Raw genomic sequence first — 114,957 nt, 5'->3', positions numbered from 1 at the left:
TGCCCTTGGCCTGCTCGGCGAACCCGGGCGGCGCCTGGAGGCCGAATTCCCGGAAGGCCAGGGTGCGGGCCTCCACCCAGTGGCGTTCGCTGTCCATCAGGGTGCCGTCGCAGTCGAAGACGACGGCCTCGGGCGACCAGTCGAGCAGAGGGCGGACATGAGGGGTCACAATGGCCTCCTAGGGTGGCAGGGACAGGGGGTGGCGTGCGGCGCACGCGGCTTTGAAATGCGTCATTCCCGACGTTCCACAGGAAACGGAAAGATAGCGATGACTACGATATTTTCGCGGCGGCAAATCAGGCAATAACCCCATGGAGGGACTGGACCGCAGCGCTGTCCGGGTGTATGGGACAGAGAGAACACGCCCCTTACCACCCGCTCGCGTTCCCCCTTCGAAAGAAATATGTAATTACCGCGCGAGTGTGATCCCTGGTTGCTCCCGGCGTACGCGGGCGCACTACATTCTTGGCCGTCGGAAATGCCGAGCGAGGGCAGGCGGAACGTTGCAGGAACGGGCCAGGACAACCCGCAGATCACTTCTGGAAGCGGCCGCCCAGCTCTTCGCCGAACAGGGATACGCGGGCACGAGCGTCAACGACATAAGCGCCCGGTCCGGCCGGACCAGCGGCGCCGTCTACTTCCACTACGCCAGCAAGGAGGGCATCGCCCTCGCCGTCGTCCAGGACCGCTTCGCCACCTGGCCCCAGCTCACCGCGCGCTACGCGGACGCGGCCGTCCCCCCGGTCCAGCGGCTCGTGGCCCTCAGCTACGACATCGCCCGCGCCCTCGCCGAGGATCCGCTGACGCGCGCGGGCGCACGCCTGTGGGCCGAGCGCGCCACCATCGACGCCCCCCTGCCCGACCCCTTCGCGCTGTGGACCGCCGCCGCGACCCGGCTGCTCGCCGAGGCCCGCAACGCCGGTGACCTGGCGAAACACGTACGCCCCGCGCCCACCGCCCGGACCCTGGTGCGCGCCTTCTTCGGGCTGTGCTCGCTCACCGAGGCGCTGGAGGGCGCGGCCACCGTCGCCGACCGGCTCACCGACTGGTGGCAGCTGACCCTGCCCTCGCTCGGTGCCGCCCCGGGGGTTCACCCGCGGGACGGCGCCCCGGCGGGTGAGTGAGCGCCGATCCCGGTGAGCCGGCGGAAGGACAGGCCGTCGTAGGAACCCGTCTCGTACAGCACCCCCACCGCGCCGGTGCCGAGCTGGACCAGGTCGGAGTAGGCGGCCGGGCCGTCGTCCAGGGTGGTCAGGCGGGAGAAGCTGCGGCCGGCGTCGGTGCTCGACCACACGGCCATGGCGCGCCGGGCGGTCGGCACGGAGGGCGCGGAGAACAGCAACGGGGCGTGGGCGCCCTGGAGTTGGAGCACGCTGCCCTGGACCACCGGGACGTCCTTGAGGGTGTCCTGGGCGGCGTAGGGGCGGTCGAGGGTGGCGCCGCCGTCGGAGGAGTAGGTGTCGACGCGGTTGCCCGGGGCGCTGCCGTACTGGTCGCGGGCGCTGAAGTAGACCCGTCCGTCGGGGAGTTGGGTGGCGCTGGTCTCGTTGACATTGACGACGCCGCTGGGCCCGGTGGCGGTGAAGCCGAGGTGCCAGGTGCGGCCGCCGTCGTCGCTGTAGAGGGCGTGGCCGGCGTAGTGACGGGACTCGCGGCCGGTGTCCTTGGAGCCCTTGGGCGGGGCGGTGGAGTGGTTGGCGGGGACCAGGATGCGCCCGGCGTGCGGGCCCCGGGTGAGGGCGACGGCATGGCCGGGACCGGTGGCGTACCAGCGCCAGTCGGGCCGCTTCACCTCGACGGTGATGTCCTGGGGCGCGGTGAAGGTACGGCCGTCGTCCGAGCTGCGCTGCACATAGACGCGGCGGCCCCGGGCGGCCGTGACCTGGCCCCGCATGATCTGGTCCTCGGTCACATCCCCCGCGTTTCCGCAGGTCACGAGGATGATGGTGCCGGTGCGGGGGTCGACGGCGGGGGCCGGGTTGCCCCGGGTGTTCCCGTCGCCCGCGGCCACCACGGTCAGCGGGCCCCAGGTGCAGCCGCCGTCGGTGGAGCGGCGCACCACCACGTCGATGTCCCCGCTGTCGCCGGAGCCGTGGCGGCGGCCCTCGGCGAAGGCGAGCACGGTGCCGCGCAGGGTGCGGACCACGGCGGGGATGCGGTAGGCGGCGTACCCGCCCTGCCCGGAGACGTACGGCCGTGAGGAGGCGCAGCCCGGCGCGGAGCCGAGCGGTCGCGCGGCGGCGGGCAGCGGGGCCGTCGCGAGGGCGGCGAGGAGGGTGAGGCTGGTGAGTACGGTGCGTCGCAGCGGAGTCACGCCGTGATGCTGCCCCGATACGGGCGGACGCCACTACTCCGTTCGAGTTAATCAGCGGGAGCCGACAAGACGGCCGCCGGGGAGGGCGGGACGGGGTGCGGACGGCCGTCGGGATCAGGGCAGGGCGCGGGCGGCCGTCGGGGTCAGGACGGGGTGCGGGCGGCCGCCAGGAGTCTGGTCACGTCCTCGGCCGGGAGCGTCAGGGCCGCGCCGACCGTGGTCAGGGCGTCGCGTTCGGCGGGGGTGTAGGGGCCGTCGGCGAGGGCGATGTGGGCGCCCTGGAGGAGCAGGGCCTCGCGCCCGGCCGGGGCGAGGTGCGGGGCGAGCGGGTCCAGCGCCTCGTGCAGCTCTATCGTCAGGCTGGCCCCGCAGGGCTCGCCCAGGACCCGCCCGGTGTCGGCGGCCAGGGCGTCGACCAGGGCGGCGAGTTGCTCCTCGGTACAGTCCTCGACGCCGCCCGCGCGGACCGCGGCGCAGGCCGTCTCCAGGGGTGCTCGGGAGCCGGTGCCGCCCGCGGCGAGGACGGCGAGGGCGACGGTGTGCACGCCGTCGCGGAGCATCGCGGAGAAGCGGCGGGTGGTGGGGTGGTCCAGGACGTCGGTGCCGTAGTGGTGGCCGCAGGCGGCGCACTCCACGACCGGCCCGGTGGTGCCGCGCGGCAGCACCGGCACCCCGAGCAGGGTGAGCCGGCGGCGGCCGGTGAGCCGCTGGTAGTTGCGGTCGCCCCCGCAGCCCGGGCAGTAGAACTCGCCGTCGCCGACGGGTGTCCACGCGGTGCGCGTGCCCAGGACGCACAGGGCCCTGGTGGCACGGTCGTCTCGTCCCCTTACCGGCAGCACGTCGCACCTCCCTAGAGCACGGCACCATCGCCGCGCTGGCGTGATGTTAGCCACATCACGGAGGCTGAGTCAGTACCCCGGACGAGACCGATCTGTGACCTGTCCGGCCCTATGGCCGAGAAGCGACGAGGCTCCGACCGCCGTATGCGGCGGCCGGAGCCTCGAAACCCCCGGTGGGGGTGGGTCAGCGGGTGGCGCGGTTGACGGCGGAGACGACCGCCTTCAGCGAGGCACGCGTCGTGTTCGCGTCGATGCCGATGCCCCACAGGACCTGGCCGTCGATCGCGCACTCGATGTACGAGGCGGCCTGCGCGGAGGCGCCCTCGCTCATCGTGTGCTCCTGGTAGTCCAGCAGGCGCACATCGATGCCGACGGCCTGGAGGGCGTCGAAGAAGGCCGAGATCGGACCGTTGCCGGAGCCGGTCAGCACGCGGTCCTCGCCGTCCACGGTGGCCTCGACGGTCAGCGTGTCCACGCCGTCGTTGTCCGTGGTCGACTGGCCGTTCCTGACCTGGATGCGGCCCCACGGGTTGGCGGAGTTGGGCAGGTACTCGTCCTGGAAGGCCGCCCAGATGTCCTTCGGGGTGATCTCGCCGCCCTCGGCGTCCGTCCTGGCCTGGATGATCTTCGAGAACTCGATCTGCATCCGGCGCGGCAGGTCCAGCTTGTGGTCGTTCTTCAGGACGTACGAGATGCCGCCCTTGCCGGACTGCGAGTTGACGCGGATGACGGCCTCGTAGGAGCGTCCGACGTCCTTGGGGTCGATGGGCAGGTACGGCACCGCCCACTCCAGGTCGTCGACCGTGACGCCCTTGGCCCGCGCGTCGGCCTCCATCGCGTCGAAGCCCTTCTTGATGGCGTCCTGGTGGGAGCCGGAGAAGGACGTGTAGACCAGGTCGCCCACGTACGGGTGGCGCGGGTGGACCTCCATCTGGTTGCAGTACTCCCACGTACGACGGATCTCGTCGATGTCGGAGAAGTCGATCTGCGGGTCGACGCCCTGGGAGAACAGGTTCATGCCCAGGGTGACCAGGTCGACGTTGCCGGTGCGCTCGCCCTGGCCGAACAGGCAGCCCTCGACGCGGTCGGCGCCGGCCATCACGGCCAGCTCGGCCGCCGCCACCGCCGTACCGCGGTCGTTGTGCGGGTGCACGGACAGGCATACGTGCTCGCGGCGGGACAGGTTGCGGTGCATCCACTCGAAGCGGTCCGCGTGCGTGGAGGGCGCCGAACGCTCCACCGTGGCGGGCAGGTTGAGGATGATCTCGCGGCCCGGGCCCGGCTGGTAGACGTCCATGACCGCCTCGCAGACCTCCAGGGCGAAGTCCAGCTCGGTGTCCGTGAAGATCTCCGGCGAGTACTGGTAGCCGAACTCGGTCTCCGGGCCCAGCAGCTTCTCCGCGTACTCCATCACCAGGCGGGTGCCGTCGACGGCGATCTGCTTGATGTCGTCCCTGGAGCCGCGGAAGACGACCCGGCGGAAGACCGGGGCGGTGGCGTTGTACAGGTGGACGGTGGCGCGGCGGGCGCCCTTGAGGGACTCCACGGTCCGCTCGATCAGGTCCTCGCGGGCCTGGGTCAGGACGGAGATCGTCACGTCCTCGGGGATCGCGCCCTCTTCCTCGATGATCGAGCGCACGAAGTCGAAGTCGGTCTGGCCGGAGGCGGGGAAGCCGACCTCGATCTCCTTGTAGCCCATCTTGACCAGCTGGTCGAACATCCGGCGCTTGCGCTCGGGCGACATCGGGTCGATCAGGGCCTGGTTGCCGTCGCGCAGGTCGGTGGAGAGCCAGCGGGGGGCTGCCGTGATCCGCATCCCCGGCCAGGTGCGGTCCGGGATGTCCACCTGCTCGTAGCGGCCGTACTTGTGGATCGGCATGGAACTGGGCTGCTGGCGGTTGGCCATGGTGCGTGGCTCCTCAAGGGGGTCCGGATGTCCGAGTGGACGGCCGACGACGCAACGCCAAGCTCCGCGGGGAGGGAGTCGGCCTCGACTACAGACCCTCGCCGCGGCAGCTAAGAAGAAGCAGCACGAAACGCATGATGCAGCGCAGCCTAGCCGAGCGGTTCAGGATGTGGGGACGCGGTCCAGTATGCGGGACCGGTAGGACAAATAGGGCAATAAGTGCGGCAGGCCACAGGAATGCCGCACAGTCGACCCACAGGGGGCGCATTGACGTACCACAGCGTCACGCTCCGTCGCGCCCCCTGTCCCGGTATTTCACCAATCATGGTTGCGAGTAGTGACTTTGACGTCACTCAGTGCGATGGTCGATGACATGACGACGAGGAACGGGGCCCTCGAGCCCGTCTTCTGCACCATCGTGCCGCCGCACGTCCTCGACCAGCTCTCCCGGGCCGGGGACCCCGATGTGTCGGCTCCCGCCCGCCGCTCCCTGGAACACGACGCCTACCAGCGCACCCGCCGCCGGCTGACCACGGTGATCGGCGCGACCGCCGCCGCGCCGCCCGAGGGTGCCGCCGCCGACCAGCCGCACCGCACCATCTACGACACCCACCACTCCCAGGACCTGCCCGGCGACAAGGTCCGCGAGGAGGGCTCGAAGGCGGGCTCGGACGCCTCCGTCAACCGCGCCTACGCCGGTCTCGGCGCCACCTTCGACCTGTATCTGAAGGTCTACGGCCGCCACTCCATCGACGGCAGCGGGCTCCCGCTCGACGCCACCGTGCACTTCGGGGAGGGCTACGACAACGCCTTCTGGAACGGCGAGCAGATGGTGTTCGGCGACGGCGACGGAAAGGTCTTCCTCGACTTCACCATCCCCGTCGACGTCATCGGCCACGAGCTGACCCACGGCGTCACCCAGCACACCGCCAACCTGGAGTACTTCGGCCAGTCCGGTGCGCTGAACGAATCGGTGTCCGATGTCTTCGGCTCGCTGATCAAGCAGTACGCGCTGGGCCAGACCGCCGCCGACGCCGACTGGCTGATCGGCGCGGGACTCCTCGCCCCGGGCGTGCACGGCACCGCGCTGCGCTCGATGAAGGCCCCGGGCACGGCGTACGACGACCCGAACCTCGGCAAGGACCCGCAGCCCGCGACCATGGAGCACTATGTGCGCACCGGCCGCGACAACGGCGGGGTGCACATCAACTCCGGCATCCCCAACCACGCCTTCTACCTCGCCGCCAAGGCCCTCGGCGGCCATGCCTGGGAGAAGGCGGGACAGGTCTGGTACGACGCGCTGACCGGCGGCGATCTCAAGTCGGACGCGCAGTTCGCCGACTTCGCCACGCTCACCGCGAAGGCCGCCCGCGAGCGGTTCGGCGCCGATGAGCTGGAGGCCGTGCAGAAGGCGTGGGAACAGGTCGGGGTGCATACGCGGTAGTACGCGTCCGGTAGTCCGCCCACGGGACCGCCCGCGCTGCGACACTGGACCCATGCGGATTCAGGTGAGGCGCACGGGCGGTTTCGCGGGTATCGAGCGCCGGGCCGAGGTGGACACCTCGACCCGGCCCGACGCCGGGGAGTGGCAGGCACTGGCCGGACGCGCCCTCGCGTCCGGCCTGGCCACCCCGCCGGCCGGGGTACCGGACGGCTTCAGCTACGAGATCTCGGTGGACGGCCGCACGGTGTACGCGGCCGACCCCCGACTGACCGAGGACCAGCGGGAGTTGGTCTCCCGGGTGCTCAAGGAGGGCGCTTAGCCGGGGCCCTCGGCTCAGCAGTAGCCCTTCTGGAGGAAGCCGCGCTGGTTCGGGTTGCCGAGGTCCAGCGGGATGTCGACATGGCTCGGCAGCTCCCCGAAGGACGCGTTCGGCAGCACGAACTCCCGGCCGGTGTACCGCTGTCGTACGGTCTGTGCGGCGGCGGACTTGCACACGAACGGGTTGGCGTACGTGTTGTAGCCGAGGCCCACGCCGGTGTTGAGGAACCCGGCGTCCTGGCACTGGTACAGCACCCCGCGCAGGGCGGCGGCGTTGCGCGGTCCGGTGTAGCCGGACTGGAAGTTGGCGAAGCAGGCCAGTGAGGACGCGCCGTCGTAGGGGGAGGGTCCCGCGGCGGCCAGCGCGTCCAGGAAGTCGCGGCTGCACCCGATCGCCGCGGAGGGCGCCGCCCCCTTGAGCAGTTGGCCGCGCTTGCACCCGGTCACGTCCTGGAAGGCGCCGACGACGTCCTCGCCCTTGCCGAGGCGTGAGTAGGCGAGCACGAGGTCGCGCTGGGCTGCGAGCGGGTAGGCGTCCGTGTGGCCGAACTTCTCGTCCAGCAGCCGGAACCAGGTCTCGAACGCCGGGACCTGGGCGCGGGCCCCGGACGGCAGGGTGTAGACGGCGAGATCGGTCGGGGTGTCCCAGCTGTCGAGCCCGGGGTAGCCGACGAAGGACAGGACGCCGATGCCGGTCTTCGGGGGCTGGTCGCCGTACCGGCTGCGCAGCTGGAGGTAGCGCTCCAGGTTGGTGTTCGAGCCCGCCCACGCGTACCAGAAGCCGCTCGGGTAGAGGGTGGTGTCGCCCCGGGTGTGGGTGGTGCCGAACAGGGACGGGGACACGCAGCGCACCTGGCGGGCGTCCCAGGCGGCCTTGTACTCGGCCGGAGTGGAGATGCAGTCGGTGGACGCCGGGTCGCGGCGGGTGTCGGCGAGCGCGCCGGGCACGCCGCCCAGCAGGACGAACAGACATGCCGCGAGCACGGTGAGCAGCCGGGTGCGCGGCCTGGTGATCAGCTGATGGACTGTCATACGGTTCAGTTTCGGAACTATCGGGCGGTGAATGCCAGTCGATTGGGCCATGCGGCCCACATCCGGTGACCGCTGGAAGCCGTTGTGCGCACGGGCGTTGACCCGCGCACGGGCGTTGACTTCGTTACCGGCGGTACGGATGATCCGGCCATGGCGACTGACGCAGGCAATCCGATCCCTCGGTTCCCGGCCGGCTTCCTGTGGGGCGTGTCGACCTCCGCCCATCAGATCGAGGGGGCGGTGGACGAGCGCGGGCCCTCGGTGTGGGACGTGTTCACCGCCGAGCCCGGCCGGGTGAAGGACTGTTCGACGGCGGCGGTGGCCTGCGACCACTACCACCGCTACCCGGAGGACGTGGCGCTCCTGGCCGGTCTCGGCGTGGACGCCTACCGCTTCTCCGTCTCCTGGCCCCGCGTCACCTCGCCGGGCGGCCTGGACTTCTACGACCGGCTGGTGGACAAGCTGTGCGCGGCGGGGGTACGGCCGGTCCCCACCCTCTTCCACTGGGATCTGCCCGCGTCCCTCGACTGGCTGGAGCGGGACACGGCGTCCCGGTTCGCCGACCATGTGTCCGTGGTCGCCGAACGTCTGACCGACCGGGTCGGCAAGTGGATCACCCTCAACGAGCCCGCCGAGCACACCCTGCTCGGCCACGCCCTCGGCGTCCACGCCCCCGGCCGGCGGCTGCTGTTCGACGCCCTCCCGGTGGCCCATCACCAGCTCCTCGCCCATGGTCTCGCGGTACGGGCGCTGCGCGCGGCCGGTGCGGCCGACATCGGCATCGCCAACTCCCACGGCCCGACATGGCCGGCCTCGGCCGACCCGGCGGACACGGAGGCGGCGGACTTCTACGACACCCTGCTCAACCGCCTGTTCGCGGACCCGATCCTGCTCGGCGAATACCCGTCCGGACTCGGCGAGTTGATGCCCGCGGCCGATCTCTCGGCGGACCTGAAGGTGATCGCGGAACCCCTCGACTGGTACGGCGTCAACTACTACGCCCCGACACTGGTGGGCGCTCCGCTCGGCACGGAGACGGAGTTCGGCGGGGTGCCCATACCCGCCGAACTCCCCTTCTCCGTACGGGAGATAGCGGACCGGCCGCGGACCGACTTCGGCTGGCCGGTGGTCCCGGAGGGGCTGACCGAGCTGCTGTGCGGGTTCCGGGAGCGGTACGGCGACCGGCTCCCGCCGATCGTCATCACCGAGAACGGCTGCTCGTACGAGGGCCTCGACGACCAGGACCGCATCGCCTACCTGGACGGCCATCTGCGCGCCCTGCACGCCGCGTTGACGGCCGGGGTGGATGTGCGCGGCTACTTCGTGTGGTCCCTCCTGGACAACTTCGAGTGGGCCGAGGGCTACGCGCGGCGCTTCGGTCTGGTGCACGTGGACTACGCGACGCTGGAGCGGGTGCCGAAGGCGTCGTACCACTGGTTCCGGGAAGTGCTGCGGGCGCAGAGATGACCACCGGCCGCCCGTCGGCCGCGCTCGCCGAGCCGGCCCTACCGGTGGGGCGGGGCTGGACGGCGGCCCTCGCGCTGGCCAACGGGGCGATCTGGGTGGGCTGGTTCGGCCCGCTGCAGATCCTGCTGGCCGCCCAGGCGAAGGACCTCGCGCCCGGCACCGGAATGTCCAAGGAGGCCCTGCTGGCCTGGGTGACCGGCACCGGCGCGGTGGTGTCCCTGCTCGCCAACCCGTTCTTCGGCGCGCTGTCCGACCGTACGACCGCTCGGGCGGGCCGCCGGGCGCCGTGGATCGTGGCCGGGGCGGCGGGCGGGGCGCTGTCCCTGCTGCTGCTCGCGGGCGCGGGCGGGCCGCGGTCGATGGTGCTGGGCTGGTGCCTCGTCCAGTTCACCCTGAACGCGGCCTTCGCGGCGGTGACGGCGGCGGTCCCGGACCGGGTGCCGAGGCGTCAACGGGGCGTGGTGGGCGGCTGGTTGGGCGCGGCGCAGATCCTGGGCGTGGTCGTGGGCACCGGGCTGGCGACGGCGGCGGGCGGCATCGGCGCGGGGTACGTGGCCTGCGCGGTGTGCACGGCGGCGGGCGTCCTGCCCTACCTCCTCATCTTCCGCGACCTCCCCCTCCTGCCCCGGGACCGGCCCCCATGGTCCTGGCGGGGCTTCCTCGCGGGCTTCTGGCTGAGCCCGCGCCGGTATCCCGACCTGGGCTGGGCCTGGCTGACCCGCTTCCTGATCAACCTCAGCAACTCGCTGGTGCTGCTGTACCTGCTCTACTACCTCCGCGACCGGGTCCACTACCCCGACCCCGGCCGGGGCGTCCTGATCCTGACCGCGGTGAACGGTGTGACGCTGCTGGCGACGGTGGTGATCGGCGGCGTCTGGTCCGACCGCACGGGCCGCCGCAAGCCGTTCGTGGTCTGGTCGGGCGTGCTGATGGCGGTGGCGACGGCGGCGCTGGCCGGCTGGGGGACCTGGCCGGGCACGGTGACCGCGGCCGCCGTCCTGGGCATCGGCTTCGGCGTCTTCACCTCCGTCGACTTCGCCCTGATGACCGACGTCCTCCCGCACGCCGCGGGCCGCGGCAAGGACCTGGGCCTCATCAACATCGCCAACGCCCTCCCCCAGGCGGCCGCCCCGGCTCTGGCGGCCCCGCTGGTGACGTATCTGGGCGGATACCGGGTGCTGTTCCTGGTGTCGGCGGCGATCGGGGTGGCGGGGGCGGTGCTGGTGGGGCGGATCAGGGGGGTCGACTGAAGGAAAGGTCAGAAGCCGAGCTTGCGGAGCTGCTTCGGGTCGCGCTGCCAGTCCTTGGCGACCTTGACGTGCAGGTCGAGGAAGACCGGCGTGCCCAGCAGGGCCTCGATCTGCTTGCGGGACTTGATGCCGACTTCCTTGAGGCGCTTGCCCTTGGGGCCGATGATGATCCCCTTCTGGCTCGGGCGCTCGATGTAGACGTTGGCGTGGATGTCGAGCAGCGGACGCTCCGCCGGACGGTCCTCGCGCGGCAGCATCTCCTCCACGACCACCGCGATGGAGTGCGGCAGCTCGTCGCGCACGCCCTCCAGCGCCGCCTCGCGGATCAGCTCGGCGACCATCACCTGCTCGGGCTCGTCCGTGAGGTCGCCCTCGGGGTAGAGCGCGGGCCCCTCGGGCAGCAGCGGCACCAGCAGGTCGGCCAGCAGCTCCACCTGCTGGTCGCCGACCGCCGACACCGGCACGATCTCCGCCCACTCGAAGCCCAGCTCCTTGGCGAGCTGATCGATGGCGATCAGCTGCTCGGCGAGGGTCTTGGAGTCCACGAGGTCGGTCTTGGTTACGACGGCGACCTTGGGCGTCTTCTTGATCCCGGCCAGTTCCTTCGCGATGAACCGGTCACCGGGGCCGAGCTTCTGGTCGGCCGGCAGACAGAACCCGATCACGTCGACCTCGGCCCACGTGGTGCGCACGACGTCGTTCAGCCGCTCGCCCAGCAGCGTGCGCGGCTTGTGCAGCCCGGGGGTGTCGACCAGGATCAGCTGGGCGTCCGGGCGGTGCACGATGCCCCGCACCGTGTGCCGCGTGGTCTGCGGCCGGTTCGAGGTGATCGCCACCTTCTGCCCGACCAGAGCGTTCGTGAGGGTGGACTTGCCCGCGTTGGGGCGGCCCACGAAGCAGGCGAAGCCGGCGCGGTGGACGGTTTCCGCCGGCTGCTCGGATGACTGGGTGCGAACGCTCATGCCGTTCATTGTCCCTGATCCCGGAGCCCCCGCCGCACCGCGAATCGACGGTCACGCCGCGTGGCCGTCCGTTTACGCAGACGTGACCGCATCCGCCACCCGATCACCACCGCCACCACCACGAACACCAGCACCAGCAGCGGGAGCCAGGGCACCGCGGAGAACGACGCCCCCGCCGAGGCCGACGCCCCCTGCGCCCGCGCGCTCACCGTGATCGCCGCCCGGTCGAGCACCGGGGTGCCGCGCCAGGTCTCGGTGAGCCGTACCGACTGCCCGGGCAGCAGCTCGGCGGGCACCCGGGCCGCCCGGCGCTCCAGCAGGGTACGGCCGAACAGTCCGCGCGCCGTCAGCTCCGCGCTCGGCCGCAGCGTGACATTGCCCGTGTTCCGCAGGGTGTACGACACGGTCGCCGTACCCGTGCCGAAGAGCAGCGGCCGGTGGCGGCCGACGCTCAGCCGGGACACCGCCAGCGCGGGCAGTGTCGGACCGCTCACCCGCAAGTACACCCGCGCGCCGACCGCCCGCCGGATCCCCAGCGCCAGCTTCCCGCCGCCCGGCTCGGTCCGCTCGTCCAGCGCGACGATCGCCCCGGGATGGTCGCCCGGTTCCGCGCCCGTCGGCACCCGCAGTGTGAACGGCACGGTCACGGTCCGGTGCCCCGGCACCGTGATCCGGTTCCTGGCGAGCCGCGCCCACGCCCCCACCCCGCGCATCGTCTCGTCCGCCGTGCGCACGGCGAAGCCGCCGTCCCGGGGGGTGTTGTAGGCGTCGGCCGCGTACAGCCGGAAGGTGAGCGGCTCGCCGGTCCTGTTCTGGACGGCGACCTTGTCGGTGAGGGTCTGGCCGGGGTCGGCGGAGAGGTAGAAGTAGGGCCGGGCCGCGGCCTGGGCGGCGACCGGGTACACGGACCAGCTGCCGTTGTCGGCGGCCCGCGCGGGCACCACCGGCAGTACGGCCAGCAGCAGGCTCACCACGACGACGTACGCCTTGCGCATGGGTGCGGGCACCCGCGGCCGGGGGCAGCCCGTGGCACGGGCGGGTGCGGGCGCCCGTACGCTCATGACAGCGTCAGCGTGAGCACGCCGGAGTACCCGCCCGGAGGCGTGAACGCCGGTACGTCCAGGGAGAGTCCGGCGTCGACGGTGAACTCGCCGCCGGTCAGCGTCCCGTCCGGCGTCCCCGCGAGGGTGGCCCCCGAGGAGCCCACCGTGCCCGCCGAACCCGCCGTACAGGTACTGGGGCTGCCCGCCTTGCTCGCACACGACGGCGTCCAACTCAGCCGGTCCGCGCCGATCCTGCCGCCGGGACCGGTGAAGTCGGTGACCCTGCCGGTCAGTGACCAGCCCGCCGGTCCGCCGCGGAAGTCCTTGACCGTCACGGTCCGGAGCGCGCCGGTCGAGGCGCCGCCCCGGCCGAAGTCGACCCCCGACAGCGCGACCGAGTCCCCGGCCTGGGTCATGGCGAGCGTGCCCGCCGTGACGCTCGTGGTGAGCTTCTGGCTGCCGGGCGGCACCGGCGTGTTGACGACGTAGGCCGCGGGGCCCGCGCCGGTGTCGGCGTTCCAGGTGTCACCCTCGTACGCGACGATCCCGGTGGTCGAGGTGTCGTTCACCACGAGGGAACCGCTGAAGGAGCCCTGCCCGTCCGCGGACACGCTCGCCGTGTCCCCGGTCTGGCTGGTCCCGGAGCGTCCGGCGAGGGTGACGGCGGCGCCCGGGGTGAAGCCCGTACCGCTGACCTCGACGCTCGCGCCCGGGTCGCCGGTGGCCGAACCCAGTGTGATCGCCCGGGAGTTGGCCGGGGTCCCCGCCGTCGCCGTGATGGACTCGGACGCCGGTGCGGGCGGGTTCGTGACCGTGCAGGGGGTGTCCAGTTCCATGATGTAGCTGGTGTGGATGTTGTAGTCGCCCGGCGCGAGGGTGATCTTCCCGGCCTTGGTGACGGTGAACGTGCCCGTCATGGAGAAGGACGGGAAGGCCGCCTTCCCCGGCACCGGGGGGTTCTTCTTCGGCCCGGCGACCGTGATGTCCCCGCTCTGGGCGCCGCCCAGTGTGACCTTGCCGGTCGGGGTCATGATGTCGGCCGGCAGCGCCAGATCGGTGGGGTTGCTCGCGGCGGCCCCGACCACGGTGTAGGTGACGGTGACGGTGTCGCCGACCTTCGGGCTGGTGTCGTCCGCCGAGACGGTGGCGGTCGTGGTGCCGTCGATCGGCGGCAGGCCCGCGATGGCGGGCGGGATGCAGTGCGTGGCGAAGTCCACGTCGGTGCCTGCGGCGCCGGCCGGGCAGGCCAGCGCGCCGCCCGCGGAGACCGCGAGCGCGGTCGCGCCGAGCAGTGACGCCCAGCGCCACCGTCCGGATCTTCGGGTGGTGAGACCCATGGGCCCCCTCCTGAGGGTGGTGGGCGCGGCCGAACGGGCGCCCCGACAGGGGGCATTGGCGGGGCGGCGAGGTGAGAAGTCAAGGGAGATGCCGCAGAATTCTGACTACTCGTCAGGTTCTGCGGCATCCAGGGGAGAACCGGAACGGACCGGTCGGCCGGGGCGGGCTCAGAACACGAACGGACCCGGCGACTGGTGACCGCTCGCGGTACACGTCACGGTGACGCCGAAGATCACCATCTTCAGCGAGCCGCCGTACGCGTCCAGGCTGTACCCGGAGGCGACGGTCCCGGCGAGCGGGCCGACGCTGACCGGGTCGCCCGGGTTCATGACCGGGTTCTTCGTGCCGCTGAACACGACGCTGCCGCCGCCCGCCTTGGCCATGGTGAGCGTGGAGGTGATCGAGTCCGCGGCCACCGTGACCGGGGCGCTGATCGCGGTGGAGGTGAGGCTCAGGGTGGCCGAGGTGCCGCTCTGGGTGGCGGTGAGCGTGGCCGTGCCACCGCCGAAGATGCCGCAGCTCGCGGTGATGGTCGCCGACTGGGGAGTGACGGCGGCCGCGGAGGGTGCGAGGGCGAGACCGGTGACCGCGAGGGCCCCGGCCGCCAGGGCCGCACCTGTTGCCGTGCGCTTGGCTCTCATGGGGATCCGCTTTCCTTCCTGCTGGGCACGCCGGACGTGCCGTGTGGGGTGATCGGAAGGTGCGCCGACGAACGGCAGGCCGGTCGGGCGGGTGCGGACGCGCCGGACGGCGGTGCGGATCTGACGGGTCGTCGGGACGTACGCGTTCATTGACGCGCGCGCCCCGCGACCCAGCAAGGTTGAATTCCAGCCGACCTTTCGGTCGGTACTCTTCGGGCGGCCCCGGCCTTCTTCAGGCGGCCCCGGCCTTCTTCTGCCGGTCAGCTCTCGGCGCGGCCCGCGGCCACGGTCGTACGGACCGTGCCGTCCACCCCCGCGAGCAGCACCGGCGTGTCCGCGCCCCCGAGGTCGGCCACCGCGGCCAGGTCCTCGGCCGGCACCGACTCCGCCTCGCCGACCACCGCCGCCGCCTCCAGCGACGCGGCCCCGGACGCCACCGCCATGGCGACGGCGGTGCGCAGCGCGCTGAGCTTCAGCGAGGCCAGCTCCACCGTGCCGGCGACATAGGTGCGCCCGGTGTCGTCCCGTACGGCCGCCCCCTCGGGCACCGCGTTGCGGGCCCGCGCGGAACGGGCCAGGGTCACGATCTTGCGGTCCTCGGGGTCAAGCGCGCTGCTCTCGGTCATGCCCCGAGCATACGAAGGCACCGAAGGCGCGACGACGCTCACCCCGCCACGGGGTACATCGCGCCCCGCCGGCCCTCCGGGGAGGCCAGCCACTCCAGCTTCTCCGCGGTGTTCGCCTCGTCCAGCGGGGTGTGCAGCACGATCATCAGATCGGGGCGGGCGGGGATCTTCAGGACCGTCGACTCCACGACCAGCAGCCCGGCCAGCGGATGCGACAGCTCCTTGCGCACCTGCCCCTGGTCCTCGATGTCCCGCTCGGCCCACAGCGCCGTGAACTCCTCACTGGCGGCGCTCACCTCGGCCAGCACCTCCCGGAACCCCTCGTCGTCCGGGCGCGCCGCGCAGGCGGCCCGGAACTGCGCCACCACCGTGCGCGCGTTGCGCTCCCAGCTGTGGCTGCGCTCGCGGTACAGCGGGTCGGTGAAGAAGTCGATCAGGCAGTTCTGGGTGATGCCGGGGCGCATGCCCAGCACGATCGCGGCCGCGTCGTTGTACTGCACGCAGTTGTAGTAGAGGTCCATGATGTGCGCCGGGTACGGCATCCAGGTGTCGATGAGCCGCCGCAGCCCGTCGCACATGTCCTTCCTGCCGGGCACCACCTGGGGCGTCGGCGGGTTCAGCCCGGCCAGCAGATACAGGTGCCGCCGCTCGGCGTCGCTGAGCCGCAGCACCCGGGCGACCGCGTCCAGCACCTGCGGGGAGACCGAGATGTCACGGCCCTGCTCCAGCCACTGGTACCAGGAAGCACCGACCCCGGCGAGCACGGCGACCTCCTCGCGGCGCAGTCCGGGCGTCCGACGCCTGCCGCCGCCGGCGGGCAGCCCGGCCTCCTCGGGACTGACCCGGGCGCGCCGGCTCATCAGGAACTCCCGCAGCTCGTCACGCCGATGACTGCGCCTCGCCTCAGCAGCAGGCACGTGCCGCCCCTCCCCCGTCGGTCCTGTCCAGTGGTCGCTCAGGTGACCTCTCTGGTGGTGCCACCACCACCATAAGTTCCGACTCCCCACCGGTATTCCATGCGCCCGAAGCTCTTTCCATGGCGATCGACACCACCACCCAGACCTCCCCCGCAGCGGACACCGCGGCGCCCGGCATCCCCCGGTTGTCGACGCGTGACAAGCTCGTCCTGTTCGTCCTGTGCGCGGCCCAGTTCATGGTCGCGCTGGACTTCTCCGTACTGAACGTGGCGCTGCCCGACCTGGGCCGCGACCTCGGCATGAGCACCTCCGCGCTCCAGTGGGCCGTCACCGCGTTCGCGCTGCCCTCCGGCGGCTTCCTGCTGCTGTTCGGCCGCGTCGGCGACCTCTTCGGACGCCGCAGACTCTTCCTCGCCGGTCTCGCCCTGTTCGGCGCGGCCTCGCTGCTGTCCACCCTGGCCTGGGACCCGGCCTCGTTCCTCGCCGGGCGCGCCCTCCAGGGGCTCGGCGCGGCGGCGATCGTACCGACCGGCATGTCCCTGCTGACCACCACCTTCCCCGAGGGCCCGGCCCGCGACCGCGCCCTCGGCATCTCCGGCACCCTGCTGTCGCTGGGCTTCACCATCGGCATGGTCGCGGGCGGCACCCTCACCGACACCTTCGGCTGGCGCTCCACGATGGCCCTGCTGACCCTGTTCGCGCTGATCGTGCTGCCGCTGGCGCCGGGCCTGCTGCCGGAGTCCCGCACCCCGGACCGCCCGCGCCTGGACGTGCCCGGCGCCGTCACCGTCACCACCGGACTGCTCTCGCTGATCTACGCCCTGTCCACCGCCGCCGACCACGGCTTCGGCCGCGCCGACGTCATCGCGGCCCTGGCCGCCGGACTGCTGCTGCTGACCGCGTTCGTGCTGGTGGAGTCCCGCTCGGCGGCGCCCCTGGTCTCGCTGCCGATGCTGCGCCGGCGCACGGTGGCCTGGGGCAACATCGGCGGTCTGGTCACCTTCTCGATGATGTCCACGATCGTGTTCGTGCTGACCCTGTACCTCCAGGAGATCCTGGGCCTGTCCGCCTTCGAGACCGGACTGGTCTTCGGCTTCCAGGGCCTGCTGTCCGTGGTCGCGGGCACCTTCGCCCCGAAGGTCATCGGCCGCCTCGGCGCCCGCCGCACCCTGGTCGCCTCGCTGGCCGGCCAGGGCGCGCTGACCGCGTCGCTGCTCCTGCTGAACGCCCACGGCTGGTCGGTGTGGCTCGCCACGGCCGCGGTGGCCCTGGCCAGCATGTGCCACCTGGGCGCGATCATCTCGTACGGCGTGACGGTCACCTCCGGTGTCCCGGACGCGGAACAGGGCCTGGCCACCGGCCTGGTGACCTCCACCCAGCAGGTCGGCATCACGGTCGGCATCCCGCTGCTCGGTGTGCTGGCCACCACCTCGGGCGACCTGCTGAGCGGTGTGCACACGGTGATCGCCCTGGACACGGCGATCGTGCTCGGCGCCGCGCTCCTGACCGGCCTCGGCCTGCGCCGCTCCCGGGCCTGAGATCGAGCCCGGGGTCTCAGTCCAGGGTCTGGACGATCTCGCTGCGCGCGGCCGTGTGCACCACACGGCCGCGCGCGCCGTTGACCAGCGGGAGATACGGCGCCACATGCCCGCACTCGACGTCGGCGAGGATCGGCACGCCCAGCGGCCCGAGGGCGTCGAGGACGGCCGCGTCCTGGGTGAGGGTCGGCGCGTCGGGGGCGTGGGTGCGGCCGACGAGCACGGCGGCGGCCCGATCGAAGAACCCGGCCAGCCGCATGCCGTGCAGATGGCGGGCGATGATCAGCGCGTTGTCCTCGCAGGCCTCGACGTAGACGAGCAGCGGCGCGTCGCCCGCGAAGCGCGTCGTGTCGAGGTAGCGGCTCCCGGCGAGCGGGGCGACGGTCTCGATACAGCCGCCGATCAGCCGCCCCTCGACCTCCACGTCCCCCTCGCCGTCGAGCCGCCGCCAGCCGCCCGCGCCGTCCAGGGTGAACTCGGCGATCCCCGGGTCACGGGTCCAGTCGTCCCAGCCGCCGGTGCGGTGCCGGCCGGGCGGGCTCTGGGTGAACGGCTCACCCTGCGGGGCGGCCACGATGTCCAGCCAGGACAGCAGCCCCTCGGGCACCCGGTACGGGGTGTCCATGAGGTTGTTGCCGTGCACCGTCGCCACCCCGGTCAGCAGGGTCAGCGGGGCGAGCACGGTCGACAGGTCCGAGTAGCCGACCAGCCAGGTGGGTTCGGCCCGGCCGATCGCCTCGAAGTCCAGGTGGGGCATCAGGTCGATGGCCATCTCGCCGCCCCACGGGGGGATCACGGCCCGGACGGCGGGGTCGGTCAGCATCCGCGTCAGCTCGGCGGCGCGTTCGGCGGCCGGGGCGCTGATGTGGGTGCTGCCGTCCATGCACCGGCCGACGACCACCTCGTAACCGCGCCGCTCGATCTCCTTGACCGCGATGTCGAGGCGCGCCCTGAGGGGTTCGGCCACACCCGAGGAGGGCGAGGTCACACCGACACGGTCACCGGGGCGCAGGGGGCGCGGGTATCGAATGGTCATACGGGATGCTCTCGAATTCCCCGGGCCCCGGGCAACGCGATTACGGGCGGTCCAGCCGCAGCCGCTCCGCCCTCGGCAGCCCCGCGACGACCAGGTCGTACGAGTCCTCGATCAGCTCGCGCAGCAGCGGGTCCGGCAGGCCCCCGTCGACGGTGACGGTGTTCCAGTGCCGCTTGTTCATGTGCCAGCCGGGGACGATCAGGCCCTCGTGGTCGGCGCGCAGCCGCACCGCGTCCTCCGGGTCGCACTTGAGATTGACCGTCAGGGGCCGCGCGCCCAGGTTCGTCAGGGCGAACAGCTTGCCCAGCACCTTGAAGACCGAGGTCTCCGGGTTGAACGGGAAGTCCTCCACGGCCGCGTTGAAGGACAGGCAGAAGGCGCGCAGCTCCTCGGGTCTCACTCGGCCTCCGTCTCCCCTGCGGGCTCCACCAGCACGGTGACGATCTTGTTCCGGCGGCCGGCGGAGGACTCCGCGGTGAGCTTCAGCCGCCGCTCGTCGGGGAGTTCGACCTCGGCGGACGCGCCCGCGATGGGCACCCGGCCGAGCGCCTTGGCGAGCAGTCCGCCGACGGTCTCCACGTCCTCGTCGTCGTACTCCTCCAGGCCGTACAGCTCGCCGAGGTCGGTGATGTCCAGACGGGCGGTGACCCGGAAGCGGCCCTCGCCGAGGTCCACCACGGGCGGCAGCTCCCGGTCGTACTCGTCGGTGATCTCGCCGACGATCTCCTCCAGGATGTCCTCGATGGTGACGATGCCCGCGGTGCCGCCGTACTCGTCGATCACGACGGCGACGTGGTTGCGCTCCTTCTGCATCTCCCGCAGCAGGTCGCCCGCGTTCTTGGTGTCGGGCACGAAGACCGCCGGGCGCATGGCCGTGGAGACCAGGTCGCTCTCCGCGTCCCGGCTGATGTGCGTCTTGCGGACCAGGTCCTTGAGATACACGATCCCGACGATGTCGTCCTCGCTCTCCCCGGTGACCGGTATCCGGGAGAACCCGGAGCGCAGGGCGAGGGTGAGGGCCTGCCGGATGGTCTTGAAGCGCTCGATGGTGACCAGGTCGGTGCGCGGCACCATCACCTCGCGCACCAGGGTGTCGCCCAGCTCGAAGACGGAGTGCACCATCCGGCGCTCCTCGTCCTCGATCAGCGACTCCTTCTCGGCCAGGTCGACCAGCGCGCGCAGCTCCGCCTCGGAGGCGAACGGGCCGCGTCTGAAGCCCTTGCCGGGGGTGAGCGCGTTGCCGATGAGGATCAGCAGCGAGGGGATCGGGCCCATCACCCGGGCCAGCGGCACCAGGACATAGGCGGCCACGGTCGCGGTGTTCAGCGGGTGCTGGCGGCCGATGGTGCGCGGGGAGACCCCGACGGCGACGTACGACACCAGGACCATCACGGCGATGGCGACCAGCAGGGCCTGCCAGGTGGCCGAAAAGGCCTCCAGGCAGGCGTAGGTGACCAGGGCCGCGGCCGCCATCTCACAGGCGACGCGGACCAGCAGGGCCACATTGAGATAGCGGGTGGGGTCGGCGGCGATCTGCGCCAGCTTCTCGCCGCCGCGCCGCCCGGACTTCACGGCCTCCTCGGCCCGGAAGCTGGAGACCCGGGCGAGGCCCGCCTCCGCGCAGGCGGCGAGCCAGGCGACGACGACCAGCGCGATCGCGCCGATCACGATCTGCGGGGACATCCGGCCTGCTTACGAGACGGTCGGCGCGGGAGACGGGCCGGTCAGGCCCTGCTCGGCCCGCCAGCCGTCCACGATGGCGGCCTGCAGCCCGAACATCTCGGCCTTCTCGTCCGGCTCCTCGTGGTCGTAGCCGAGCAGATGCAGCACGCCGTGGACGGTGAGCAGCTGGAGCTCCTCGTCCATGGAGTGCTGCGTCGGGGCGTCGGCCCCCTGCTTGGTGGCGACCTCCGGGCACAGCACGATGTCGCCGAGCAGCCCCTGCGGGGGCTCCTCGTCGTCCTTGCCCGGCGGACGCAGCTCGTCCATCGGGAAGGACATGACGTCGGTGGGCCCGGGCAGGTCCATCCACTGGATGTGCAGCTGCTCCATGGCGTCTTCGTCCACGACGATCACCGAGAGTTCGGAGAGCGGGTGGATGCGCATGCGCGCGAGCGCGTAGCGGGCGATGTCGAGGATCGCCTGCTCGTCGACCTCGGTGCCGGATTCGTTGTTGACGTCGATCGACATGCTCGTGCCGGTCTACTTCCCCTTGGTGCCCTTGGCGCCGGTCCTGCCACGGCCCGGGTGGGAGCCGTTCTCGGTGCCGTTCTTGCTGTCGTACTTCTCGTACGCGTCGACAATACGGCCCACCAGCTTGTGCCGTACGACATCGTGGGACGTCAGCCGGGAGAAGTGCACGTCCTCGACGCCCTCCAGGATCTCCTGGACCTGGCGCAGACCCGACTTCGTGCCGTTCGGCAGGTCGACCTGCGTCACATCACCCGTGATCACGATCTTCGAGTCGAAGCCGAGCCGGGTGAGGAACATCTTCATCTGCTCGGGGCTGGTGTTCTGGGCCTCGTCCAGGATGATGAACGCATCATTGAGGGTACGCCCACGCATGTACGCCAGCGGTGCCACCTCGATGGTTCCGGCGGCCATCAGCTTGGGGATGGAGTCCGGGTCGAGCATGTCGTGCAGCGCGTCGTACAGCGGGCGCAGGTAGGGGTCGATCTTCTCGTAGAGGGTGCCGGGCAGGAAGCCGAGCCGCTCGCCGGCCTCGACCGCGGGGCGGGTCAGGATGATCCGGTTGACCTGCTTGGACTGGAGGGCCTGGACGGCCTTGGCCATGGCCAGGTAGGTCTTGCCGGTACCGGCGGGGCCGATGCCGAAGACGATCGTGTGCTTGTCGATCGCGTCGACATAGCGCTTCTGGTTGAGGGTCTTGGGGCGGATGGTGCGGCCGCGCGAGGACAGGATGTTCTGCGTCAGCACCTCGGCCGGGGTCTCCGAGCCTTCGTTCGTACCGTTGTCGCTCGCCTTGAGCATGGCGATCGAGCGCTCCACTGCGTCCTCCGTCATCGGCTGCCCGGTGCGGAGCACCAGCATCATCTCGTCGAACACGCGTGAGATCAGGGCGACGTCGGCGCTCTCGCCGACCGCGCTGATCTCATTGCCCCGGACATGGATGTCGGCCGCCGGGAAGGCCTTCTCGATCACGCGCAGGAGGGAGTCGCCGGAACCCAGAACGGTCACCATGGGGTGCTGGGCGGGGACGGTGAGCTGTGCTCTCGCCTGCTCCTGCGTGGGGGTGTGAGCTGTGGGTGTCTGTGTCATGGGCCGGCGCGAAGGCCTTGTGCTTCCCCTCGTCGCGACCGCGCAACCTAGGGCGGCCTCGTCGCTGTCCAGGGTACGCCGGACGGCTCAGAAGCCTGTAGGACTTTTCCTCCGGTCGGGGGGTGCGCCGCCGCCCGTCAGCTGGGGCCCCGGAAGCCGATCGTGGGCACGGCCCGGCGCAGCGGCCAGGGGCGGTCCAGCTCCTCCGGGACCAGCCCGTCGAGGAAGGCGTACCGCTGGAGCGCCATGGGGTCCTGGGCCGGCAGCGACTGCACCCGCCGCCACCACGCGCCGATCTCCGACCAGCCGGGCGCCGACAGGGAGCCGCCGAACTCCTGCACGGACAGCGCGGCCGTGAGTCCCGCGAACGCCAGCCGGTCGGCCAGCGGCCAGCCCGCGAGGGAGCCCGTCACGAAACCGGCGACGAAGACGTCCCCCGCGCCCGTGGGATCCAGCGCCTCCACCGCGATCGCCGGGACCTCCGCCGCCTCGCCGGTACGGCGGTCCACCGCGTACGCGCCCTCCGAGCCCAGCGTCACCACCGCCACCGGCACGTACTCGGTGAGCGCGTGCGCGGCGAGGCGAGGGCAGTCGGCGCCCGTGTACCGCTTCGCCTCCTCGGCGTTGGGCAGGAACGCCTCGCAGTGTTCGAGGTCGGACAGCCCCGCGAGGTCCCAGGCGCCGGTCTCGTCCCAGCCGACGTCGGCGAAGATCCGGGTCCCGCCGCGCGCGGCCTGGGCGATCCAGGGGGCGCGGCGGCCCGGTGTGAGGGAGGCGACGGCGGCCCGGGCGCGCGGCGGGCAGTCGGGGGCCGGCTCCTCCGGCGGCGGCTCGTGTCCGTGCGAGACCATGGTCCGCTCGCCCTCGTACGCCATGGACACGGTCACCGGCGAGTGCCAGCCGGGCACCGTCCGCGACGGGGTGAGGTCGATGCCCTCGCCCTGTGCGAGGGCGTCCCAGCAGTACTCCCCGTAGTGGTCGTCCCCGAACGCGGCCGCGAGCGAGGTCCGCAGCCCGAGCCGGGCCAGCGCGCTGGCCATGTTGGCGACCCCGCCGGGGCTGGAGCCCATGCCGCGGGCCCAGGACTCCGTGCCGCGCACGGGCGCCGAGTCCAGGCCGGTGAAGATGATGTCGAGGAAGACGGTGCCCGTGAGATAGACGTCCCAGGGCGGATCCCCGGGGGCGCGCCGCGCGGCGAGCGGATCGACCTGGGCCTGGCGGTGCCCCGCCCGGGTGAGGTGCTCGGGTTCCTCTCCGATGAGGGTGTGCGACGAGGTCACGGTGCGCTCCCTGGTGTGCTGGGTCTGGCCAGTGTGCACCACCGCGGCCGCCGCGCACGGGCATACGGCCGGGGATGCGCACACCTGGACAAGTCCGCGCGCACAGCGAAGAACCCCGCCCCGCACAGGGCGGGACGGGGTTCTCTGTGGAGCGCCGGGCAGGCCTTGCACCTGCATTTCCCCGCAGGAAGCGGGGCGTCTTTCCTTGGACCACCAACGCACTGTCCGGCTACCGGAGTTCCGGCGGCCTCGACATGATCAATCATAGCCCATGCCGAGGCCGGTGCCGAACACGCGGGGAACAGGTGTACGCGTCGGAACAGGCGCACGCGTCAGAACACGTACGCGTCCACCTCGGCGAGGTAGCGGGCGCGGCGCTCCTCGTCGTCCTCCAGGAAGGAGGCGAGGAAGGAGTTGCGGGCCAGTTCGCGCAGCCGGTCCTCGGTCAGCCCGAGACTCTCGTGCACCGCCTGGAAGTTGTCGTCGGCGTACCCGCCGAAGTAGGCCGGGTCGTCGGAGTTGACCGTGCACAGCAGCCCCGCCTCCAGCATGGCGGGCAGTGGGTGGTCGGCCAGGGTGTCCACCGTGCGCAGCCGGACGTTGGACAGCGGGCACAGGGTGAGCGGGACGCGCTCGCGCACCAGCCGCTCGACCAGTTCGGGGTCCTCCATGCAGCGTAGCCCGTGGTCGACGCGCTCGATGCCGAGCAGGTCCAGGGACTGGGTGATGTACTCCGGCGGCCCCTCCTCACCGGCGTGCGCCACCCGGCGCAGCCCGAGCCCGGCGGCGGTCTCGTACACCTGGCGGAACTTCGCCGGCGGGTGCCCGACCTCGGCGGAGTCCAGGCCGATGCCGGTGATCCGGTCGAGGTACGGCCGGGCGGCCTCCAGGGTCTCCAGCGCGGAGTCGGCGGACTCGTCGCGCAGGAAGCACAGGATGAGCCGGGTGGAGACGCCGTAATTCTCCTCGCTGCGGCCGAGCGCCGCCCACAGCCCCTCCACGACGGTGCCCATGTCCAGGCCGCGGGCGAGGTGGGCCTGCGGGTCGAAGAAGATCTCCGCGTGCCGTACGCCCTGCGCCGCGGCGCGGGCCAGATAGGCGTTGGCCAGGTCCTCGAAGTCCCGCTCGGTACGCAGCACGGTCATCAGCTCGTAGTACAGGTTCAGAAAGGACTGGAGGTCCTCGAACCGATACGCCTCACGCAGCTCTTCCGTGTCGGCGTAGCGCAGCTTCACGCCGTTGCGGGCGGCCAGGTCGAAGGCCAGCTCCGGCTCCAGGGTGCCTTCGATGTGGAGGTGCAGTTCTGCTTTGGGGAGGGGCATCAAAGCATCGTACGGCGCACTTACCGTCGTTTCGGAACCGGCACTCGCTGAAGGTCGTACGCCACGGTCAGCTCACCCTCGAAGCCGGCGGCCCGTGCCTGGCGCTCGAACTCCTCGGGCTCCGAGTACCGCTGGCTGAAGTGGGTGAGCACGAGATGCCGTACCCCCGCCCCGCGCGCCACCGCCCCCGCCTGCCCGGCCGTCAAGTGCCCGTGCTCCACGGCGAGTTCCTCGTCCTCGTCGAGGAAGGTGGACTCGATGACCAGCAGGTCGCAGCCCTCGGCCAGCGTGTACACGCCCTCGCAGAGCCGGGTGTCCATGACGAACGCGAACCGCTGTCCGCGCCGTACCTCGCTGACCTCCTCCAGCGTCACGCCGCCGAGCCGCCCCTCGCGCTGGAGCACCCCCACGTCCGGGCCCTCGATGCCGTGCGCGGCGAGCCGCTCGGGCAGCATCCGGCGGCCGTCGGGCTCGGTCAGCCGGTAGCCGTAGGACTCCACCGGGTGCGAGAGCTTGTGGGCGTCCAGGGTGTACGACGGCGTCACCGCGAGGATGCCGTCGGCACTCACCGGGACCTCGGTGACGCCGACGGTCTCCCGGTACGCGGTGGCGTACCGCAGCCGGTCGAAGAAGCGCTGCCCGGAGGCCGGGTAGTGCGCGGTGATCCGGTGCGGCACCCGGTCGAGGTTGATGCGCTGGATGACCCCGGCGAGGCCGAGGCTGTGGTCGCCGTGGAAGTGGGTGACGCAGAGGCGGTTCAGGTCGTGCGCGGCGACCCCGGCGCGCAGCATCTGCCGCTGGGTGCCCTCACCGGGGTCGAAGAGGATGCCCTCGCCGTCCCAGCGCAGCAGATAGCCGTTGTGGTTGCGGTGCCGGGTCGGGACCTGGCTCGCGGTGCCGAGGACGACGAGTTCACGGACGGACACGGCGCATTATCCGGGCGGCCACTGGAGACCGCGGCCGCCGAGCACATGCCCGTGGGCGTGCCAGACGGTCTGACCGGCGCCGGTCCCGGTGTTGAAGACGACGCGGTAGCTGTCCAGCTTCTCCTCGTCGGCCACGGCCTGGGTCTCGCGCAGCACGTCCGCGGCGATCTCGGGGGCACCGGCGGCGAGCGCGGCGGCGTCCCGGTAGTGGACCTTGGGGATCACCAGGATGTGCGTGGGCGCCTGCGGGTTGATGTCCCGGAAGGCGACGGTGGTCTCCGTCTCGCGGACGACGGTGGCCGGGATGTGGCCCGCGACGATCTTGCAGAACAGGCAGTCGTCCTGCGGTTCTCCAGCCATTTCGCGTGCGCTCGCTTTCGCCGGGATCGGGTTCGGGGATCATCGTAGTCGGTGGGGCACCGGTGAGTTGTGGTGTTCACGCCTCCGGGAGGCCGGCGGCATATCATCGATCGATGATCTTCATCGTCGTCAAGTTCCCCGTGAAGCCCGAGCACACCGAGGCGTGGCCGCAGCACGTCGAGGCCTTCACCCGGGCCACCCGCGCCGAACCCGGCAACCTGTGGTTCGAGTGGTCCCGCAGCCTGGAGGACCCCGACACCTACGTCCTCGTCGAGGCCTTCCAGGACGACGCCGGCGCGGCGCACGTCAACTCCGACCACTTCCGCGCCGGTCTCGAAGCGATGCGCCCCCTGCTGCGCCGCACCCCCGACATCGTCAGCACCACCATCGAGGGAGCGGACGGCTGGAACGCGATGGGCGAGCTCTCCATCGACTGAGGCCCTAGAGGGGCGGCAGCGCCGGAGGCGTCTTGGCGGGTGCCGACTCCAGCGCTGCCAGCGCCAGCCTGACCGCCTCGTCCAGCTGCGGGTCCGCGCCCCTCGCCCAGTCCTGAGGGCGTTGTACGACCTCCACGTCCGGGTCGACGCCGTGGTTCTCGACGGCCCAGGCGGGGCCCTCCAGCCACATGGCGTATTTGGGCTGGGTGACCAGGGTGCCGTCGACCAGGCGGTAGCGGCTGTCGATGCCGATGACGCCGCCCCAGGTGCGGGTGCCGACGACCGGGCCGATGCCGAGGGCCTTGATGGCGGCGTTGACGATGTCGCCGTCGGAGCCGGAGAACTCGTTGGCGACGGCGACGACGGGACCGCGCGGGGCGTGCCGGGGGTAGCTGAAGGGGCGGTGGCCGCGGGGCATGTCCCAGCCGACGATGCGGCGGGCCAGTATCTCCACGACGAGCTGGGAGGTGTGGCCGCCGCGGTTCTCCCGGACGTCCACGATCAGGCCCTCCCGGGCGACCTCGACGCGCAGATCCCGGTGGATCTGGGCCCAGCCGGGGGCCTGCATGTCGGGGACGTGCAGATAGCCGAGGCGGCCTCCGGAGCTCTCGTGGACGTGGGCGCGGCGGTCCGCGACCCAGGCGTGGTAGCGCAGGGGTTCCTCGTCGGCGAGCGGGACGACCACGACATGCCGGGGGTCGCCGCCGGCCGCGGGTGAGACGGTGAGTTCGACGGGGCGGCCGGCGGTGCCGGTGAGCAGGGGGCCGGGTCCGGTCACCGGGTCGACGGGATGGCCGGCGACGGCGAGGATCGCGTCTCCGGGACGGACGGCGACACCGGGTGCGGCGAGCGGGCTGCGGGCCTCCGGGTCGGAGGTCTCCGAGGGCAGGATGCGGTCGATGCGCCAACCGCCGTCCTCGTGCCGGGAGATGTCGGCGCCGAGCAGGCCCTGGCGGGGGCCGTGGCCGTAGCCGCCGCGGGGGATGACATAGGCGTGCGAGGTGCCGAGTTCGCCGTGCACCTCCCACAGCAGGTCCACGAGGTCGTCATGGGTGGCGAGGCGGTCCAGGACCGGGCGGTAGCGGTCGAGGACGCCGTCCCAGTCGACGCCGCCGAGGTCGGGGCGCCAGAAGTTGTCGCGCATGAGGCGGCCGGTCTCGTCGTACATCTGCCGCCACTCGGCGGCGGGGTCGACGGTCTGCCGGATGCGGCCGAGGTCGACGGTGATGTTGGAGTCGCTGTCCTCGTCGGTGGAGGCGCGGCGGTCGCTGGGTACGACCTTGAGCTTGCCGTCGGTCCACAGCAGGACCCGCTTGCCGTCGCCGCTGACCTCGAAGCGGTCGGCGTCCGCGGCGAGATGCTCCAGGCGCTGCTGGGCGAGGTCGTAGCGCTCCAGCTCGGTGCTGGGGTCGGCCTCGTCGGGGGTGGCGCGGGTGGTGCCGAGGACGCCGTGCAGCGGGTGGCGCAGCCAGAGCACGCCGTCCTTGGCGGCGCGCAGATTGCCGTAGCGGGCGGACTCGACCGGGAAGGGCACGATGCGGTCGGCGAGCCCGTCCAGGTCGATCCGGGTGGAGGGGACGCCCTCGCTGTCGGGGGTCTCCTCCTTGTCGGAGGTCTCGAACGGGCGGCCGTGGCGCTGCGGTCCGAACGGGGAGGGGGTGGTCGCGGCGAGGGTGATCAGGTAGGGGCGGGTGCCGCCCACGAAGGCCAGATCGAAGACGTGTTCGTCGTAGACCGGGTCGAAGGAGCGGTTGGAGAGGAAGGCGAGGTGCTTGCCGTCGAGGGTGAAGGCGGGCGCGTGGTCCTGGAAGCGCAGCGGGGTGGCCTCGCTGACGGTCAGGTCGGTGGTGTGGGCGAGGCGCAGCTGGCTCAGCGGGCGGGGGCCGGGATGGGTCCAGGCGAGCCAGGCGGAGTCGGGCGAGAAGGTGAGGTCGCGGACGTCGCCGTCCTCGCCGCGGTCGACCTCGCGGACCTCGCCGGTCTCCCGTTCGACCAGGAGGAGGCGGCCGTCGTGGGCGGCGACGGCGGCGCGGCTGCCGTCGGGGGCCATGGCGAGTTCCAGGACCCGGCCGAGGCGTCCGGCGGCGAGCCGGCGCGGGGTGGCGCCGAGGGCGGAGCCGGTGGCGGGGGCGAACTCCAAGGCGTCCTCGCCCTCGGCGTCGGTGACCCAGACGACCCATTCCTCGCCGTCGGCGCGGAAGGTGCGGGGCAGCCGGGTGCGGACGCCGGGTTCGGCGGCGAGGGCGCGCACCGGTCCTGAGCGGTGGGTGACCCAGTGGACGGCGCCGCGCAGGCCGACGGCGCTGCCGCGGGCGGTGTGGTCGGGGGCGGCCGAGCCGAACCAGTGGGAGGTGCTCGCCTGGAAGGGCTGAAGGTCGACGCGGGGGCCGCCGGGGCGGATGTCCAGGGGGCGCGGGGCGCTGCCGTCGAGGTCGTCGAGGAGCCAGAGCCGGCCCGCACTGGTGTAGACGACGCGGGTGCCGTCGGTGGCGGCGTGCCGGGCGTAGAAGCCGTCGATCGGGGTGTGCCGGCGCAGGTCGGAGGCGTCGGCGCGGGAGGAGTAGAGGGCGCCGGTGCCCTCGTGGTCGGAGAGGAAGGCGATGCGGTCGCCGACCCAGAGGGGGTACTCGATGTTGCCGTCGAGCTCCTGGTGCAGCCGGGCGAACTCCCCGTCACCGTCGCGGTCGATCCACAGTTTGCCCGCGGTGCCGCCGCGGTAGCGCTTCCACCAGGCGGCCTCGCGGCCCATCGGGGCGGACAGCAGCACGGGGTGCGGGCCGTGGGCGACGTCGCCGACCGGGCCGTACGGCAGGGTGATGGCGGGGCCGCCGTCCAGGGGGACGGCGCGGGCCCAGGTGCGGCGCAGGCTGGGCTGGCCGGTGGTGCTCAGCGCGAGGACCTGGCCCTCGGGGGTCCAGCCGCGGACCTGGGTGCGCCAACTGCCCCAGTGGGTGAGGCGTTTCGCCGGTCCGCCGTCGATGGGGGCGATGTGCACCTCGGGGGCGCCGTCGCGGGTCGAGGTCCAGGCGAGGGTGGTGCCGTCGGGCGAGATGCGGGGGTGGTTCACCGGGATGTTGTCGGCACTGGCCCGCCAGGCGCGGCCCCCTTCGAGGGGGGCGAGCCACACGTCGTCCTCGGCGACGAATGTCACCAAGTCGCCGTGCAGGTGCGGGAATCGGAGGTAGCCGGAGGTTCCTGTCGAAGCGCCCTGAGTCACCCCGTCACCTTACGCAGTGGCCGCCGTCCGCGGGTCCCTTTTCGATCACTTGCCCGCCACGGGCAGGCAGTTGGGGTCGCTCTGGCACCAGAGGGTCCGGGTGACGGTGACCGTGACGGCGGGCTGGGCGCCGACGGGCGGGTAGCTGGGCGGGCGGTACGTCGGTCCCGGCGCGGCCGAGCAGTCGCCGAGCCCGCTGACGTGGAACACCTGTCTGCCGCCGACCCTGGCCCGCAGATCGCCCCGCACACAGGCGCCGTCCACGGCCCGGGTCACCTCTCCGTTGACGGTGATCCGCCCCCGGCCCCTGGTCTCGCCCCGGCAGTCCACGGAGACGACCGCGCTCTGCCCCGGCGCGACCGTCGCCCCGGCGCTCCCGCCCGGATCGCCCACGCAGTTGAGCCAGCTGACGTCCACGTCCGCCTGCTCCAGCCGCGCGCTCGCCATCGTCCCGGTGGTGTAGGCGACCCCGGCCGACCCGAGCACATCCGACTGGCACCCCACGACACCGACGCCGACCGCGCCGACGATCCCGACAACAGCGACCATCCGCGACCGAACCCACAGGAATGCCCCCATGCACGGCAGAGTGCCACCAGAGGAGCACCGGACGGAAGCCCGATCCCTGGCACTCACCCGTTCGGCGTGCCGGTTCCTTCGAAACGGCGCCCGCCGAGGGGCGGTTGCCGCTCCCTCAGCCCCGCAGCAGCAGCCACTCCTGGAGTTCCACCAGGTTGTCCTCGGGGTCCTTGAGGTGGGCGACGCGCATGCGGTCGGTCAGGGGGGTGGGGGGCTGGAGGAGGGTGGCGCCGCGGGCGGTGATGTCGGCGCAGTAGGCGTCGAGGTCGTCGACGCGCAGGACGACCAGGGAGCGGTGGCCGTCGGCGGGGTCGGCGAGTTCGGGGAGGAGTTCGGCCATCATGGCGCGGTCCTGGAGGGCGATGCCGGCGGAGCCCGTGTGGGGGCTGAACTTCTCGTAGGGGCCCTCGGTCGCGCCGGACTGCGGCTTCAGGCCGAGGACATCGGCGTAGAAGTGGTAGCAGGCGGCGAAGTCGGTGACCAGGAGCCGTACTTGGGCGAGTTCCATGTGTTCCCCAGGGGAGTTCAGGACCAGCGGCCGGTGCGCCCCAGGAGAAGGGCCGCGGCCGCCGTACCGGCGGTGGATGTGCGCAACACGCTCGGACCGAGGACGTACGCCTTCGCGCCCGCCTCCTCGAAGAGCGCCAACTCGTCCCGGGAGACGCCTCCTTCGGGACCGACTACCAGCACGATCTCGCCCTCGGCGGGGAGTTCGGCGGTGGCCAGCGCCGCACTGGTGTGCTCGAAGTCGGAGTGCAGCACCCCCGCGAAGTCGGCGTCGGCCAGAAGTGCCGCGACCTGCTTGGTGCTCGCCGCCTCCGCGACCTGCGGGAACCGCACCCGCCGGGACTGCTTCCCGGCCTCGCGCGCGGTCGCCCGCCACTTGCCGAGCGCCTTCAGCCCCCGCTCGCCCCGCCACTGCGTGATGCAGCGCGCGGCCTGCCACGGCACGATCGCGTCGACCCCGACCTCGGTCATCGTCTCGACGGCCAACTCCCCCCGGTCGCCCTTGGGAAGCGCCTGTACGACCGTGATCCGGGGCCGCGGCGCGGGCTCCTCGGAGACCTCCGGCATCCGTACGACCAGCCGGTCCTTGCCCTCGCTGCCGAGCACCTCGCACACCGCGTAGCGTCCCGCGCCGTCGGTGAGCACGACCTCCTCGCCGGCCTCAAGGCGCTTGACCGACACCGCGTGCCGGCCCTCGGGACCGTCCAGGACATAGCGGTCGCCGTCCGCGGCGAAGTCCGCCACGACGAACACGGGCGCGGTCATCGGGCACCCCCCTCGGCGAACGCCGCGCGGGCCTCGGCGAGTTCGGCCGCGAGCACCTCGACCAGCTGCCCGGCGGGCAGGTCCCGCGCCAGCCGGTGGCCCTGGCCCGCCCACAGCGCCATGCCCTGCGCGTCCCCGGCCTTCGCGGCGGCCTTGCGCAGCGGCGAGGTGAGGTGGTTGATCTCCGGGTACGCGGCGGGCGCGTACGGTCCGTGCTCGCGCAGGAAGCGGTTGACCAGCCCGCGGGCCGGCCGGCCGGTGAACGCGCGGGTCAACTCGGTGCGGACGAACAGGGGGTTGGTCAGCGCCTCCTTGTGCACGGCGGGCGCACCGGACTCGGGGGTCGCGAGGAAGGCGGTGCCCAGCTGGGCCGCGCTCGCACCGGCCGCGAGGACCGCCGCGATCTGGGCGCCGCGCATGATCCCGCCGGCGGCGACGACGGGGATGTGCACCGCCTCACGGATCTGTGTGATCAGGGACAGCAGGCCGAGGCCGGTGCCGTCGTTCTCCGGGACGTCCCGGTGCGTGCCCTGGTGGCCGCCCGCCTCCACCCCCTGGGCGATCACCGCGTCCGCCCCGGCCCGCTCCACCGCGACGGCCTCCTCCGCGGTGGTGGCGGTGACCAGCGTGAAGGTCCCGGCCCGCCGCAGCCGCTCCAGCGCCTCCCGGCTCGGCACCCCGAAGTGGAAGGAGACCACCGGCACCGGATCGTCCAGGAGCACCGCGAGCTTGGCGTCGTAGCCGTCGTCGCGGCCGCTGTCCGGATCGCCCAGCTCGGTCTCGTACCAGGCGGCCTCGCCCGCGAGCTGATGGGCGTAGACCTCGACCGCGCCGCTCTCCGCGTACTCGGGCTGGGGCATGAACACATTCACGCCGAAGGGCCGGTCGGTGAGGCTCCGCAGCCGCTTGATCTCCTGGTACACGCCGTCGGCCGTCTTGTATCCGGCGGCCAGGAAGCCGAGCCCACCGGCCTCGGACACGGCGGCGGCGAGCTCGGGCCCGGAGACGCCGCCCGCCATGGGGGCCTGCACGATCGGGTGAGGGAGAAGATCGGTCAGTGCGGAGGACATGACCGCATGGTGTCACGTCCTCCGAACAAGTCCGAATCGGGTGTCAGGATCGGCATATTCCACTACGCGCCCGGTCAGAGGCGGTGCCGGCCTCCGCTCGAAGACCGCGACGGCCCCCGGTCGAAGGCCGTGGCGACCTTCGCTCGGAGGCCGTCGCGACACCCGTCACGGCCGGGCGGTCAGCGCCCGTTGAACGCGTCCTTCAGCCGCGAGAACAGCCCCTGCTGGCCCGGCTGGAACTGCCCCTGCGGACGCTCCTCGCCGCGCAGCTTGGACAGCTCGCGCAGCAGCCGCTCCTGCTCGGCGTCGAGCTTCGTCGGCGTCTGCACCTCGACATGCACGATCAGGTCGCCCCGGCCGCCGCCCCGCAGATGCGTGACACCGCGGCCGTGCAGCGGGATCGACTGCCCGGACTGCGTCCCGGGCCGGATGTCGATCTCCTCCAGGCCGTCCAGCGTCTCCAGCGGCACCTTGGTGCCGAGGGCCGCCGCGGTCATCGGGATGGTGACCGTGCAGTGCAGATCGTCGCCGCGGCGCTGGAAGCGCGCGTGCGGCAGCTCGTGGATCTCGACGTACAGATCGCCGGCCGGACCGCCGCCGGGGCCGACCTCGCCCTCGCCGGCGAGCTGGATCCGGGTGCCGTTGTCGACACCGGCCGGGATCTTCACGGTCAGCGTGCGCCGCGAGCGGACCCGGCCGTCACCGGCGCACTCCGGGCAGGGTGTGGGGACCACGGTTCCGAAGCCCTGGCACTGGGGGCACGGCCGCGAGGTCATGACCTGGCCCAGGAAGGACCGGGTGACCTGCGAGACCTCACCGCGGCCGCGGCACATGTCACAGGTCTGCGCCGAGGTGCCCGGAGCCGCGCCCTCACCGTTGCAGGTGTTGCAGACGATCGCGGTGTCGACCTGGATCTCCTTGGTCGTCCCGAAGGCCGCCTCGTCCAGTTCCACCTCGATCCGGATCATCGCGTCCTGGCCGCGGCGGGTGCGCGAGCGCGGCCCGCGCTGCGACGCCGTGCCGAAGAACGCGTCCATGATGTCGGAGAAGTTGCCGAAGCCACCGGCTCCGAAGCCGCCCGCGCCGGCGCCGCCGGACTGCGAGAGGGGATCCCCGCCGAGGTCGTAGACCTGCTTCTTCTGCGGGTCCGACAGCACCTCGTAAGCGGCGTTGATCTCCTTGAACCGCTCCTGGGTCTTCGGATCGGGGTTGACGTCCGGGTGCAGCTCGCGTGCGAGCCGACGGAACGCCTTCTTGATCTCATCCTGCGACGCGTCGCGGCGCACGCCGAGAACGGCGTAGTAGTCCGTGGCCACTTACGACTCCGCCAGGATCTGTCCGACGTACCGTGCCACTGCGCGTACCGCTCCCATCGTTCCCGGGTAGTCCATGCGGGTCGGTCCGACCACGCCGAGCTTGGCAACCGCCTCGCCGCCCGAACCGTAGCCCACCGACACCACGGAGGTGGAGTTGAGTCCTTCATGGGCGATCTCGTGCCCGATGCGCACGGTCATGCCCGGATCCTTCGCCTCGCCGAGGAGTTTGAGGAGCACGACCTGCTCCTCAAGGGCCTCCAGGACGGGCCGGATCGTGAGGGGGAAATCATGTCCGAAGCGGGTGAGATTGGCGGTGCCGCCGATCATCAACCGCTCCTCGTTCTCCTCGACCAGTGTCTCCAGAAGGGTGGAGAGCACCGTGGAGACCGTACCGCGATCCTCGTGTTCGAAGGCGTCCGGCAGGTCCTCGACCAGCTGCGGCACATCCGCGAACCGGCGGCCCGCGACCCGGCTGTTCAGCCGCGCGCGCAGATCCGCGAGCGAGGCCTCGCCGAACGGCGCCGGGCAGTCGACCATCCGCTGCTCGACCCGGCCGGTGTCCGTGATCAGCACGAGCATCACGCGCGCCGGGGCGAGCGCGAGCAGTTCCACGTGCCGCACGGTGGACCGGGTCAGGGACGGGTACTGCACGACGGCGACCTGCCGGGTCAGCTGCGCGAGCAGCCGCACCGTGCGCGCCACGACGTCGTCCAGGTCGACGGCGCCGTCCAGGAAGTTCTGGATCGCGCGGCGCTCGGGCGCGGTCATCGGCTTGACGCCCGCGAGCTTGTCGACGAACAGCCGGTAGCCCTTGTCGGTGGGGATGCGCCCCGCGCTGGTGTGCGGCTGCGCGATGTATCCCTCGTCCTCCAGGGCCGACATGTCATTGCGGACGGTCGCCGGGGACACGCCGAGGTTGTGCCGCTCGGTCAGGGCCTTGGAGCCGACCGGCTCCTCGGTGCCGACATAGTCCTGGACGATGGCGCGCAGCACCTGAAGCCTGCGTTCACTCAGCATCGGCGCGCACCTCCAGCACGTCGTCCCCTCACTCGCGCGTCACTCGCGCGGTTGTCCCTCTTGTGTCCGTCTTGGCACTCTTCGCATGCGAGTGCCAGCGTTTCCCCGGCCAGTGTACGGCCGTGGGGTACGCACCGGGCAAGGTCGGTGCCCTCGCGACCCCGGCTGCGGCTAGCGTCGCGGTATGACGGTGACTTGGGAAGAGCACGGATGGGAGCGGCTCGCCGCCGGGGTGGGGCGGTGCCGGCTGCCGGGCTGGGACTGCACGGCGGGGCTGGTCCTGGGCGCGGGCACGGCGCTGATGGTGGACGCCGGGTCGAGCCTCGCGGAGGGGGCGCGGCTGCGGTCCTCGGCCGAGGCGCTCGCCGGTGGACGTGTGACCCATCTCGCGCTGACCCATGTCCATTTCGACCATGTCTTCGGGGCGGCGGCCTTCGCGGGGGCCGCGGTGTACGCGGCGGTGGGGGCGGACGGGGTGTTCCGCCGCGGGCGGGACGAGCTGCGGCACGACGCCGTCCATCACGGGCTCCCGGCGGACCGGGCCGAGGAGGCGGCGCTGGCGCTGGTGCCGCCCCGGCAGCTGGTCTCCGGGGAGCGGACCCTGGACCTGGGCGGCGGCCGCCAGGCGCTGCTGGCCAACGTGGGCCCCGGGCACACCGCCCATGACCTGGTGGTGCTGGTGCCGGGTGACCCGGAGGTGGTGTTCTGCGGGGACCTGGTGGAGGAGTCAGGCGAGCCCCAGGCGGGCCCGGACGCCGTACCGTCGCGCTGGCCGGACGCGCTGGACCGGCTGCTGGCGCTGGGCGGCGAGGACGCGCGGTACGTGCCCGGTCACGGCGCGGTGGTCGACGCGGCCTTCGTACGACGCCAACGGGACGCGCTGGCCGCGCGGTTCGGCGTGAGCTGAGCCGCACCGACGCTCGGCTTCCGGCGTGTCGTGAGCGCCCGCCCACCGCTTCTCCTATCGTCATCCGAATGCGCCCACCCGTCTCCCGCCACCGCCCTGCCAACGAGGGCCCTTCGGGCCCGCGCTCCCGCCAGTACTCCGCCGACCTGACCCCACCCTGGAAGAAACCCCAGCCGGTACCCGAGGTACCCGCTGACCCCGGTCTGGTCGTGGAGGAGCCCGGCACCGGGTTCTGCGGGGCGGTGATCCGCTGCGAGGCGGGCACGGTGACGCTGGAGGACCGCTTCGGCAAGCACCGGGTGTTCCCGCTGGAGCCGCGCGGCTTCCTGCTGGAGGGCCGGGCGGTGACCCTCGTACGACCGGCCGCCGGTCCCGCGCGCCCCGCCCGCACCGCCTCCGGTTCCGTCGCCGTCCCCGGCGCCCGCGCCCGCGTGGCCCGGGCCGGCCGCATCTATGTGGAGGGCCGGCACGACGCCGAGCTGGTCGAGAAGGTCTGGGGCGACGACCTGCGCGTCGAGGGTGTCGTCGTGGAGTACCTGGAGGGCGTGGACCACCTCCCCTCGATCGTCACCGGCTTCGACCCGGGCCCCGACGCCCGCCTCGGCGTCCTCGTGGACCACCTCGTGCCGGGCTCGAAGGAGTTCCACATCGCGCGGTCGGTGACCAGCGAACACGCGCTGGTGGTGGGCCACCCGTACATCGACATCTGGGAAGCGGTGAAACCCGCCTCACTGGGCATCCCGGAATGGCCCCGGGTGCCGCGCGGCCAGGACTGGAAAACGGGCGTGTGCCGCGCCCTGGGCTGGCCCTCGGACAACACCGGCGCGGTGTGGCAGGCGATCCTGAAACGCGTGCACTCCTACAAGGACCTGGAACCGGAACTGCTGGGACGGGTGGAGGAGCTGATCGACTTCGTCACGGGTAGCGGTGGGGCCTGACCTCGGGGAGGGTGCCGAACTCGCTGGTGTCCAGTTCGACTCCGAGGGCCTCCAGCCGGACCGGATCCCCGAATTTGGGCTTGGAAACGATCTCCACCACTGCCGTGATCAGCTCGGAAGGCAGCAGACGCCCCGAGCCAGGCAATGCGTCCGGCGCCGCGACCACCAGATCCGGGACGGGGACGCTGTCCTCACCTGCGATGCTCACGTCCTGGGTCTGAATCGGATACCACCGTTCCAGCGGAATCTGCCGCTGGGTGTGCAGCGCGATCAGGTTGTGCACCAGATCAGGGCCGGCCATCATCACGACTACCCCCCGAAGAAGCTCAGCCTTGACGCCCTCGGGAGGCTCGAAATTGTCGAAGCACTTGGCCAGTCCACGCTCGTCCACAGCGGTCATCTCCGTGGCCTCCACATCCGCCGCGTCCTTTCAGCGGCAGCCTAGGCACCGAACCGGCTTCCCGCACCGATTCACTCGCCGGAGTGATCAGTCCACCAGGTCCCGTACCACCGCGTCCGCCAGCAGGCGGCCGCGCAGGGTGAGGGTGGCGCGGCCCTCGGTGTAGGGGGTGCGCTGGAGGAGACCGTCGGACAGGGCGCGGCGGGAGGCGGCGAGGCCCGGTTCCTTCAGCAGGGAGAGCGGGACGCCCTCGCGCAGCCGGAGTTCCAGCAGGATGCGCTCGACGCGGCGGTCCTCGGCGGACAGCAGCTCGCGGCCCGCGCCCGGGGAGCGGCCCGCGACCAGGGCGGAGGCGTACGCGCCGGGGTGCTTCACGTTCCACCAGCGCACGCCGCCCACATGGGAGTGCGCGCCGGGGCCCGCGCCCCACCAGTCCGCGCCGCGCCAGTACAGCTCGTTGTGCAGACAGCGGCCCGCCTCGGAGGTGGCCCAGTTGGAGACCTCGTACCAGTCGAAGCCCGCGGCGGAGAGGGCCTCCTCGGCGATCAGATAGCGGTCGGCGTGGACGTCGTCGTCGGTCATCGGGACCTCGCCCCGGCGGATCCGGCGCGCGAGCTGCGTGCCCTCCTCCACGATGAGGGCGTACGCGCTGACGTGGTCGGGTCCCGCGCCGATCGCCGCGTCGAGGGAGGCCCGCCAGTCGTCGTCGCTCTCGCCGGGGGTGCCGTAGATCAGGTCGAGGTTCACATGCGCGAAGCCCGCCGCACGGGCCTCCGCGACACACGCCTCCGGGCGGCCGGGGGTGTGGGTGCGGTCGAGGATCTTCAGCACATGCTGCCGCGCGCTCTGCATCCCGAAGGAGATCCGGTTGAAGCCGCCCGCGCGGAGGGTCGCGAGATAGCCGGGGTCGACCGACTCGGGGTTCGCCTCCGTGGTGATCTCGGCGTCCGGGGCGAGCCCGAACTCGTCGCGGATCGCCGCCAGCATCCGTACCAGGTCGTCGGCGGCCAGCAGCGTGGGCGTGCCGCCGCCGACGAACACCGTGCGCACCGGCCGCGGATCGTCCCCGAGCACCTTGCGGGCCAGCCGGACCTCGTCGACCAGCGTCTCGGCGTAGTTGTCACGGGAGGCCAGCACCCCGCCGGTGCCGCGCAGCTCGGTCGCGGTGTACGTGTTGAAGTCGCAGTACCCGCAGCGGGTCGCGCAGTACGGGACATGCAGATAGAAACCGAGCGGACGCTCCCCCGCCCCGTCGAGCGCGTGCGCGGGCAGCGCGCCGTCATCGGGTACGGGCTCACCGTCGGGGAGTGCGGAAGGCATACGCCCATTGTCCAGCACCGCCGGGAATCCCCGGGCGCCGAGCACGGCGGGGGCGGGGGCGGCGCCCGGCCGCCGAAGAACGGCGGCGGCCACGGGGTCCGGCCGCGCGACACCGGGGAGGCCGGGCCGGGAACCCCGCGCCCTCCGGGTCGCCGCCCCGGTCGCGTCCGGCGGGCGCGGCGGGCGCGGCGCCCGGCCGTCCGATGCCGATGGGGCAAAGGCCCGGCAGCCCCGCTTCCCCCGGACCGTCCCGGACCGCCCCGGACCGCCCCGGCCCTGCCCGGCGGGCCGCAAGACCGGCGCCCGGCCCCCGCCACGGCCGCCACCCGATCCACCGGGCCCCGCCTCGGACCACGCCCGCCGAACCCCGTGCCGCCCCCTCACTCCGCCTGGAGCACCAGCAGGGCCAGGTCGTCCTCCGGAGGGGACTCGCTGAAGGTGTGCACCAGGTGGCGGATCCTTTCGGCGATCTCCTCGGCGGTGAGGCCGGTGCAGGAGGCGAGGGCGGTGGCGAGGCCGTCGGAGTCGTCGAACTGGCGGGAGCCGCGACGGCGTTCGGTCACCCCGTCGGTGACGCACAGCAGGCTGTCGCCGGGCCCGAGGTCCAGCGTCTCGCTGGTGTAGGTCTCGTCCTCGACCACGCCGAGCAGCGTCTGCGGGCGGGCCGCGGTGCGCACCGTACCGTCGGGGCCGAGGACCAGCGGCAGGGGGTGTCCGGCGGAGGCGAGGGTGCAGCGGACCCCGCCCTCGTACGGGATCAGCTCGCCGTACAGGAGCGAGAGGAAGCGCGTCTGCGGGCCCTCCCCGCGGCCGCCCGCGGCGACCAGGGCGCGCGCCGCGGCGTCGGCGGCCTCCGTGGCGTCGTCGAGGAGGAGCTGGTTGAGGCGGTCGAGGACATCGGCGACCCGGTAGCCCTCGCGGGCGAGCAGCCGCAGCCAGGGCCGGGCGAGGCCGATCACGACCGCCGCCTCCGGGCCCTTGCCCTGCACATCGCCGATCGCGAAGCACCAGCGGCCGTCGCCCGCCGGGAACAGGTCGTAGAAGTCGCCGCTGGGGCCGCTCTTGTCGCACGGCTCGTAGACCAGCGCGCTGCTCATCCCGGGGATCTCGGCGACCGCGCCGGGCAGCAGCCCGCGCTGGAGGATGGCGCTGATGGTGGCCTGCCGGGCGTACTGCCGGGCCGCGCCGATGGCGAGGGCCACCCGGCGACCCAGGTCCTCCACCAGGCCGGTGATCTCGTCGGGGAAGCGCGCGAGCCCGCACCGCCCGATCACCAGCGTGCCCAGCGGCCGCCCGCCCGCGACCAGCCGGTACGCCAGCGCCGTACCGTCCGCGCCCTGGGCGCCCAGCGCGTCACCGAGCCAGGGGTAGGGCGAGGGCCCGAAGCCGACCCCGTCCCCCGGCTGCGGCGGCTCCTTCTCCAGGGTGCGGCGCAGTTCCTCGATGCGGTTCTCGCTGGCGTGCCAGACCCGTGCCGGGCCGTCGTACGACCCGCCGCGCGCCGACGCCTCGTCCTCCAGCCACACCGCGCACCAGTCGGCGAGCCGGGGCACGATCAGCTGGCCGGTGAGGGCCGTGACCAGGTTCTCGTCCAGCTGGCCCGCGAGCAGGTCGGACGCCTCGGCGAGGAAGGACAGCGCGCCCCGGCCGAGCCAGTCCCGGTCGCTGTCCGTGCGCTGCGACTGCGGGGCCAGCACCTCGGCGACCTCCAGCGCGTCCTGCGCCCCGCCGCCGGCCGGCGGCTCGCTGCCGCCGCGGGGCAGCCTGGCCCACACCGACTTGGCGCCGGTGCGGTAGGTGACCCCCCAGGACTCGGCGAGCGCCCCGACCAGGCGCAGCCCGCGGCCGTACTCCAGGGTGTCGTACGGCGGCTCGCCCGCGGTCGCGTCCCGCGGTGGCCGGGCCGGGTGCCGGTCCCCGACCTCGACCAGGAACGTTCCGCCGTCCTCCAGGCACCAGTCGAGGGATATCTCGGTGCCCGCGTGCACCACGGCGTTGGTGACCAGCTCGCTGACGACCGCCATGGCGTCGTCGACGAGCCGGGGCGCCACGGGTGCCTCGGCCAGCGCGGCCCGCACCAGGGCCCGCGCGGAGCCCGGCGCGAGCGGACTGCCGGGCAGCGCGGCGTGTCCGCGCGCCCGGCCCGCCGTCTCCCGCTGCGTGGGTATGGCCGCCATGTCCATGCGGCCAGGGTGACAGACGGGGGTCGGGCATAAGCGTGAAGTCACCGAAGTGGCCACGCATGGCCGAGAAGCGTGCTAGGACGGCATCGTAAGGGGAACCTTTTCGAGCGCCGGTGGCCAAAAACGCGCCCCTGAGCCGGGCCCGAGCGGGAGCCCTACTTCTCCCGCGCCCCGGCGTACATCTCGTCGATCAGCCCCTTGTACGCCCGCTCCACCACCGGCCGCTTCAGCTTCAGGCTCGGCGTGATCTCGCCGTGCTCCACATCGAGGTCCCGCGGCAGCAGCCGGAACTTCTTGATGGTCTGCCAGCGCTGGAGCCCGGCGTTGAGCTGCTGGACGTACCCGTCGACCATCTCCACGGTCTGCGGCGCCGCGACGATCTCGGCGTACGGCTTGCCGCCCAGGCCGTTCTCCTTCGCCCACTCCGCGAGCGCGAGCTCGTCCAGGGAGATGAGGGCGGTGCAGTAGTTCCGGTCGGCGCCGTGCACCAGGATGTTGGAGACGTACGGGCACACCGCCTTGAACTGGCCCTCGACCTCGGCCGGCGCGACGTACTTGCCGCCGGAGGTCTTGATCAGGTCCTTCTTGCGGTCGGTGATCCGCAGATACCCGTCGGGCGAGAGCTCACCGATGTCGCCGGTGTGGAACCAGCCGTCGGACTCCAGCACCTCGGCGGTCTTGTCGGCCAGCTTGTGGTAGCCCTGCATGATGCCGGGGCCGCGCAGCAGGATCTCGCCGTCGTCCGCGATCCGCACCTCCGTGCCGGGCAGCGGCTTGCCGACCGTGCCGGTGCGGTACGCCTCCCCGGGGTTCAGGAAGGACGCCGCGGAGGACTCGGTCAGGCCGTAGCCCTCCAGGACATGCACGCCGGCACCGGCGAAGAAGTAGCCGATCTCGGGCGCGAGCGCGGCGGAGCCGGAGACACAGGCGCGCAGCCGGCCGCCGAACGCCTCGCGGATCTTCGCGTAGACGAGGGTGTCGGCGACCTTGTGCTTGGCGGCGAGGCCGAAGGGCACCGTGCGGTTGCCGGTGTGCCGGAAGTTGTCCTGCTCGGCCTTGGCGTACTCGCGGGCGACCTCGGCCGCCCACTGGAAGATCTTGTACTTGGCCGCGCCGCCCTCCCGGGCCTTGGCCGCGACACCGTTGTAGACCTTCTCGAAGATGCGCGGCACGGCGGCCATGTAGGTCGGCCGCACCACCGGGAGGTTCTCGATGATCTTGTCGACGCGGCCGTCCACGGCGGTGACGTGCCCGGTCTCGATCTGGCCGGAGGTGAGCACCTTGCCGAAGACATGCGCGAGCGGCAGCCACAGGTACTGCACGTCGTCCGGGCCGAGGAACCCGGTCGCGGCGATGGCCTTGGCCATGTACGACCAGTTGTCGTGCGGCAGCCGTACGCCCTTGGGGCGGCCGGTGGTGCCGGAGGTGTAGATGAGGGTGGCGAGCTGGTCCTTGGTGATCGCGCCGACCCGCTCCTTGATCAGCTGCGGGTGCTGCTCCAGGTAGGCGGTGCCGCGCTTCTCCAGCTCGGCGAGGGTGATCACCCAGTCGTCGCCCTCGGGCACGCCGGCCGGGTCGATGACGACGATCCTGGTCAGTTCGGGCAGCTCGGCGCGCTTCTCGACCGCCTTGGCGACCTGGGCGGCGTTCTCGGCGATCAGCACCCGGCTCTCGGAGTCGGCGAGGATGAACGCGGACTCGTCGGCGTTGGTCTGCGGGTAGATCGTGGTGGTGGCGCCGCCGGCGCACATGATGCCGAGGTCGGCGAGGATCCACTCGACGCGGGTGGAGGAGGCGAGCGCCACGCGCTGCTCGGGCTCGATGCCCAGCTCGGTGAGTCCGGCCGCGATCGCGTACACCCGGTCGGCCGTCTGGGCCCAGCTCAGCGACTTCCAGTCGTCCGGGCCCTGCCCGGCGGCGGGAGGCACCGGGTAGCGGTAGGCCTCGGCGTCCGGTGTCGCCGCGACGCGCTCAAGGAAGAGGGCCGCGACGGACGGCGGACGGTTCTCGATCTGGGTCTGTGTGTCGCTCACGACATCCTCCGGGGCCCGCGACAGCGCGGTTGGTACTCGTGCGGCTGGGTTAACTCACGGTGGGGTTCGGGCTGTTGTTTAACTCGCGAGTAACTATCGAGCAGGCATCAGAGTAAGGCGCGACCGCCCGCTGCGTAAGGGGCTTCACCCTGTCTCTTTCCCCTCAGTGTCGACGCGGAGTGACCACACCCACGCGCAGAGGCCCGCCGCGCTTTCGCACGACGGGCCCCCTGGTGTCCGTTTTGCGGACGCAACCGTTTGTTACCTTCGGTTACTTCCTGATGTCCCCGGTTACTTCTTGCCCTTGGCCGACCCCGCGCTGTCATCGCTGGACAGGACGGCGATGAAGGCCTCCTGCGGAACCTCCACCGAACCCACCATCTTCATCCGCTTCTTGCCTTCCTTCTGCTTCTCCAGCAGCTTGCGCTTACGGGAGATGTCGCCGCCGTAGCACTTGGCGAGGACGTCCTTGCGGATGGCGCGGATGGTCTCGCGGGCGATCACCCGGGAGCCGACGGCGGCCTGGACCGGCACCTCGAAGCTCTGCCGCGGGATCAGCTCCCTGAGCTTGGCGACGAGCCGCACGCCGTACGCGTACGCCTGGTCCTTGTGGGTGATCGCCGAGAAGGCGTCCACCTTGTCGCCGTGCAGCAGGATGTCGACCTTGACCAGGCTGCTGGACTGCTCGCCGGTGGGCTCGTAGTCGAGGGAGGCGTAGCCGCGGGTCTTGGACTTCAGCTGGTCGAAGAAGTCGAAGACGATCTCCGCGAGGGGCAGCGTGTAGCGGATCTCGACACGGTCCTCGGAGAGGTAGTCCATGCCGAGCAGGGTGCCGCGCCGGGTCTGGCACAGCTCCATGATCGCGCCGATGAACTCGGTGGGCGCGAGGATCGTGGCCCTCACGACCGGCTCGTAGACCTCGTCGATCTTCCCCTCGGGGAACTCGCTCGGGTTGGTCACCGTGTGCTCGACGCCGTCCTCCATGACCACGCGGTAGACCACGTTGGGGGCGGTGGCGATCAGGTCGAGGCCGAACTCGCGCTCCAGGCGCTCGCGGATCACGTCCAGGTGCAGCAGGCCGAGGAAGCCGACGCGGAAGCCGAAGCCGAGGGCGGCGGAGGTCTCCGGCTCGTAGACCAGGGCGGCGTCGTTGAGCTGGAGCTTGTCCAGGGCCTCGCGCAGCTCGGGGTAGTCGGAGCCATCCAGCGGATACAGGCCCGAGAACACCATAGGTTTTGGGTCCTTGTAGCCGCCGAGGGCCTCGGTGGCGCCCTTGCTCTGGCTGGTGACGGTGTCACCGACCTTGGACTGGCGGACGTCCTTCACACCGGTGATCAGATAGCCCACCTCGCCGACGCCCAGGCCGTCGGCCGGGAGCATCTCGGGCGAGCTGACGCCGATCTCCAGCAGCTCGTGGGTCGCGCCGGTCGACATCATCTTGATGCGCTCGCGCTTGTTGAGCTGGCCGTCGATGACACGGACGTACGTCACGACACCGCGGTAGGAGTCATAGACCGAGTCGAAGATCATCGCGCGGGCGGGGGCGTCGGCGACCCCGACCGGGGCCGGGATCTCCTCGACGACCTTGTCCAGCAGCGCCTCGACGCCGAGACCCGTCTTGGCGGAGACCTTGAGCACGTCCTCGGGCTCGCAGCCGATCAGGTTCGCCAGCTCCTCGGCGAACTTCTCCGGCTGGGCGGCCGGCAGATCGATCTTGTTGAGCACGGGGATGATCTTGAGGTCGTTCTCCATCGCCAGGTAGAGGTTGGCGAGGGTCTGCGCCTCGATGCCCTGGGCGGCGTCGACGAGGAGGACGGTTCCCTCGCAGGCGGCCAGCGACCGCGAGACCTCATAGGTGAAGTCGACGTGCCCCGGGGTGTCGATCATGTTGAGGATGTGCGTCGTGCCCTGGTCGGGGCCCTCGGTGGGGGCCCAGGGCAGACGCACCGCCTGGGACTTGATCGTGATGCCGCGCTCGCGCTCGATGTCCATCCGGTCGAGGTACTGAGCACGCATCTGCCGCTGCTCGACCACGCCGGTCAGCTGGAGCATCCGGTCGGCGAGCGTGGACTTGCCGTGGTCGATGTGCGCGATGATGCAGAAATTGCGGATCAGCGCCGGGGCGGTACGGCTCGGCTCGGGCACGTGGTTAGGGGTCGCGGGCACGCAGGGTCCTGTCTCTTGAGGCGCCTTATGCCTCGGGTCGGATCGATACGTAGTCTCCATGGTCCCACGCGGAGGGACCGAAGGGCGTTTTGGGCCGCTCGCAGGGCCACTGGTACTGTAGATGGCTGTGCCTCATGCCCTCTCGGCCCGAGGCACGATCAGAGAAATTTTGGATCACCGGTACGGGACCCGTGCGGCCCCGTGCCTGAACCTGAAAAGGCTCCTTCGTGGCGAACATCAAGTCCCAGATCAAGCGGATCAAGACCAACGAGAAGGCTCGGCTGCGCAACAAGGCCGTCAAGTCCTCCCTGAAGACCGCGATCCGCAAGGCCCGCGAGGCCGCTGCCGCGGGTGACACCGCCAAGGCGACCGAGCTGCAGCGCGCCGCCGCGCGTGCGCTCGACAAGGCCGTCTCCAAGGGCGTCATCCACAAGAACCAGGCCGCCAACAAGAAGTCGGCGCTTGCTTCCAAGGTCGCGTCCATCAAGGGCTGAACAACCCCTTTGATCTGACCGCCGGAAAGACCAAGAGCGGGCCCTCTCTCATCCGCTCCCGACCGGCAGCCCCGAAGCTCCACGCGGCCTGCGTTCGCCACGCGGGTGGGGCTTCAGCATCGTGAACCGAGAACCCCGTCACCCGCCCTTCCCCAGGGCGGGAGGCGGGGTTCTCGGCATGCCGGGGGACGGCTTCGTGAAGCCCTAGCCGCGGCCCCGGGAGCGGGCCGCGCGGGCGATGGTGACGACCGCCTTCTCCAGGGCGTACTCGGGGTCGTCGCCGCCGCCCTTCACGCCCGCGTCCGCCTCGGCGATCGCCCGCATCGCCACCGACACCCCGTCCGGCGTCCAGCCGCGCATCTGCTGCCGCACCCGGTCGATCTTCCAGGGCGGCATGCCCAGCTCCCGCGCGAGATCACCCGGCCGCCCGCCCCGCGCGGACGACAGCTTTCCGATCGCCCGCACCCCCTGGGCCAGCGCGCTCGTGATCATCACCGGCGCCACCCCCGTCGACAGCGACCAGCGCAGCGCCTCCAGCGCCTCCGCCGTACGACCCTCCACCGCCCGGTCCGCGACCGTGAAACTGGAGGCCTCGGCCCGCCCGGTGTAGTAGCGCCCGACGACGGCCTCGTCGATGGTCCCCTCGACGTCCGCGGTCAACTGCGCCACCGCCGAGGCCAGCTCCCGCAGATCGCTCCCGATCGCGTCGCACAGTGCCTGGCAGGCCTCCGGCGTCGCGGACCGCCCCGTCGTACGGAACTCGCCCCGCACGAACGCCAGCCGGTCCGCCGGCTTGGTCATCTTCGGGCAGGCCACCTCCCGCGCCCCCGCCTTGCGCGCGGCGTCCAGCAGGCCCTTGCCCTTGGCGCCGCCCGCGTGCAGCAGCACCAGGGTGATCTCCTCGGCGGGCGAGCCGAGGTACCCCTTCACGTCCTTGACGGTGTCCGCCGACAGATCCTGCGCATTGCGTACGACGACGACCTTGCGCTCGGCGAACAGCGACGGGCTGGTCAGCTCGGCGAGCGTGCCGGGCTGCAACTGGTCCGGGGTCAGGTCCCGTACATCCGTGTCGGCGTCGGCGGCGCGCGCGGCGGCCACCACCTCCCGCACGGCGCGGTCCAGCAGCAGGTCCTCCTGGCCCACGGCAAGCGTCACCGGGGCGAGGACATCGTCATTCGCAGTCTTCCTGGCCATCGCACCAAGCATCCCACGCCCCACCGACAACGCCCCGAGTCCGCTGCCGACACCGGTGCTCACGACGACTCGCGGCGCCCGGGGTCACGGCCTCCCACGGCTCACGGCTCCTCGCGCCACCCTTCCCACTCCCCCGCGAACTCGTCCAGCTCCCGGGGGTCCAGCCGCTGCTGCTCGTCGGCCAGTACGACCAGCCACTGCGCGTCCTCGGCGTCGTCCTCGCCGGCCAGCGCGTCCCGGAGCAGCCGGGGTTCCTCGTCGAGGGCGAACCGCTCCCCGAGCGCCTCCGCCGCCTCCTGAGCCGCATCCCGGTCGGGCAGCACCAGCACATGTCTCACATCGCTCACGCCGCCATTGTCCGGCACGCCCGTGGCACCGAACCGCCAGGTCAGCCCGTGGGCCCCTGCGGCACGAGCTGGACATCCAGATCGACGCGGATGCTCGGCCCCACCGCCGCGATCCCCCGGGCCAGCATCGACTGCCAGCTCATCGTGAAGTCGTCCCGGTGCAGCTCGGTGGTGGCCCGGCAGGCGGCCCGCGTCTCGCCCTCGATGCCGTTGCCGAGCCCGAGGTACTCGGTGTCGAGCGCCACCGTGCGGGTCACTCCGTGCAGCGACAGCGCGCCGGTGACCGACCACCGGCTGCCGCCCCGATGGGTGAACCGGTCGCCGTAGAACTCCAGCGTCGGGAACCGCCGTACGTCCAGGAAGTCCCCCGACCGCAGATGGTCGTCGCGCATCCGCACCCCGGTGTCGATGGACGCCGCGTCGATCACCACATGCATCGCCGACCGCTCGATCCGCTCGGCGATCCGCACCGCGCCCGCGAAGGAGTTGAAGCGCCCGTGGATCCGGGCCAGGCCGATGTGCCGCGCGGTGAAACCGATCGAGGAGTGTCCGGGGTCGAGCTGCCACTCGCCCGCCGCCGGGGGCTCGGGCGGCGGGGCGACCTGGAGGGTGACATCGCCCAGCGAGGCGAAGGTGTCCTCCGCGACCAGCGCGGTGGCCCGGTAGGGCGTGTACCCCTCGGCCGTCACCGCGAGCCGGTACTCGCCCGCCGGCACGGTCGCCAGGAACGAGCCGTACGGGTCCGTCCCCCCGGTCACCACCTTGCGTCCCATGGTGTCGCTGACCGTGAACTCGGCCCCGGTGACGGGCTGGTTGACCGGATCGACCACCCGGCAGCCGATCACCCCCGCCCCGGCCGGCGTCCGAACCGCCCCCAGCGGGCTCGCCGGTTGCATCCCGTTCGTCCGGTTACCCAGCCAGCGGCCGAACATCCACTGCACCCCTGTACGCCTCGACATCTTCTGTTGCCGAAGATCCATTCGATCACTGTTGCGGCTTTCGAGGCAACACGGGCCCACATCACAGGAATCCAGCGCATGCGCCACAACTGAGCGCATTTGATCGCCCAATGCCTGTTTCGCATCACCTTCACCGCGTCACGAACAAGCGACTTCCTTACGGAAACTTCACATGAACATCACATCCGGAGTTACGGTCTTACCTCTGTCGCACCTTGGGGGGACCCATGAGCAACCCGTACCAGCCGTACGCCATGCCACCGCAGCCACCGCAGCCGCCCACCCGGACCGCCCCCAAGTGGGCGCGGAAGCGTTATGTGCTGCCCACCATCGGGCTCGCCTTCCTCCTCGGTATCGGGGCCGGTGCCGGTGCCGGTGGCCAGGACGACGGGACCGACGCCAAGCCGACGGCCGCCAAGGTGCAGCCGACCGCCACGGTCACGGCGACCGCCACCGCCACGGAGACGGCGACGCCCGAGCCCGCGCCGACGGTCACGGCGACGAAGACCGTCAAGGTGAAGGTGACCGTCACCGCACACGCACCGGCCGCCGGTTCGGGCGGCAGCGGGGGTTCGTCGGGCGGCTCCTCCGGCGGCTCGTCGGGGGGTTCGTCCGGCGGTTCGTCGAGCAGCGGCGGCTCCAGCTCCTCGGGGGGCTCGACGAGCGCCGGAAACGGCGCCACCGCCCTGTGCAACGACGGCACCTACTCCTATGCCGCCCACCACCAGGGCGCTTGCTCGCACCACGGCGGCGTGGCCGTCTTCTACCGCTAGCCCCTCTACCGCCGGCCGGACGGTCCGTCCCGGGTCACTCTCACCTCCTGGGCCGCGCCCCCGGAACCGCCCACCGCGAGCGCCCCGTCCCGGTCGGTCCGCAGCACCAGCGCGCCACCGGCCCGCAACGCGGCCACCGTCGACGGGGCCGGGTGCCCGTAGGGGTTCCCGGTGCCGCAGGAGATGAGCGCCACCCGGGGCGCCACGAGCCGTAGCAACTCCGGGTCCTGGTAGGCCGATCCGTGGTGGGCCACCTTCAGCACATCCACCCCGGCCATCCCCACCGCCTGCGGAGATCTCAACAGCGCCTGCTGGTCCGGGGGTTCGAGATCTCCGAGCAGCAGCAACCGCAGTCCTCCGGTGCGGACCAGCAGCGCCACGCTGGCGTCGTTCGGCCCGTCGAACTCGGAGGCGGCGACCGGGCCGTTCGGGGGCGGCGAGGCGAGTCCCGCAAGCGGGCCGGGTCCCGTGGGTGCGCCGGGTCCCGCGAGTGCGCCGGGTCCCGTGGGTGGGCCAGTGCCCGGCGGTGGACCGGCAGCCGTCGGCGGGCCGGTGTCCGCCGGTGGCCACAGCACCCGCCAGGACAGCGGGCCGGTGCGCCGCTCCTCGCCCGCGACGGCCCGGGTCACCGGGATATGGCGCCCGGCCGCCGCCCTCTTCACGAACTCCGCCTCCTGGCGCGGCTCTTCGAACCCCGTCGTCTCGATCGCGGCCACCTCCCGCCCCCGCAGCACCCCGAGCAGCCCCGCCACATGGTCGGCGTGGAAGTGGGTCAGCAGGAGGAGGGGGACGCGGGTGATGCCCAGTTGCCTCAGACAGCGGTCCACCGCCGCCGGATCGGGACCGGCGTCCACGACCACCCCCGCCCCCGCGCCCGCCGCCAGCACGGTCGCGTCGCCCTGTCCGACGTCGCACATCGCGTACCGCCATCCCGGCGGCGGCCAGCCCGTCACCACCCGGGTCAGCGGCGCGGGGCGCACCAGCGCCAGCAGGAGCAGCGCCCCGAGCAGCCCGCACCACCACGGATGCCGCACCAGCCGCCGCCCGGCCAGGACGACGGCCACCGTGACCGCCGCGAGCAGCAGCGCCCCCGGCCAACTGCCCGGCCAGTCCACCCCCGCGCCGGGCAGCGCGGCCCCGGCCCTGGCGACACCGGCGATCCACCGGGTCGGCCAACTCGCGCCCCAGGCCAGCAGCTCGGCCAGCGGCATCGCCACCGGCGCGGTCGCCAGCGCGGCGAACCCGAGCACGGTCGCGGGCGCCACCGCCGCCTCGGCCAGCAGATTGCACGGCACCGCCACCAGGCTCACCCGGGCCGACAGCACCGCCACGACCGGTGCGCACACCGCCTGTGCCGCGGCGGCCGCGCCCAGCGCCTCGGCGAGCCGCGGCGGCACCCCGCGCCGCCGCAGCCCCTCGCTCCAGCCCGGGGCCAGCACCAGCAGGGCGCCGGTGGCCAGCACGGAGAGCAGGAAGCCGTAGCTGCGGGCGAGCCATGGGTCGTACAGCACCAGGAGCAGTACGGCGGTGGCGAGGGCCGGGACGAGGGATCTGCGGCGGCCCGTGGCCAGGGCGAGCAGCGCGATGGCTCCGCAGGCGGCGGCCCGCAGCACGCTGGGGTCGGGTCGGCACACGAGCACGAATCCCAGCGTGAGCGCCCCCGCGAACAGGGCGGTCGCCCTGAGGGAGAGCCCCAGGCGCGGGGCCAGGCCCCGGCGTTCGGTCAGCCGGGCCAGCCCTGGCGGGCCGATGAGCAGGGCGAGCAGCACGGTGAGGTTGCTGCCGGAGACCGCGAGGGTGTGGGTCAGGTCGGTGGCCTTGAAGGCGTCGTCCAGTTCGGGCGTGATCCGCGCGGTGTCGCCGACGACCAGGCCGGGCAGCAACGCCCGCGCGTCCCCGGGCAGTTCGTCGGTCGCCGCCCGCAGTCCGTCCCGCAGCCGCCCCGCCCACCGCTGCGGCCCGCTCGGCCCCGCCAGGATCCGCGCCCCGGGCAGCCCCCGCACCCTGAGTACGGCGGCCGTCCGGTCACCCTCGGCGAGAGCGGGCGCCAGCCACCCGGCCACCCGCAACCGCGTGGACGGCAGCAGCCTCAGCCAGCCGGCCTGCCCGGCGCGCGCCCGGGAGCCTCCGGCCGACGCCGCCACCCCGTCTGGCGAGGCCACCCCGGGCGATGGGGCCACCCCGGGCGATGGCGCCCCGGAGCCTTCGGTCGCGGCCACCGACCCGTCTCCGGGCGCCGCTCGCACCCGGTCCGATACCTCCGCGCCCTCGGGAGTCTCCTGCTCCGACCGCGGCCCGGCATCCCCCTCCGGCCCCGCCACACCCCCGTCGACCACCACCAGAACCGGCGCCCGGGTCCGCGTGCTCCTTCCGTCGCTCTCCTCGACCCGGCGCACCTCCGCCCGGATCAGCACGGCCGCCGGAGCCGTGTGGTCCCCGCGCACCCGAGGTCTGCTCAGCCAGGGGTCCCCGGTCAGTTCGATGTCGGCGGTCACGGTGGCGGAGCGGCGGGCCAGTCCGGGGACCGGTCCGCGTCGTACGTCCGCGCCCTGCAACCCGGCGGAGGTGGCCGACGCGGCGACGCAGAGGAGCACCGCGGCGAGGGAGGCCCGTGCCCAGGCGGACCGGCGGCCCGTGGGTCCCGGGGGCTCGGGACCCGCCCGGCTCGCGCCCAGCAGGACGATCCCGCCGAGCAGGGAGACGGCCGCGATGCACACGGTCCGGTCCGTCGGGGCGTCCAGGGTGAGCGTCGCCGTGGCCCAGGCGGCGAGTGCGGGTGGCACCAGGCGCAGATCCAGGAGGCCCGGCCCGGGCTCGGACCCGGGGTCGGACCCGGGGTCGGACCCGGTGCCGTGCGCAAGGGCGGCGCTCATGGCCGTACCAGGTCGCGGAGGTCGGTGAAGCGGCGGTCGCCGATGCCGTTGACCTGGCGGAGTTCGTCCACCGAGCGGAAACCGGCGTGCCGGGTGCGGTAGTCGATGATGTGGCGGGCCAGCACCGGGCCCACTCCCGGCAGGGTGTCGAGCTGGTCCTCGGTGGCCGTGTTGAGGGAGACCGGCGCGGCCGGGCCGGACGGTGCCGCGGTGCCGGCGGGAGCGGCGACGGCCGCCGGCTCGCCGACGACCACCTGCTCGCCGTCGACCAGGAAGCGGGCCCGGTTGAGGCCGTCGGTGTTCACGCCGGGCCGGACCCCGCCCGCCGCCCGCAACGCGTCGGCCACCCGGGAACCCGCCGGGAGACGGCGGATCCCCGGAGCGCGGACCTTGCCGCCGACGTCCACGACGATCTGCCCGCCCGGAGTCGCGGGGCCGTCCGCGATGTCCGCGCTGGCGCCGGGTGCCTTCGTGTACGTCGGCCGCGCGCGCACCACTTGGGGCGCGCTCACCGACTCCGGCCGGCCCACCCAGAAGTGCTGCACGGCGAAGAGCGCGGCCACCACCAGCAGCACGGCGAGCGCGACGGTCCCGCGCCGCTCCACCCCGCATCGCGACTGCAACCACACGGGCAGCCGCTCCCGCAGCGCCGCCCCGGCCCGCTCCCGCCAGTCCGGGGGCGACGGATCCATGTAGTCCGGCGACGGATCCATGGGCTCCGGCGGCCGATCCGTGTGCTCAGACGGTCGATCCACCGGTTCGGGAGCGCTCGGAGCAGGCGGCGCCTTCCCGGACTCCCGCCGTTCCGGATCCCGCTGCTCCGACTCCCGCCGCTGCACGGCTTGTTCGCCGAAGAGGAGTTCCGCACGGCGCCGCAGATCCTCCGCGGGTGCGGGTGCGCGGTGCCGGATGCGGCGGTGCTCGGACGCGCGATGCCGCATGCGGACATCGGAGGCGGGACCGCGGCCGGGGCCGCTGGTCGGGGTGACGGTGCGAGGACGTGATCGAAGTGCCATGCGACGAGGATCGGACATCCCGTCACTTCGCGATGATCTTGGTCAATTCCCGGGGAAACCGGATGAGTTGTGGATAACTTCGCCACTCGTGTGGGTGACCCCCATCCCCACCCCGGCCTCACCCCACCCCGGCCTCACCCCACCCCGGCCTCACCGCGTCCCGCTCTCACCTCGCCCCGCTGACCGCGGCGAGACCACCGCGCCCAGCAACCCCGGCCCGGTGTGCGCCCCGATCACCGCGCCCACCTCGCTGACGTGCAACTCCCCCAGTCCCGGCACCCGTTCCCGCAGCCGGTCGGCGAGTGCGGCGGCGCGTTCGGGGGCGGCCAGATGGTGGACGGCGATGTCGACCTCCGCGCCCTGGGCCCGCTCGGCGGCGAGCTCCTCAAGGCGGGCGATCGCCTTCGAGGCCGTACGGACCTTCTCCAGCAGCTCGATGCGGCCGCCGTCGAGGCTGAGCAGGGGTTTGACCGCGAGCGCGGAGCCGAGCAGGGCCTGGGCGGCGCCGATGCGGCCGCCGCGGCGCAGATAGTCGAGGGTGTCGACGTAGAAGTAGGCGGAGGTGCCGGCGGCCCGTTTCTCGGCGGCGGTGACGGCCTCGTCCACGGTGCCGCCCGCCTCCGCCGTCTCGGCCGCGGCGAGGGCGCAGAAGCCGAGGGCCATCGCGACCATCCCGGTGTCCACCACCCGCACGGGCACCGGCGCCTCCCGGGCCGCGAGCACGGCCGCGTCGTAGGTGCCGGACAACTCGCCGGACAGGTGCAGGGAGACGATGCCGCGCGCGCCGGACTCGGCGACCCTGCGGTAGGTCTCGGCGAACACCTGGGGGCTGGGGCGCGAGGTGGTGACGGAGCGCCGCTTGGTCAGGGCCTGGGCGAGGGCGCGGGTGGAGATCTCGGTGCCCTCTTCGAGCGCCTGGTCGCCGAGGACCACGGTCAGGGGGACCGCGGTGATGCCGTGCCGCTCCATCGTCCGGTGCGGCAAGTAGGCCGTGGAATCGGTGACGATGGCGACATGGCGGGACATGAGCTGGAGGTTACCCGCCGGGGCGCACGCGCGGCAGCCCGGCCCCTGACGTGTGCCCGGGGCCGGTCCCCGCACGCCCGGTTCGAGCCCGGGACAAGCCCGGAACCCCGGGTGATCCGATGGCGGTCAGGTGGTGCTCTCCGGGCGGGGGCTCTTCTGCCACGGGTATGACGGGCGCGGCGTGGGCGGGGTGAGGGGCTGGGGCGCGGGCTCCGGGGCCGGCTCGCCGGTGGTGCCGGGCCGGGTCCAGTGGCGCAGGGCGTCGGCCTCTATGTCGATCTGGGCGCTGAGGGTGCCGAGATCGTCGTCGGCGAAGCGGCGGGCGCGGTCGCGGACGGCCCAGCGCAGCGCGTCGGCGGACTGCGTGACCCGCTCGGTGCGGGCGCGCAGGCCGGGCAGCCGGGCGGCGAGGGTGCCGCGGTCGGGCTCGGACTCCAGGCGCTTGAGGTCGGCGTCCAGCTCGTGTCCGTGTGCGCTGAGGCGCTCGAAGAGGCCCAGGGACTCCTTCAGCGACTCGTCCTCGGCCGCGCCCGCCTGCAGCGCGTCCTGGGTGGCGCGCATGGAGGTGCGCAGGGTGAGCCGCAGCTGGGCCAGCTCGGCGGCCGGGCCCACCTGGGCGAAGGACTTGGCGCGCAGCGTGTGGTCCTCGACGGTGCGCCGGGCCTGGACGATGGTGCGGTCCACGCCGCGCTTGGCGGCGCTCACCACCTTGATCGTGGCATACGCGCCCAGGGCGACGAAGGCCAGGAAGAACAGGGAGATGACGATGATCACTGCTTCCACGGCGCTCCTCCTCGGGCAGGTGCGCCGCGTGTCGCGGCACTCCTCAACGGTAAACGCAACGGGCAGGCCCGGGGTTCCAGAAAAACCCCGAACCTGCCCGTAGGGGAGTACCCCGAGAGGCGTCGCGATTACGCCGGAACGATGTTCACCAGCTTCGGCGCACGGACGATCACCTTGCGGATGCCCGCGCCGTCCAGTGCCGCGACGACCTTCTCGTCGGACAGGGCCACCTTCTCCAGCTCCTCCTCGGAGATGCCCGGGGGCACCTCCAGGCGGGCCTTGACCTTGCCCTTGATCTGGACGACGCAGGTCACGGTCTCGTCGACCACGTACCGCGGGTCGGCGACCGGGAAGTCCCGGTGGACGACCGAGTCGGTGTGGCCCAGGCGGCGCCACAGCTCCTCGGCGACGTGCGGGGCCAGCGGGGCGACCATCAGCACCAGCGGCTCGGCCACCGACTTCGGCAGGGCGGCGTTGGCCTTGGTCAGGTGGTTGTTCAGCTCGGTGACCTTGGCGATGGCGGTGTTGAAGCGCAGGCCCTCCAGGTCCTGGCGCACCCCGTCGATCGCCTTGTGCAGGGCGCGCAGCGTGTCCTCGTCGGGCGCCGTGTCGGTCACGGTCGGCTCGCCGGTGTTCTCGTCCACGATGTTGCGCCACAGCCGCTGCAGCAGCCGGAACTGGCCGACGACCGCGCGCGTGTCCCAGGGGCGGGAGACGTCCAGCGGGCCCATGGCCATCTCGTACAGGCGCAGGGTGTCGGCGCCGTACTCGGCGGCGATCTCGTCCGGGGTCACCGCGTTCTTCAGGGACTTGCCCATCTTGCCCAGCAGGCGGCTGACCTTCTCGCCCTGGTGGTAGTACGCGCCGTCGCGCTCCTCCACCTCGGCGGCCGGTACGGCGATGCCGCGGCTGTCGCGGTACACGTAGGCCTGGATCATGCCCTGGTTGAACAGCTTGTGGAACGGCTCCGCGGAGGAGACGTGCCCCAGGTCGAACAGCACCTTGGACCAGAAGCGGGCGTACAGCAGGTGCAGCACGGCGTGCTCGGCGCCGCCCACGTACAGGTCGACACCACCGTGCGGCCGGCCCTCGCGCGGGCCCATCCAGTACCGCTCGATCTCCGGGTCGACCATCTTCTGGTCGTTGTGCGGGTCCAGGTAGCGGAATTCGTACCAGCAGGAACCGGCCCAGTTGGGCATGGTGTTGGTCTCGCGGCGGTACTTCTTCGGCCCGTCGCCCAGGTCCAGGGTGACGTGGACCCACTCGTCGTTGCGCGACAGGGGGGTCTCGGGCCGGGTGTTCGCGTCGTCCGGGTCGAAGGTGCGCGGGCTGTAGTCCTCGACCTCGGGCAGCTCCAGCGGCAGCATCGACTCGGGCAGCGAGTGCGCGATGCCGTCCTCGTCGTAGACGATCGGGAAGGGCTCGCCCCAGTAGCGCTGGCGGCTGAACAGCCAGTCGCGCAGGCGGAAGTTGACGGTGCCCCGGCCGATGCCCTTGCGCTCCAGCCACTCGGTGATGCGCGCCTTGGCCTCGGTGACGCCCAGGCCGTCCAGGGTGATGCCCTCGCCCGTCGAGTTGACGATCTTCGCGTCGTAGGAGGCGAACGCGTCGTCCCAGTCGGCGGTGTCGGTGCCGCGGCCGTCGGTCGGCTCGACCACACAGCACACGGGCAGCTCGAAGGCGCGCGCGAAGGCGAAGTCACGGGTGTCGTGCGCGGGGACGGCCATGATCGCGCCGGTGCCGTAGCCCATCAGCACGTAGTCGGCGATGAAGACGGGGACCTGCTCGCCGTTGACCGGGTTTACGGCGAAGACACCGGTGAAGACGCCGGTCTTGTCCTTGGCCTCGGCCTGGCGCTCGACGTCGGACTTGGCGGCGGCCTGCGCGCGGTAGGCGGCGACGGCCTCGGCGGGGGTGGCGTGGCCGCCGGTCCACGCCTCGCGGGTGCCCTCGGGCCAGGCCGCGGGGGTGAACTTGTCGGCCAGGGGGTGCTCGGGCGCCAGCACCATGTAGGTGGCGCCGAACAGGGTGTCCGGGCGGGTGGTGAAGACCGTGATCCGCTCGCCGTCGACGGGGAAGTCGACGCGGGCGCCCTCACTGCGGCCGATCCAGTTGCGCTGCTGCAGCTTGATGGCCTCGGGCCAGTCCAGCTCCTCCAGGTCCTCCAGCAGGCGGTCCGCGTAGGCGGTGATGCGCATGTTCCACTGGCGCAGCTTGGACTTGAAGACGGGGAAGTTGCCGCGCTCGCTGCGGCCGTCGGCGGTGACCTCCTCGTTGGCCAGCACGGTGCCCAGGCCGGGGCACCAGTTGACCGGCGCGTCGGAGGCGTAGGCCAGGCGGTACTCGCCCAGGACGTCGGCGCGCTCGGCGGCGCTCAGCTCGTTCCAGCCGCGCGTGGTGCCCTCGATCGCGCGCTCACCGGTCTCGAACTGGGCGATCAGCTCGGCGATCGGACGGGCCTTGCCGGCCTCGTCGTCGTACCAGGAGTTGAAGATCTGCAGGAAGATCCACTGGGTCCACTTGTAGTAGTCCGGGTCGATCGTGGCGAAGGACCGGCGCTTGTCGTGGCCCAGGCCCAGCCGGCGCAGCTGGGCCTTCATGTTCTCCATGTTGGCCTCGGTGGACACGCGAGGGTGCGTGCCGGTCTGCACGGCGTACTGCTCGGCGGGCAGGCCGAAGGCGTCGAAGCCCAGGGTGTGCAGGACGTTGTGGCCGGTCATGCGCTGGAACCGGGCGTAGACGTCGGTGGCGATGTAGCCCAGCGGGTGGCCGACGTGCAGGCCGGCGCCGGAGGGGTACGGGAACATGTCCATGATGAACTTCTTGGGCTTGGCGGCGTCCTCGCCCGCCAGGTCGCCCTTGGGGTTGTCCGCGGCATACGTGCCGTCGGCGTCCCAGAAGTCCTGCCAGCGTGCCTCGATGTCGGCGGCCATGGCGGCCGTGTAGCGGTACGGGGCGGCTTCCGCCGGGGTCGCGGCGGCAGCGGGGTTCGTCTCGCTCATGATCCTCAAAGCTCCATCGATCGTCTCTGCCTGCAGAAATGAAAAATCCCCTCACGCAGGAGGGGACGCCGCGCCGATGCCGACCTCACGGGTACCACCGGGGTCGGTACTGATCAGCGCGGCCCGCTAAGCAGAAGGCGTACGGCACGCATGGCGCCTAGGGTACCGCAGGCGTCGATCCGGCGGGGACGTAGGGCGCGAATAGGCCGAGAGCGGACCATCCTTCCGGATGATCCGCTCTCGACTTCTGTGGAGCTAAGGAGAATTGAACTCCTGACCTCCTGCATGCCATGCAGGCGCTCTACCAACTGAGCTATAGCCCCTTGTTTTGTTTCTCCGCCCGGTTCCCCCGGCGACGTCGTAAACATTACAGGCACCGGGCTGGAGCGCCAAATCGGTTTCCGTTACGACTACTTAGTCGCGAATGTCCGTTTTTACGATGATCAACTCAGGCGGCGACGAAGGAGTAGAACCTCTTGAGGGTGCAGTGCTCCTCCAGGAGGCGGCCGTAGATCGGCTCGCCCTCCAGCTCCCGGTACGTCTCGATGGGGTCGCCTTTTATGATCAGCGCCCGCGCGCATTCCTCGCACCAGTACTGGTAGTCGGCGTTGACCGGATCCATGTCGCGCACGATGGGCGTACCGCTGCCGCACCAGTCGCACTTCCGCCTGTGTGCACCCATCGATCAGCTCCCGTCGGACCGCACCCCCTTCCGGCCGTCCGATTCTGCCATGAGGGGACCGACACGGTCAGCGACGCTTCAGTAGCACAAACAGAAGATCCCGCCCCCTGACGGGGACGGGATCTTCCTCCTGTGGAGCTAAGGAGAATTGAACTCCTGACCTCCTGCATGCCATGCAGGCGCTCTACCAACTGAGCTATAGCCCCTTGCTGTGTTCTTCCCGCTCGGCGGGGCGAACAAGAAGAACTTTAGCCTGTGACCTGCCGGAAAGTGAAATCCGGGGTGCCGGCGCCGCCGCGGGCTCAGTCGTCGTCGCCGAGGACCGGCTCGGGCAGGGTGCCCGCGTTGTGCTCCAGCAGGCGCCAGCCGCGCGCGCCCTCGCCCAGCACGGACCAGCAGCAGTTGGAGAGGCCGCCGAGGCTCTCCCAGTGCGGGGCCTGGAGGCCCAGCAGCCGGCCGATGGTGGTGCGGATGGTGCCGCCGTGGCTGACGACCACCAGGGTGCCGTCCACCGGCAGCTTCTCCACATGCCGCAGGACGACGGGCGCGGCCCGGTCGGCGACCTCGGTCTCCAGTTCGCCTCCGCCCCGGCGGATCGCCTCACCGCGCTTCCAGGCGGCGTACTCGTCGCCGTGGCGGGCGATGATCTCCGCGTGCGTCAGCCCCTGCCAGACGCCCGCGTAGGTCTCGCGCAGGCCCTCCTCGCGGGTGACGTCGAGACCGGTGAGGGCGGCCAGCTCGGCGGCCGTGTCCGCGGCCCGCGTCAGGTCCGAGGAGACGATCGCGTCGGGCGCCAGGGAGGCCAGCAGCCGGGCGGCACGGCGGGCCTGCCCGACACCGGTCTCGGTCAGCGGCACATCGGTGCTGCCCTGGAAGCGGCGCTCCACGTTCCACGAGGTCTGGCCGTGCCGCCACAGGATGACGCGGCGGCCCCGGTCCCTGCGGTCGGTCACCTCACCCGTGGCGCTCATCACCACTGCCCGCCCGGCTCCCCGTCGGTCTCGGACTCCAGGAGCTTGGCGTGCTCCTCGCCCTTGCCGCGGGTGGCCTTGGCGTCGGCGGGCAGCTCCAGCTCGGGGCAGTCCTTCCACAGCCGCTCCAGGGCGTAGAAGACACGCTCCTCGCTGTGCTGGACATGGACCACGATGTCGACGTAGTCGAGCAGGATCCAGCGGGCGTCGCGGTCGCCCTCGCGGCGCACCGGCTTGGCGCCGAGCTCCTTCTGGAGGCGCTCCTCGATCTCGTCGACGATGGCCTTGACCTGGCGGTCGTTCGGCGCGGAAGCGAGCAGGAAGGCGTCCGTGATCGACAGGACGTCGCTGACGTCGTAGGCGATGACGTCATGGGCGAGCTTGTCGGCAGCCGCCTGGGCGGCGGTGTTGATGAGCTCAAGGGAACGATCGGTGGCGGTCACTGCGTGGCTTTCCGTCGGCGGGCACTGAACCTCAAGGGTCTCACGGACCGCCGGGGGCACCCCACGTGATTAAAGGCATCGCCAAGGGCGCCTCCCGCGAGCAGTGGCTCGCGAAAGGCGCCCCGGCGCGCGCTCAGGAGGCGGACGGCTTGTAGTCCTGGCCCAGGACCACCGAGACATCGGCTCCCGAGGAGACCGAGCCCTTGGTGACGGAGCCCGCGGGCAGGCCGAGGGTCTTGGCGACCTCGGTGGCGTTCTGCTTGTCCGAGGCGTCCTGGTAGACGACCTTCGAGGTCGCCTTGCTGCCGCCGCTGCCGCCCTCCAGGAAGGTGAAGCCGCCGTTCAGGAGCACCACGCGGGCCTGCTCGGTGTCGTCCTTGACCCCGGTGGCGTTCTGCACCGAGACGCGGACCGCGCTGCCGGCGTCGGGGCTCTTGGCGGTGCCGCCGAGGATGTCCTTGACCACGCTGTCGCTGGTCTGGGCGGTGAGCGTGCCGTCCGGCTGCACCGGCAGCAGAGCCGTCCTGTAGTCGCCCTCCTTGGCGAGATCGGCGAGCTTGGCCAGGAAGGTGCCGAGGTCCTTGTCGGTGAGCGAGGGGTCGAGGATCTGCGCGAGGCTCTGCACGGTGACCGTGGCGTCCGAGGCGTCGGTCGAGATCTTGCGCAGCACGCCCTGTATGACCTGCCCGAACCGCTCCAGCTGGGCGTTCTCCGACTCGCCGGGGGCCCGGTAGGTGGCGTAGGCGACGGCCATCTTGCCGCTGAGGGTCTGATCGCTGCCCTTGGCGACGAGCGGCTCGGCGCCCTTCTTCTTGGCGTCCGGGTCGGGCACGGCGACATTGGTGTCCATGTCGATGTTGCCGACGAGATCGACCAGGTTCTGCAGGTAGGGCGTGTCCAGACGCCAGGTGCCCTGGATGTTGGTGCCGAGGACGGTGTCCAACTGGTCGCGGGTGCCGGAGGAGCCGTCCTCGTCGACCGACTTGGCGAGGGTCGTGGTGGAGCCGTCGTCGTCGGTCAGCGCCAGGGAGTTGGGCAGCAGGACGGTGCTGCCCCGCTTGGTGGTGGTGTTGTCGACCAGCAGCACGGTGGAGGTGCCGCGCTTACCGGTGTTGTGCAGATGGACGACGATCACGTCGCGCTTCTGGGCGCCGACCGCTGCCGCCGTGCCGCCGCCCGCGCCGGAGGAGGACAGGAAGGGCAGCTTCCCGGCGTACCAGAGGTAGCCGACACCGCCGGCCGCGACCAGGGCGAGGACGACGCCGAGGGCGACGAGCCGGCTGCGGGCGCGGCGGCGGGCCTCCTCGCGGCGCTCGGTGCGGTTCTCGGTGAACTTCAGCCAGTCGATGACGTCCTCGGAGTCGCCGTCCGGCTCCTCCACGAACGCGAACTGCTCGGTGCGGTAGTCCGGTTCGCCGTCCGCGTGCCCGTCGTCGCCGTCGCCCCTGTCCTCGTCGCTCGCGAGTTCCGCGTACGGGTTGTGCCGGGGCGGGTCCTGGGGGCGCGCCTGCTGGGGGATGTGCGCGGTCTGCTCGGCGACCCGGGGCTGGGGCCCGCTGCTCGCGGCCTGCCCGTAGGGGTCGTACCCGGAGTTCCCGAAGTTCCCGGAATTCCCCCCGTGCCCCTGGCCCTGGCTCCCGTAGGGGTCGTAGCCGCCGTAGCCGTCGTTGCTGTGGTAGCCATCGTTGTCGGAGTAGCCGTCGGCCGAGGGGTACGACGGGACCTGCGGCTGCTGCCCGGTGCCGTACGACCCGTACGGCTGCGCCGGCTGAGAGGTGCCGGTGCCGTAGGGGTCGTAGCCGTATCCCTGCTGTTGGGCGTAGGGGTCGTAGGCCCCGGACCCCGCCCCGGAACCGCCCGGAGTCTGCTGCGCCGGAACCTGGCGGTAGACGGGCTGTCCGTACTCGTCGTAGCCGACGATCTCGTACTGTCCCGCGTCGTATCGGTCGTTCACCGGTGCCCCTCTCGGCTCACTCGCCGCGGTACAGCTCGCGCTTGTCGATGTAGCGCACGACTCCGTCCGGCACCATGTACCAGATGGGGTCGCCCTTGGCGACTCTCGCACGGCAGTCTGTGGAGGAAATGGCGAGCGCCGGAACCTCGACCAGCGAGACGCCGCCCTCCGGCAGTCCCGGGTTGCTGAGGTGGTGGCCGGGCCGGGTGACGCCGATGAAGTGCGCGAGGGAGAAGAGCTCCTCGCTGTCGCGCCAGGTCAGCAGCTGGGCGAGGGCATCGGCACCGGTGATGAAGAACAGGTCGGTGTCCGGGTTGAGGGCGCGCAGGTCGCGCAGGGTGTCCACGGTGTAGGTGGGGCCGCCGCGGTCGATGTCGATGCGGCTGACGGAGAACTGCGGGTTCTCGGCGGTGGCGATGACCGTCATCAGATAGCGGTCCTCGGCCGGGGAGACCAGACGGTGGGACTTCTGCCACGGCTGGCCGGTGGGGACGAACACCACCTCGTCCAGCTGGAACTGCGCGGCGACCTCGCTGGCCGCCACGAGGTGCCCGTGGTGGATCGGGTCGAAGGTGCCGCCCATGACGCCCAGGCGCCGCTTGCCGGAGCGGGCGGGGCCGTGGCCCGGCCGGTGCCTGCGGTACTGCGGCTGGTCGGTCATGTCGGCGTCGTCGGCGCCATCGTGCGCCGGACCGGTAGGCATGTCCTGCTCTCCCATGCGTGCAGACCCTACCGGCCCGGTCCTCGGGGTCCGGCCGGGGCCGGTCCCCCGGCTCAGCGGTCGCGGTTGAAGCGGGTGGTGATCCACAGCAGGAGAAGCAGGATGATGAAGGCGGCGCCGCCGGTGACGGCGGGGTTCAGGCTGTCGTGGTGGCCGCCCTCTTCGGCGGCGAGGGAGATCAGCGGGGCTGCGGCGCTGGTGAGCATCATCTTCGACAGGACCTATCGCGTGTGGGCGGGATAAAGACGTCGACTCATCGTATGCGGGCGGTCCTTCGGCGATCACGCCGACTCCGCCGTTGGGAAGCGCGGGGGCCCGGGCGGGGGCCTGGGGGCCCGGGCGGGGAACTCCCGCCGCCCCTCAGTCGTCCTTCTGCTTGTAGCCGCGCAGCAGGAACCAGGCGGTCAGCGCGCAGCCCAGGATCATGACGATCAGCACGATGCGGAGCATGTCGCCTCCGCCCCCCTGCTGCTGGGCGGCGCTCGCTGCGGCCTCGGTCAGCCGGGCGGCTGCGGGGTGGTGCTCCATGGCGTGGACTCCTTCGGCTGTCTGCCCGTCCACGGTATCTCCGCCTAGGCTGAACCCCGCCTCGGGGGCTCACCGCACTCACACGCACTTGGGGGAAGACATGCACGACGGCGATCGGCAGAGCGGGCACGAGCGGGTGCCCAGCAGGCAGCGGACGCGCTTTCCGGGGATCTCCTCGCGGGCGTACGAGCACCCGGCGGACCGGTCCGCCCTGGTGGCGCTGCGCAAGCTCAGCGGGTTCGACCAGGTGTTCAAGGCACTGAGCGGACTGCTGCCGGAGCGGAGCCTGCGGCTGCTTTTCCTGTCCGACTCGGTGCGCGTCTCCGAACGGCAGTTCGGCCATCTGCACGACATGCTGCTGGACGCCTGCTACATCCTGGACCTGCCGAAGGTCCCGCCGATGTATGTCACCCAGGACCCGCAGCCGAACGCGATGTGCATCGGCCTGGACGAGCCGATCATCGTGATCTCCACGGGTCTGGTGGAGCTGCTGGACGAGGAGGAGATGCGCGCGGTCGTCGGCCATGAGGTCGGCCACGCGCTGTCCGGGCACTCCGTGTACCGCACCGTCCTGCTGTTCCTGACGAACCTGGCGATCAAGGTCGCCTGGATCCCGCTGGGCAATCTCGCGATCATGGCGATCATCGCGGCGCTGCGGGAGTGGTTCCGCAAGTCCGAACTGTCCGCGGACCGGGCCGGGCTGCTGGTCGGCCAGGACGTACGGGCCTCGATGCGCGGCCTGATGAAGATCGCGGGCGGCAACCACCTGCACGAGATGAACGTGGACGCGTTCCTGGAGCAGGCCGAGGAGTACGACTCCGGCGGCGACCTGCGCGACTCCGTGCTGAAGATCCTGAACGTGCTGCCCCGCTCGCACCCGTTCACCACCGTGCGCGCCTCCGAGCTGAAGAAGTGGGCCGAGTCCCGGGACTACCAGCGGATCATGGACGGCCATTACCCGCGCCGCGACGACGACAAGGACGCCAAGGTCAGCGACTCCTTCCGGGAGTCCGCGGCGAGCTACGCGAGCGATGTCAAGGACTCCAAGGACCCGCTGATGAAGCTGGTCAGCGATCTGGCGGGCGGCGCGGGCGATCTGGGCGGCCGCGTCAAGCGCGGCTTCGACGGTTTCAAGAGCCCCCCGCCGGCCAAGGGCGGTCCGGCGCCGGCGGCCGAGTAGGACGGCACGCGGCCCGGGGCCGGAGTCCCGCGGGGCCCCGGGCCCGGCGGGACTCCGGCGTGCGCCCGGCAGGACTCCGGCGTGCGCCCGGTGGGAGTCTGCCGGGGCCTGGCGGCGGCTCGGGTCGGGCCCCGGCACCGGCGGCGGCTCCGGTCGGGGCGCGACGGGGGCTCCGGTCGGGCGGAAGGCTTTGGACGAGGTACGGCAGGCGCTGCGAGTGCGGCCGATTCGGCATCGCCGGGTGCCCGGCCGACGACCGGGATCCGCCCGGCGGATCGACATGCCGACGAGCGGAAAGGCGGGCGGTTCGACCGCCCAGCCGCCGTACAGCGGAGACGGGCCGCCACGGGAGGAAGACGCGCCCCCTGGTCGCTCCCCTCACGCCCGGTCACACCCGCTCACGCCCTGGGCCCCGCCCCCGTGGCCAGTGTGCCGCACAAGGAGGCGGGGCTGTCCGTCCGGTACGGATCGGTGCCCGCGGGAGCGCCCGGGTGGGGGGCCTGGCCCGCCAGCAGGGGGCGGAGGTACGCCGTGGAGTCCTCGGCGCAGGACAGCGGGCCGGCCTCGACATAGGCCGTGGTCAGCTGGATCTGGCGGGTGCGCAGGTCGTCGCGGGTGAAGCGGAAGGTCAGCGCGCGGCGGACGGTGAAGAGGGAGACGGGGGCGCTCGCGGTGCCGGTGGGGCGCAGGGCGTAGACGAAGGTGTGGTCGGCGCTGACCTCCAGGGTGGCCGGGTCCGCCTCGGTGAAGCGCAGAGCGCCCCGGACCCGGATCCGGTCGTCGGCCAGCCGGTCGCGGGCCGGGTCCAGGCGCACCACCCAGCCGGTCGGGGCGTGCCGCCCGTCCGCCGCCGGACGGGCGAAGCTCTGGTCGAACTGGGCGAGCTGGTCGGAGTCCACCAGCGCCCGCGCGGGGGCCGTCTCGTGCCCGGTGAGCACCTCCGGGTAGAGCGCGGAGCGGACGATGTAGTCCTTGGCCGTGGTCAGCGCCGTCATGACCTGGCTGTCGGAGAAGTGCGCGGTGCCCCGCGCGGCCGGCAGCGGGACGCCCTCGGCGCCGATGTCGTACTGCGCGGCGGGGCTGTGCGCGTACAGCGTCTCCGCGTCCGTCCCGCCGGGCACCTTGCCCTGCGGGGCGAGCGGTATGACCGTCATCCGCAGCGGCTCCACGGGCCGGGGGGCCTCTGCGGAGTCGTACGGATGGCACACCCCCATGTAGACGGCGGTGCCGAAGGCCACGGCGATCAGCAGCGCCAGGATCATCGCCTGGCGGACGAGCCCCCGGTGCAGCGGCCTGCGGCGCACGGCGGGCGCGTGGTCGGCCATCCGTTCCTCGGCCGAGTACTCCTGGAGCCGGGCAGCACGCACGAACGACTCGTCGAACACGACGGATCGGTATTCGTCCTCCGCACCACCGGGGCCGCCCTCGGGTGTCCCCTCCGGTGGGTCTGCAGGCCCGCCCATACTTTCAGAGTGGGTTTGTGGGGCCCCGGGTAAACGCCCCGCTCTGCCACAACTTCTGACAACTCCTCACCCGGAGCCGATCAGGGCAGGTGGGGCACCGCCGACACCGTGGGGCGCACGGGAGACACCGTGGGCAGCTGGTTCTGGCCCGTCGTGGTGGACGACGGCAGCTGGTCCCGGGTGCCCGAGGAGGCGCCCCGGTAGACCGCGGCGAAGGCGAGGGCGACCATGCCGACGCCCATCACCACGGCGAGCACCCAGGCCACCGGCCGGTGCCAGCGGGCCTGTCTGCCGTGGCCGTCGAAGGGTCCCCGGTCGAGGGCGTAGACGTCGTCCAGCTCGTCGACATCGTCGTCGTCCGGGTCCTCGCCGAGATCGGCGCCCCCGTAGGCGTCGTCGTACCGCTCGCCCCGGGCGCGGGCGCGGCGGGCGGCCTCGGAGGCCTCGGCTCTGGCCTCCGCGGCGGCAAGGAGGCGTTCGACGGCGGTCGGTTCATGGACCGTGGCCGCCCGTACGAAATCCTCGTCGAAGACCACGGAGGCGAACTCTTCGTCCGACACCCCGCGGTCGTGGTCGTCGTCGGGCTCCCAGCCGTCAGGGAACGGCGTGCCCCCCACGTCCTCCGGCACACGTCCAGAGTAGACCTGGGGGGTCAATTTGGGCAGACGGTACGGAAATTCATCCACCTGTCGAGACGCCCGCCGGGCCGGGTGTCAGCGGCGGACGTGCCCGTCGCCGGTGACGATGTACTTGGTGCTGGTCAGCTCCGGCAGGCCCATCGGGCCCCGGGCGTGCAGCTTCTGGGTGGAGATGCCGATCTCCGCGCCGAAGCCGAACTGGCCGCCGTCGGTGAACCGGGTGGAGGCGTTCACGGCGACCGTGGTCGAGTCGACCAACTGGGTGAACCGGCGGGCGGCCTGCTGGGAGGTGGTGACGATCGCCTCGGTGTGCCCGGAGGTCCACAGCCGGATGTGCTCGACGGCCTTGTCGAGGGAGTCCACGACGGCGGCGGCGATGTCGTACGACAGGTACTCGGTCTCCCAGTCCTCCGGGGTCGCCTCGACCACGGTGGCCTTCGAGCCCTCGGCGTGGGCCATGACCCGCTCGTCCGCGTGCACGGTGACCCCGGCCTCGGCCAGCGCGTCCAGGGCGCGGGGCAGGAACTCGGCGGCGATGTCCTGGTGGACCAGCAGGGTCTCGGCCGCGTTGCACACGCTGACCCGCTGGGCCTTGGAGTTGACGAGGATGTCGATCGCCATGTCGATGTCGGCCTGCGCGTCGACGTAGACGTGGCAGTTGCCGGTGCCGGTCTCGATGACGGGCACGGTGGATTCGCTGACCACGGTCCTGATCAGGGAGGCGCCGCCGCGCGGGATGAGGACGTCGACCAGGCCGCGGGCGCGCATCAGCTCGCGCACGGACTCGCGGCTCTCCCCCGGCACCAGCTGTACGGCGTCGGCGGGCAGCCCGGCGCCGCCGACCGCGTCCCGGATCACCCGGACGAGGGCGGTGTTGGACTCGTAGGCGGAGGCGGAGCCGCGCAGCAGGACCGCGTTGCCGGACTTCAGGCAGAGCGCGGCGGCGTCCGCGGTGACATTGGGCCGGGCCTCGTAGACGATGCCGACGACGCCGAGCGGGACGCGGACCTGGCGCAGGTCGATGCCGTTGGGCAGGGTGGAGCCGCGGACCACCTCGCCGACCGGGTCGGGCAGCCCCGCCACGTCGCGGACGTCGGCGGCGATGGCCCGGACCCGCTCGGGGGTGAGGGTCAGCCGGTCCACGATGGCCTCGCTGGTGCCGCTCTCGCGCGCCTTGGCCACGTCCTTGGCGTTGGCCTCGATGATCTCCCCGGTGCGTACCTCCAGGGCGTCGGCGATCGCCAGCAGCGCGTCGTCCTTCACGGCGCGCGGCAGCGGCGCGAGGTCGGCGGCGGCGGCCCTGGCCCGGTAGGCGGCCTGGGTGACCGGGGACATCGAGTCGTACGGCGAGAGCGTGGTCATGGGGGAAGGGTAGTGCGCGGTGCGGAGCCTTTCCGCGCACGTTCCACACCCCGAGACGAAAACCCCGGAAATCCCCGGTAAGGGCTCAGAAGGGGTGGACCCCTACGGGGGTCGCGGGCGGCGGTCCGTACCCCTCCGCGATGCGCTGGTGGTACGTCTCGCGGTCGATGACCTCCAGGCCGACGATCTCCCACGGGGGCAGTCCGGCGCTGAGCCGGTGCTCGCCCCACAGGCGCAGTGCGACCGCGGCCGCGTCATGCAGGTCGCGGGCCTCTTCCCAGTACCGGATCTCGGCGTGATCGCTCGCGTATCTGCTGGTCAGCAGGAAGGGGTGGTCATGAGCCAGCTGTTCCAGGGACCGGCGCAGGTCCGCGAGGGGGACGCTCTTGCCGGCCACGCTGAGGGTGACGTGCCACAGCCGGGGCAGGTCCCTGGGTTCCTCGTAGGTGTTCCCGGCCGCGACGCTCGTCAGGGCACCTCGGGTGGTACCCCCAGGGCGCACTCGTCTCACGACGGCCTCCTTCACCCAAGTGCTCGGAAACATGTCTCGCACACAAAGTTGAGCAGGCCGTAAGGCTTCGCGGGGCGGTTTTACGGAACGTCCCCCACCGGAGGCTCCCGGGGGCGCCCCGCTGTACGAGTGTCACCCGTGCAGGAGCACCAGGTCGTCCCTGTGTACGACCTCGCGTTCGTACGCCGGACCCAGTTCGCGTGCCAGCTCGTGGGTCGAACGTCCGATCAGCCGGGGGATCTCCTTGGCGTCGAAGCTGACGAGCCCCCGCGCCACCGCGCGGCCCCCGGTGTCCCGCAGTTCCACGGGGTCGCCCGCGCTGAACTCGCCCTCTACGGCGGCGATCCCGGCGGGCAGCAGCGACTTGCGGCCCTGGACGACCGCCGTCACGGCGCCGTCGTCCAGGGTGAGCGCGCCCTGCGGGGTGGAGGCGTGCTGGAGCCAGAGCAGCCGGTCGGCGGAGCGCTTGCCGGTGGGGTGGAAGTACGTGCCGGTGTCGCCGCCGCCGAGGGCGTCCGCCGCGTGCACGGCGGAGGTCAGCACCACCGGGATGCCGGCGGCGGCCGCGATCCGGGCGGCCTCCACCTTGGTCACCATGCCGCCGGTGCCGACGCCCGCCCTGCCCGCGCTGCCGATCTCGACGCCGGCGAGGTCCTCGGGGCCGTGGATCTCCGCTATCCGGGAGGTGCCGGGCCTGCTGGGGTCCCCGTCGTAGACACCGTCGACGTCGGAGAGGAGGACGAGCAGGTCGGCGTGGACGAGGTGGGCGACGAGGGCGGCGAGCCGGTCGTTGTCGCCGAAGCGGATCTCGTCGGTGGCGACGGTGTCGTTCTCGTTGACGATCGGCAGGGCGCCCATCGCGAGGAGCTTGTCGAGGGTGCGCGAGGCGTTGCGGTGATGGGCGCGGCGGCTCATGTCGTCGCTGGTGAGCAGGACTTGGCCGACGCGGATGCCGTACCGGGCGAAGGAGGCGGTGTACCGGGCGACCAGCAGCCCCTGCCCGACGCTGGCGGCGGCCTGCTGCCGGGCGAGGTCCCGGGGCCGGCGGCGCAGCCCGAGCGGCGCGAGCCCGGCGGCGATGGCACCGGAGGAGACCAGGACGACCTCCCGCTCCCCCTTGCTCCGGCTCTTGGCCAGCACATCCACCAGGGCGTCCACCCGGTCGGCGTCCAGCCCGCCCGCCGCACTGGTCAGGGAGGAGGACCCCACCTTGACGACGATCCTGCGGGCCGCGCCCACGGCCTGCCTCGCGCTTGCCACCTTGCCCGCCGTCCCTTTCGCCCGTGTACCGGCCTCGTGCTGCGCAATGTACGCGACCGGGGGCCTTCGGCGCGCTCCGGTTTCACCGGGCGGACACCGGTCACCGGGCGGACGACACCGAGGAACCGATGAGGGAAAGGGATAACTCGCGGCCATTTCCGAGGTTCGTAATTCACGAAGGACGCGCCGCTTTTTCTTTTCCGGTTCTCGGGCGGGAATTCCTTCGCCATGGCGCCCCTGCTCACCGCGCGAGGCGCCACCGCCGCCGCGCCGGGTGCCCCGACCGGTGCCCGGCCGGGCGCCGGGATTGCGACCGCGCCGTGTGGATCGGTGTCGAATCCACCACATCCCGCCCGAAACCATGGACCGGAACGCACAACTTCCGCACCACGGGCCCCGGCGGGGCCGCGCGGGCAGGTTGACCGGATCGTCCGGTTCGCGCCGCCGAAAGCGCCGTTCTCACCGTGGGCTCACCTTCTCTTACCCGGACGGACGGCCATGTTCCGGTGCCACCGCCGCCCGGCCCGCGATGCCGGATCCGGCCACCTCGGGAGCCCTGCGCCCGCGCCCGTGAGTCACGCCACACCCGGGCCACGAGGTGCCGTGCGGTCGTACGGTGAGACCATCCGGTAGGGCACGTTAGGGTAGGGTTAAACGCCCCTTAACCTCGCACTCCTTGTGCCTCTCGCCTTCCGCTCCGCACCGGCAGCGGGAGGCGGTTGAGAGTCTGACCGACAGTCCAGGAGCCCCAAGCATGCCCGTAGCGAATGGAAACGCTTCGCCGAAAATAAGCGTTGTCGTCCCTGTCTACAAAGTCCAGGGATATCTGCGTGCGTGCTTGGACTCCATTCTGTCCCAGTCCTTCGAGGACTTCGAGATCGTCGCCATCGACGACCACTCGCCCGACGCCTGCGGTCGGATACTCGATGAATACGCCGCCCTCGACAGCCGCGTCATACCCGTGCACCTGGAGGAGAACCAGGGCATCGGAAAGGCGCGTGACGCCGGTGCGCTGAAGTCCCGCGGCGAGTACATCCTCTTCCTGGACAGCGACGACACCCTGGCCGACGGCGCGCTCCAGGCGATCGCCGACCGGCTGGAGGCCACGGGCGACCCGGACATCCTGCTGCTCAACCACGTCCGCACGTACTGGAACAACCGGGTCCAGGCGAGCGCGGCCGGTGAACTCCTCGCGAGCGCGGGCACGGACGTCTTCACGGCCCTCGAACGGCCGGACTTCCTCACCATGTTCGCCGTCGTCTGGAACCGCGCCTACCGCCGCGAGTTCTACGTCGGCAACAACTTCATCTTCACGGACGGCATTTACGAGGACGCGCTCATGGTCTACAAGACCATGCTGACCGCGGAGACCATCGCCGCCACCGACCACGTCTGCGTCGAGTACCGCCAGCGCCGCCAGGGCAACTCCATGCGGACGCCCGGCCGCAAGCACTTCGGCATCTTCCAGCAGTACGCGCGCCTCTTCGAGTTCCTCGACCAGCACCCCGAGACCGAGCCCGTGCGCGCCCTGCTGTTCGAGCGCGCGGCGAGCCACTACCTGTTCACGCTGGCCCGCGAGGACCGCATCGTCCCCAAGGACCGCGCGGAGTTCTTCAAGCTCGCGGCCGCCTCGTACAAGCGCTACAAGCCCAAGGGCTTCGTGCTCCCCGAGGGCTCCCAGGGCGTCCGGTTCCAGCTGCTGGAGCGCGGCTCCTACACGGCGTACGCCGCGGTGACCGCCGCCGGCAACACCCGCCGCCAGGTCATCCAGCGCGCCACCAAGGTCAAGACCAAGCTTGGCAAGACCGCCTACAACCGGCTGTACCGGCTGCACCTGCGCCGCCCGGTGGACGAGAACCTCGCGGTCTACGCGGCCTACTGGAACCGCGGTGTCGCCTGCAACCCGGCCGCGATCTACCACAAGGCCAAGGAACTCGCCCCGAACGTGCACGGGGTGTGGATCGTGCGCCGCGACATGGTGGACAGCGTCCCCGCGGGCGTCGACTACGTGGTGGCCAACTCGCCGCGTTACTGGGAGGTCATGGCCCGCGCCAAGTACCTCGTCAACAACGTCAACTTCCCGAACAACATCGTCAAGCGCCCCGAGCAGGTCTTCCTCCAGACCCATCACGGCACCCCGCTGAAGCAGATGGGCATCGACCAGCAGAAGTACCCGGCGGCGGCGAAGAACATGAGCTTCGCCAAGATGCTGGAGCGGGCCGACAAGTGGGACCTGAGCCTCACCTCCAACCAGCACTCCACGGAGAACTGGGAGCGGGTCTACCCCTGCGCGTTCGAGGCGATCGAGTTCGGCTACCCGCGCAACGACGTCTTCTTCCGCACCGACGGTGACGACGTCCTGCGCATCCGCCGCGAGCTGGGCATCGAGGACGGCAAGAAGGCCATCCTGTACTGCCCGACCGTGCGCGACTACCAGAAGGGCTACGTCCCCCGGATCGACCTGGAGCGCTTCTGCTCCGAGCTCGGCCCGGACTTCGTCGTCCTGGTGCGCACGCACTACTTCTACGGCGCCGACCCCCGCCTGGAGGCCCTCCAGGAGCGCGGTCTGATCAAGGACGTGTCGACGTACCCGGTGGTGGAGGACCTCTGCCTGGCCGCCGACGCGCTGATCACGGACTACTCGTCCATCATGTTCGACTACGCGTGCCTGGACCGCCCGATCGTCACCTACGCGGACGACTGGGAGGTCTACCGCAAGGCCCGCGGTGTCTACTTCGACATCCTCTCCGGCCAGCCGGGCGAGACGCCGGGTGCGACCGCGACCGACGAGGACCAGCTGATCGAGGTCTTCCGGTCCGGCGCCTGGAACGGCTCCGAGGCCGCCGAGCTGCGTGCCGCGTTCCGTGAGCGCTTCGTGCAGTTCGACGACGGAAACGCGGCCGAGCGTGTGGTGCGCCGGCTCTTCCTCGGCCAGCGGGAGACCACCCCCGCGGTGCTTCCGCTGGACGACCGGACGCCCGCGCCCGCGCCGGGGGCGATCGCCAAGGCCCGCATCCCGCGGCAGCCCACCGGTGAGCACGGCCTCATCGACGCCTGAGCCGGGCCCCGCCACGCCTGAGCACGGCTCATCGACGCCCGAACGCGGCCGGGACCGAACCCCGGCCGCACGGCGCCCGACGCGCTAAACGAGAGAGACGAACACCTGATGGCTTCCCGCCCCACCATTTCCAAGGCGGTCATACCGGCGGCGGGTCTCGGTACCCGCTTCCTGCCGGCGACCAAGGCCACTCCCAAGGAGATGCTGCCGGTCGTCGACAAGCCCGCGATCCAGTACGTGGTCGAGGAGGCCGTGTCCGCGGGGCTCGACGACGTCCTGATGATCACCGGTCGTAACAAGCGTCCCCTGGAGGACCACTTCGACCGGAACTACGAGCTGGAGTCGGCCCTGCAGAAGAAGGGCGACGCGAGCCGGCTCGCGAAGGTGCAGGAGTCCAGCGATCTGGCGACCATGCACTACGTCCGCCAGGGCGACCCGAAGGGGCTCGGCCACGCCGTGCTGTGCGCCGCCCCGCACGTCGGCCACGAGCCCTTCGCGGTCCTCCTCGGCGACGACCTGATCGACCCGCGCGACCCCCTGCTCCAGCGCATGATCGAGGTCCAGGAGCAGCACGGCGGCAGCGTGATCGCCCTCATGGAGGTCGCGCCCGAGCAGATCCACCTCTACGGCTGCGCCGCCGTCGAGGCCACCGCCGAGGGCGACGTCGTCAAGATCAGTGGCCTGGTCGAGAAGCCCGACCCCGCCGACGCCCCCTCCAACTACGCGGTCATCGGCCGTTATGTGCTGGCTCCGCAGATCTTCGGTGTCCTGCGCGAGACCGAGCCGGGCCGCGGCGGCGAGATCCAGCTGACCGACGCGCTCCAGCAGCTCGCCACCGACGAGAAGCTGGGCGGCCCGGTGCACGGCGTCGTCTTCCGCGGCCGCCGCTACGACACCGGCGACCGCGGCGACTATCTGCGCGCCATCGTCCGGCTCGCATGCGAACGCGAGGACCTGGGCCCGGAGTTCCGGACCTGGCTGCGCGGTTACGTCGGCCAGGAGCTGACCGAGGGCTGATACGGCCCCCGCAGCGGATACGGCAGAGGGCGGGCCCGGAGGATTTCTCCTCCGGGCCCGCCCTCTGTCATCGGCTCCGTCTAAAACGTCATCGGCTCTGCCTAAGACGTCATCGGCTCTGTTTTAGAACGGCTCGAAGTCGTCGAACTCCCGGCCGGCCTCGTCCCGCTCGGCGTCCCGGTCCCGGCGGCGCTGGGCCGCGGGGCGGGGAGCCTCGAAGCGGTGGTCCTCACCGCGGCGGCCGAGCATCTCGGCGCCCGCCGTGACCGACGGCTCCCAGTCGAAGACGACCGCGTTCTCCTCGGGGCCGATGGCGACGCCGTCGCCGCCCCGGGCGCCCGCCTTCATCAACTTCTCTTCCACACCGAGGCGGTTGAGCCGGTCGGCGAGGTAGCCGACGGCCTCGTCGTTGTTGAAGTCGGTCTGGCGCACCCAGCGCTCGGGCTTCTCGCCGCGGACCCGGAACAGCGGCTCGCCGTCGACCTCCTCACGGGTGACGGTGAAGCCGGCGTCGTCCACGGCCTTGGGCCGGATGACGATCCGCGTGGCCTCATCCTTGGGCTTGGCCGCACGCGCCTTGCCGACCAGGTCGCCGAGGGCGAAGGACAGTTCGCGCAGACCGATGTGGGCGACCGCCGACACCTCGAAGACGCGGTAGCCGCGGGCCTCCAGGTCGGGGCGGACCATCTCGGCGAGGTCCTTGCCGTCGGGCACGTCGACCTTGTTCAGGACGACGATGCGGGGCCGGTTGTCGAGACCGCCGTACTGCCGCAGCTCCTCCTCGATGATGTCGAGGTCGGAGAGCGGGTCGCGGTCGGACTCCAGGGTCGCGGTGTCCAGGACGTGCACCAGCACGCTGCACCGCTCCACGTGCCGCAGGAACTCCAGGCCCAGGCCCTTGCCCTGGCTGGCGCCCGGGATCAGTCCCGGCACGTCGGCGATGGTGTAGACGGTGGAGCCCGCGGTGACCACACCGAGGTTGGGCACCAGGGTGGTGAAGGGGTAGTCCGCGATCTTCGGCTTCGCGGCGCTGAGCACCGAGATCAGCGAGGACTTGCCGGCGCTCGGGTAACCGACCAGCGCCACGTCGGCGACGGTCTTCAGCTCCAGGACGACCTCCTGGAGGTCCCCGGGCACACCGAGCAGCGCGAAGCCGGGCGCCTTGCGGCGGGCCGAGGACAGCGCCGCGTTGCCGAGGCCGCCGCGGCCGCCCTGGGCGGCGATGTACGACGTCCCCTGCCCGACCAGGTCGGCGAGGACATTGCCCGCCTTGTCGAGCACCACGGTGCCGTCCGGGACCGGCAGGACCAGGTCCTGGCCGTCCTTGCCGGCGCGGTTGCCGCCCTCGCCGGGCTTGCCGTTGGTGGCCTTGCGGTGCGGGGAGTGGTGGTAGTCGAGCAGCGTGGTGACCGACTGCTCCACGGTCAGGATGACGTCACCGCCACGCCCGCCGTTACCGCCGTCCGGGCCGCCCAGCGGCTTGAACTTCTCACGGTGGACGGAGGCACAGCCGTGGCCCCCGTTACCCGCGGCGACATGCAGTTCGACGCGGTCCACGAAGGTGGTCATGGTTCAGTGCCTCCAGAAATTACGGGTATGTCTAGGTACTAACACGCGAAAGGCGGACCCGCCTTCCCGAACGGGAAGTGAGGTCCGCCTCGCGAAACGTTCGATGCCGAATCAGGTGATTCAGGCGACCGGAACGATGTTCACGACCTTGCGGCCACGGTGGGTACCGAACTCCACCGCGCCCGGCAGCAGGGCGAACAGGGTGTCGTCGCCGCCACGGCCGACACCGGCGCCGGGGTGGAAGTGGGTACCGCGCTGGCGGACCAGGATCTCACCAGCGTTGACGACCTGACCGCCGAAGCGCTTCACGCCGAGCCGCTGGGCATTGGAGTCGCGACCGTTCCGGGTGGACGATGCGCCCTTCTTGTGTGCCATGTCTTCTCAGTCCCTTACTTCGCAGCCGTGGGGATCGACGTGACCTTGATCGCCGTGTACTGCTGGCGGTGGCCCTGCCGACGGCGGTAGCCGGTCTTGTTCTTGTAGCGCAGAATGTCGATCTTCTGGCCCTTGTGGTGGTCCACGACCTCGGCCTGGACCTTGATGCCGGCCAGCACCCACGGGTCGCTGGTCACAGCGTCGCCGTCGACAACGAGCAGGGTCGAGAGCTCGACCGTGTCGCCAACCTTGGCGGTGGAAATCTTGTCAACCTCAACGATGTCGCCGACAGCAACCTTGTGCTGGCGACCACCGCTGCGCACGATGGCGTACACGCGGATCTCTCTTTCGCTCGAAGAAACGGCACCCCCGCAGGCCAGCCACCCGGCATACGCATGGGCGACCTCTCCCGGCCGGCCTAGCGTCCGGGAGGAACAGGTTTACGGGGATGTGGCGGGCTCTATGACACGCCGACGGTCAAGGTTACGGGCCGGGGCCGTAGGGGTCAAACTGGGCGTCCGGCCGCGGCGACGTACCCGGCGTACGCCTCCGCGATCCCCTCGGCGGACAGCCCGAGGTGCTCCAGAATGGTGTAGCGGCCCGGCCGGGTCTCCGGCGCGAACGCCACGGCCCGCACGAACTCCTCGTCGCTGAAGCCGATCTCCTCGGCCGCCACCGGCAGCCCGTGCCTGCGCAGGCCCTCCACGATCAGCCGGGAGCCGTCGTGGTCGCCGCGCAGATACATGGCGAACGCGGCGCCGAGGCCCACCTGTTCGCCGTGCGCGGCGGCCCGGCGGGGGTAGAGCAGGTCCAGCGCGTGACTGATCTCGTGGCAGGCGCCCGAGGAGGGCCGGGTGTGCCCGGCTATCGACATGGCGATACCGGTCAGCACCAGCCCCTCGGAGAGCACGGTGAGGAACCCGTCGTCGCCGCAGCCGCCGGGGTGCCGCAGCACCGCCTCACCAGCCTGGCGGGCCATGGCCGCGGCGAGACCGTCGATCTTCTCGCCGTTGATCCGGTGGTCCAGCTCCCAGTCCGCGACCGCGGAGATGTTGGACAGGGCGTCGCCGATCCCCGAGCGCACGAAGCGCAGCGGGGCCTCGCGGATCACGTCCAGGTCGATGAACAGGGCGACGGGCGCGGGCACTCCGTAGGAGCCGCGCCCCGCGTCGTTGTCCAGGTTGGACACGGGCGAGCAGATGCCGTCGTGCGAGAGGTTCGTCGGCACCACGACCAGGGGCAGGCCGATCCGCGCCGCCGAGTACTTCGCACAGTCGATGATCTTGCCGCCGCCGATGCCCACGACCGCGTCGAAGTCGCCGGACTTCATCCGGTCGGCCAGGTCGACCGCCTCGTCCAGGGTGCCGCCGCCCACCTCGAACCAGGTGGCGGCGGGCAGCGCGGGGGCGAGGCGTTCGCGCAGCTGGGCGCCGTAACCGCGGCTGACGGCGACGGCGAGCCGCCCGGAGTCCGAGATGCGCTGGTCGGCGAGCACGCCCGCCAGATCGTCCAGGGCACCCGCGCGGATGTCCATGACGATCGGCGAGGGGAACAGCCGGGTCAGTACCGGCATGCGATCTCCCGCCCGCGGGCGAGGTCCTCGTGGTTGTCGATCTCGACCCAGTCGACGTCGCCGATGGGCGCCACGTCGATCCGGAAGCCGCGGTCGACCAGCTCCTGGTAGCCGTCCTCGTAGTACAGCTGGGGGTCGCGCTCGAAGGTCGTACGCAGGGCGTCGGCCAGTTCCTCGGCCGCGTCGCCCTCGATCAGGGTCACGCCGATGTACTCGCCGGTCGCCTCGGCCGGGTCCATCAGCTTGGTGATCCGCGTCATGCCCTTCTCAGGGTCGACGACGACCTTCATCTCCTCGTCCGCCAGGGACTTCACGGTGTCCAGCGCGAGGATGATCTTCCTTCCGTCACCGCGGGCGGCCAGCAGCGTCTTCTCGACCGAGACCGGGTGCACGGTGTCGCCGTTGGCGAGGATCACACCGTCCTTGAGCGCGTCGCGCCCGCACCACAGGGAGTAGGCGTTGTTCCACTCCTCGGCCTTGTCGTTGTCGATCAGGGTGAGCTTGAGGCCGTACTTCTCCTCGAACTCGGCCTGGCGCGCGTAGACGGCCTCCTTGCGGTAGCCGACGATGACCGCGACCTCGGTCAGCCCGATCTCCGCGAAGTTGCCCAGGGTCAGGTCCAGGACGGAGACGGCCTCGGGCGCGTCCTGTGCGCCGACCGGCACCAGGGCCTTGGGCAGGGTGTCCGTGTAGGGGCGCAGTCGCCGTCCGGCGCCGGCCGCCAGCACGAGGCCTATCATCGCGGTTCTCTCCTTCGGTTCAGGGGCGCGGGCCGAGGGGCGCGGTGCCCCGGGCCCGCCGAAAAAGCAGGTGCGGCCCTCTCCTCGCGGACAGGACCGCACCCAGACGTGCCGGTGACCGATCAGTCGACGGAGGTCGACTGCGGGGTCGCCGCGGTCTTCTTGGCCGCCGTCTTCTTCGTGGCGGCCGCCTTCTTGGCCGTCGTCTTCTTCGCGGCGGTCTTCTTGGCGACGGTCTTCTTCGCCGCCGTCTTCTTGGTGGCCGCCTTCTTGGCCGTCACCTTCTTGGCCGCCTTGCGGGCGGTCTTCTTCGCCGGAGCCTCGGTCTCCTCGACGGAAGCCTCCGCAGCGGGGGCCTCCTCCGCGGCCGCCGGGACGACCACGACGGCCGTCTCCTCGGACGCGGTCGGCGCGGCCGTCTGCCGCACCGCGCGACGGCGCGGACGGGCCGGCGCGGCGCTCTCGGCGGGCGCCGGCGCCTCCTCGGCCGCGGGCTCCGCCACCGGGGCCGCGGGCGCGGTCTCGGTGACGGTCACCACGGTGGCCTCGGCACCCGCGGGGGAACCGGCCGGTGCGGACACCTTCCGGGTCGCCCGACGGCGGGTACGGCCCTTGGGCGCCTCCTCGGCGGCCTCGGGGGCCTCGGGGGCCGGAACCACCTGGTCCTCGGCCGCGGCGGGCTCGGCCAGCGCCTCGGCGGCCGGCTCGGGCCGCACCGGACGGGCCGCGGCCTCCTCGGCGGTGACGTCCTGCGCGGTCGGCACGACGGCCTCGGCGCCGGCGTCCTGCGCGACCTCCTGCTCGGCGTCGGCGTCCTTCGTCCGGGCGGCCTTCCTTGCGGACTTCTCCGCCTTCGGCGCGCCCGCCGGGGCCGACGCACGACGGCTCGCCCGGCGGCGGCCACGGCCGCGACCGGCCGCCGCCTCCGCCTCGGCGACGCTGCTGTACAGCTCCTCGTCCGGCGCGAACTCCGGGGGCGTGAGGGCGACCGGCTCGGCGATCTCGGCGGCCACCTCGGCGGCCGTCTCGGTCTCCGGCTCGGCGGCCTCGGCGCTCTCCACGGCGACCGCGGCGGTCTCGTGCACATGCTCGTGCTCGTGCGGCTGCTCCTGCGCGTCGCCGCCACGGCCGCGCTTCTTGCGCTTGCCGCCGCCACCGGCACCGGCGGAGCCGGGCTGCTCCATGTGCACGATGACACCACGGCCGTTGCAGTGCACACAGGTCTCGGAGAAGGACTCCAGCAGGCCCTGGCCGACCCGCTTACGGGTCATCTGCACCAGGCCCAGCGAGGTCACCTCGGCCACCTGGTGCTTCGTACGGTCACGGCCCAGGCACTCCAGCAGCCGGCGCAGCACCAGGTCGCGGTTGGACTCCAGGACCATGTCGATGAAGTCGATCACGATGATGCCGCCGAGGTCGCGCAGCCGCAGCTGGCGCACGATCTCCTCGGCCGCCTCCAGGTTGTTCCTGGTGACCGTCTCCTCCAGGTTGCCGCCCTGGCCGGTGAACTTGCCGGTGTTGACGTCGACGACGACCATCGCCTCGGTCCGGTCGATCACCAGCGAACCGCCGCTGGGCAGCCAGACCTTGCGGTCCAGCGCCTTGGCGAGCTGCTCGTCGATCCGGTAGGTGGCGAAGACGTCGACCTCGGAGGTCCACTTCGACAGGCGGCCCGCGAGGTCGGGCGCGACGTGCGCGACGTACCCGTGGATGGTCTGCCAGGCCTCGTCACCGCTGACGATGACCTTGGAGAAGTCCTCGTTGAAGATGTCGCGCACGACCCGGACGGTCATGTCCGGCTCGCCGTAGAGCAGCGTCGGCGCGTTGCCGCTCTTGGCCTTCTTCTGGATGTCCTCCCACTGCGCCTGGAGCCGCTCGACGTCGCGGCGCAGCTCGTCCTCGCTCGCGCCCTCGGCGGCGGTGCGCACGATGACGCCCGCGTCCTCGGGGACGATCTTCTTGAGGATCGTCTTCAGCCGGGCCCGCTCGGTGTCGGGCAGCTTGCGGCTGATGCCGGTCATGGAGCCCTCGGGGACGTACACGAGGTAGCGGCCCGGCAGGGAGACCTGGCTGGTCAGACGCGCGCCCTTGTGCCCGATCGGGTCCTTGGTGACCTGCACCAGGACCGACTGACCGGACTTGAGGGCGGACTCGATGCGCCGCGGGCCGTTGCCCATGCCGAGCGCGCCGAAGTTGACCTCACCGGCGTACAGCACGGCGTTGCGGCCCTTGCCGATGTCGATGAAGGCGGCCTCCATCGACGGCAGCACGTTCTGCACCTTGCCGAGGTAGACGTTGCCGACGTACGACGTCGACTGCTCCTTGTTGACGTAGTGCTCCACGAGCACGTTGTCCTCAAGGACGCCGATCTGGGTGCGCTCGCCGTGCTGGCGGACGACCATCACCCGGTCGACGGCCTCACGACGGGCCAGGAACTCGGCCTCGGTGATGATCGGGACACGACGGCGGCCCTGCTCACGGCCCTCGCGGCGGCGCTGCTTCTTCGCCTCCAGACGGGTCGAGCCCTTGATGGACTGCACCTCGTCGGACGGCTCGCTCTGCTTGCGCGGCTCGCGGACCTTGACGACCGTACGCTCCGGGTCGTCGGAGGACGGCTCGCCGTCCGCGGCGGACTCACCGGCACGGCGACGGCGGCGACGACGGCGACGGCTGCCGGCACTGGAGCCGCCCGACTCCTCGCCGTGCGCCTCCTCGTCGTCCTCTTCCTCCTGCTCGGCGGTGTCCTCGGCGTCCTGCGCGGCCTGCTCGGCGGCCAGTTCCTCGGACTCCTCGCCGCCCTCGCCCTCGGCGGCGTCCCCGCGACGGCGGCGACGGCCGCCCCGGCGGCGACGGCGGCGCGAGGAGGACTCCTCGTAGCCGTCGGCGTCCTCGGCCTCGCCCTCGGCGCCCTCCGGCTCCTCGTCCTCGTCCTCGGCGGCGGCCTCGACGGCCGGGGCCTCCTCCACGCGCTCGGCGCGGCGGCGACGGCGACGGCGCGAACCGGCCTCGGGGCGCTCCTCCGCGTACTCCGCGCGCTGCTGCGGCTCCGCGGGCTGCTCGGCCTCGACGGGCTCGGCGGGCTCGGTGGCTCCCGCGGCGGCCTCGGCGGCGGCCCGCTCGGGGGTCTGGAAGCGCGGCTCGGCGAACACCGGCGCCTGGAAGACGGCGACGGCGGGACGGGCCGGACGGCGCGAGCCCTCCTCGGCCCCGGCACCGCGCGCGGGCTCGGAGAACCCGGACGCGGGGCGCACCGCCCGGCGCCGGGCGCGGCGCGGGGCGGGGGTCTCGGCGGCCCCGGACGCCTCGGCGGCGGCCGGGACGGCCTCGGCGGCCGCCGCGGGCTCGGTGGTGTGCGTGGTGACGGGGACCTCCGGGGTGTGCGCGGCCTCGGCGGGCGCGCTCTCGGGCGCGGTGACCCGGCGGGTGGCACGACGGCGGGCACGGCGCGGGGCGGCGTCCTCGCTCTCGGCGCTCACGGCGCTCTCGGCCTCGGCGGCGGGGGCCTGCGCCTCGACGGCGGGCTCGGCGACCAGCTCGGCGACCGGCTCGACGACCGGCTCCGCGGGGGCCTCCTCGGCGGCCTTCGGCGCACCGGTGGGCGCGGAGGCGCGGCGGGTGGCGCGGCGACGGGTACGGGCGGGGGCGGCCTCGGCCGCGGGCTCCTCCTCGGCCGGGGCGGCCTCGGGAGCGTCCTCGGCGGTGACCCGGACGACGGTCTCGGTGGCCTCGGCGGACTCCGGCGAGCCGGCGGGCGCGGAGGCACGGCGGGCGGCACGGCGACGGGTGGGCGCGGCGGGCGCCTCCGCCCGGACCGGCTCGGCCGGGGCGGCAGCCGGGGACACGACGGTCTCCGCCTGCTCGACGGCCTCCGCCACCTCGGCGGCGGCGGGCGCACCGGCGGGCGCGGCCGCGCGACGCGTGGCACGACGGCGGGGACGCGCGGCGGGCGCCTCCTCGGCCGGCTCGGCCGGAGCGGCCGGGGTCTCGACGGCCTCGGCGGTGGGTTCGACGGTCTCGGTGACCTCGGCGGCGGGCGCGGCGGCACGACGTGCGGCACGGCGGCGCGGACGCGCGGCGGGTGCCTCGTCCTCGGCCGCGGGCTCGGTGGCGGCCTCGGCCGGGGTCTCGGCGGCGGCCTCCGCCTCCGCGCTCGGCGTCGCGACGCTGCGGGTGGCGCGGCGGCGGGTGCGCCGCGGTGCGGCCTCCTCGCCGACGACGACCTCGCCGCCCTCGGTGACCTCCGCGGCGGCCGGTGCGACGGTCTCCGCGGGCTGGACGGCCTCGGCGGCCGGTGCCCCGGCGGGCGCCGAGGCGCGGCGGGCGGCACGGCGGCGCGGACGCGCGGCCGGTGCGGCCTCCTCGGCCGCCTGCGGGGCCTGGGCCCCGGCGGCGGTCTCCGCCGTCTCCTCGGTGTCCTCCGCGGCCGGTATGGCCGGGACGGTGACCTCGGTGGGTGCCTCCGCCGCGACGGGCGGACCCGCGGGGCGGGAAGCGGCACGGCGACGCCTGCGCGGCGGCAGGGTGTCGCTCGGTGTGTTCAGTTCGGAACCCTCGATGGGCTCGGTCGGCTCAAGCATGCGGGCGTTTCTCCCGTCAGGCTCCCGGGCGCCGCGCCTGGTTCCGGCACCGGCCCGAAGGGGCCGTCCACCGGTGACGTCCGCGGCCCGCGCGATGCGCGATGGCCGCCGTCCGGGGCGCGGGCGCCGCACGGGAGCACTCTGTGTCCTGTCTCGCCGGTTCCGTACGCCTTGTCGGTACGGCCTGGCGAAAGTCTTCTGGTCGGTGCGCTGCCCGACCCAGGTGGCTCCCGAGTCCAAGGGCGGCGCTACGGCGTCCGTCCCTACGCGGGACCTTCCGGCGCCGGCACCGTCGCGGCGGCAGCCGGTACGGCCGTTTGGGCCGTGGCTGCCTCGCGGTCGGGCGCGAGCGGGTCGGTCACCGTGCCGGTCTCTTCATCGAACAGCCCCTGCGCCAGCCTGGTCACCGCTGCGGGGACCGGCGGCGCCAGGTCGGCCACGGCGCGAAGACCGGACAGGACGTCGTCGGGTCGTACGGCAGGCGTCACGTGCCGAACAACCAGCCGCAGTATCGCACAGGGCTGGTCGGTCGGCCCATCAGCCGGTGCACCGTGCGCCTGAAGGCTCGCCACGGCCGGGCGGGCGTCGAAGGTGCGCACACCGTTCTTGGCCATGCGCTGCACCTCGACGGACTCGGCCCCGTTGAAGGCCTCGACCGCGCGTTCGGCGTCGGCCGGATCGACTCCGGTGAGCCTGAGCTCCCAGACGGAGGCCGTCAGCCGGTCGGCGAGACCCGAGGTGTGCGCCTCGACCGCGTCGACGATGTCGAGCCCGGCGGGCAGCGACTCGTCGAGGAGGACGCGCAGTTTCTCGGGGTCGCGCGACGCGGTGAGCGCGATCTCCAGGTACTCCGCCTCACTGCCGGTGCCGGTGGGTGCGGCATTGGCATACGACACCTTCGGGTGCGGCGTGAATCCGGCCGAGTAAGCCATGGGCACCTCGGCGCGGCGCAGCGCACGCTCGAAGGCGCGCTGGAAGTCTCGGTGGCTGGTGAACCTCAGGCGGCCGCGCTTGGTGTAGCGCAGTCGGATGCGCTGCACCGCGGGTGCGGGCGGCGGGCCTTCGGGCTGTCGCTTGCCCAGTGTCCTAGTCCTTCGTGAGAGCGGTCGTACTCCTCTCAAGAGTACGTGCCACGGCGCTCCGGGGTTCCCGCCGTGTCGGCCGGGAGCGGGACGGGCACGGACGGTTACCCTCCCTTTTGCTGACTTTGCCCCCTTCTGACGACCCCCGGAGGGTACGACGGCGGAGAACCGCGGCCGGCGCCTGCTCAGGACCCTCACCTTCTGGCTGCGTCCTGCGTTCACGCTGCGGGTGCTGGCCCGCTTCCAGCGGGTCGCGGGCTTCGACCGCTCCATGGCCCTCGCCTCCAGCGCCCTGACCGCGCTGGTGCCGCTGGTGATCCTGGGCGCGGCGGTGCTGACCAGTGTCGGCTCGTACGACATCGCGCATCAGCTGATCACCCGGTACGGCCTGACCGACGAGGGTGCGGCGGCGGTCGACGCGCTCTTCTCCCCCGAGCAGGAGCAGGTGGACGTCAGCGTCCTGGGCGTGCTGTTCCTCGCGGTGTCGGCGCTGAGCTTCACCCGGGCCCTGCAGCGCCTGTTCGAGCAGACCTGGGAGCTCCGGTCCCTCAGTGTGCGCAACACCCGCAACGGGCTGGGCTGGCTGCTCTCCGGCGCCTGCTACATGGCGATCAGCGCGCTGATCCAGTCGCTGCCGAGCGAGAGCCGGGCGCATCTGCTCAGCGCGGCGGTCGAGTTGCCGGTGACCGCGGTCTTCCTGGTCTGGACCGGCGTCCTGCTGTCCGCCCGCCGGGTCGCCTGGCGCGATCTGATCCCCTTCGGCATCACCGGCGCGGTGGCCATCGCGGTCTACTCCGTGGGCGCGACCCTTTACCTCCCGCACCTCTTCAACACCTCCGCGCAGCGGTACGGCGTCGTCGGCGCGGTCTTCGCGATGATCTCCGCCCTCTTCGCGGTCATGCTCTGCATCGTCGGCGCCTCGGTGATGGGCCGCGAGATCCGCGACGAACTGACCCGCATCTCCCACGGCGAACGCACCCCCGACGACGAGGTCCGCCGCCAATGGAACGACGTCGTCTCCCAAACCCGCTCCCGCTGGCGCTCGGTCCGGCGGCAGGTGATCCGGCATCACACGGACGACTGAGGAGCCACCGTGAACCCCCTCCCGTTCTCAGGGAGGGGGCCTCTATTGATTCCGTTGCGCCACGGCGCCTCTACAAGGCGGTCAAGCCGCCGGCCTCACGGCCCCTCGGAGCCGGTCCACGAGCCAGTCCAGGCCCTTCGAGGTGAAAAACGTCTGTTCCACCCAACGCCCATTGGATGTCTCCACGAACTTCACCTCCGCGCGAGCGGCCTTGGTGTGGCACTCGTACGGCACACGAGGATTCTGCCGTTGCAGAAATCGGATGTCGTCATGGCGCAGCAATTCCATGAACTTCGTGCGCCCGAGGCCCCCCGTCGCCTTGCTCAGAGCCTTCGCCGCGGCCGCCATGTCTATGAGGCCTTCCGAGTCGCAGAAGGCGTCCCACTTGCCGGCCTTCGGCGCGGCGATCGCCAGCTCCCTCTTCGTCGAGACCAGTTCACGTGCGGCCACGACGTATCTCTCGGCAAGGGCCAGGATGCCCTCTGGGCTGGTGACATCGGCAGGTTGCTGCCCGGCTTCCGCTTCTCGCGTCCGTACGGCGAAGTACGTCTGCGCCGCTGCGATCCCGGGCTTGCGCGGATCGCCGTTCATGGCGATCAGGTAGCAGGCGTAGCGGGTGAGCCGGTAGTCGGACACCGTCTGCCTGCCCCAGCGGCCACCGTTGATCGCCTTCGAGGCGCCCCGGAAGTGATCGAGCGGATCGAGCCCGCTGTTCTCGGCCGCCGCGACGGCTCGCCTGATGGCCACCTCGAAGCGTTCCCATTTGTCATAGCCCATGGGTATGTGAAGATCACGAGCGGACCAACACTCCTGACCACTGTGGTCCGGGAGCATCAGTTGATCGAAAAGGCTTCCCTGAGGGTTGCCTTCTTCTGGAGGCACGGTAGGGTCCACGTCGGACAAGGTCGAACTCCCTTGAACTCCCAGGCTCGCGGCGGCTCCACCCGCGCGTGAGCTGTCTGGCCGCCTTCGCTTCGAAGGCGGCCCTATGGCGTCCAGGCTACGGGACCTTCCTGACAGAGAGTCATGCTCTCGGCAGACACTGCGTGCCGGTGATTTCGGACGGAACCTGCGATTCCCTGGCGACTCCGCTGCTTGGCACCCCGTCACGGCGTGCCACATCCGACCGGCCCGCTTGACCTCAGACCCCTCTGGTGTGACTGAGGTCTCCCCTGTCGGACGATGCTACGCGCGTCACCTCTACGGGGCAGGGGTTCGCGCACTCCCGCATCACCGATCACTCAACGTGAACACCCCGACGCCCCTCCCTCAGGGGATGTCAACGTGACAACCCAGAAACGACCACCCGCTCCTTCATTTCGAAGGTCAAGCAGCCTCCGCACCGGCCCCCAGCCGACGGGCCAAGGCGTCCGAGGCCTTGGTCGTGGCACAGAGGGAGGCCACCAGGGCGAGGGCGAGGGTTGCGACCGCGGCGAAGACCGCGGCCGACGGCTGCGCCGGTGGGCTGCCGGCCTCCGTGCGGGCGGAGCCGCTGAGGAAGGGGACCACCACGAGGACGGCCAGACCCAGGACGACCTCGCCCCAGGCGACCTTGGGGAAGTGCCGGAGCGTCAGCCGGAAGAGCGAGGCCGTCTCACCCTCCCGCCGGGCCCGGGTCATGCGCGGCATCAGCCAGAACTGATTGAAGGCGCCCGCGGTGACCAGCCCCAGCACGAGAAGGATCTTCACCAGCAGGGCGACCCCGTACCCGGTGGTCCACAACTGGCTGATCCGGCCGACGTGTTCCCAGCCCATCCACAGCCCCGAGATGACGACGGCGGCGACACAGACCATCGCGACAAGGCTGAAGCGGCGCCACATGTCCGCCCAGATCAGGCCCGCCTCCGGGCTCAGCCGACGGCGCGCACCGGCGAGGACGCTCAGCAGGACCAGGCCGCCGAGCCACACCGTGCCGCTGACGATGTGGACCTGGGTGAGGACCAGGTCCAGGACGTCGTCCGCCGACAGTCCGGTGGTGACCGGGACCGCTGCGATCAGGGTCACCGCCGGCGCGAGAGGCAGCGCGGCGAGTGCGATCCACTCCAGCCGGCGCCGCGCCCCACGCCCGAACAGGGCCATGAGGGCGGCCGCGGTGACGAGGAGGACGAGGTTCTGCACCAGGAAGACGGCGCCCTGCGCGATCCAGGCCCCCTGGTCGGCGGGCGACCGCAGGAACCGCCATATGCGCCCCGGTGCGAGGGCGTCGACGAAGGGCATGCCCGCGCCCGCCCGGGCCACGCGCGCGGCGAGTTGGAGGTATCCGGTCACCAGCAGGACCACGCCGGCCCAGGCGAGGAAGACGGCCGACCGGTGGCGCAGCACGGAGGTGTCGTCGGCCGCGCCCGAGGCGTTCCTGAGGGCCGGGCGGACGGTGGTCGCGAAGGTGACGAGGCCGCCGATGGAACCGGTCAGGCCGATGAAGTAGCCCGTCTTGGTCACGGCCCGCCAGGTTTCGGGCAGGGCGTATCCGGCCGTGTCCGCGGCCAGCAGCAGTTCGCTCATGGCGGGTTAGGCTAACCTAAGTCAGATATGAGGCCGACGGTAGACATTCGGGCCGTTCACGGGTCTGTGCACCACCTCGGCCCGGCGCCGCAGCGTCATTACCTACCCTTTAGGTAAGGCTAACCTTACCTTGCATCAGTGGGGCTTACTCTCAGACACGTTCGAGCGCTGTCCGGAAGGAATGTCCCAGTGATCCCCACTCTTGTGATCGGGCTGCGGGAGGGCCTTGAGGCGTCGCTCATCGTCGGCATCATCGCCGCCTTTCTCGCCGGCGCCGGCCGCCGCGATGCCCTGCGCCAGGTGTGGATCGGTGTGGTCGCCGCGGTCCTGTTGTGCCTGGCGATCGGGATCGGGCTGATCACGCTCTCCCGTGAACTGCCGCAGCGTCAGCAGGAAGGGCTGGAGACCGTGATCGGCGCGTTCGCCGTCGTCATGGTCACCTTCATGATCCTGTGGATGAACCGGCACGCCCGCGGCATGAAGAAGGAACTGGAGGGCCAGGCCGCACACGCGCTGGCCCAGGGATCCGCGCGGGCCCTCGTGGCCATGGCCTTCCTCGCCGTACTGCGCGAGGGCTTCGAGACCGCCGTGTTCCTCATCTCCGTGATCCAGAACAGCACCAGCGTCACGAGCGGCACCACCGGCGCGCTGATCGGCATCCTGATCGCGGTCGGGATCGGCTACGGCATCTACCGCGGCGGGCTGCGCCTCAACCTCGGCCGGTTCTTCAAGGTCACCGGCCTGGTCCTGGTCCTCGTCGCGGCCGGCCTGGTCATGACGGTCATGCACACCGCCCACGAAGCCGGGTGGCTGAACGCCGGTCAGGCCCAGGCGGTGGACCTGGGCTGGCTGGTACGCCCCGGCACCGTGATGTCCTCCCTGCTGACCGGCGTCCTGGGTCTGCAGCCGCAGCCCGTGGTCGCCGAAGCGGTGGCCTGGCTGGTGTACGCGCTGCCGATGCTCGCCTACGTCGCCTGGCCGCGCCGCGCCGCCCGGCCCGCGGGCAAACCCGCTCCGGCCGCGGTGGAGAGCACCGAACACGCCTGACCGCGCCCGCCCCTTCCCACCCCGATTCCCCTGAACCACCCCTGAGCCCGAGGGAGCACTGTCCCATGCCCAGATCCACCACGCCGCGAGTCCTCCAGGTCACCGGCCTCCTGGCCATCGCCGGGCTCGTCGCCACCGGATGCGCCAAGAACAAGACGGACAGTGCCCCCGCCGGCGCCGCCAAGGTCTCCGTCGAACTCGACGACAACGGCTGCCACGTCTCGCCGAACTCCGTGGCCGCGGGCCCGGTCACCTTCACGGTGAAGAACACCAAGGCCAATAAGGTCTCCGAGGCCGAGCTGCTGCGCAACGACATCATCATGGGCGAGAAGGAGAACCTCTCCCCCGGTCTGTCCGGCACCTTCTCGCTGCATCTGAACGGCGGCAAGTACCAGGTCTACTGCCCCAACGCGAAGACCGAGAAGACCGCGTTCACCGTCACCGGCGCGGCGGCCAAGGCCTCGCAGGACCCCAAGGTCAAGGCCGACCTGGACCAGGCCGTCAGCGGCTACCGGAGCTATGTCGTCACCGAGGTCGACAAGCTGGTCCCGGCGACGAAGAAGTTCACCGACGCGGTCCGGGCCGGGGACATCGCCCAGGCCAAGCAGGCGTTCGCGCCCGCCCGCTACTACTACGAAGAGGTCGAACCGGTCGCCGAGAGCTTCGGCAACCTCGACCCCGACATCGACGCCCGGGTCAACGACGTCACGGACCAGTCCAAGTGGACCGGCTTCCACCGCCTGGAGAAGGCGCTGTGGCAGGACAAGTCCCTGACCGGCACGGCCCCGATCGCCGACAAGCTCGACGCCGACGTGGCGAAGCTCAAGACCCTGGTGGCGAAGACGTCGTACCAGCCGGCCCAGCTCGCCAACGGCGCCACCGACCTGCTCAACGAGGTCGCCTCCAGCAAGATCACCGGTGAGGAGGACCGCTACAGCCACACCGACCTGTCCGACTTCGAGGCCAACGTCGTCGGCGGTGAGAAGGCGTTCGACCTGCTGAAGCCCGCCCTCACCCGGATCGACCCGGCGCTGGCGAAGACGGTCACCCAGCAGTACGCGAGCGTGCTCGGCGCGCTCCAGCCCTACAAGAAGGGCACCGGCTACGTGGACTACTCCACGGTCGCCAACGACAAGCGGCGCGTGCTCACCCAGAAGGTCGACGGACTCGCCGAACCGCTCTCCCAGGTCGCCGCCAAGGTGAACAGCTGATGTCCGAGCGCCAGCACTCCCGCCGGGGGCTGCTCGCCCTCGGCGGGGCGGCCCTCGCGGGCGGAGCCGCCGCCGGGACCCTGACCGGCTGCCGGTCCGAGTCCCACGCCGCCGCGGCCCCGGCCGACCGGGTCCCGTTCTACGGCACCCACCAGGCCGGCATCGCCACCCCCGCCCAGGACCGGCTGGCCTTCGCCACCTACGACATCACGGCGACCGGCAGCGTCCAGGAGAAGCGGGCCGCCCTGCGCACCCTGCTGCGGACCTGGACCGCGGCCGCCGCGGCGATGACCCAGGGCCGCACCGTGCCGGGCGACAACACCGATCTCAACGCCCCGCCGGCCGACACCGGCGAGGCGTACGGGCTGTCCCCGGCCAACCTCACGATCACCTTCGGCCTCGGCACCTCGCTGTTCGACGACCGGTTCGGGCTCGCCGACCGGCGTCCGGCCGCGCTCGCGGACCTCCCGCATCTGCCCCCGGCCGACCTGGACCCGGACCGCAGCGGCGGCGACCTCGCGATCCAGGCGTGCGCCGACGATCCGCTCGTCGCCTTCCACGCCATCCGCAACCTGGCCCGGATCGGCCGGGACACCGTGGTCATGCGCTGGTCCCAGCTCGGCTTCGGAAAGGCCGCGTCCAACGGCGCCGACCAGCAGACCCCGCGCAACCTGATGGGCTTCAAGGACGGCACCCGCAACATCCACGGCGACGACACCGACCTGATGGACCGGCACGTCTGGGTCGGCAAGGAGACCGACCAGGCGTGGATGCGCGGCGGCAGCTACCTGGTGGCCCGGCGGATCCAGATGCGGATCGAGGGCTGGGACCGCGACTACCTCGCCGACCAGCAGAACGTGTTCGGCCGCTACAAGTACTCCGGGGCCCCGCTGACCGGCTCGAAGGAATTCGACACCCCCGACTTCAAGGCCAAGGGCGCCGACGGCCAGCCGGTCATCCCGGCCAAGGCCCATATGCGGCTGGCCGCCCACGAGAACAACGGCGGCATCCGCATCCTGCGGCGCGGCTACTCCTTCACCGACGGCATCGTCGCGGCCAGCGGCGAACTGGACGCCGGGCTGTTCTTCATCGCCTTCCAGAAGGATCCGCGCGAGCAGTTCGTCGCACTCCAGCGCAAGCTCGGCATGAACGACGCCCTCAACGAGTACATCCAGCACGTCGGTTCCGGCCTGTTCGCCTGCCCACCCGGCGCCCCCGCCCCCGGCCACACCTGGGCCGAGGAACTGCTCGCCTGACGAACACGGCCCGGCCGATACGGCGATGAGCCCCTTCCCGGTCCGGGAAGGGGCTCATCCGTCACTCGGCCACCTCAGTGCGCGTGCCCGCTCGCCGCCGGCGCCGGACCGGCGTTCTTCACGGTCAGCGGCAGCAGCTTCTTGCCTGTCGGGCCGATCTGGATGTGGGTGTCCATCTGCGGGCAGACACCGCAGTCGAAGCACGGGGTCCAGCGGCAGTCCTCGACCTCGGTCTCGTCGAGGGCGTCCTGCCAGTCCTCCCACAGCCAGTCCTTGTCGAGACCGGAGTCGAGGTGGTCCCAGGGAAGGACCTCCTCGTAGGCGCGCTCGCGGGTGGTGTACCAGTCGACGTCCACGCCGTGGGCGGCGAGGGCCTTGTCGGCGCAGGCCATCCAGCGGTCGTAGGAGAAGTGCTCGCGCCAGCCGTCGAAGCGGCCGCCGTCCTCGTAGACGGCGCGGATGACATCGCCGATACGGCGGTCACCGCGGGACAGCAGGCCCTCCACGATGCCGGGCTTGCCGTCGTGGTAGCGGAAGCCGATGGAACGGCCGTACTTCTTGTCGCCGCGGATCTTGTCGCGCAGCTTCTGGAGCCGGGCGTCCGTCTCCTCCGCCGACAGCTGCGGCGCCCACTGGAAGGGGGTGTGGGGCTTGGGGACGAAGCCGCCGATCGAGACGGTGCAGCGGATGTCGTTGGCCCCCGACACCTCGCGGCCCTTCTGGATGACATGCGTCGCCATGTCGGCGATCTGGAGCACGTCCTCGTCGGTCTCCGTGGGCAGGCCGCACATGAAGTACAGCTTCACCTGGCGCCAGCCGTTGCCGTAGGCCGTGGCGACCGTACGGATCAGGTCCTCCTCGGAGACCATCTTGTTGATGACCTTGCGCATGCGCTCGGAGCCGCCCTCGGGGGCGAAGGTCAGACCGGAGCGGCGGCCATTGCGGGTCAGCTCGTTGGCCAGGTCGACGTTGAAGGCGTCCACACGGGTGGAGGGCAGCGACAGGCCGATCTTGTCGTCCGTGTAGCGGTCCGCCAGGCCCTTGGCGATCTCGCCGATCTCCGAGTGGTCCGCGGAGGACAGCGAGAGCAGGCCGACCTCCTCGAAGCCGGTCGCGTTCAGACCGCGCTCCACCATGTCGCCGATGCCCGTGATCGAGCGCTCGCGCACCGGGCGGGTGATCATGCCCGCCTGGCAGAAGCGGCAGCCGCGGGTGCAGCCGCGGAAGATCTCCACCGACATGCGCTCATGGACGGTCTCGGCCAGCGGCACGAGGGGCTGCTTGGGGTACGGCCATTCGTCCAGGTCCATGACGGTGTGCTTGGAGACCCGCCACGGCACGCCCGACTTGTTCGGTACGACGCGGCCGATCCGGCCGTCGGGGAGGTACTCGACGTCGTAGAACGCCGGGATGTACACCGAGCCCGTCTTCGCCAGCCGGAAGAGGACCTCCTCGCGGCCGCCGGGGCGGCCCTCGGCCTTCCACTCCCGGATGATCCGGGTCATGTCCAGCACGGCCTGCTCGCCGTCGCCGATGATCGCCGCGTCGATGAAGTCGGCGATCGGCTCCGGGTTGAACGCCGCGTGGCCGCCCGCCAGCACGATCGGGTCGTCCTCGGTGCGGTCCCTGGACTCCAGCGGGATGCCGGCCAGGTCGAGGGCGGTGAGCATGTTCGTGTAGCCCAGCTCCGTGGAGAAGCTGAGGCCGAACACGTCGAACGCCTTCACCGGGCGGTGGCCGTCCACCGTGAACTGCGGGACGCGGTGCTCACGCATCAGCGCCTCCAGGTCCGGCCACACGCTGTACGTGCGCTCGGCGAGGACGCCGTTCCGCTCGTTGAGCACCTCGTAGAGGATCATGACGCCCTGGTTGGGCAGACCGACCTCGTAGGCGTCCGGGTACATGAGCGCCCAGCGGACGTCGCACTCGTCCCAGTCCTTGACGGTGGAGTTGAGTTCTCCGCCTACGTACTGGATCGGCTTCTGCACGTGCGGGAGCAGAGCTTCGAGCTGCGGGAAAACCGACTCGACAGGCATCTCGCGAACCTTCATGAGCTGACAGGGGTGACCATCCAGCGTAACCCGCCCGCGGGCCTCCTCCGAACGGTCAGCCGAGGAAGCGGTCCGCGGCCCTGCGCCACCGCTTCGGCAGCTCGGCCTCCGCTGCCGCCGCCCGCGCCTCCTCCCTGCCGTACAGCACCCCGTAGGGGAACGCGCTCTCCCCCGCCGCATGGGCCACCGCGGCCAGCTCGCGCAGGGTGCGGCGGGCCATGACGCTGTCCTGGTGGTCGCCGAGGAGGGTGGTAAGGGACTTCATGGCGGCGGTGAGCTCGCGGGCGGGGGCGCCGAGGGCGTCGGTGGCGGCCTCGGCGGCGTACCGAGTGCGCTTGGCCTTCTTGCGGGCCTCGTGCAGGGCGAGGTCGCGCTCGGTGCCGGGCGGCAGGGCCAGCGCCCGCTCGACCGGCGTGGTGAGCCGCGCGAGGTCCTTCCGTACGGCCGCGCCGAGCACCTTCCTCGGTTTCCGCGCGGCCGCCGCGCGCAGCGGCGGGTCCGCGAGCAGGGCGTCCAGGGTGTTCAGCAGGGCGAGGTGGCGGGGGGAGTCCAGGACGCCGGTGAGGTGAGCGGGGGCACCGGCACTCCGGGCCCGGGCCCAGGAGGTGAGGCGCTCCTGGATCCGGCCGGTGGCCAGGGCGGGCGGGAGGGCGTCGAGGGCGGTGGTCAGCCGCTCGGCCAGCACCTCCTGGTCGCGGTCGACGCCCAGCTCGCCCGCGAGCCACTTCAGCTCGACGGCGACGGGCTCGGTGACGGCGCGGTCGAGGACGGTACGGAAGGTGCGCAGGGTGCTGCGGGCGCGGCGGGTGGCGACCCGCATCCGGTGCACCGCGTCGGGGGTGTCGAGTCGTACGGCGGGGTCGAGGGCGACCAGGGCGTCCCGCTGGGCGCGGAGATAGGCGAGGACGTGGTCGCCCGCGGTGACCGGCTCGGGGCGGGCGGCGGGCGGGCGGCGCAGGCCCCCGGTGAGTTCGAGGGCGCGGGCCAGTTTGGAGGGCGAGGCGGACGGTCGTACGCCCGCCCTGGCCAGGCGTTTCTCCACCTGGTCGAGGAAGGCCGGGTCTCCCCCGTCGGCCAGCTCCACCTCGATCTCGGTCCACTGGACGGTCCCGCCCGCGCCGGTGAGCCGCTCGGCGGTCACCGCGTCCACGCTCGCCTCGGCCAGCAGGGCGCCGTCCGCGTCCACCAGATGGCGCACGTCCCGCGCGGAACGCAGCCGGACCAGCGGGACCGGCCGCGCCTCCCGGACCCGGGAGCGGACCAGGGCGGCGAGTTCCTCGGGGAGGGTGTCGGAGAGCGGGGCCCGGATCTCGTCGCGGACTCCGGGGGCGACCGGGAGCTTGAGGTGCCAGCCGGCGTCGGAGCCGCCGGTGCGGCGGCGCAGGGTGAGGGAGGCGGCGGCGAGGCGCTGGTCGGCGGTGTCGTAGTAGGTGGCGTCCAGTTCGACGAGGCCCTTGTCGAGTACGGCGGCCACCCCGCCGATGCCGGTCAGGTCGGGCAGCCCGCCCTCATCGGATTCGTACTTGCGCTCGATCTCGCGTTTCGTCTCCGCCATGAATTGAATCTAGTGCGCGGTGGGTGGATACGGCAGAGGGCGCCCCAAGGACGCCCTCTGCCGTGGTGAGCCCTTACGCCGACATCGGCCGCTGCACCTTGATCGATTGCAGGAGTCCCACGGCCACCCACACCGCGAACATCGATGATCCGCCGTACGACACGAACGGCAGCGGCAGACCGGTGACCGGCATGATGCCGAGGGTCATGCCGATGTTCTCGAAGGACTGGAAGGCGAACCAGGCCACGATGCCGGCGGCCACGATGGTGCCGTACAGCTCGGTCGAGTCCCGGGCGATCCGGCAGGCGCGCCACAGGATGACGCCGATCAGGAAGATGATGAAACCGGCGCCCAGGAAGCCCAGTTCCTCGCCCGCGACCGTGAACACGAAGTCGGTCTGCTGCTCGGGCACGAACTGGCCGGTGGTCTGCGAGCCGTGGAACAGACCGGCGCCGGTCAGTCCGCCGGAGCCGATGGCGATGCGGGCCTGGTTGGTGTTGTAGCCGACGCCGGCCGGGTCGAGGTCCGGGTTGGCGAAGGCCGCGAAGCGGTTGATCTGGTACTGGTCCAGGATGTGCAGCTGCCAGATGGCGATACAGCCGACCACACCGGTGGCGAGCAGCCCGAACACCCAGCGGTTGGAGGAGCCGGAGGCGAGCAGCACACCCAGGATGATGGCCACCATCGCCAGCACCGAGCCGAGGTCCGGCATCAGCAGCAGGATCATGCAGGGCACGGCGGCCAGGCCCAGGGACTGTGCCACGGTGCGGTGGTCCGGGAACGGCTTGTCGCCCGCGTCCACCCGCGCGGACAGCAGCATCGCCATGCCGAGGATGATCGCGATCTTGAGGAACTCGGCGGGCTGGACGGAGAAGCCGCCGATCACGATCCAGTTGCGCTGGCCGTTGATGGTCGCGCCGAGCGGGGTGAGCACCACCAGGGCGAGCAGGACCGAGGCGCCGTAGAGGACCGGCACCGCGTTGCGCAGGGCGCGGTGGCCCAGCCAGAGGGTGGCGAGCATCAGGGCGAACCCGATGCCCAGGTTCATCAGATGCCGCTCCAGGAAGAAGTACGGGTCTCCCTGGTTGATCTCGGTGCGGTTGCGGGTCGCCGAGAAGACCAGCATCGAGCCCATCAGCGACAGGGCGATCGCGGACAGCAGTATGGGCCAGTCCAGGCGCCGCGCCAGCGAGTCGCGGGCGAAGAGCCTGGTCCAGCCGGCCCGCGCGGGTCCGTACCCGGAGACGGAGAAGCTGTTCGCGCCGGTCATGAGGGCATCCTCCGGCTCCCCCGCTTACGGCGCGGGCGCCTTCGGGTGTTGCTGTTGCCGTTGTCCGTGGGTGGGGCGGTACCGGCGGGCTGCTGCTGGTCGGTGCCGTTGCTCGGGTTGTTCTTCTGGGCGGCCTCGGTGTCCTTCGCCGCGTCCTTGGGGACCGCCGGGGCGACGATGGTGCCGTCCGTGCGGACCTTCGGCAGGGATGCCTGCGGCTCGGGCAGGAACGCCTTCTTCTGGTCGATGGAGCCGTCGCCCTGGACGCCGTAGAGCGCGCTGTAGATATTGCGCACGGCCTCACCGGAGGCACCGGAACCCGTACCGGCCTGGGCGATCGTCATGATCACCGTGTAGTCCTTGGAGTAGGTGGCCATCCAGGAGGTGGTCTGCTTGCCGTAGACCTCCGCCGTACCGGTCTTGCCGTGCAGCGGGATCTTGTCCTGCGGCCAGCCGCTGAACTTCCACGCGGCCGTACCCCGGGTGATGACGCCCGCGAAGGCGTCGTCCATGCCCTTGAGGGTGGCCTGGGTGATCGGCAGCTTGCGCTGCACCTGGGGCTTGATCTCCTGGACGGTCTTGCCGTCGGGGCTGACGATCGCCTTGCCGATGGTCGGGACGTACTCGGTGCCGCCGTTGGCGACGGCGCCGTAGATCATCGCCTCCTGGATCGGCGTGACGAGGGTGTCGCCCTGGCCGATGGAGTAGTTGATCTCGTCACCCTCGCGCATCTTGTCGCCTTCGAGGCAGTTCTCGTAGGCGATCTTCTCGACGTAGGTGCCGTCCTTCTTGCCGGTCTTGCACCAGGAGTCCTTGTTGGCCTTCCAGTAGTCCAGCTTCCACTGGCGGTCCGGGACCCGGCCGCCCACCTCGTTGGGCAGGTCGACGCCGGTCGGCTTGCCGAGTCCGAACTGGTGGGCGGTCTTGAAGAAGTAGTCCTTCGGCTGGCCCTTCTTCGGGTTGATGCCGCCGTCCCGCTTCCACTCCTTGTCCGCGATGCCGTAGAACACGGTGTCGCAGGAGACCTCCAGGGCGCGGCCCAGCGAGATGTCGCCGAAGTTCTCGCCCTCGAAGTTCTTGAAGATCTGGTTGCCCACCCGGTAGTCGCTGGTGCACGGGTAGCCGCCGTTCCACGCGTAGCCCGCCTGGACGGCGGCGGCCGTGGAGACCACCTTGAAGGTCGAGCCGGGCGCGGCCTGACCCTGTATGGCCCGGTTGAGCAGCGGGTAGTCGGAGTTCTTGCCGGTGAGGGCCTTGTAGTCCTTGGCGGAGATGCCGCCCACCCAGGCGTTCGGGTCGTACGTGGGTGCCGAGGCCATGGCGACGATGCGGCCGGTCTTGGCCTCCATCACCACGACGGCGCCGGAGTCGGCCTTGTAGTTCTCACCGGTGATGGAGTCGTACTGGGTGCGGGCGGCCTTCATCGCCTTGTCCAGTTCGTACTCCGCGACGCGCTGGACGCGGGAGTCGATGCTGGTGACCACGTTCGAACCGGGCTCGGCCGCGTCCGACTTGGCCTTGCCGATGACCCGGCCGAGGTTGTCCACCTCGTAGCGGGTCACGCCGGCCTTGCCGCGCAGCTCCTTGTCGTACTCACGCTCCAGGCCCGAGCGGCCGACCATGTCCGAGCGCAGATAGGGCGAGCTGGTGTCCTTGGCCTTCTGGATCTCGTCGTCGGTGACCGGCGAGAGATAGCCGAGGACCTGCGCGGTGTTGGACTTGCCGGGGCTCGGATAGCGGCGCACGGCCTCGGGCTCGGCGGTGATGCCGGGGAAGTCCTCGGAGCGCTCGCGGATCTGCAGGGCCTGGCGGGGCGTGGCCTTGTCGGTGATCGGGATCGGTTGGTACGGCGATCCGTTCCAGCAGGGCTGGGGGGTCTTGGCGTCGCAGAGGCGGACCTTCTGCATGACGTCCTCGGTCGACATGCCGAGGACCCCGGCCAGCTTGGCCAGGACCGCCTTGCCGTCGTCCTTCTGCTTGAGCAGGTCGGTGCGGGAGGCGGAGACCACCAGCCGGGTCTCGTTGTCCGCGAGGGGCACGCCGCGGGCGTCCAGGATCTCGCCGCGCACGGCGGGCTGGACGACCTGCTGGACGTGGTTGCCCGACGCCTCCTTCTGGTACTGCGCGCCCTCCCGGATCTGGAGGTACCACAGCCGGCCGCCGAGCGTGCCGAGCAGGGAGAGGACGAGGATCTGGATCACGACGAGCCGGATCTGGACCCGTGGGGTCCGGCCGGTCTCGGGGATGTTGGTCACTGCGGGCTGCTCCCCCTCTCAGCGCACGGACGTCCGGACGCGCGGCGCGTGTGTGCGACCGGACCGCGCGCGTACGAATGATGAACGATCAGTCTGTGAGCCCGCGTTCCGCGAAAGCCGACCCGTACGAGTGAATGTGCGGGGCCCGGGATCCCCGGAGGTCTGAGGTGTGTTCACAGTCGCTTGACCCCCTTGATCCGGCCGACCCGGGCGGAGCGGGTGCGGGCCTTGGCCTTGAGCGCGCCGAGGCCGCCGCGCTGGCTGCCGATGCGCAGCCCGGTGCCGGAGGACAGCCAGCCCGAGGAGATGTCGGCGGCCTTGGCACTGGTGGCGGTGGTCTCGGCCAGCGGATCGTTGTCGCAGCGGCGGGCCAGCCACATCACCGCGGGCACCACGAACGGGGCCAGCAGCAGGTCGTACAGGGCGGCCGAGACCAGCAGCCCTGGCAGCCCGACATGGCGGGCGGCGGTGTCGCCGACCAGGGCGCCCACCCCGGCGTACAGCAGCGTGGAGCCGATCGCGGCGACGACGACCACGGCCATCGGACCGGTCGCCGACTTCAGCCGGCCGTTCTCCGGCTTGACCAGCCCGGCGAAGTAGCCGGTCACACAGAGCACCAGGGCGTAGCGGCCCGCCGCATGGTCGGCGGGCGGGGCCAGGTCGGCCAGCAGACCGGCGGCGAACCCCACGAGGGCGCCGCCGACATGGCCGTACACCATGGCGAGGCCGAGGACGGTCAGGAGCAGCAGATCGGGGACGGCGCCCGGCAGATGGAGGCGGGCGAGGACGCTCACCTGGATCACCAGGGCGACCACGACCAGCGGCACGGAGAGCAGGATCCGGTTGACACGCATGGGGATTGAGCTCCTACGGCTGCTCGTCGGTCTGCGGTTCGTCGGTCCGGGACGGATCGGACGGCGACTGGTCGCTCTGTGACTGATCGCTCTGCCCGCCGCCCTGGTCCGCGCCCGCGGACGGGGTGACCGTGACGGTCACCGTGGGGGTCGGGACCGGCTTGGGCTTGCTCGGCAGGACCTCGTCGCGCGGGTCCTTCTTCGGCGCCTGGACGACCACGCCGACGATGTCGAGCTTGGTGAAGCTGACGTACGGGGTGACGTACAGGGTGCGGGTCAGGCCGCCGCCGGAGGGGTCGACACGCGAGACCACACCGACCGGCACACCCGGTACGAACGGCTTGTCGGACTCCGAGCCGAAGGTGACCAGGCGGTCGCCCTTCTTCACCTCGGCCTTGCCGTTGAGGAGTTGGACGCGCAGCGGGCGGTCGCCCTGCCCGGAGGCGAAGCCGAGCTCGTCGCTGCCCTCCATCCGGGTGCCGACGGTGAAGTCCGGGTCGTTGGCGAGCAGCACGGTGGAGGTGTCGGGCCCGACCGTGGTGACCCGGCCGACCAGGCCGTCGGCGTTCAGGACGGTCATGTCCCGCTTGATGCCGTCGCTCGCGCCGACGTCGATGGTGATGGTCCAGGAGAAGCCCTGCGCCGACCCTATGGCGACGACCTGGGCGCCCTTGATGCCGTACTGGCCCTCACCGGCGAGCTTCAGCATGCTGTCGAGCTGGTTCAGCCGGCTGCGGCTGCGGTCGTCGCTGCCGAGCTTCGCCTTGAGGGCCGCGTTCTCCTTCTCCAGCGTGGCGAGCCTGCTGTGCCGTTCGCCCGAGTCGCGGATCGCGGAGACGGCGTTGCCGACCGGGTCGACCGCCGAGGACAGTCCGTCCTCCACCGGGCCGAACACGGTGGCCGCGGCCTGCCGGGCACCGTCGACCGGGGAGTTCCGGCCCCCTCGGATATCCACGGTGATCAACGCGAACGCGACGGCGATCAGCAGGACCAGGAGCAGCCGGCTCTCTTTGGTGTCCCTCACGTGCGGCGGCCGTGCCCTTCCTCAAGTAGGAATTCATCGGACCACCGGAAAAGCGCGAAAGGTGCGGCGCAAATCCAAGCGGCCCATTTGGGGGAGCTTATGCCTCTATATCAACGATCCGCCGTACGAGAGGAGAACGTCTCGTACGGCGGAATCGATGCGCCGTGTCATCGGCGCGGCTGCGCGTCCAGAACCTGCTGCAGCGCCTCGAACTCCTCGACGCACTTTCCGGATCCGAGCGCCACGCTGTCCAGCGGGTCCTCGGCGATATGGATCGGCATACCGGTCTCGCGGCGCAGCCGCTCGTCCAGGCCGCGCAGCAGGGCGCCGCCGCCGGTCAGCACGATGCCCCGGTCCATGATGTCGCCGGACAGCTCCGGCGGGCACTTGTCGAGGGTCGTCTTGACCGCGTCCACGATCGCGTTGACCGGCTCCTCGATCGCCTTGCGGACCTCGGCGGCCGAGATGACGACGGTCTTGGGCAGCCCGGACACCAGGTCCCGGCCGCGGACTTCGGTGTGCTCGTCGGAGTCGAGTTCGTACGCGGAACCGATGGTGATCTTGATCTGCTCGGCGGTGCGCTCACCCAGGAGAAGGCTGTACTCCTTCTTGATGTACTGGATGATCGCGTTGTCCAGCTCGTCGCCCGCCACCCGGATGGACTGGGCGGTGACGATGCCGCCGAGGGAGATGACCGCGACCTCCGTGGTGCCGCCGCCGATGTCCACCACCATGTTGCCCGTGGCCTCGTGGACCGGCAGGCCGGAGCCGATGGCCGCGGCCATGGGCTCCTCGATGATGTGCACCTGGCGGGCGCCCGCCTGGCTGGAGGCCTCGATGACCGCGCGGCGCTCGACGCCCGTGATGCCCGAGGGCACACAGACCACGACGCGCGGGCGGGCCAGATACCGGCGCTTGTGGATCTTCAGGATGAAGTAGCGCAGCATCCGCTCGGTGATCTCGAAGTCGGCGATGACGCCGTCCTTCAGCGGCCGGACCGCCACGATGTTCCCCGGCGTCCGGCCGATCATCTTCTTCGCTTCGGCGCCGACCGCCAGGATGCCACCGGTGTTGGTGTTGATCGCGACGACGGACGGCTCGTTGAGTACGATTCCGCGACCCCTGACGTACACCAGCGTGTTGGCGGTCCCGAGGTCGACAGCCATGTCACGGCCGATGAACGACATTGAGTTCCCCATCCGGATTCATCTGGCCTTCCTGAGCTTTTGAGGGCATGTCAGGCAGGCGAGGCGGGTGCTGTGACGTGAAGGCTTCCATCGTAAACGCGCCTGCACGAACACTGCGCGAGGGTCTCCGCCATTGTCACCAGATGGCGGGCCGCCCCGCTTGTGGAGACGGGCGTTCGGGGGCGCGCGTTCCCTCTATCGCCGGTATTACGCGCGGCCCGGGAAGAAGATCTTCACCTCGCGCTCGGCGGACTCCTCGGAGTCGGAGGCGTGGATCAGGTTCTCCCTGACGATGACGCCGAAGTCGCCGCGGATGGAACCGGGCTGGGCGGCGATCGGGTCGGTCGGACCGGCAAGCGCGCGCACGCCCTCGATGACCCGCTCGCCCTCGACGATCAGGGCGACGACGGGACCGGAGGACATGAACGCGACCAGCGGCTCGTAGAAGGGCTTGCCCTTGTGCTCGCCGTAGTGCTGCTCCAGCGTGTCCTGGTCCAGGGAGCGCAGTTCCAGCGCGGTGATCTGCCAGCCGGCCTTGCGCTCGATACGGCTGATGATCTCGCCGGTCAGGCCGCGCCGGACGGCGTCGGGCTTGAGCAGGACGAGGGTGCGCTGGCTCACGGGGGGACTCCTTACGCATGGGACGTGTGCGGTGGGACGAGGTTACAGGGCGTATCCGGGCGCCCGTTACGCAGCGTCAGCCGAGGACTCGGCCTGGGCCGCGAACCGGGCCTTGGCCTCGTCCACCTTTCGCCCGAAGTGCACCGAAGCCCACCACAGGGCGGCGAACACCACGCCCATGAAGTACATGGTCGGCACGAAGACACCGGAGGCGATCAGGGCGATCTGGAGGGCCCAGCCGAGGGCGATGCCCCCGGGCCGGGTCACCATGCCGCACAGCAGCACACACAGGGCCATGGCGATGCCGCTGACCAGCCAGACGGTGGAGACCGACAGGCTCGGGTCCTTCATGGCGACCAGACCGGCGAAACCGATGACGAAGAACTCGCCGATCAGCGTGGATGAACAGAGCGTACGCACGTCGGACTCCTCAGCCCTTGCCCAGCAGCAGCCGGGCCTCGCCGACCGTGATGACGGAACCGGTGACCAGCACACCGCCGCCCGCGAACTCGCCCTCCTCCTCGGCCAGCGTGATCGCGGCCTCCAGGGCGTCGGGCAGCCTCGGTTCGACCTGGACCCGCTCGTCGCCGAAGACCTCGACGGCGATGGCGGCCAGTTCGTCCGCGTCCATGGCGCGGTGGCTGGAGTTCTGGGTGACGACGATCTCGGCGAAGATCGGCTCGAAGGCCTCCAGCAGCCCGCGCACGTTCTTGTCGCCGCTCGCGCCGACCACGCCGATCAGCCGCGTGAAGTCGAACGCCTCGCGCACCGCCTCGGCGGCGGCCTCGGCGCCGGCCGGGTTGTGCGCGGCGTCCAGGACGACAGTGGGAGAGCGTCGTACGACCTCCAGGCGGCCCGGCGAGGAGACGGCGGCGAACGCCTTGCGGACGGTGTCGATGTCCAGGGGTTCGGCGCGCTGGGCGCCGACGCCGAAGAAGGCCTCCACGGCGGCGAGCGCCACGGCCGCGTTGTGCGCCTGGTGGGCGCCGTGCAGCGGGAGGTAGACCTCGGGGTACTCGCCGCCGAGGCCGCGCAGGGTGAGCATCTGTCCGCCGACGGCGACCTGGCGGGCCACGACGCCGAACTCCAGGCCCTCGCGGGCCACGGTGGCATCGACCTCCACGGCCTTCTTCAGCAGCACCTGGGCGGCGTCCACGGGCTGCTGGGCCAGGATGACGGTGGCGCCCTGCTTGATGACGCCGGCCTTCTCGCCGGCGATCTCGCCGGTGGTCTCGCCGAGGCGGTCGGTGTGGTCCAGGCCGATCGGGGTGACGACGGCGACATCGCCGTCGATCACATTGGTGGCGTCCCAGGAGCCGCCCATGCCGACCTCCACGACGGCCACGTCGACCGGCGCGTCCGCGAAGGCGGCGTACGCCATGCCGGTGAGGACCTCGAAGAAGGACAGCCGGTACTCCTGGGCGGCGTCCACCATCTCGATGTACGGCTTGATGTCCTGGTACGTCTCGATGAAGCGCTCGGCGGAGACCGGGGAGCCGTCCAGGCTGATCCGCTCGGTGATCGACTGCACATGGGGGCTGGTGTAGCGGCCGGTGCGCAGCTCGAGGGCGCCGAGCAGGCACTCGATCATGCGGGCGGTGGAGGTCTTGCCGTTCGTACCCGTGATGTGGATCGAGGGGTACGAGCGCTGGGGGTCGCCCAGCACGTCCATCAGCGCGGAGATCCTGCTGACCGAGGGCTCCAGCTTGGTCTCGCCCCAGCGGGTCGCCAGCTCCGCCTCGACCTCGCGCAGCGCCTTGTCGACCTCCGGGTCCTCGGGCCGCGCGGGCACATCGGCCCCCGGCGCGCCGCCCTGGGTACGGAGGGTACGGCTGCCGGCCTCGATGACGGCGAGGTCGGGGTCGCGGTCGGTCTCGGCCTCGATGATCTCCTCGAACGGGTCGAGGGGGTCGGGCCGGCCGTTGTCGTCGTGCGGGAGGTCGCTCACGGGTCCCAGTCTACGGAGCCCCACTGACAAGGGTGGTCGAAGGCCCCGGTGCCTGGTCGGTACCGGGGCCTTCGACGTCGTACGAACCCTTACGCCTGCGGCAGCTTCTCCAGCTGGGACTGGATGCGGGTGATGTCGTCCTCCGCCTTGGCGAGGCGGGTGCGGATCTTGTCGACCACGTTGTCCGGGGCCTTCGCCAGGAACGCCTCGTTGCCCAGCTTGGCGGTGGCCTGGGCCTTTTCCTTCTCGGCGGCCGCGAGGTCCTTGGCCAGGCGCTTGCGCTCGGCGGCCACGTCGATCGTGCCGGAGAGGTCGAGGGCGACCTCGGCGCCGGCGATCGGCAGGGTGGCCGTCGCCGTGAAGGAGTCGCCCTCCGGCTGGAGGCGCAGCAGTTGGCGGATGGCCGCCTCGTGCGGGGCCAGCGCCGTGCCGTCCAGGGTCAGCCGGGCCGGGACCCGCTGGCCGGGCTGGAGGCCCTGGTCGGCGCGGAAGCGGCGGACCTCGGTGATCACGGACTGGAGCGCGGAGATCTCCTGCTCGGCGACCGCGTCACGGAAGCCGCTGTCGGTCGGCCACTCGGCGATGACGATCGACTCGCCGCCGGTCAGCGTCGTCCACAGCGTCTCCGTGACGAACGGGACCACCGGGTGCAGCAGCTTCAGGGTGACGTCCAGGACCTCGCCCAGGACCCGCTTGGAGACCTCGGCCTGCTCGCCGCCCGCCTGGAAGACGGGCTTGGACAGCTCGACGTACCAGTCGAAGACCTCGTCCCACGCGAAGTGGAAGAGGGCGTCCGACAGCTTGGCGAACTGGAAGTCCTCGTACAGCGCGTCGACTTCGGCCACGACCGAGTTGAGGCGGGAGAGGATCCAGCGGTCCGTCGCCGAGAGCTTCGACGCCTCGGGCAGCGGGCCCTCGACCGTCGCGCCGTTCATCAGCGCGAAGCGGGTGGCGTTCCAGATCTTGTTGGCGAAGTTGCGCGAGCCCTGGACCCAGTCCTCGCCGATCGGCACGTCGACGCCCGGGTTGGCGCCGCGGGCCAGCGTGAAGCGCAGGGCGTCGCTGCCGTACTTGTCCATCCAGTCCAGCGGGTTGACCGCGTTGCCGAAGGACTTCGACATCTTCTTGCCGAACTGGTCGCGGACCATGCCGTGCAGGACGACGGTGTGGAACGGCGGGGTGCCGTCCATCGCGTACAGGCCGAACATCATCATCCGGGCGACCCAGAAGAAGAGGATGTCGTAGCCGGTGACCAGGACGGAGTTCGGGTAGAACTTCGCGAGCGACTCGGTCTGCTCCGGCCAGCCCAGCGTGGAGAAGGGCCACAGTCCGGAGGAGAACCAGGTGTCGAGGACGTCGGTGTCCTGGTGCCAGCCCTCGCCGGCGGGCGGCTGCTCGCCGGGGCCGACGCAGACGACTTCGCCCTCGGGGCCGTACCACACCGGGATCCGGTGGCCCCACCACAACTGCCGCGAGATGCACCAGTCGTGGAGGTTGTCGACCCAGTCGAAGTACCGCTTCTCCATCTCCTGCGGATGGATCTTGACCTTGCCCTCGCGGACCGCGTCACCCGCGGCCTTGGCGAGCGGGCCGACCTTGACCCACCACTGCATGGACAGGCGCGGCTCGATGGTGGTCTTGCAGCGCGAGCAGTGGCCGACGGAGTGGACGTACGGCCGCTTCTCGGCGACGATCCGGCCCTCGGCGCGCAGGGCCGCGACGATGGCGGAGCGGGCCTCCAGGCGGTCCATGCCCTGGAAGGGGCCGTGCACGGTGATCACGGCGTGCTCGTCCATCACGGTGATGGACGGCAGGTCGTGGCGCTGGCCGATCTCGAAGTCGTTCGGGTCGTGCGCCGGGGTCACCTTGACGGCGCCGGTGCCGAACTCGGGGTCGACATGGGCGTCGGCGACGACCGGGATGGAGCGGTCGGTCAGCGGGAGCTTGATGAGCTTGCCGACCAGGTGCTGGTAGCGCTCGTCCTCGGGGTGGACGGCGACGGCCGTGTCACCGAGCATCGTCTCGGCACGGGTGGTGGCGACGACGATGGCGTCGTCCCCCTCGCCGTACTTCATGGAGACCAGCTCGCCGTCGTCGTCCTGGTACTCCACCTCGATGTCCGAGATGGCCGTCAGACAGCGGGGGCACCAGTTGATGATGCGCTCGGCGCGGTAGATCAGCTCGTCGTCGTACAGACGCTTGAAGATGGTCTGGACGGCCTGGGAGAGGCCCTCGTCCATGGTGAAGCGCTCACGGGACCAGTCGACGCCCTCGCCGAGGCGGCGCATCTGGCCGGAGATCTGGCCGCCGGACTCGCCCTTCCACTTCCAGACGCGCTCGACGAAGGCCTCGCGGCCCAGGTCGTGGCGGGACTTGCCCTCCTTGCCGAGCTCGCGCTCGACCACGTTCTGGGTGGCGATGCCGGCGTGGTCCATGCCGGGCTGCCACAGGGTCTCGTAGCCCTGCATGCGCTTGCGGCGGGTCAGGGCGTCGATGAGCGTGTGCTCGAAGGCGTGGCCCAGGTGGAGGGTGCCGGTGACGTTGGGCGGCGGGATGACGACGGTGTACGGCGGCTTCTCGCTCTTCGCGTCCGCCTCGAAGTACCCCCGTTCTACCCAGCGCTCGTACAGCGGCCCCTCTACATCGGCCGGCGCGTACTGGGTCGGCAGTTCGGTGTCGGGCGCGGGTGGCTGCTGCTGAGCGTTCTCGGTCACAGGGGTCAGTTTAGAGGGGTCACGGGCCGGTCCCGAAACGCGTTTGTTCTGTAACGGTGCGGCCCCCGGTGCCCTGCGGTTCTTCGGCCTGGTTCAGGATGTCAGGGACATATAAGCGTCCTAGGGGGATCCCAGAGATGAGCAACAACCAGCCGGGCCCGTACGGCCAGCCACCCCAGCAGCCGGGTCCCTACGGACAGCCGGGTCAGCCCGGTCCGTACGGGCAGCCGCAGCAGCCGGGTCCGTACGGACAGCAGCCGCAGGGCGGCCCCTACGGGCAGCCGCCGCAGGCCCCGCAGCAGCCCGGCTACGGCTACCCCCAGCAGGCCCCGCCGCAGCAGCCGGGGTACGGCTACCCCCAGCAGCCGGGGATGCCCCAGCAGCCCGGTCCGTACGGCCAGCAGCCCTATGGCCAGCAGCAGCCGTACGGCGGCATGCCGCAGCCGCCCCAGCCGGGTGGCGGCAAGAAGAAGACCGGCCTGATCATCGGCTCGGTCGTGGTCGTGGCGGCGATCGTGGTGGGCGCGGTCTTCCTGCTCGGCGGCGGTGACGGCAGCAGCACCGTCGCGAACGACGGCGCGCACAAGCTGATAACGCCGGCGACGGTGCTGACGGAGTACAAGCGAGACTCCAGCAAGAGCGACACCATGACCTCGAGCGACCTCAAGGACGCCGAGAAGTGGGGCGTGCACAATCCGCAGGACGTCAGCGCCGAGTACAAGTCCGGGGACGCTTCCAACCCGCTGGGCCAGAAGATGATCGAGTTCGGCGGCGTCTACGGGACGATCGACGACCCCGAGAAGACCGTCGACGCGATGTTCGCCTACATGAAGGCCGAGAGCTCCAAGGACAGCACCGACAAGTACACCCTGGTCGGTGAGCCGAAGGCGTACAAGCCCGCCTCGCTCAACGGCGCGATCCTCAAGTGCCAGCAGGCCAAGGGCGCGAACACCGACAGCACGGGCCCCAAGGAGATGTCGTTCGACTTCTGCATCTGGGGTGACCACAGCACGCTCGGCATGGTCATGCCGATGGACGTCGCCACCCTCGCGGCGGGCCGGGCGAGCGACCCCGCGACGGACGCCGAACTGGCGGCCAAGTTCCGCAACGAGGTACGCGTGAAGGCCTGACCGCGTGCCCATCGCGGCAAGGGAACCGCCCGACGGGTACACCCCCTTGCCGCGCACACGCGGAGCGAGCACCTGGCCACACATCGTGACGTGCGTCACGGTAGATCGAAATCCCGTACATACGCACCCATGCACGGCAAGTATTGATCACCTGTTGATCGGAAAGGTGATCATGTTTCGCCGTGCAACTCTCGCAACAGCTGTGACGGTGGCCGCACTGGCCATCCCCCTGGCGTCCACGCCGGCCTCGGCCGCAGAGACCTCCTTATGCGGTGTGATGATGTATCCGGCATTCCGGGCGACCGGCTTTGGCTCATGGTCGTACCAGAGCAAAACCGTCATGAAGCCCGTCGAGCTCAACGTCACGGACACCTATGGGGACGGCTACGCCGTGGGGATCCGTCTCCGCACTCAACGGCTCGACGGCAGCATCCACAACTGGACTTGGCACAAGAACACCGACGGGCATGGGAAGACCAGCCAATTCGTGTCGTCCGCCACCGATTCAGGCCACATTGTCGCGGCATCGGTGCAGGTGGGAGTCTTCAACGGAAGCAAACTCCTGCAGTCGTGCTACTCCGACGCCATCGCCAACCCGTACACGTGAGCTCCGAGTCGAGCCGGTTCGCCGGATGACAAGCCGAAGTGCCCGGCCGCATCGCGCGGCCGGGCACTTCGCTGAACAGACCTTTACGCCGTCTTCTGCTCCCCCGAACCCCGCCCGCGGGCGTCCCGGGGGATCAGGGTCGGGTTGACGTTGGAGAGGACCACGTCGGCGGTGATGACGACGCGGGCGACGTCCTTGCGGGACGGGACCTCGTACATCACGCCCTGGAGGACTTCCTCCATGATGGCGCGCAGGCCGCGGGCGCCGGTCTGGCGGAGGATGGCCTGGTCGGCGATGGCCTCCAGGGCCTCGCGCTCGAAGTCCAGCTCCACGCCGTCGAGTTCGAAGAGGCGCTGGTACTGCTTGACGAGCGCGTTGCGCGGCTCGACCAGGATCTGCAGCAGGGCCTCGCGGTCCAGGTTGTGGACCGAGGTGATCACCGGCAGCCGGCCGATGAACTCGGGGATCATGCCGAACTTGACCAGGTCCTCCGGCATGACGTCCTCGAAGACGTCCTTGGCCTCCAGCTCGCGCTTGGACAGGATCGTCGCGCCGAAGCCGATGCCCTTGGCGCCCGCCCGCGACTCGATGATCTTCTCCAGACCGGCGAAGGCACCGCCCACGATGAACAGCACGTTCGTCGTGTCGATCTGGATGAACTCCTGGTGCGGGTGCTTGCGGCCGCCCTGCGGCGGCACCGAGGCCGTGGTGCCCTCCAGGATCTTCAGCAGGGCCTGCTGCACGCCCTCGCCGCTGACGTCCCGGGTGATCGACGGGTTCTCGCTCTTGCGGGCCACCTTGTCGATCTCGTCGATGTAGATGATGCCCGTCTCGGCCTTCTTGACGTCGTAGTCGGCGGCCTGGATGAGCTTGAGGAGGATGTTCTCCACGTCCTCGCCGACATAGCCCGCCTCCGTCAGCGCGGTCGCGTCGGCGATGGCGAACGGCACGTTCAGCATGCGCGCCAGGGTCTGGGCGAGGAGGGTCTTGCCGGAGCCCGTGGGGCCCAGCAGGAGGATGTTGGACTTCGCCAGCTCGATGGCGTCGTCACGGCCGCTCGCGCCGCCGTTCTCGCCCGCCTGGACCCGCTTGTAGTGGTTGTACACCGCGACGGACAGCGCCTTCTTGGCGGCCTCCTGGCCGACCACGTAGCCCTCGAGGAACTCGTAGATCTCGCGGGGCTTGGGCAGCTCTTCCCAGCGCACCTCGCTGGTCTCGGCCAGCTCTTCCTCGATGATCTCGTTGCAGAGATCGATGCACTCGTCGCAGATGTACACACCGGGCCCTGCGATGAGCTTCTTGACCTGCTTCTGGCTCTTGCCGCAGAACGAGCACTTGAGCAGATCGCCGCCGTCACCGATGCGTGCCACGGTGTGCTTCCCCTTCGCCTGGGAGCCGCCTGGACACTGCGTTCCAGCGGCTCCTGGTGCTGCCTTATGTCCGACGGTACCTTGCCGGGCCCGATGTTCGGGCCCCCCTTGGCAGGGTTCACTTGCCGTGAGCCCTGCCGCGGGGGGCTTGAGAGCGCGCCGCTCCGCGTCAGCGGACGTCGGCGTTGTTCAGCTTGCGGGTGGAGATGATCTGGTCGACGAGGCCGTACTCCAGCGCCTCCTCGGCCGTGAGGATCTTGTCGCGCTCGATGTCCTCGCGGACCTTCTCCAGCGGCTGGTTCGAGTGCTTGGCCAGCATGTTCTCCAGCTGCTCGCGCATCCGGGTGAACTCCTTGGCGATGATCTCCAGGTCGGAGAGCTGCCCGCGGCCGCTGGAACCGGCCGGCTGGTGGATCAGGATCCGGGAGTTCGGCAGCGCCATGCGCTTGCCCGGGGTGCCGGCGGCGAGCAGCACGGCCGCGGCGGAGGCCGCCTGGCCCATGCACACCGTCTGGATGTCGGGCTTCACGAACTGCATCGTGTCGTAGATCGCCGTCAGGGCGGTCATGTCGCCGCCCGGGCTGTTGATGTAGATCGAGATGTCCCGGTCCGGGTCCATCGACTCCAGGCACAGCAGCTGCGCCATGACGTCGTTGGCGGAGGCGTCGTCGATCTGCACGCCCAGGAAGATCACGCGCTCTTCGAAGAGCTTCGCGTACGGGTCGTACTCGCGGACGCCCTGGGAGGTGCGCTCGACGAAGCGCGGGATCACATAGCGCGCGTCGGGCCGGGGACCTTCGTACAGGCCGCTGGCCGCGCCGGGGAAGTTGCTCATGGGATGTTCACCGTCCTGGTGGCGTTCTGGGGGCGTGGGTGGTGGCGGTGCGTGGCGTGGCCGGGCCGGTCAGGCACCGGTGCCGCCGCCTCCCGGAACACCCGAGGCGTTCGTGATGATCTCGTCAATGAGACCGTACTCCTTGGCCTCTTCCGGGGTGAACCAGCGGTCACGGTCCGCGTCCCGGGTGATCGTCTCGAAGGTCTGGCCGGAGTGCAGCGCGGTCAGCTCCGCCATGCGGTGCTTGGTGCGCAGCAGGTACTCGGCCTGGATCTTGATGTCCGTGACCGAACCGCCGAGGCCCGCGGAGCCCTGGTGCATCATGATGTCGGCGTGCGGCAGGGCGAAGCGCTTGCCCGCGGCGCCGCCGGTGAGCAGGAACTGGCCCATGGAGGCCGCCATGCCCATCGCGATCGTGACCACGTCGTTCGGGATGTACTGCATGGTGTCGTAGATCGCCATGCCGGCCGTCACCGAGCCGCCGGGGCTGTTGATGTAGAGGTAGATGTCCTTGTCCGGATCGGCGGCAAGGAGCAGCAGCTGAGCGGTGATCTTGTTGGCGATGTCATCGTCGACCTGCTGGCCGAGGAAGATGATCCGCTCGCCGAGCAGCCGGTTGTAGACCTGGTCGCCGAGGCCGCCACCGATGGAGGGCTCGCCGGCGGCGGAGGGCATCAGATTCGTCACGTATCCACCTGGTCGTCTCACGACGGCGCCGAGCCGTCTCAGTCGTCCTGCCGGAGGTTCGGGGGTTTCAGGAGACTCCCCTGCCCCCGTACTCATGGACCCTAACGCTCGGGCACGTTCGGGGAATCCCGGAGTAGCGACTGTTCGCCGGGGGCGTAGCGCTCCGCCAGGTGCGGCCGGGTGCGGAGCGGGGTGCCGGGCGCGGGTCGTACGCGGGAATGGCTTGTCCTCGCCGGTGCGACGACGGGCTCCCGGGCCGGCCGGCCACGCCGGGGTACGCCGACGGGCCCCCGGGGAAGGTCCCGGGGGCCCGTCGTACGAGCGTCAGAGGTGCCGTGGGGCAGCTCAGGCCTCGGTGGTCTCCTCGGTGGCCTCGGCCTCGGCGGCCTCGGTCTCCTCGTCCTCGTCACCGAGGTCCACGGTCTCGCCGTTGGTGTCCTTCACCGTGGCGGCCTCGACCACGACGGCCAGGGCCTTGCCGCGGGCGACCTCGCCGACGAGGAGCGGCACCTGGCCACCCTCGACGACGGCCTGGGCGAACTGGTCGGGGGACATGCCGGAGGAGGCCGCACGCCGCATGAGGTGCTCGGTGAGCTCCTCCTGGTTGACGTTCAGCTGCTCCTTCTTGACCAGCTCGTCCAGGACGAACTGGGTCTTGATGCCCTTGACCGCGGCCTCACGGGTCTCGGTCTCGAACTCCTCGGCGGTCTTGCCCTGGATCTCCAGGTACTTGTCGAGGGTCAGGCCCATCTGGCCGAGCTGGTGGTGCTCCAGGTTGTGCTTGCGGGTGTTGACCTCGTCCTCGAGCAGCTTCTCGGGGACCGGCACCTCAAGCAGCTCCAGGAGCTTCTCCAGGACGCGCTCCTGGGCCTGCGTGGCCTGGTCGAACTCCTTCATGTTCGCGAGGCGCTTGCGGCTGTCGGCCTTGAGCTCGTCCAGCGTGTCGAACTCGGAGGCGAGCTGCGCGAACTCGTCGTCCAGCGCCGGCAGTTCGCGCTTGGCGACCTGGGTGACCTTGACGGAGACCTCGGCCTCCTTGCCCGCGGCGGAGCCGCCCTTCAGCTCGGAGGTGAAGGTGGCCTCCTCACCGGCGGACAGGCCCTTGACGGCGTCGTCGATGCCGTCGAGCAGCTCGCCCGAACCGATGGTGTAGGAGACGCCGTTGGCGATGCCGTCCTCCAGCACCTCGCCGTCGACCTTGGCCTCCAGGTCGATGGTGACGACGTCGCCGTCCTCGGCGGCGCGCTCCACCGGGGCGGTGGAGGCGAAGCGCTCGCGGAGCTGCTCGACCGACTTCTCGATGTCCTCGTCGGTGACCTCGATGGCGTCGACCTCGACCTCGATGCCGGAGTAGTCCGGGATCTCGAGGGCCGGGCGGACGTCGACCTCGGCGGTGAAGTTCAGCGTCTCGCCGTCCTTCAGCTCGGTGATGTCGACGTCGGGCTGGCCCAGCGGGCTCAGCTCGGCCTCGTTGACCGCCTCGGTGTAGAACTTCGGAAGCGCGTCGTTGACCGCCTCCTCCAGGACCGCACCGCGGCCGAACCGCTGGTCGATGACGCGGGCAGGGATCTTGCCCTTGCGGAAGCCCTTCACCGTGACCTGCTGGTTGATCTTGCTGTACGCCGCGTCGAGGCTGTCCTTGAGCTCCTCGAAGGGCACCTCGACAGTGAGCCGAACCCGAGTCGGGTTCAGGGTCTCCACGGCGCTCTTCACGGTTCGGTCTCCTTGTGGCTGACTGCTTGGGTTCTGCCGGAGCCAGACAGGTCCGGCGGATTCGCCGCCCGGAGGAGTACGTAGGCCGTGAGGGCCGGGGCACACGGGCGTGCAGCTTGCATAGTAACCGCAGGCGTTCGGCGCCCCAAAAGGCGATCTTCGCGGCGCCGCCGGCGGACACGGCCGGAACTCGGCCAGGACTCGGCGAAAAGGCCGATCGATGGTCGGGGTGGCGGGATTTGAACCCACGGCCTTCCGCTCCCAAAGCGGACGCGCTACCAAGCTGCGCCACACCCCGTCTGTGTGCGACACGTAGGGTACATGGCCCGGCGGCCCGCGTCGGCCGCATTCTTCGAGGCGGGGCGCGTGGTGTCCGGCGAGACGAACGTGTTGGCCCAAGCGGCGGACGACCCGCTACGATGCCTGAGTGCCGCGGTCCTCGACCTGCGGCGCAGCGCTGCGGGCGTAGCTCAATGGTAGAGCCCTAGTCTTCCAAACTAGCTACGCGGGTTCGATTCCCGTCGCCCGCTCTGGATGCCGAAGGCCCAGGTGAGAGGTTGTTTCCTCTCCCTGGGCCTTTGTCGTTCCGCCATCTATGAGTTATGTTCCGTACCGGTACGGAACATAACTGGGAACGGCCACAACAGGGGGCATCACCATGCGGATCAAGGACTTCGACCATCTGGTGCTCAACGTCTCGGACGTCGAGCGGGCACTGGCGTTCTACACCGGGCCACTGGGACTCGCCGGTGAGCGGGTCGAGGAGTGGCGGGCCGGGAAGGTGTCGTTCCCGTCGGTGCGGGTCAGCGCCACGACGGTCATCGACCTGTTCGAGCGGCCGCGCGGCGAGTCCAACGTCGACCACATCTGCCTGGTGGTGGACCCGCTGGACTGGCAGGAGGTCGTCGGCTCCGGCGTCTTCGACGTGATCGAGGGGCCCGTGCCGCGATGGGGCGCCCGGGGTTCCGCCCAGTCGGTCTATGTGCGCGATCCCGAGGGAAACACCGTGGAGCTGCGCTGGTACCCCGAGGACGTCGCCGCGTGAGCCCCGCGGCCGGCGGCCGGCCCAGGGACCCGGCGATCGACGCGGCGGTGCTGGCGGCGACCGTGGGGCTGCTGCGTGAGGACGGCTACGGCGCGCTCGCGCTGGAGAAGGTGGCGGCCGTCGCGGGCACCAGCAAGGCCGCGATCCGCCGCCGCTGGCCCCAGCGGCAGCGCCTGGTGATCGACGCGCTCGCCTCGGTCCTCGTCGTACCGCCCGCGCCGGACAACGGCTGCACGCGCTGCGATCTGCACCAGAGCGTGCGGCTGCTCGCCGAGGTGCTGCACGAGCGGCTGCCGGCCGGGGTGCTCGCGCCGCTGATCGCCGACTGCTCCGCCGACCCCGGGCTCCATGAGTACCTGCTGGGCAGCCTCGTGCAGCCCGGCCGGGCGGCCGCCGCGGTCGCGGTGCGGCGGGCCGTGGAGCGCGGGGACCTCCAGCCGGACGTGGACCCCGAACTGTTCGTGGACCTGCTCGCGTCGGTGGTGTACCGGCGGGCGCTGTTCGGCGAGGCACCCGTCGACGCGTCCTCGGCGCGCGCGCTGGTGGACCTGCTGCTGCGCGGGGTGGCCGTGGACTTCGACCGCCTGGTGTTCATCAGCCGACAGCCGGCCGAGCAGCGGCATCTGTACCACTAGCGGAACCCGCGTCACCGCCAGCGGTACCCGCGTCGCGTGACGGAACCCGCGTCGCGGGCGGCGGCCGGCACCGGGGGTGCCGGCCCGTCGGGATCCGACGGTCGGAACTCGATCGTCCGGCGGCCGGAACTTGTCAGAACTTGATCGAGGAGATCGAGTCCGCTATCGAGTTCAGGAACCGCTGGATGGACGGCGCCATGCCGCTGGAGGCCAGGAAGAAGCCGAAGAGCACGGCCACCAGGGCCGGTCCCGCCTTGAGGCTCTTCCCTCTTATGAGCACCACCAGGATGACCGCCAACAGCACCACTACGGACAGCGAAATGGCCACAACTGATCACAACCCTCGGTCGGTCCCTCTGCCGGCCCGGGGGTACGGCCCGCACCCCCGCCAGAACCATCGTGCCACCAACAGGCCTGCTCCATGCGGCCGCTGACAGGATGTCGGACAGGCCGTCCCGGCGCGGGGGACGGACCGCACTGCAATTCGATGGACGGGCGCGCGGGACTCCGGCCGTAATTGTGCGAGTTCGTTTCCGTGTCCACACATCTCGTGTGCAGGTAATTCGAATTGATGACACCTTGACGACGTCCGGAGGGCGCCGAGGTGCGGTATGCCCCAATTATTGGGGATGAATCGGCACATCAGGGGCCAACGGCGGACCTCTGTGTGTGCATCATCACGTGCCCGGGGGAGGCAAGTTCGGGAAATCCCGGGGCATACGAAGGCGATACCAGGAATGACTAGGGGGGTTTTACGAAATCCCGCCGACGACGCTAGGGTGCCTGAGATGTTTGACGCCGCCTCGTCCCCCGGCCAGAACCCACGGCCGCTCCCCCCGGCACAGTCGCCGGCGGACGGAGTGCCCGGACCGCGTGCCCCGCAGCGCCCGCAGGAGGAGCAGGCGAAGGCGGTCAGACCCGGCAAAGAGCGCGATCCGTTCTTCGACAACGCCAAGTACCTGGCGATCGCGCTGGTGGCGATCGGGCACTCCTGGTCCCCCCTGAAGACGGACAACCGGGCCCTGGAAGACCTGTACAACGTCGTCTACACGTTCCACATGCCGGCGTTCATCGTCATCTCCGGCTATTTCTCCCGCAGTTTCGACATGCGCCCGGACCGGCTGAAGCGCCTGGTCACCGGCGTCGCGGTGCCCTATGTGCTGTTCCAGCTCGCCTACTCGCTGTTCAAGCGGTACGCCGGGCACATGGACGGCCCGATCAACCTCTTCTCGCCGTACTACCTGACGTGGTTCCTGCTCGCGCTGTTCGTGTGGCGGATGACCAGCCCGCTGTGGAAGCTGGTGCGCTGGCCGCTGCCGATCGCGCTCGGCCTCGCCATGATCGGATCGGTCACCCCGGGGGTGGACGGCACCCTGGACTTCGGCCGGATCCTCCAGTTCCTGCCGTGTTTCGTCCTCGGACTGCTGCTGAAGCCGGAGCACTTCACGCTGATGCGTACGCGCCGGATGCGGATTCTGTCGCTGCCGGTGTT

The 114,957-nt window shown here is 71.3% G+C and carries 100 protein-coding genes and 4 tRNA genes (2 of these 104 cut by a window edge); 24 read left to right on the top strand and 80 right to left on the bottom strand.

Annotated features, from left to right (window positions below):
- Positions 1-169: the start of an HAD family phosphatase gene (locus AB0N90_RS12630; RefSeq protein WP_361667947.1), read on the bottom strand. The gene continues 539 nt to the left of window position 1, outside the view; 169 of the gene's 708 nt are visible here — the first part of the coding sequence; the start codon lies at positions 167-169; its stop codon lies off the left edge, out of view.
- Positions 170-503: 334 nt separating this feature from the next.
- On the opposite strand from AB0N90_RS12630, the gene AB0N90_RS12625 reads away from it, so the two are divergent.
- On the top strand, positions 504-1,124 hold the full coding sequence (locus AB0N90_RS12625; protein ID WP_361667950.1) for a ScbR family autoregulator-binding transcription factor: 621 nt from the start codon (positions 504-506) through the stop codon (positions 1,122-1,124).
- Here the strand turns inward: AB0N90_RS12625 and AB0N90_RS12620 are convergent.
- The 3 genes from AB0N90_RS12620 to leuA form a co-directional block, all read right to left on the bottom strand.
- Positions 1,091-2,314 carry a sialidase family protein gene (locus tag AB0N90_RS12620; RefSeq protein WP_365195496.1) on the bottom strand — a complete coding sequence of 408 codons (1,224 nt, stop codon included), beginning with the start codon at positions 2,312-2,314 and terminating at the stop codon, positions 1,091-1,093. The genes AB0N90_RS12625 and AB0N90_RS12620 overlap by 34 nt on opposite strands.
- Before the next feature lie 143 nt (positions 2,315-2,457).
- On the bottom strand, positions 2,458-3,153 hold the full coding sequence (locus AB0N90_RS12615; protein ID WP_232984759.1) for a TerB family tellurite resistance protein: 696 nt from the start codon (positions 3,151-3,153) through the stop codon (positions 2,458-2,460).
- 184 nt (positions 3,154-3,337) lie between these two features.
- Positions 3,338-5,059 (bottom strand): 2-isopropylmalate synthase, encoded by a 1,722-nt coding sequence (gene leuA / locus AB0N90_RS12610; protein WP_365195493.1) that lies wholly within the window; start codon positions 5,057-5,059, stop codon positions 3,338-3,340.
- A 373-nt stretch (positions 5,060-5,432) separates the two neighbouring features.
- On the opposite strand from leuA, the gene AB0N90_RS12605 reads away from it, so the two are divergent.
- Positions 5,433-6,503, top strand: coding sequence for a M4 family metallopeptidase (locus tag AB0N90_RS12605; protein ID WP_365195490.1), 1,071 nt, complete (start codon positions 5,433-5,435; stop codon positions 6,501-6,503).
- A 52-nt stretch (positions 6,504-6,555) separates the two neighbouring features.
- Positions 6,556-6,822, top strand: a complete 267-nt coding sequence (locus tag AB0N90_RS12600; RefSeq protein ID WP_365195487.1) for a protealysin inhibitor emfourin — start codon at positions 6,556-6,558, stop codon at positions 6,820-6,822.
- A gap of 14 nt (positions 6,823-6,836) precedes the next feature.
- Here the strand turns inward: AB0N90_RS12600 and AB0N90_RS12595 are convergent, their stop codons facing one another.
- Positions 6,837-7,853 (bottom strand): hypothetical protein, encoded by a 1,017-nt coding sequence (locus AB0N90_RS12595; protein WP_365195485.1) that lies wholly within the window; start codon positions 7,851-7,853, stop codon positions 6,837-6,839.
- A gap of 150 nt (positions 7,854-8,003) precedes the next feature.
- On the opposite strand from AB0N90_RS12595, the gene AB0N90_RS12590 reads away from it, so the two are divergent.
- Positions 8,004-9,320, top strand: coding sequence for a GH1 family beta-glucosidase (locus AB0N90_RS12590; protein ID WP_365195483.1), 1,317 nt, complete (start codon positions 8,004-8,006; stop codon positions 9,318-9,320).
- Positions 9,317-10,570 carry an MFS transporter gene (locus AB0N90_RS12585; protein WP_365195480.1) on the top strand — a complete coding sequence of 418 codons (1,254 nt, stop codon included), beginning with the start codon at positions 9,317-9,319 and terminating at the stop codon, positions 10,568-10,570. Before AB0N90_RS12590 ends, AB0N90_RS12585 begins: the two co-directional genes overlap by 4 nt.
- A gap of 8 nt (positions 10,571-10,578) precedes the next feature.
- Here AB0N90_RS12585 and era read toward each other — a convergent pair whose 3' ends face one another.
- The 6 genes from era to AB0N90_RS12555 all read right to left on the bottom strand — a co-directional run bounded on the left by era (position 10,579) and on the right by AB0N90_RS12555 (position 16,040).
- The gene (era, locus tag AB0N90_RS12580) at positions 10,579-11,532 is read right to left on the bottom strand and encodes a GTPase Era (RefSeq protein ID WP_037655106.1); all 954 of its coding nucleotides are present in this window, start codon (positions 11,530-11,532) and stop codon (positions 10,579-10,581) included.
- Between the two features lie 5 nt (positions 11,533-11,537).
- Entirely contained in the window at positions 11,538-12,527 is a 990-nt protein-coding gene (locus tag AB0N90_RS12575) for a DUF916 domain-containing protein (RefSeq protein ID WP_365195815.1), read from the bottom strand.
- 62 nt (positions 12,528-12,589) lie between these two features.
- A complete protein-coding gene (locus AB0N90_RS12570; RefSeq protein WP_365195477.1) occupies positions 12,590-13,912 on the bottom strand; it encodes a beta-xylosidase in 1,323 nt (440 codons plus the stop codon).
- A gap of 168 nt (positions 13,913-14,080) precedes the next feature.
- On the bottom strand, positions 14,081-14,554 hold the full coding sequence (locus tag AB0N90_RS12565) for a hypothetical protein (protein ID WP_361667974.1): 474 nt from the start codon (positions 14,552-14,554) through the stop codon (positions 14,081-14,083).
- A 260-nt stretch (positions 14,555-14,814) separates the two neighbouring features.
- Entirely contained in the window at positions 14,815-15,180 is a 366-nt protein-coding gene (locus tag AB0N90_RS12560; RefSeq protein WP_232986107.1) for a cytidine deaminase, read from the bottom strand.
- 38 nt (positions 15,181-15,218) lie between these two features.
- A complete protein-coding gene (locus AB0N90_RS12555; RefSeq protein WP_128793645.1) occupies positions 15,219-16,040 on the bottom strand; it encodes a helix-turn-helix transcriptional regulator in 822 nt (273 codons plus the stop codon).
- A gap of 176 nt (positions 16,041-16,216) precedes the next feature.
- On the opposite strand from AB0N90_RS12555, the gene AB0N90_RS12550 reads away from it, so the two are divergent.
- The gene (locus tag AB0N90_RS12550; protein WP_365195473.1) at positions 16,217-17,635 is read left to right on the top strand and encodes an MFS transporter; all 1,419 of its coding nucleotides are present in this window, start codon (positions 16,217-16,219) and stop codon (positions 17,633-17,635) included.
- Positions 17,636-17,651: 16 nt separating this feature from the next.
- On the opposite strand, the gene AB0N90_RS12545 is transcribed toward AB0N90_RS12550, so the two are convergent.
- The 9 genes from AB0N90_RS12545 to AB0N90_RS12505 form a co-directional block, all read right to left on the bottom strand.
- On the bottom strand, positions 17,652-18,671 hold the full coding sequence (locus tag AB0N90_RS12545; RefSeq protein ID WP_365195470.1) for a S66 peptidase family protein: 1,020 nt from the start codon (positions 18,669-18,671) through the stop codon (positions 17,652-17,654).
- 40 nt (positions 18,672-18,711) lie between these two features.
- On the bottom strand, positions 18,712-19,071 hold the full coding sequence (locus AB0N90_RS12540) for an MmcQ/YjbR family DNA-binding protein (RefSeq protein WP_365195468.1): 360 nt from the start codon (positions 19,069-19,071) through the stop codon (positions 18,712-18,714).
- Positions 19,068-20,354, bottom strand: a complete 1,287-nt coding sequence (locus AB0N90_RS12535) for a hemolysin family protein (protein ID WP_365195465.1) — start codon at positions 20,352-20,354, stop codon at positions 19,068-19,070. The genes AB0N90_RS12540 and AB0N90_RS12535 overlap by 4 nt, the downstream gene beginning before the upstream one ends.
- A gap of 9 nt (positions 20,355-20,363) precedes the next feature.
- Positions 20,364-20,861 carry an rRNA maturation RNase YbeY gene (gene ybeY / locus AB0N90_RS12530; protein WP_085564673.1) on the bottom strand — a complete coding sequence of 166 codons (498 nt, stop codon included), beginning with the start codon at positions 20,859-20,861 and terminating at the stop codon, positions 20,364-20,366.
- 12 nt (positions 20,862-20,873) lie between these two features.
- Positions 20,874-21,950, bottom strand: coding sequence for a PhoH family protein (locus AB0N90_RS12525; RefSeq protein WP_361667988.1), 1,077 nt, complete (start codon positions 21,948-21,950; stop codon positions 20,874-20,876).
- A gap of 137 nt (positions 21,951-22,087) precedes the next feature.
- Entirely contained in the window at positions 22,088-23,209 is a 1,122-nt protein-coding gene (locus AB0N90_RS12520; RefSeq protein WP_361668878.1) for a PfkB family carbohydrate kinase, read from the bottom strand.
- A 353-nt stretch (positions 23,210-23,562) separates the two neighbouring features.
- Positions 23,563-24,552 carry an adenosine deaminase gene (locus AB0N90_RS12515; RefSeq protein WP_365195461.1) on the bottom strand — a complete coding sequence of 330 codons (990 nt, stop codon included), beginning with the start codon at positions 24,550-24,552 and terminating at the stop codon, positions 23,563-23,565.
- A gap of 20 nt (positions 24,553-24,572) precedes the next feature.
- On the bottom strand, positions 24,573-25,478 hold the full coding sequence (locus AB0N90_RS12510) for a ribonuclease Z (protein ID WP_365195458.1): 906 nt from the start codon (positions 25,476-25,478) through the stop codon (positions 24,573-24,575).
- 6 nt (positions 25,479-25,484) lie between these two features.
- Complete coding sequence (locus AB0N90_RS12505) at positions 25,485-25,838, bottom strand: histidine triad nucleotide-binding protein (RefSeq protein WP_365195455.1); 354 nt, start codon at positions 25,836-25,838, stop codon at positions 25,485-25,487.
- A 113-nt stretch (positions 25,839-25,951) separates the two neighbouring features.
- Here AB0N90_RS12505 and AB0N90_RS12500 point away from each other — a divergent pair, with 113 nt between their 5' ends.
- Positions 25,952-26,275 (top strand): putative quinol monooxygenase, encoded by a 324-nt coding sequence (locus tag AB0N90_RS12500; protein ID WP_361667997.1) that lies wholly within the window; start codon positions 25,952-25,954, stop codon positions 26,273-26,275.
- A gap of 4 nt (positions 26,276-26,279) precedes the next feature.
- On the opposite strand, the gene AB0N90_RS12495 is transcribed toward AB0N90_RS12500, so the two are convergent.
- The 7 genes from AB0N90_RS12495 to hrcA form a co-directional block, all read right to left on the bottom strand.
- The gene (locus AB0N90_RS12495) at positions 26,280-29,441 is read right to left on the bottom strand and encodes a PDZ domain-containing protein (protein ID WP_365195813.1); all 3,162 of its coding nucleotides are present in this window, start codon (positions 29,439-29,441) and stop codon (positions 26,280-26,282) included.
- A gap of 96 nt (positions 29,442-29,537) precedes the next feature.
- A complete protein-coding gene (locus AB0N90_RS12490; RefSeq protein ID WP_365195451.1) occupies positions 29,538-30,041 on the bottom strand; it encodes a hypothetical protein in 504 nt (167 codons plus the stop codon).
- Between the two features lie 145 nt (positions 30,042-30,186).
- Positions 30,187-30,579, bottom strand: coding sequence for a VOC family protein (locus AB0N90_RS12485; protein WP_361668002.1), 393 nt, complete (start codon positions 30,577-30,579; stop codon positions 30,187-30,189).
- A gap of 17 nt (positions 30,580-30,596) precedes the next feature.
- Complete coding sequence (locus AB0N90_RS12480) at positions 30,597-31,343, bottom strand: 16S rRNA (uracil(1498)-N(3))-methyltransferase (RefSeq protein WP_161219104.1); 747 nt, start codon at positions 31,341-31,343, stop codon at positions 30,597-30,599.
- On the bottom strand, positions 31,340-32,413 hold the full coding sequence (locus AB0N90_RS12475; RefSeq protein WP_085564684.1) for a nitronate monooxygenase: 1,074 nt from the start codon (positions 32,411-32,413) through the stop codon (positions 31,340-31,342). Before AB0N90_RS12475 ends, AB0N90_RS12480 begins: the two co-directional genes overlap by 4 nt.
- 179 nt (positions 32,414-32,592) lie before the next feature.
- On the bottom strand, positions 32,593-33,729 hold the full coding sequence (gene dnaJ, locus AB0N90_RS12470; RefSeq protein ID WP_085564685.1) for a molecular chaperone DnaJ: 1,137 nt from the start codon (positions 33,727-33,729) through the stop codon (positions 32,593-32,595).
- Positions 33,730-34,746 carry a heat-inducible transcriptional repressor HrcA gene (hrcA, locus tag AB0N90_RS12465; protein ID WP_085564686.1) on the bottom strand — a complete coding sequence of 339 codons (1,017 nt, stop codon included), beginning with the start codon at positions 34,744-34,746 and terminating at the stop codon, positions 33,730-33,732.
- A gap of 184 nt (positions 34,747-34,930) precedes the next feature.
- On the opposite strand from hrcA, the gene AB0N90_RS12460 reads away from it, so the two are divergent.
- A complete protein-coding gene (locus AB0N90_RS12460; RefSeq protein WP_365195446.1) occupies positions 34,931-35,653 on the top strand; it encodes an MBL fold metallo-hydrolase in 723 nt (240 codons plus the stop codon).
- A gap of 68 nt (positions 35,654-35,721) precedes the next feature.
- Positions 35,722-36,591, top strand: coding sequence for a DUF3097 domain-containing protein (locus tag AB0N90_RS12455; protein ID WP_365195443.1), 870 nt, complete (start codon positions 35,722-35,724; stop codon positions 36,589-36,591).
- On the opposite strand, the gene AB0N90_RS12450 is transcribed toward AB0N90_RS12455, so the two are convergent.
- The 5 genes from AB0N90_RS12450 to lepA all read right to left on the bottom strand — a co-directional run bounded on the left by AB0N90_RS12450 (position 36,569) and on the right by lepA (position 44,693).
- Positions 36,569-36,991, bottom strand: a complete 423-nt coding sequence (locus AB0N90_RS12450) for a Uma2 family endonuclease (protein WP_365195441.1) — start codon at positions 36,989-36,991, stop codon at positions 36,569-36,571. The two genes, AB0N90_RS12455 and AB0N90_RS12450, sit on opposite strands and share 23 nt — an antisense overlap.
- An 87-nt stretch (positions 36,992-37,078) precedes the next feature.
- Positions 37,079-38,311: a radical SAM family heme chaperone HemW gene (gene hemW, locus AB0N90_RS12445; protein WP_365195438.1), complete on the bottom strand. Its 1,233-nt coding sequence runs from the start codon at positions 38,309-38,311 to the stop codon at positions 37,079-37,081.
- Positions 38,312-38,691: 380 nt separating this feature from the next.
- Positions 38,692-40,488 carry a SpoIIE family protein phosphatase gene (locus AB0N90_RS12440; protein WP_365195812.1) on the bottom strand — a complete coding sequence of 599 codons (1,797 nt, stop codon included), beginning with the start codon at positions 40,486-40,488 and terminating at the stop codon, positions 38,692-38,694.
- A 161-nt stretch (positions 40,489-40,649) separates the two neighbouring features.
- Positions 40,650-42,527: an AMP-dependent synthetase/ligase gene (locus tag AB0N90_RS12435; protein ID WP_365195435.1), complete on the bottom strand. Its 1,878-nt coding sequence runs from the start codon at positions 42,525-42,527 to the stop codon at positions 40,650-40,652.
- Between the two features lie 291 nt (positions 42,528-42,818).
- Entirely contained in the window at positions 42,819-44,693 is a 1,875-nt protein-coding gene (gene lepA / locus AB0N90_RS12430) for a translation elongation factor 4 (protein WP_361668023.1), read from the bottom strand.
- A 227-nt stretch (positions 44,694-44,920) separates the two neighbouring features.
- On the opposite strand from lepA, the gene rpsT reads away from it, so the two are divergent.
- The gene (rpsT, locus tag AB0N90_RS12425) at positions 44,921-45,187 is read left to right on the top strand and encodes a 30S ribosomal protein S20 (protein ID WP_037655051.1); all 267 of its coding nucleotides are present in this window, start codon (positions 44,921-44,923) and stop codon (positions 45,185-45,187) included.
- Positions 45,188-45,391: 204 nt separating this feature from the next.
- Here the strand turns inward: rpsT and holA are convergent, their stop codons facing one another.
- From holA to AB0N90_RS12410, 3 genes are all read right to left on the bottom strand, one after another.
- Positions 45,392-46,381 (bottom strand): DNA polymerase III subunit delta, encoded by a 990-nt coding sequence (holA, locus tag AB0N90_RS12420; protein WP_194192718.1) that lies wholly within the window; start codon positions 46,379-46,381, stop codon positions 45,392-45,394.
- Between the two features lie 101 nt (positions 46,382-46,482).
- On the bottom strand, positions 46,483-46,728 hold the full coding sequence (locus tag AB0N90_RS12415; RefSeq protein WP_361668027.1) for a hypothetical protein: 246 nt from the start codon (positions 46,726-46,728) through the stop codon (positions 46,483-46,485).
- A gap of 41 nt (positions 46,729-46,769) precedes the next feature.
- Positions 46,770-47,660, bottom strand: coding sequence for a YceI family protein (locus tag AB0N90_RS12410; RefSeq protein ID WP_365195810.1), 891 nt, complete (start codon positions 47,658-47,660; stop codon positions 46,770-46,772).
- A gap of 254 nt (positions 47,661-47,914) precedes the next feature.
- On the opposite strand from AB0N90_RS12410, the gene AB0N90_RS12405 reads away from it, so the two are divergent.
- On the top strand, positions 47,915-48,460 hold the full coding sequence (locus AB0N90_RS12405) for a DUF3761 domain-containing protein (protein ID WP_365195431.1): 546 nt from the start codon (positions 47,915-47,917) through the stop codon (positions 48,458-48,460).
- A 5-nt stretch (positions 48,461-48,465) separates the two neighbouring features.
- Here AB0N90_RS12405 and AB0N90_RS12400 read toward each other — a convergent pair whose 3' ends face one another.
- The 14 genes from AB0N90_RS12400 to AB0N90_RS12335 all read right to left on the bottom strand — a co-directional run bounded on the left by AB0N90_RS12400 (position 48,466) and on the right by AB0N90_RS12335 (position 62,459).
- Positions 48,466-51,333: a ComEC/Rec2 family competence protein gene (locus AB0N90_RS12400; protein WP_365195429.1), complete on the bottom strand. Its 2,868-nt coding sequence runs from the start codon at positions 51,331-51,333 to the stop codon at positions 48,466-48,468.
- A complete protein-coding gene (locus AB0N90_RS12395) occupies positions 51,330-52,349 on the bottom strand; it encodes a ComEA family DNA-binding protein (protein ID WP_365195427.1) in 1,020 nt (339 codons plus the stop codon). Before AB0N90_RS12395 ends, AB0N90_RS12400 begins: the two co-directional genes overlap by 4 nt.
- Positions 52,350-52,499: 150 nt before the next feature.
- Positions 52,500-53,375, bottom strand: a complete 876-nt coding sequence (locus AB0N90_RS12390; protein WP_365195424.1) for a DegV family protein — start codon at positions 53,373-53,375, stop codon at positions 52,500-52,502.
- A gap of 126 nt (positions 53,376-53,501) precedes the next feature.
- Positions 53,502-54,158 (bottom strand): hypothetical protein, encoded by a 657-nt coding sequence (locus tag AB0N90_RS12385; RefSeq protein ID WP_361668041.1) that lies wholly within the window; start codon positions 54,156-54,158, stop codon positions 53,502-53,504.
- 128 nt (positions 54,159-54,286) lie between these two features.
- Complete coding sequence (gene leuS, locus AB0N90_RS12380; protein ID WP_365195421.1) at positions 54,287-57,160, bottom strand: leucine--tRNA ligase; 2,874 nt, start codon at positions 57,158-57,160, stop codon at positions 54,287-54,289.
- A gap of 250 nt (positions 57,161-57,410) precedes the next feature.
- Positions 57,411-57,483, bottom strand: a tRNA-Ala gene (locus AB0N90_RS12375).
- Between the two features lie 125 nt (positions 57,484-57,608).
- Entirely contained in the window at positions 57,609-57,842 is a 234-nt protein-coding gene (locus tag AB0N90_RS12370) for a hypothetical protein (RefSeq protein WP_361668047.1), read from the bottom strand.
- Between the two features lie 133 nt (positions 57,843-57,975).
- Positions 57,976-58,048 (bottom strand) — tRNA-Ala (locus AB0N90_RS12365).
- A 96-nt stretch (positions 58,049-58,144) separates the two neighbouring features.
- Positions 58,145-58,813, bottom strand: a complete 669-nt coding sequence (locus AB0N90_RS12360) for a histidine phosphatase family protein (RefSeq protein ID WP_361668049.1) — start codon at positions 58,811-58,813, stop codon at positions 58,145-58,147.
- The gene (gene rsfS / locus AB0N90_RS12355) at positions 58,813-59,256 is read right to left on the bottom strand and encodes a ribosome silencing factor (protein ID WP_361668051.1); all 444 of its coding nucleotides are present in this window, start codon (positions 59,254-59,256) and stop codon (positions 58,813-58,815) included. Before rsfS ends, AB0N90_RS12360 begins: the two co-directional genes overlap by 1 nt.
- A 133-nt stretch (positions 59,257-59,389) precedes the next feature.
- Positions 59,390-61,210 (bottom strand): LytR C-terminal domain-containing protein, encoded by a 1,821-nt coding sequence (locus tag AB0N90_RS12350; protein ID WP_365195416.1) that lies wholly within the window; start codon positions 61,208-61,210, stop codon positions 59,390-59,392.
- Between the two features lie 16 nt (positions 61,211-61,226).
- Positions 61,227-61,928, bottom strand: a complete 702-nt coding sequence (gene nadD, locus AB0N90_RS12345; protein ID WP_172427520.1) for a nicotinate-nucleotide adenylyltransferase — start codon at positions 61,926-61,928, stop codon at positions 61,227-61,229.
- 56 nt (positions 61,929-61,984) lie between these two features.
- A complete protein-coding gene (locus AB0N90_RS12340; RefSeq protein WP_164932529.1) occupies positions 61,985-62,140 on the bottom strand; it encodes a hypothetical protein in 156 nt (51 codons plus the stop codon).
- A 151-nt stretch (positions 62,141-62,291) separates the two neighbouring features.
- On the bottom strand, positions 62,292-62,459 hold the full coding sequence (locus tag AB0N90_RS12335) for a hypothetical protein (protein ID WP_086810095.1): 168 nt from the start codon (positions 62,457-62,459) through the stop codon (positions 62,292-62,294).
- A 100-nt stretch (positions 62,460-62,559) separates the two neighbouring features.
- Between AB0N90_RS12335 and AB0N90_RS12330 the strand changes: the two genes are divergently transcribed.
- Positions 62,560-63,639, top strand: coding sequence for a M48 family metallopeptidase (locus tag AB0N90_RS12330; RefSeq protein WP_361668057.1), 1,080 nt, complete (start codon positions 62,560-62,562; stop codon positions 63,637-63,639).
- A 398-nt stretch (positions 63,640-64,037) separates the two neighbouring features.
- On the opposite strand, the gene AB0N90_RS12325 is transcribed toward AB0N90_RS12330, so the two are convergent.
- From AB0N90_RS12325 to proB, 5 genes are all read right to left on the bottom strand, one after another.
- Positions 64,038-65,102, bottom strand: a complete 1,065-nt coding sequence (locus tag AB0N90_RS12325) for a hypothetical protein (protein WP_365195412.1) — start codon at positions 65,100-65,102, stop codon at positions 64,038-64,040.
- Positions 65,103-65,182: 80 nt separating this feature from the next.
- Entirely contained in the window at positions 65,183-65,758 is a 576-nt protein-coding gene (locus tag AB0N90_RS12320) for a hypothetical protein (RefSeq protein ID WP_365195410.1), read from the bottom strand.
- Positions 65,759-65,815: 57 nt separating this feature from the next.
- Positions 65,816-67,102 (bottom strand): glutamate-5-semialdehyde dehydrogenase, encoded by a 1,287-nt coding sequence (locus AB0N90_RS12315; RefSeq protein WP_085564704.1) that lies wholly within the window; start codon positions 67,100-67,102, stop codon positions 65,816-65,818.
- Between the two features lie 85 nt (positions 67,103-67,187).
- Complete coding sequence (locus tag AB0N90_RS12310; protein WP_365195406.1) at positions 67,188-67,613, bottom strand: hypothetical protein; 426 nt, start codon at positions 67,611-67,613, stop codon at positions 67,188-67,190.
- 132 nt (positions 67,614-67,745) lie between these two features.
- Positions 67,746-68,852 (bottom strand): glutamate 5-kinase, encoded by a 1,107-nt coding sequence (gene proB / locus AB0N90_RS12305; protein ID WP_365195807.1) that lies wholly within the window; start codon positions 68,850-68,852, stop codon positions 67,746-67,748.
- A 775-nt stretch (positions 68,853-69,627) separates the two neighbouring features.
- On the opposite strand from proB, the gene AB0N90_RS12300 reads away from it, so the two are divergent.
- Both AB0N90_RS12300 and galU read left to right on the top strand, forming a co-directional pair.
- Positions 69,628-71,931 (top strand): bifunctional glycosyltransferase family 2 protein/CDP-glycerol:glycerophosphate glycerophosphotransferase, encoded by a 2,304-nt coding sequence (locus AB0N90_RS12300; RefSeq protein WP_365195404.1) that lies wholly within the window; start codon positions 69,628-69,630, stop codon positions 71,929-71,931.
- 108 nt (positions 71,932-72,039) lie between these two features.
- On the top strand, positions 72,040-72,948 hold the full coding sequence (galU, locus tag AB0N90_RS12295) for a UTP--glucose-1-phosphate uridylyltransferase GalU (RefSeq protein WP_365195402.1): 909 nt from the start codon (positions 72,040-72,042) through the stop codon (positions 72,946-72,948).
- Between the two features lie 123 nt (positions 72,949-73,071).
- Here galU and obgE read toward each other — a convergent pair whose 3' ends face one another.
- From obgE to AB0N90_RS12260, 7 genes are all read right to left on the bottom strand, one after another.
- Positions 73,072-74,517 (bottom strand): GTPase ObgE, encoded by a 1,446-nt coding sequence (gene obgE / locus AB0N90_RS12290; protein WP_361668072.1) that lies wholly within the window; start codon positions 74,515-74,517, stop codon positions 73,072-73,074.
- Between the two features lie 120 nt (positions 74,518-74,637).
- Positions 74,638-74,892: a 50S ribosomal protein L27 gene (rpmA, locus tag AB0N90_RS12285; protein WP_030779398.1), complete on the bottom strand. Its 255-nt coding sequence runs from the start codon at positions 74,890-74,892 to the stop codon at positions 74,638-74,640.
- A gap of 14 nt (positions 74,893-74,906) precedes the next feature.
- Positions 74,907-75,227 carry a 50S ribosomal protein L21 gene (rplU, locus tag AB0N90_RS12280; RefSeq protein ID WP_009188585.1) on the bottom strand — a complete coding sequence of 107 codons (321 nt, stop codon included), beginning with the start codon at positions 75,225-75,227 and terminating at the stop codon, positions 74,907-74,909.
- A gap of 170 nt (positions 75,228-75,397) precedes the next feature.
- Complete coding sequence (locus tag AB0N90_RS12275) at positions 75,398-76,465, bottom strand: iron-containing alcohol dehydrogenase family protein (protein ID WP_365195399.1); 1,068 nt, start codon at positions 76,463-76,465, stop codon at positions 75,398-75,400.
- A complete protein-coding gene (locus AB0N90_RS12270) occupies positions 76,453-77,205 on the bottom strand; it encodes a phosphocholine cytidylyltransferase family protein (protein ID WP_361668078.1) in 753 nt (250 codons plus the stop codon). The genes AB0N90_RS12275 and AB0N90_RS12270 overlap by 13 nt, the downstream gene beginning before the upstream one ends.
- Positions 77,206-77,327: 122 nt before the next feature.
- Positions 77,328-81,782 (bottom strand): Rne/Rng family ribonuclease, encoded by a 4,455-nt coding sequence (locus tag AB0N90_RS12265; protein ID WP_365195396.1) that lies wholly within the window; start codon positions 81,780-81,782, stop codon positions 77,328-77,330.
- A gap of 263 nt (positions 81,783-82,045) precedes the next feature.
- Positions 82,046-82,822 carry a TIGR03936 family radical SAM-associated protein gene (locus AB0N90_RS12260; protein WP_365195394.1) on the bottom strand — a complete coding sequence of 259 codons (777 nt, stop codon included), beginning with the start codon at positions 82,820-82,822 and terminating at the stop codon, positions 82,046-82,048.
- A 271-nt stretch (positions 82,823-83,093) separates the two neighbouring features.
- Here AB0N90_RS12260 and AB0N90_RS12255 point away from each other — a divergent pair, with 271 nt between their 5' ends.
- A complete protein-coding gene (locus AB0N90_RS12255; protein ID WP_365195392.1) occupies positions 83,094-83,948 on the top strand; it encodes a YhjD/YihY/BrkB family envelope integrity protein in 855 nt (284 codons plus the stop codon).
- Between the two features lie 81 nt (positions 83,949-84,029).
- Here the strand turns inward: AB0N90_RS12255 and AB0N90_RS12250 are convergent, their stop codons facing one another.
- Together AB0N90_RS12250 and AB0N90_RS12245 are read right to left on the bottom strand one after the other, a co-directional pair.
- Positions 84,030-84,725 (bottom strand): phage antirepressor KilAC domain-containing protein, encoded by a 696-nt coding sequence (locus AB0N90_RS12250; RefSeq protein WP_365195390.1) that lies wholly within the window; start codon positions 84,723-84,725, stop codon positions 84,030-84,032.
- A gap of 549 nt (positions 84,726-85,274) precedes the next feature.
- The gene (locus AB0N90_RS12245; protein WP_365195387.1) at positions 85,275-86,450 is read right to left on the bottom strand and encodes a DUF4149 domain-containing protein; all 1,176 of its coding nucleotides are present in this window, start codon (positions 86,448-86,450) and stop codon (positions 85,275-85,277) included.
- Between the two features lie 189 nt (positions 86,451-86,639).
- On the opposite strand from AB0N90_RS12245, the gene efeU reads away from it, so the two are divergent.
- The 3 genes from efeU (at position 86,640) to efeB (ending at position 89,964) form a co-directional block, all read left to right on the top strand.
- Positions 86,640-87,497 (top strand): iron uptake transporter permease EfeU, encoded by an 858-nt coding sequence (gene efeU, locus AB0N90_RS12240; protein ID WP_365195385.1) that lies wholly within the window; start codon positions 86,640-86,642, stop codon positions 87,495-87,497.
- 65 nt (positions 87,498-87,562) lie between these two features.
- A complete protein-coding gene (gene efeO / locus AB0N90_RS12235; RefSeq protein ID WP_365195382.1) occupies positions 87,563-88,708 on the top strand; it encodes an iron uptake system protein EfeO in 1,146 nt (381 codons plus the stop codon).
- On the top strand, positions 88,708-89,964 hold the full coding sequence (gene efeB / locus AB0N90_RS12230; protein WP_365195380.1) for an iron uptake transporter deferrochelatase/peroxidase subunit: 1,257 nt from the start codon (positions 88,708-88,710) through the stop codon (positions 89,962-89,964). The genes efeO and efeB overlap by 1 nt, the downstream gene beginning before the upstream one ends.
- Positions 89,965-90,038: 74 nt before the next feature.
- On the opposite strand, the gene AB0N90_RS12225 is transcribed toward efeB, so the two are convergent.
- From AB0N90_RS12225 to AB0N90_RS12175, 11 genes are all read right to left on the bottom strand, one after another.
- Positions 90,039-92,000 carry a TIGR03960 family B12-binding radical SAM protein gene (locus AB0N90_RS12225; protein WP_365195378.1) on the bottom strand — a complete coding sequence of 654 codons (1,962 nt, stop codon included), beginning with the start codon at positions 91,998-92,000 and terminating at the stop codon, positions 90,039-90,041.
- A gap of 70 nt (positions 92,001-92,070) precedes the next feature.
- Positions 92,071-93,570 carry a CYTH and CHAD domain-containing protein gene (locus AB0N90_RS12220; RefSeq protein WP_365195376.1) on the bottom strand — a complete coding sequence of 500 codons (1,500 nt, stop codon included), beginning with the start codon at positions 93,568-93,570 and terminating at the stop codon, positions 92,071-92,073.
- A 73-nt stretch (positions 93,571-93,643) separates the two neighbouring features.
- Entirely contained in the window at positions 93,644-94,840 is a 1,197-nt protein-coding gene (gene rodA, locus AB0N90_RS12215; protein WP_085564718.1) for a rod shape-determining protein RodA, read from the bottom strand.
- Positions 94,837-97,095 (bottom strand): penicillin-binding protein 2, encoded by a 2,259-nt coding sequence (gene mrdA / locus AB0N90_RS12210; RefSeq protein ID WP_361668101.1) that lies wholly within the window; start codon positions 97,093-97,095, stop codon positions 94,837-94,839. Before mrdA ends, rodA begins: the two co-directional genes overlap by 4 nt.
- 173 nt (positions 97,096-97,268) lie before the next feature.
- Positions 97,269-97,949 (bottom strand): rod shape-determining protein MreD, encoded by a 681-nt coding sequence (mreD, locus tag AB0N90_RS12205; protein WP_361668103.1) that lies wholly within the window; start codon positions 97,947-97,949, stop codon positions 97,269-97,271.
- A 13-nt stretch (positions 97,950-97,962) separates the two neighbouring features.
- Positions 97,963-98,973 (bottom strand): rod shape-determining protein MreC, encoded by a 1,011-nt coding sequence (mreC, locus tag AB0N90_RS12200; protein ID WP_361668105.1) that lies wholly within the window; start codon positions 98,971-98,973, stop codon positions 97,963-97,965.
- Positions 98,974-99,140: 167 nt separating this feature from the next.
- Positions 99,141-100,160: a rod shape-determining protein gene (locus tag AB0N90_RS12195; RefSeq protein ID WP_086693298.1), complete on the bottom strand. Its 1,020-nt coding sequence runs from the start codon at positions 100,158-100,160 to the stop codon at positions 99,141-99,143.
- Between the two features lie 207 nt (positions 100,161-100,367).
- Positions 100,368-100,781 (bottom strand): nucleoside-diphosphate kinase, encoded by a 414-nt coding sequence (ndk, locus tag AB0N90_RS12190; protein ID WP_085564722.1) that lies wholly within the window; start codon positions 100,779-100,781, stop codon positions 100,368-100,370.
- Between the two features lie 66 nt (positions 100,782-100,847).
- Entirely contained in the window at positions 100,848-101,201 is a 354-nt protein-coding gene (locus AB0N90_RS12185; protein WP_365195371.1) for a DUF4233 domain-containing protein, read from the bottom strand.
- A gap of 10 nt (positions 101,202-101,211) precedes the next feature.
- Complete coding sequence (locus AB0N90_RS12180; protein ID WP_365195368.1) at positions 101,212-102,729, bottom strand: folylpolyglutamate synthase/dihydrofolate synthase family protein; 1,518 nt, start codon at positions 102,727-102,729, stop codon at positions 101,212-101,214.
- A gap of 89 nt (positions 102,730-102,818) precedes the next feature.
- Positions 102,819-105,443: a valine--tRNA ligase gene (locus AB0N90_RS12175; RefSeq protein ID WP_361668111.1), complete on the bottom strand. Its 2,625-nt coding sequence runs from the start codon at positions 105,441-105,443 to the stop codon at positions 102,819-102,821.
- A 137-nt stretch (positions 105,444-105,580) separates the two neighbouring features.
- Here AB0N90_RS12175 and AB0N90_RS12170 point away from each other — a divergent pair, with 137 nt between their 5' ends.
- Together AB0N90_RS12170 and AB0N90_RS12165 are read left to right on the top strand one after the other, a co-directional pair.
- Positions 105,581-106,573, top strand: coding sequence for a hypothetical protein (locus tag AB0N90_RS12170; protein ID WP_365195366.1), 993 nt, complete (start codon positions 105,581-105,583; stop codon positions 106,571-106,573).
- A gap of 154 nt (positions 106,574-106,727) precedes the next feature.
- Positions 106,728-107,180 carry a hypothetical protein gene (locus tag AB0N90_RS12165; RefSeq protein ID WP_365195363.1) on the top strand — a complete coding sequence of 151 codons (453 nt, stop codon included), beginning with the start codon at positions 106,728-106,730 and terminating at the stop codon, positions 107,178-107,180.
- Between the two features lie 83 nt (positions 107,181-107,263).
- Here AB0N90_RS12165 and clpX read toward each other — a convergent pair whose 3' ends face one another.
- The 5 genes from clpX to AB0N90_RS12140 all read right to left on the bottom strand — a co-directional run bounded on the left by clpX (position 107,264) and on the right by AB0N90_RS12140 (position 112,083).
- Complete coding sequence (gene clpX / locus AB0N90_RS12160; RefSeq protein ID WP_037651828.1) at positions 107,264-108,550, bottom strand: ATP-dependent Clp protease ATP-binding subunit ClpX; 1,287 nt, start codon at positions 108,548-108,550, stop codon at positions 107,264-107,266.
- Positions 108,551-108,719: 169 nt separating this feature from the next.
- Positions 108,720-109,385 (bottom strand): ATP-dependent Clp protease proteolytic subunit, encoded by a 666-nt coding sequence (locus tag AB0N90_RS12155; protein WP_037651827.1) that lies wholly within the window; start codon positions 109,383-109,385, stop codon positions 108,720-108,722.
- Between the two features lie 69 nt (positions 109,386-109,454).
- The gene (locus tag AB0N90_RS12150) at positions 109,455-110,060 is read right to left on the bottom strand and encodes an ATP-dependent Clp protease proteolytic subunit (protein ID WP_085568519.1); all 606 of its coding nucleotides are present in this window, start codon (positions 110,058-110,060) and stop codon (positions 109,455-109,457) included.
- 357 nt (positions 110,061-110,417) lie between these two features.
- The gene (gene tig / locus AB0N90_RS12145) at positions 110,418-111,785 is read right to left on the bottom strand and encodes a trigger factor (protein WP_365195359.1); all 1,368 of its coding nucleotides are present in this window, start codon (positions 111,783-111,785) and stop codon (positions 110,418-110,420) included.
- Positions 111,786-112,006: 221 nt separating this feature from the next.
- A tRNA-Pro gene (locus tag AB0N90_RS12140) sits at positions 112,007-112,083 on the bottom strand.
- A 161-nt stretch (positions 112,084-112,244) separates the two neighbouring features.
- Here AB0N90_RS12140 and AB0N90_RS12135 point away from each other — a divergent pair.
- The 3 genes from AB0N90_RS12135 to AB0N90_RS12125 all read left to right on the top strand — a co-directional run bounded on the left by AB0N90_RS12135 (position 112,245) and on the right by AB0N90_RS12125 (position 113,465).
- A tRNA-Gly gene (locus AB0N90_RS12135) sits at positions 112,245-112,315 on the top strand.
- A gap of 128 nt (positions 112,316-112,443) precedes the next feature.
- A complete protein-coding gene (locus AB0N90_RS12130; protein ID WP_361668121.1) occupies positions 112,444-112,830 on the top strand; it encodes a VOC family protein in 387 nt (128 codons plus the stop codon).
- Complete coding sequence (locus tag AB0N90_RS12125; RefSeq protein WP_365195356.1) at positions 112,827-113,465, top strand: TetR/AcrR family transcriptional regulator C-terminal ligand-binding domain-containing protein; 639 nt, start codon at positions 112,827-112,829, stop codon at positions 113,463-113,465. Before AB0N90_RS12130 ends, AB0N90_RS12125 begins: the two co-directional genes overlap by 4 nt.
- A 133-nt stretch (positions 113,466-113,598) precedes the next feature.
- Here the strand turns inward: AB0N90_RS12125 and AB0N90_RS12120 are convergent, their stop codons facing one another.
- The gene (locus AB0N90_RS12120; RefSeq protein ID WP_037651818.1) at positions 113,599-113,793 is read right to left on the bottom strand and encodes a hypothetical protein; all 195 of its coding nucleotides are present in this window, start codon (positions 113,791-113,793) and stop codon (positions 113,599-113,601) included.
- Positions 113,794-114,253: 460 nt separating this feature from the next.
- Here AB0N90_RS12120 and AB0N90_RS12115 point away from each other — a divergent pair, with 460 nt between their 5' ends.
- Positions 114,254-114,957, top strand: partial view of an acyltransferase family protein gene (locus tag AB0N90_RS12115; RefSeq protein WP_361668127.1) — the 5' portion only. 484 nt of this gene lie beyond the right edge of the window; 704 of the gene's 1,188 nt are visible here — the first part of the coding sequence; the start codon lies at positions 114,254-114,256; its stop codon lies off the right edge, out of view.

This window comes from Streptomyces sp. NPDC093018 (assembly GCF_040684035.1).
Classification (GTDB): Bacteria; Actinomycetota; Actinomycetes; order Streptomycetales; family Streptomycetaceae; genus Streptomyces; species Streptomyces murinus.
The sequence above is the reverse complement of the archived record's forward strand: the minus strand, read 5'-3'. Positions and strand labels throughout refer to the sequence as shown.

Bases quoted from the DNA above. Each gene is read 5' to 3' on its own strand.
- leuA (WP_365195493.1), bottom strand. From the start codon at position 5,059: ATGGCCAACCGCCAGCAGCCCAGTTCCATGCCGATCCACAAGTACGGC.
- AB0N90_RS12605 (WP_365195490.1), top strand. From the start codon at position 5,433: ATGACGACGAGGAACGGGGCCCTCGAGCCCGTCTTCTGCACCATCGTG.
- AB0N90_RS12600 (WP_365195487.1), top strand. From the start codon at position 6,556: ATGCGGATTCAGGTGAGGCGCACGGGCGGTTTCGCGGGTATCGAGCGC.
- AB0N90_RS12595 (WP_365195485.1), bottom strand. From the start codon at position 7,853: ATGACAGTCCATCAGCTGATCACCAGGCCGCGCACCCGGCTGCTCACC.
- AB0N90_RS12590 (WP_365195483.1), top strand. From the start codon at position 8,004: ATGGCGACTGACGCAGGCAATCCGATCCCTCGGTTCCCGGCCGGCTTC.
- AB0N90_RS12585 (WP_365195480.1), top strand. From the start codon at position 9,317: ATGACCACCGGCCGCCCGTCGGCCGCGCTCGCCGAGCCGGCCCTACCG.
- era (WP_037655106.1), bottom strand. From the start codon at position 11,532: ATGAGCGTTCGCACCCAGTCATCCGAGCAGCCGGCGGAAACCGTCCAC.
- AB0N90_RS12575 (WP_365195815.1), bottom strand. From the start codon at position 12,527: ATGCGCAAGGCGTACGTCGTCGTGGTGAGCCTGCTGCTGGCCGTACTG.
- AB0N90_RS12570 (WP_365195477.1), bottom strand. From the start codon at position 13,912: ATGGGTCTCACCACCCGAAGATCCGGACGGTGGCGCTGGGCGTCACTG.
- AB0N90_RS12565 (WP_361667974.1), bottom strand. From the start codon at position 14,554: ATGAGAGCCAAGCGCACGGCAACAGGTGCGGCCCTGGCGGCCGGGGCC.
- AB0N90_RS12560 (WP_232986107.1), bottom strand. From the start codon at position 15,180: ATGACCGAGAGCAGCGCGCTTGACCCCGAGGACCGCAAGATCGTGACC.
- AB0N90_RS12555 (WP_128793645.1), bottom strand. From the start codon at position 16,040: ATGAGCCGGCGCGCCCGGGTCAGTCCCGAGGAGGCCGGGCTGCCCGCC.
- AB0N90_RS12550 (WP_365195473.1), top strand. From the start codon at position 16,217: ATGGCGATCGACACCACCACCCAGACCTCCCCCGCAGCGGACACCGCG.
- AB0N90_RS12545 (WP_365195470.1), bottom strand. From the start codon at position 18,671: ATGACCATTCGATACCCGCGCCCCCTGCGCCCCGGTGACCGTGTCGGT.
- AB0N90_RS12535 (WP_365195465.1), bottom strand. From the start codon at position 20,354: ATGTCCCCGCAGATCGTGATCGGCGCGATCGCGCTGGTCGTCGTCGCC.
- ybeY (WP_085564673.1), bottom strand. From the start codon at position 20,861: ATGTCGATCGACGTCAACAACGAATCCGGCACCGAGGTCGACGAGCAG.
- AB0N90_RS12525 (WP_361667988.1), bottom strand. From the start codon at position 21,950: ATGACACAGACACCCACAGCTCACACCCCCACGCAGGAGCAGGCGAGA.
- AB0N90_RS12515 (WP_365195461.1), bottom strand. From the start codon at position 24,552: ATGCCCCTCCCCAAAGCAGAACTGCACCTCCACATCGAAGGCACCCTG.
- AB0N90_RS12505 (WP_365195455.1), bottom strand. From the start codon at position 25,838: ATGGCTGGAGAACCGCAGGACGACTGCCTGTTCTGCAAGATCGTCGCG.
- AB0N90_RS12500 (WP_361667997.1), top strand. From the start codon at position 25,952: ATGATCTTCATCGTCGTCAAGTTCCCCGTGAAGCCCGAGCACACCGAG.
- AB0N90_RS12490 (WP_365195451.1), bottom strand. From the start codon at position 30,041: ATGGTCGCTGTTGTCGGGATCGTCGGCGCGGTCGGCGTCGGTGTCGTG.
- AB0N90_RS12485 (WP_361668002.1), bottom strand. From the start codon at position 30,579: ATGGAACTCGCCCAAGTACGGCTCCTGGTCACCGACTTCGCCGCCTGC.
- AB0N90_RS12480 (WP_161219104.1), bottom strand. From the start codon at position 31,343: ATGACCGCGCCCGTGTTCGTCGTGGCGGACTTCGCCGCGGACGGCGAC.
- AB0N90_RS12475 (WP_085564684.1), bottom strand. From the start codon at position 32,413: ATGTCCTCCGCACTGACCGATCTTCTCCCTCACCCGATCGTGCAGGCC.
- hrcA (WP_085564686.1), bottom strand. From the start codon at position 34,746: ATGCTGAGTGAACGCAGGCTTCAGGTGCTGCGCGCCATCGTCCAGGAC.
- AB0N90_RS12460 (WP_365195446.1), top strand. From the start codon at position 34,931: ATGACGGTGACTTGGGAAGAGCACGGATGGGAGCGGCTCGCCGCCGGG.
- AB0N90_RS12455 (WP_365195443.1), top strand. From the start codon at position 35,722: ATGCGCCCACCCGTCTCCCGCCACCGCCCTGCCAACGAGGGCCCTTCG.
- AB0N90_RS12450 (WP_365195441.1), bottom strand. From the start codon at position 36,991: ATGACCGCTGTGGACGAGCGTGGACTGGCCAAGTGCTTCGACAATTTC.
- hemW (WP_365195438.1), bottom strand. From the start codon at position 38,311: ATGCCTTCCGCACTCCCCGACGGTGAGCCCGTACCCGATGACGGCGCG.
- AB0N90_RS12440 (WP_365195812.1), bottom strand. From the start codon at position 40,488: ATGGCGGCCATACCCACGCAGCGGGAGACGGCGGGCCGGGCGCGCGGA.
- holA (WP_194192718.1), bottom strand. From the start codon at position 46,381: ATGGCCAGGAAGACTGCGAATGACGATGTCCTCGCCCCGGTGACGCTT.
- AB0N90_RS12410 (WP_365195810.1), bottom strand. From the start codon at position 47,660: ATGTTCGGCCGCTGGCTGGGTAACCGGACGAACGGGATGCAACCGGCG.
- AB0N90_RS12405 (WP_365195431.1), top strand. From the start codon at position 47,915: ATGAGCAACCCGTACCAGCCGTACGCCATGCCACCGCAGCCACCGCAG.
- AB0N90_RS12400 (WP_365195429.1), bottom strand. From the start codon at position 51,333: ATGAGCGCCGCCCTTGCGCACGGCACCGGGTCCGACCCCGGGTCCGAC.
- AB0N90_RS12395 (WP_365195427.1), bottom strand. From the start codon at position 52,349: ATGGCACTTCGATCACGTCCTCGCACCGTCACCCCGACCAGCGGCCCC.
- AB0N90_RS12390 (WP_365195424.1), bottom strand. From the start codon at position 53,375: ATGTCCCGCCATGTCGCCATCGTCACCGATTCCACGGCCTACTTGCCG.
- leuS (WP_365195421.1), bottom strand. From the start codon at position 57,160: ATGAGCGAGACGAACCCCGCTGCCGCCGCGACCCCGGCGGAAGCCGCC.
- AB0N90_RS12370 (WP_361668047.1), bottom strand. From the start codon at position 57,842: ATGGGTGCACACAGGCGGAAGTGCGACTGGTGCGGCAGCGGTACGCCC.
- AB0N90_RS12360 (WP_361668049.1), bottom strand. From the start codon at position 58,813: ATGAGCGCCACGGGTGAGGTGACCGACCGCAGGGACCGGGGCCGCCGC.
- nadD (WP_172427520.1), bottom strand. From the start codon at position 61,928: ATGGGAGAGCAGGACATGCCTACCGGTCCGGCGCACGATGGCGCCGAC.
- AB0N90_RS12340 (WP_164932529.1), bottom strand. From the start codon at position 62,140: ATGATGCTCACCAGCGCCGCAGCCCCGCTGATCTCCCTCGCCGCCGAA.
- AB0N90_RS12335 (WP_086810095.1), bottom strand. From the start codon at position 62,459: ATGGAGCACCACCCCGCAGCCGCCCGGCTGACCGAGGCCGCAGCGAGC.
- AB0N90_RS12330 (WP_361668057.1), top strand. From the start codon at position 62,560: ATGCACGACGGCGATCGGCAGAGCGGGCACGAGCGGGTGCCCAGCAGG.
- AB0N90_RS12325 (WP_365195412.1), bottom strand. From the start codon at position 65,102: ATGGGCGGGCCTGCAGACCCACCGGAGGGGACACCCGAGGGCGGCCCC.
- AB0N90_RS12315 (WP_085564704.1), bottom strand. From the start codon at position 67,102: ATGACCACGCTCTCGCCGTACGACTCGATGTCCCCGGTCACCCAGGCC.
- AB0N90_RS12300 (WP_365195404.1), top strand. From the start codon at position 69,628: ATGCCCGTAGCGAATGGAAACGCTTCGCCGAAAATAAGCGTTGTCGTC.
- galU (WP_365195402.1), top strand. From the start codon at position 72,040: ATGGCTTCCCGCCCCACCATTTCCAAGGCGGTCATACCGGCGGCGGGT.
- obgE (WP_361668072.1), bottom strand. From the start codon at position 74,517: ATGACCACCTTCGTGGACCGCGTCGAACTGCATGTCGCCGCGGGTAAC.
- rpmA (WP_030779398.1), bottom strand. From the start codon at position 74,892: ATGGCACACAAGAAGGGCGCATCGTCCACCCGGAACGGTCGCGACTCC.
- AB0N90_RS12275 (WP_365195399.1), bottom strand. From the start codon at position 76,465: ATGCCGGTACTGACCCGGCTGTTCCCCTCGCCGATCGTCATGGACATC.
- AB0N90_RS12270 (WP_361668078.1), bottom strand. From the start codon at position 77,205: ATGATAGGCCTCGTGCTGGCGGCCGGCGCCGGACGGCGACTGCGCCCC.
- AB0N90_RS12265 (WP_365195396.1), bottom strand. From the start codon at position 81,782: ATGCTTGAGCCGACCGAGCCCATCGAGGGTTCCGAACTGAACACACCG.
- AB0N90_RS12250 (WP_365195390.1), bottom strand. From the start codon at position 84,725: ATGGGCTATGACAAATGGGAACGCTTCGAGGTGGCCATCAGGCGAGCC.
- AB0N90_RS12245 (WP_365195387.1), bottom strand. From the start codon at position 86,450: ATGAGCGAACTGCTGCTGGCCGCGGACACGGCCGGATACGCCCTGCCC.
- efeO (WP_365195382.1), top strand. From the start codon at position 87,563: ATGCCCAGATCCACCACGCCGCGAGTCCTCCAGGTCACCGGCCTCCTG.
- efeB (WP_365195380.1), top strand. From the start codon at position 88,708: ATGTCCGAGCGCCAGCACTCCCGCCGGGGGCTGCTCGCCCTCGGCGGG.
- AB0N90_RS12225 (WP_365195378.1), bottom strand. From the start codon at position 92,000: ATGCCTGTCGAGTCGGTTTTCCCGCAGCTCGAAGCTCTGCTCCCGCAC.
- AB0N90_RS12220 (WP_365195376.1), bottom strand. From the start codon at position 93,570: ATGGCGGAGACGAAACGCGAGATCGAGCGCAAGTACGAATCCGATGAG.
- rodA (WP_085564718.1), bottom strand. From the start codon at position 94,840: ATGACCGGCGCGAACAGCTTCTCCGTCTCCGGGTACGGACCCGCGCGG.
- mreD (WP_361668103.1), bottom strand. From the start codon at position 97,949: ATGCGTGTCAACCGGATCCTGCTCTCCGTGCCGCTGGTCGTGGTCGCC.
- AB0N90_RS12195 (WP_086693298.1), bottom strand. From the start codon at position 100,160: ATGTCGTTCATCGGCCGTGACATGGCTGTCGACCTCGGGACCGCCAAC.
- AB0N90_RS12170 (WP_365195366.1), top strand. From the start codon at position 105,581: ATGAGCAACAACCAGCCGGGCCCGTACGGCCAGCCACCCCAGCAGCCG.
- AB0N90_RS12155 (WP_037651827.1), bottom strand. From the start codon at position 109,385: ATGAGCAACTTCCCCGGCGCGGCCAGCGGCCTGTACGAAGGTCCCCGG.
- AB0N90_RS12150 (WP_085568519.1), bottom strand. From the start codon at position 110,060: ATGCCCTCCGCCGCCGGCGAGCCCTCCATCGGTGGCGGCCTCGGCGAC.
- AB0N90_RS12130 (WP_361668121.1), top strand. From the start codon at position 112,444: ATGCGGATCAAGGACTTCGACCATCTGGTGCTCAACGTCTCGGACGTC.